The sequence below is a fragment of the Streptomyces sp. NBC_00669 genome (assembly GCF_036226785.1).
GTDB lineage: Bacteria > Actinomycetota > Actinomycetes > Streptomycetales > Streptomycetaceae > Actinacidiphila.
The window spans coordinates 8049791-8165133 of sequence record NZ_CP109018.1 but is presented as its reverse complement, the minus strand read 5'-3'; the positions used below and the strand labels follow the sequence as shown (position 1 = coordinate 8165133).

At 72.8% G+C, this 115343-nt stretch carries 98 protein-coding genes, 6 tRNA genes and 2 pseudogenes (2 of these 106 running past the window's edge); 27 read left to right on the top strand and 79 right to left on the bottom strand.

Annotation, left to right across the window (positions count from 1 at the left end; translation table 11 throughout):
• Together OG896_RS34500 and OG896_RS34495 are read left to right on the top strand one after the other, a co-directional pair.
• Positions 1-1067 carry the 3' portion of an amidase gene (locus OG896_RS34500; RefSeq protein ID WP_329371674.1) on the top strand. The gene continues 466 nt to the left of window position 1, outside the view, so 1067 of the gene's 1533 nt are visible here — the last part of the coding sequence; its start codon lies off the left edge, out of view; it ends in the stop codon at positions 1065-1067.
• A gap of 91 nt (positions 1068-1158) precedes the next feature.
• Positions 1159-1773 (top strand): DoxX family protein, encoded by a 615-nt coding sequence (locus tag OG896_RS34495; RefSeq protein ID WP_329371672.1) that lies wholly within the window; start codon positions 1159-1161, stop codon positions 1771-1773.
• A gap of 60 nt (positions 1774-1833) precedes the next feature.
• Here the strand turns inward: OG896_RS34495 and OG896_RS34490 are convergent, their stop codons facing one another.
• Positions 1834-2019, bottom strand: a complete 186-nt coding sequence (locus OG896_RS34490) for a hypothetical protein (protein WP_329371670.1) — start codon at positions 2017-2019, stop codon at positions 1834-1836.
• Positions 2020-2198: 179 nt separating this feature from the next.
• Here OG896_RS34490 and OG896_RS34485 point away from each other — a divergent pair, with 179 nt between their 5' ends.
• Entirely contained in the window at positions 2199-2528 is a 330-nt protein-coding gene (locus OG896_RS34485; RefSeq protein ID WP_329371668.1) for a barstar family protein, read from the top strand.
• Between the two features lie 540 nt (positions 2529-3068).
• Positions 3069-5174: a radical SAM protein gene (locus OG896_RS34480; protein ID WP_329371666.1), complete on the top strand. Its 2106-nt coding sequence runs from the start codon at positions 3069-3071 to the stop codon at positions 5172-5174.
• 289 nt (positions 5175-5463) lie between these two features.
• On the opposite strand, the gene OG896_RS34475 is transcribed toward OG896_RS34480, so the two are convergent.
• Both OG896_RS34475 and rpe read right to left on the bottom strand, forming a co-directional pair.
• Positions 5464-6465 carry a sugar-binding transcriptional regulator gene (locus OG896_RS34475; protein ID WP_328473847.1) on the bottom strand — a complete coding sequence of 334 codons (1002 nt, stop codon included), beginning with the start codon at positions 6463-6465 and terminating at the stop codon, positions 5464-5466.
• A 238-nt stretch (positions 6466-6703) separates the two neighbouring features.
• The gene (gene rpe, locus OG896_RS34470; protein ID WP_329371664.1) at positions 6704-7369 is read right to left on the bottom strand and encodes a ribulose-phosphate 3-epimerase; all 666 of its coding nucleotides are present in this window, start codon (positions 7367-7369) and stop codon (positions 6704-6706) included.
• Between the two features lie 468 nt (positions 7370-7837).
• Between rpe and OG896_RS34465 the strand changes: the two genes are divergently transcribed.
• Entirely contained in the window at positions 7838-9478 is a 1641-nt protein-coding gene (locus OG896_RS34465) for a glycoside hydrolase family 27 protein (RefSeq protein ID WP_443057194.1), read from the top strand.
• A gap of 140 nt (positions 9479-9618) precedes the next feature.
• Positions 9619-10995 (top strand): Fic family protein, encoded by a 1377-nt coding sequence (locus OG896_RS34460; protein WP_329371662.1) that lies wholly within the window; start codon positions 9619-9621, stop codon positions 10993-10995.
• A 30-nt stretch (positions 10996-11025) separates the two neighbouring features.
• Here OG896_RS34460 and OG896_RS34455 read toward each other — a convergent pair whose 3' ends face one another.
• From OG896_RS34455 to def, 3 genes are all read right to left on the bottom strand, one after another.
• Positions 11026-12468: an RsmB/NOP family class I SAM-dependent RNA methyltransferase gene (locus tag OG896_RS34455; RefSeq protein WP_329371660.1), complete on the bottom strand. Its 1443-nt coding sequence runs from the start codon at positions 12466-12468 to the stop codon at positions 11026-11028.
• Between the two features lie 70 nt (positions 12469-12538).
• Positions 12539-13471: a methionyl-tRNA formyltransferase gene (gene fmt, locus OG896_RS34450; protein ID WP_328461463.1), complete on the bottom strand. Its 933-nt coding sequence runs from the start codon at positions 13469-13471 to the stop codon at positions 12539-12541.
• Positions 13472-13568: 97 nt separating this feature from the next.
• Positions 13569-14114: a peptide deformylase gene (gene def, locus OG896_RS34445; protein WP_329371658.1), complete on the bottom strand. Its 546-nt coding sequence runs from the start codon at positions 14112-14114 to the stop codon at positions 13569-13571.
• A 254-nt stretch (positions 14115-14368) separates the two neighbouring features.
• Between def and OG896_RS34440 the strand changes: the two genes are divergently transcribed.
• Positions 14369-14845: a hypothetical protein gene (locus OG896_RS34440; protein WP_329371657.1), complete on the top strand. Its 477-nt coding sequence runs from the start codon at positions 14369-14371 to the stop codon at positions 14843-14845.
• Between the two features lie 374 nt (positions 14846-15219).
• Here OG896_RS34440 and OG896_RS34435 read toward each other — a convergent pair whose 3' ends face one another.
• The 14 genes from OG896_RS34435 to pyrR all read right to left on the bottom strand — a co-directional run bounded on the left by OG896_RS34435 (position 15220) and on the right by pyrR (position 32603).
• Entirely contained in the window at positions 15220-17373 is a 2154-nt protein-coding gene (locus OG896_RS34435; RefSeq protein ID WP_329371655.1) for a primosomal protein N', read from the bottom strand.
• 160 nt (positions 17374-17533) lie between these two features.
• Complete coding sequence (metK, locus tag OG896_RS34430; protein ID WP_329371654.1) at positions 17534-18751, bottom strand: methionine adenosyltransferase; 1218 nt, start codon at positions 18749-18751, stop codon at positions 17534-17536.
• Between the two features lie 371 nt (positions 18752-19122).
• Entirely contained in the window at positions 19123-20346 is a 1224-nt protein-coding gene (gene coaBC / locus OG896_RS34425) for a bifunctional phosphopantothenoylcysteine decarboxylase/phosphopantothenate--cysteine ligase CoaBC (RefSeq protein WP_329371653.1), read from the bottom strand.
• A 122-nt stretch (positions 20347-20468) separates the two neighbouring features.
• On the bottom strand, positions 20469-20744 hold the full coding sequence (rpoZ, locus tag OG896_RS34420; protein ID WP_103887663.1) for a DNA-directed RNA polymerase subunit omega: 276 nt from the start codon (positions 20742-20744) through the stop codon (positions 20469-20471).
• Positions 20745-20834: 90 nt separating this feature from the next.
• Positions 20835-21458 carry a guanylate kinase gene (gmk, locus tag OG896_RS34415; RefSeq protein WP_329371650.1) on the bottom strand — a complete coding sequence of 208 codons (624 nt, stop codon included), beginning with the start codon at positions 21456-21458 and terminating at the stop codon, positions 20835-20837.
• Positions 21459-21566: 108 nt separating this feature from the next.
• Positions 21567-21890: an integration host factor, actinobacterial type gene (locus OG896_RS34410; RefSeq protein ID WP_202232479.1), complete on the bottom strand. Its 324-nt coding sequence runs from the start codon at positions 21888-21890 to the stop codon at positions 21567-21569.
• Between the two features lie 257 nt (positions 21891-22147).
• Positions 22148-23062, bottom strand: coding sequence for an orotidine-5'-phosphate decarboxylase (gene pyrF / locus OG896_RS34405; protein ID WP_329371647.1), 915 nt, complete (start codon positions 23060-23062; stop codon positions 22148-22150).
• The gene (locus OG896_RS34400) at positions 23059-24162 is read right to left on the bottom strand and encodes a quinone-dependent dihydroorotate dehydrogenase (protein WP_329374443.1); all 1104 of its coding nucleotides are present in this window, start codon (positions 24160-24162) and stop codon (positions 23059-23061) included. Before OG896_RS34400 ends, pyrF begins: the two co-directional genes overlap by 4 nt.
• A 195-nt stretch (positions 24163-24357) precedes the next feature.
• A complete protein-coding gene (gene carB, locus OG896_RS34395) occupies positions 24358-27675 on the bottom strand; it encodes a carbamoyl-phosphate synthase large subunit (protein ID WP_329371645.1) in 3318 nt (1105 codons plus the stop codon).
• Positions 27668-28816 carry a glutamine-hydrolyzing carbamoyl-phosphate synthase small subunit gene (carA, locus tag OG896_RS34390; protein ID WP_329371643.1) on the bottom strand — a complete coding sequence of 383 codons (1149 nt, stop codon included), beginning with the start codon at positions 28814-28816 and terminating at the stop codon, positions 27668-27670. The genes carB and carA overlap by 8 nt, the downstream gene beginning before the upstream one ends.
• Positions 28813-29430: a PH-like domain-containing protein gene (locus OG896_RS34385; RefSeq protein ID WP_329371641.1), complete on the bottom strand. Its 618-nt coding sequence runs from the start codon at positions 29428-29430 to the stop codon at positions 28813-28815. The genes carA and OG896_RS34385 overlap by 4 nt, the downstream gene beginning before the upstream one ends.
• Positions 29427-30713: a dihydroorotase gene (locus OG896_RS34380; RefSeq protein WP_329371639.1), complete on the bottom strand. Its 1287-nt coding sequence runs from the start codon at positions 30711-30713 to the stop codon at positions 29427-29429. Before OG896_RS34380 ends, OG896_RS34385 begins: the two co-directional genes overlap by 4 nt.
• A 2-nt stretch (positions 30714-30715) precedes the next feature.
• Positions 30716-31753 (bottom strand): aspartate carbamoyltransferase catalytic subunit, encoded by a 1038-nt coding sequence (locus OG896_RS34375; protein WP_329371637.1) that lies wholly within the window; start codon positions 31751-31753, stop codon positions 30716-30718.
• A gap of 220 nt (positions 31754-31973) precedes the next feature.
• Positions 31974-32603 carry a bifunctional pyr operon transcriptional regulator/uracil phosphoribosyltransferase PyrR gene (gene pyrR / locus OG896_RS34370; RefSeq protein WP_329371635.1) on the bottom strand — a complete coding sequence of 210 codons (630 nt, stop codon included), beginning with the start codon at positions 32601-32603 and terminating at the stop codon, positions 31974-31976.
• Between the two features lie 187 nt (positions 32604-32790).
• On the opposite strand from pyrR, the gene bldD reads away from it, so the two are divergent.
• Both bldD and OG896_RS34360 read left to right on the top strand, forming a co-directional pair.
• On the top strand, positions 32791-33291 hold the full coding sequence (bldD, locus tag OG896_RS34365) for a transcriptional regulator BldD (RefSeq protein WP_222964393.1): 501 nt from the start codon (positions 32791-32793) through the stop codon (positions 33289-33291).
• Between the two features lie 236 nt (positions 33292-33527).
• Positions 33528-35306, top strand: a complete 1779-nt coding sequence (locus OG896_RS34360) for an Ig-like domain repeat protein (protein WP_329371631.1) — start codon at positions 33528-33530, stop codon at positions 35304-35306.
• Positions 35307-35429: 123 nt separating this feature from the next.
• Here the strand turns inward: OG896_RS34360 and fusA are convergent, their stop codons facing one another.
• The 6 genes from fusA to OG896_RS34330 all read right to left on the bottom strand — a co-directional run bounded on the left by fusA (position 35430) and on the right by OG896_RS34330 (position 43291).
• Complete coding sequence (gene fusA / locus OG896_RS34355; RefSeq protein WP_329371629.1) at positions 35430-37592, bottom strand: elongation factor G; 2163 nt, start codon at positions 37590-37592, stop codon at positions 35430-35432.
• A 406-nt stretch (positions 37593-37998) separates the two neighbouring features.
• The gene (locus tag OG896_RS34350; RefSeq protein ID WP_329371628.1) at positions 37999-39447 is read right to left on the bottom strand and encodes a pyridoxal phosphate-dependent decarboxylase family protein; all 1449 of its coding nucleotides are present in this window, start codon (positions 39445-39447) and stop codon (positions 37999-38001) included.
• A 204-nt stretch (positions 39448-39651) separates the two neighbouring features.
• Positions 39652-40077, bottom strand: coding sequence for a transcription antitermination factor NusB (gene nusB, locus OG896_RS34345; RefSeq protein ID WP_328461500.1), 426 nt, complete (start codon positions 40075-40077; stop codon positions 39652-39654).
• A gap of 2 nt (positions 40078-40079) precedes the next feature.
• Positions 40080-40646 carry an elongation factor P gene (gene efp / locus OG896_RS34340; RefSeq protein WP_329371625.1) on the bottom strand — a complete coding sequence of 189 codons (567 nt, stop codon included), beginning with the start codon at positions 40644-40646 and terminating at the stop codon, positions 40080-40082.
• Positions 40647-40714: 68 nt separating this feature from the next.
• The gene (locus tag OG896_RS34335) at positions 40715-41818 is read right to left on the bottom strand and encodes an aminopeptidase P family protein (RefSeq protein WP_329371622.1); all 1104 of its coding nucleotides are present in this window, start codon (positions 41816-41818) and stop codon (positions 40715-40717) included.
• Positions 41819-42055: 237 nt separating this feature from the next.
• Positions 42056-43291 carry an MFS transporter gene (locus tag OG896_RS34330; protein ID WP_329371620.1) on the bottom strand — a complete coding sequence of 412 codons (1236 nt, stop codon included), beginning with the start codon at positions 43289-43291 and terminating at the stop codon, positions 42056-42058.
• Between the two features lie 90 nt (positions 43292-43381).
• Here OG896_RS34330 and OG896_RS34325 point away from each other — a divergent pair, with 90 nt between their 5' ends.
• The gene (locus tag OG896_RS34325) at positions 43382-44386 is read left to right on the top strand and encodes a DUF5937 family protein (RefSeq protein WP_329371618.1); all 1005 of its coding nucleotides are present in this window, start codon (positions 43382-43384) and stop codon (positions 44384-44386) included.
• 17 nt (positions 44387-44403) lie between these two features.
• Here the strand turns inward: OG896_RS34325 and OG896_RS34320 are convergent, their stop codons facing one another.
• The 11 genes from OG896_RS34320 to OG896_RS34270 all read right to left on the bottom strand — a co-directional run bounded on the left by OG896_RS34320 (position 44404) and on the right by OG896_RS34270 (position 56550).
• A complete protein-coding gene (locus OG896_RS34320) occupies positions 44404-45177 on the bottom strand; it encodes an AAA family ATPase (protein WP_329371616.1) in 774 nt (257 codons plus the stop codon).
• 758 nt (positions 45178-45935) lie between these two features.
• The gene (aroQ, locus tag OG896_RS34315) at positions 45936-46376 is read right to left on the bottom strand and encodes a type II 3-dehydroquinate dehydratase (RefSeq protein WP_329371614.1); all 441 of its coding nucleotides are present in this window, start codon (positions 46374-46376) and stop codon (positions 45936-45938) included.
• Entirely contained in the window at positions 46373-47554 is a 1182-nt protein-coding gene (aroB, locus tag OG896_RS34310) for a 3-dehydroquinate synthase (RefSeq protein WP_329371612.1), read from the bottom strand. Before aroB ends, aroQ begins: the two co-directional genes overlap by 4 nt.
• The gene (locus OG896_RS34305) at positions 47551-48066 is read right to left on the bottom strand and encodes a shikimate kinase (RefSeq protein ID WP_329371610.1); all 516 of its coding nucleotides are present in this window, start codon (positions 48064-48066) and stop codon (positions 47551-47553) included. The genes aroB and OG896_RS34305 overlap by 4 nt, the downstream gene beginning before the upstream one ends.
• Positions 48063-49247 carry a chorismate synthase gene (gene aroC, locus OG896_RS34300; protein ID WP_329371608.1) on the bottom strand — a complete coding sequence of 395 codons (1185 nt, stop codon included), beginning with the start codon at positions 49245-49247 and terminating at the stop codon, positions 48063-48065. Before aroC ends, OG896_RS34305 begins: the two co-directional genes overlap by 4 nt.
• Positions 49248-49418: 171 nt before the next feature.
• Positions 49419-50270 (bottom strand): shikimate dehydrogenase, encoded by an 852-nt coding sequence (locus OG896_RS34295; RefSeq protein ID WP_329371606.1) that lies wholly within the window; start codon positions 50268-50270, stop codon positions 49419-49421.
• 13 nt (positions 50271-50283) lie between these two features.
• Positions 50284-52182 carry an endolytic transglycosylase MltG gene (gene mltG / locus OG896_RS34290; RefSeq protein ID WP_329371604.1) on the bottom strand — a complete coding sequence of 633 codons (1899 nt, stop codon included), beginning with the start codon at positions 52180-52182 and terminating at the stop codon, positions 50284-50286.
• Between the two features lie 191 nt (positions 52183-52373).
• A complete protein-coding gene (ruvX, locus tag OG896_RS34285; protein ID WP_329374441.1) occupies positions 52374-52838 on the bottom strand; it encodes a Holliday junction resolvase RuvX in 465 nt (154 codons plus the stop codon).
• A 223-nt stretch (positions 52839-53061) separates the two neighbouring features.
• The gene (alaS, locus tag OG896_RS34280; RefSeq protein WP_329371602.1) at positions 53062-55731 is read right to left on the bottom strand and encodes an alanine--tRNA ligase; all 2670 of its coding nucleotides are present in this window, start codon (positions 55729-55731) and stop codon (positions 53062-53064) included.
• Positions 55731-56099 carry a DUF6167 family protein gene (locus OG896_RS34275; RefSeq protein ID WP_328461522.1) on the bottom strand — a complete coding sequence of 123 codons (369 nt, stop codon included), beginning with the start codon at positions 56097-56099 and terminating at the stop codon, positions 55731-55733. Before OG896_RS34275 ends, alaS begins: the two co-directional genes overlap by 1 nt.
• Before the next feature lie 4 nt (positions 56100-56103).
• Positions 56104-56550: a DUF948 domain-containing protein gene (locus OG896_RS34270; RefSeq protein ID WP_329371599.1), complete on the bottom strand. Its 447-nt coding sequence runs from the start codon at positions 56548-56550 to the stop codon at positions 56104-56106.
• Positions 56551-56812: 262 nt separating this feature from the next.
• Between OG896_RS34270 and OG896_RS34265 the strand changes: the two genes are divergently transcribed.
• Positions 56813-58915: an ATP-binding protein gene (locus OG896_RS34265; protein ID WP_329371597.1), complete on the top strand. Its 2103-nt coding sequence runs from the start codon at positions 56813-56815 to the stop codon at positions 58913-58915.
• A 307-nt stretch (positions 58916-59222) separates the two neighbouring features.
• On the opposite strand, the gene rpsD is transcribed toward OG896_RS34265, so the two are convergent.
• Positions 59223-59834: a 30S ribosomal protein S4 gene (gene rpsD / locus OG896_RS34260; protein WP_328461527.1), complete on the bottom strand. Its 612-nt coding sequence runs from the start codon at positions 59832-59834 to the stop codon at positions 59223-59225.
• 55 nt (positions 59835-59889) lie between these two features.
• Here rpsD and OG896_RS34255 point away from each other — a divergent pair, with 55 nt between their 5' ends.
• Positions 59890-60669, top strand: a complete 780-nt coding sequence (locus OG896_RS34255) for a DUF2470 domain-containing protein (RefSeq protein WP_329371595.1) — start codon at positions 59890-59892, stop codon at positions 60667-60669.
• An 81-nt stretch (positions 60670-60750) separates the two neighbouring features.
• Here the strand turns inward: OG896_RS34255 and OG896_RS34250 are convergent, their stop codons facing one another.
• The 4 genes from OG896_RS34250 to OG896_RS34235 form a co-directional block, all read right to left on the bottom strand.
• A complete protein-coding gene (locus tag OG896_RS34250) occupies positions 60751-62103 on the bottom strand; it encodes a replication-associated recombination protein A (protein ID WP_329371593.1) in 1353 nt (450 codons plus the stop codon).
• 98 nt (positions 62104-62201) lie between these two features.
• A complete protein-coding gene (locus OG896_RS34245) occupies positions 62202-62861 on the bottom strand; it encodes a vitamin K epoxide reductase family protein (RefSeq protein WP_329371590.1) in 660 nt (219 codons plus the stop codon).
• A 101-nt stretch (positions 62862-62962) separates the two neighbouring features.
• Positions 62963-64225, bottom strand: coding sequence for a histidine--tRNA ligase (gene hisS / locus OG896_RS34240; RefSeq protein ID WP_329371588.1), 1263 nt, complete (start codon positions 64223-64225; stop codon positions 62963-62965).
• Positions 64226-64236: 11 nt separating this feature from the next.
• Positions 64237-64950 carry an MBL fold metallo-hydrolase gene (locus tag OG896_RS34235; protein ID WP_328461537.1) on the bottom strand — a complete coding sequence of 238 codons (714 nt, stop codon included), beginning with the start codon at positions 64948-64950 and terminating at the stop codon, positions 64237-64239.
• 264 nt (positions 64951-65214) lie between these two features.
• On the opposite strand from OG896_RS34235, the gene OG896_RS34230 reads away from it, so the two are divergent.
• Positions 65215-66069, top strand: coding sequence for a peptidylprolyl isomerase (locus tag OG896_RS34230; protein WP_329371586.1), 855 nt, complete (start codon positions 65215-65217; stop codon positions 66067-66069).
• Between the two features lie 217 nt (positions 66070-66286).
• Positions 66287-67516 carry a DUF349 domain-containing protein gene (locus OG896_RS34225; RefSeq protein ID WP_329371584.1) on the top strand — a complete coding sequence of 410 codons (1230 nt, stop codon included), beginning with the start codon at positions 66287-66289 and terminating at the stop codon, positions 67514-67516.
• A gap of 205 nt (positions 67517-67721) precedes the next feature.
• On the opposite strand, the gene OG896_RS34220 is transcribed toward OG896_RS34225, so the two are convergent.
• From OG896_RS34220 to pgsA, 18 genes and pseudogenes are all read right to left on the bottom strand, one after another.
• Positions 67722-68858 carry a caspase family protein gene (locus OG896_RS34220; RefSeq protein ID WP_329371582.1) on the bottom strand — a complete coding sequence of 379 codons (1137 nt, stop codon included), beginning with the start codon at positions 68856-68858 and terminating at the stop codon, positions 67722-67724.
• Positions 68842-69501 (bottom strand): effector-associated constant component EACC1, encoded by a 660-nt coding sequence (locus OG896_RS34215; RefSeq protein WP_329371580.1) that lies wholly within the window; start codon positions 69499-69501, stop codon positions 68842-68844. The genes OG896_RS34220 and OG896_RS34215 overlap by 17 nt, the downstream gene beginning before the upstream one ends.
• Positions 69494-70921 (bottom strand): serine/threonine-protein kinase, encoded by a 1428-nt coding sequence (locus tag OG896_RS34210; RefSeq protein ID WP_329371578.1) that lies wholly within the window; start codon positions 70919-70921, stop codon positions 69494-69496. Before OG896_RS34210 ends, OG896_RS34215 begins: the two co-directional genes overlap by 8 nt.
• A 61-nt stretch (positions 70922-70982) precedes the next feature.
• Positions 70983-73322, bottom strand: a complete 2340-nt coding sequence (locus tag OG896_RS34205) for a RelA/SpoT family protein (protein WP_328473857.1) — start codon at positions 73320-73322, stop codon at positions 70983-70985.
• 483 nt (positions 73323-73805) lie between these two features.
• Positions 73806-74366, bottom strand: coding sequence for an adenine phosphoribosyltransferase (locus OG896_RS34200; protein WP_329371576.1), 561 nt, complete (start codon positions 74364-74366; stop codon positions 73806-73808).
• A 131-nt stretch (positions 74367-74497) separates the two neighbouring features.
• The gene (gene secF, locus OG896_RS34195; RefSeq protein WP_329371574.1) at positions 74498-75688 is read right to left on the bottom strand and encodes a protein translocase subunit SecF; all 1191 of its coding nucleotides are present in this window, start codon (positions 75686-75688) and stop codon (positions 74498-74500) included.
• Complete coding sequence (gene secD, locus OG896_RS34190) at positions 75688-77469, bottom strand: protein translocase subunit SecD (protein ID WP_329371572.1); 1782 nt, start codon at positions 77467-77469, stop codon at positions 75688-75690. Before secD ends, secF begins: the two co-directional genes overlap by 1 nt.
• Before the next feature lie 76 nt (positions 77470-77545).
• The gene (gene yajC, locus OG896_RS34185; RefSeq protein WP_329371570.1) at positions 77546-78049 is read right to left on the bottom strand and encodes a preprotein translocase subunit YajC; all 504 of its coding nucleotides are present in this window, start codon (positions 78047-78049) and stop codon (positions 77546-77548) included.
• A 164-nt stretch (positions 78050-78213) separates the two neighbouring features.
• Positions 78214-79293: a Holliday junction branch migration DNA helicase RuvB gene (gene ruvB / locus OG896_RS34180; protein WP_328461557.1), complete on the bottom strand. Its 1080-nt coding sequence runs from the start codon at positions 79291-79293 to the stop codon at positions 78214-78216.
• A gap of 188 nt (positions 79294-79481) precedes the next feature.
• Positions 79482-80099: a Holliday junction branch migration protein RuvA gene (ruvA, locus tag OG896_RS34175; RefSeq protein ID WP_329371567.1), complete on the bottom strand. Its 618-nt coding sequence runs from the start codon at positions 80097-80099 to the stop codon at positions 79482-79484.
• A complete protein-coding gene (gene ruvC, locus OG896_RS34170) occupies positions 80096-80710 on the bottom strand; it encodes a crossover junction endodeoxyribonuclease RuvC (RefSeq protein WP_329371565.1) in 615 nt (204 codons plus the stop codon). Before ruvC ends, ruvA begins: the two co-directional genes overlap by 4 nt.
• 144 nt (positions 80711-80854) lie before the next feature.
• Positions 80855-81607 (bottom strand): YebC/PmpR family DNA-binding transcriptional regulator, encoded by a 753-nt coding sequence (locus tag OG896_RS34165; protein WP_328461563.1) that lies wholly within the window; start codon positions 81605-81607, stop codon positions 80855-80857.
• Positions 81608-81686: 79 nt separating this feature from the next.
• Positions 81687-82280 (bottom strand): pyridoxal 5'-phosphate synthase glutaminase subunit PdxT, encoded by a 594-nt coding sequence (gene pdxT / locus OG896_RS34160; protein ID WP_329371563.1) that lies wholly within the window; start codon positions 82278-82280, stop codon positions 81687-81689.
• Positions 82281-82287: 7 nt separating this feature from the next.
• Positions 82288-83232 carry a pyridoxal 5'-phosphate synthase lyase subunit PdxS gene (gene pdxS / locus OG896_RS34155; protein ID WP_329371561.1) on the bottom strand — a complete coding sequence of 315 codons (945 nt, stop codon included), beginning with the start codon at positions 83230-83232 and terminating at the stop codon, positions 82288-82290.
• A gap of 72 nt (positions 83233-83304) precedes the next feature.
• Positions 83305-83856 carry a hypothetical protein gene (locus tag OG896_RS34150; RefSeq protein WP_328461569.1) on the bottom strand — a complete coding sequence of 184 codons (552 nt, stop codon included), beginning with the start codon at positions 83854-83856 and terminating at the stop codon, positions 83305-83307.
• Between the two features lie 314 nt (positions 83857-84170).
• Positions 84171-85292, bottom strand: a complete 1122-nt coding sequence (locus OG896_RS34145) for a glycosyltransferase family 4 protein (RefSeq protein ID WP_329371559.1) — start codon at positions 85290-85292, stop codon at positions 84171-84173.
• Positions 85293-85666: 374 nt separating this feature from the next.
• Positions 85667-86563, bottom strand: a pseudogene (locus OG896_RS34140) (phosphatidylinositol mannoside acyltransferase); the annotation flags it as partial.
• Positions 86560-87228: a phosphatidylinositol phosphate synthase gene (gene pgsA / locus OG896_RS34135; RefSeq protein WP_328461574.1), complete on the bottom strand. Its 669-nt coding sequence runs from the start codon at positions 87226-87228 to the stop codon at positions 86560-86562. The pseudogene OG896_RS34140 and the gene pgsA, both read right to left, overlap by 4 nt.
• Positions 87229-87587: 359 nt before the next feature.
• Here pgsA and OG896_RS34130 point away from each other — a divergent pair, with 359 nt between their 5' ends.
• Entirely contained in the window at positions 87588-89831 is a 2244-nt protein-coding gene (locus tag OG896_RS34130) for an elongation factor G-like protein EF-G2 (RefSeq protein ID WP_329371556.1), read from the top strand.
• Positions 89832-89888: 57 nt separating this feature from the next.
• Entirely contained in the window at positions 89889-91595 is a 1707-nt protein-coding gene (locus OG896_RS34125; protein ID WP_443057193.1) for a hypothetical protein, read from the top strand.
• Positions 91596-91752: 157 nt separating this feature from the next.
• Here OG896_RS34125 and OG896_RS34120 read toward each other — a convergent pair whose 3' ends face one another.
• Positions 91753-92310, bottom strand: a complete 558-nt coding sequence (locus tag OG896_RS34120) for an HIT family protein (RefSeq protein WP_329371553.1) — start codon at positions 92308-92310, stop codon at positions 91753-91755.
• A gap of 66 nt (positions 92311-92376) precedes the next feature.
• Between OG896_RS34120 and OG896_RS34115 the strand changes: the two genes are divergently transcribed.
• Complete coding sequence (locus tag OG896_RS34115) at positions 92377-93039, top strand: potassium channel family protein (RefSeq protein ID WP_329371551.1); 663 nt, start codon at positions 92377-92379, stop codon at positions 93037-93039.
• 48 nt (positions 93040-93087) lie between these two features.
• On the opposite strand, the gene thrS is transcribed toward OG896_RS34115, so the two are convergent.
• Both thrS and OG896_RS34105 read right to left on the bottom strand, forming a co-directional pair.
• Positions 93088-95070 carry a threonine--tRNA ligase gene (gene thrS / locus OG896_RS34110; protein WP_329371549.1) on the bottom strand — a complete coding sequence of 661 codons (1983 nt, stop codon included), beginning with the start codon at positions 95068-95070 and terminating at the stop codon, positions 93088-93090.
• 205 nt (positions 95071-95275) lie between these two features.
• Positions 95276-95839: a PadR family transcriptional regulator gene (locus OG896_RS34105; RefSeq protein ID WP_329371548.1), complete on the bottom strand. Its 564-nt coding sequence runs from the start codon at positions 95837-95839 to the stop codon at positions 95276-95278.
• 151 nt (positions 95840-95990) lie between these two features.
• On the opposite strand from OG896_RS34105, the gene OG896_RS34100 reads away from it, so the two are divergent.
• Positions 95991-96428, top strand: a complete 438-nt coding sequence (locus OG896_RS34100; protein WP_329371547.1) for a nuclear transport factor 2 family protein — start codon at positions 95991-95993, stop codon at positions 96426-96428.
• 141 nt (positions 96429-96569) lie between these two features.
• On the opposite strand, the gene OG896_RS34095 is transcribed toward OG896_RS34100, so the two are convergent.
• The 3 genes from OG896_RS34095 to OG896_RS34085 form a co-directional block, all read right to left on the bottom strand.
• The gene (locus OG896_RS34095) at positions 96570-98378 is read right to left on the bottom strand and encodes an alpha/beta fold hydrolase (RefSeq protein ID WP_329371545.1); all 1809 of its coding nucleotides are present in this window, start codon (positions 98376-98378) and stop codon (positions 96570-96572) included.
• A 353-nt stretch (positions 98379-98731) separates the two neighbouring features.
• On the bottom strand, positions 98732-99415 hold the full coding sequence (locus tag OG896_RS34090; RefSeq protein ID WP_329371543.1) for a GNAT family N-acetyltransferase: 684 nt from the start codon (positions 99413-99415) through the stop codon (positions 98732-98734).
• A 104-nt stretch (positions 99416-99519) separates the two neighbouring features.
• Positions 99520-100740: a glycoside hydrolase family 76 protein gene (locus tag OG896_RS34085; protein ID WP_329371542.1), complete on the bottom strand. Its 1221-nt coding sequence runs from the start codon at positions 100738-100740 to the stop codon at positions 99520-99522.
• 561 nt (positions 100741-101301) lie between these two features.
• Here OG896_RS34085 and OG896_RS34080 point away from each other — a divergent pair.
• The gene (locus OG896_RS34080) at positions 101302-102582 is read left to right on the top strand and encodes an ATP-binding protein (RefSeq protein WP_329371540.1); all 1281 of its coding nucleotides are present in this window, start codon (positions 101302-101304) and stop codon (positions 102580-102582) included.
• A 30-nt stretch (positions 102583-102612) separates the two neighbouring features.
• Here OG896_RS34080 and OG896_RS34075 read toward each other — a convergent pair whose 3' ends face one another.
• Positions 102613-103794: an FAD-dependent oxidoreductase gene (locus tag OG896_RS34075; RefSeq protein WP_329371538.1), complete on the bottom strand. Its 1182-nt coding sequence runs from the start codon at positions 103792-103794 to the stop codon at positions 102613-102615.
• A gap of 154 nt (positions 103795-103948) precedes the next feature.
• Between OG896_RS34075 and OG896_RS34070 the strand changes: the two genes are divergently transcribed.
• A complete protein-coding gene (locus OG896_RS34070) occupies positions 103949-104578 on the top strand; it encodes a TetR/AcrR family transcriptional regulator (protein ID WP_329371536.1) in 630 nt (209 codons plus the stop codon).
• Between the two features lie 108 nt (positions 104579-104686).
• Here the strand turns inward: OG896_RS34070 and OG896_RS34065 are convergent, their stop codons facing one another.
• The 7 genes from OG896_RS34065 to OG896_RS34035 all read right to left on the bottom strand — a co-directional run bounded on the left by OG896_RS34065 (position 104687) and on the right by OG896_RS34035 (position 108171).
• Positions 104687-105487 (bottom strand): phosphotransferase, encoded by an 801-nt coding sequence (locus tag OG896_RS34065; RefSeq protein ID WP_329371534.1) that lies wholly within the window; start codon positions 105485-105487, stop codon positions 104687-104689.
• Positions 105488-105495: 8 nt separating this feature from the next.
• Positions 105496-106362, bottom strand: a complete 867-nt coding sequence (locus tag OG896_RS34060) for a radical SAM/SPASM domain-containing protein (RefSeq protein ID WP_329371532.1) — start codon at positions 106360-106362, stop codon at positions 105496-105498.
• Between the two features lie 81 nt (positions 106363-106443).
• A complete protein-coding gene (locus OG896_RS34055) occupies positions 106444-106656 on the bottom strand; it encodes a hypothetical protein (protein ID WP_329371530.1) in 213 nt (70 codons plus the stop codon).
• Positions 106657-106697: 41 nt separating this feature from the next.
• Positions 106698-107189, bottom strand: coding sequence for a hypothetical protein (locus OG896_RS34050; protein WP_329371527.1), 492 nt, complete (start codon positions 107187-107189; stop codon positions 106698-106700).
• A 177-nt stretch (positions 107190-107366) separates the two neighbouring features.
• Positions 107367-107441 (bottom strand) — tRNA-Val (locus OG896_RS34045).
• A gap of 37 nt (positions 107442-107478) precedes the next feature.
• Complete coding sequence (locus OG896_RS34040) at positions 107479-107940, bottom strand: SRPBCC family protein (protein ID WP_329371526.1); 462 nt, start codon at positions 107938-107940, stop codon at positions 107479-107481.
• Between the two features lie 159 nt (positions 107941-108099).
• A tRNA-Val gene (locus OG896_RS34035) sits at positions 108100-108171 on the bottom strand.
• A gap of 323 nt (positions 108172-108494) precedes the next feature.
• On the opposite strand from OG896_RS34035, the gene OG896_RS34030 reads away from it, so the two are divergent.
• Positions 108495-108908 carry an SsgA family sporulation/cell division regulator gene (locus OG896_RS34030; RefSeq protein WP_003959770.1) on the top strand — a complete coding sequence of 138 codons (414 nt, stop codon included), beginning with the start codon at positions 108495-108497 and terminating at the stop codon, positions 108906-108908.
• Positions 108909-109103: 195 nt separating this feature from the next.
• A pseudogene (locus tag OG896_RS34025) lies at positions 109104-109652 on the top strand (CGNR zinc finger domain-containing protein); the annotation flags it as partial.
• Between the two features lie 231 nt (positions 109653-109883).
• On the opposite strand, the gene OG896_RS34020 reads toward OG896_RS34025, so the two are convergent.
• Both OG896_RS34020 and OG896_RS34015 read right to left on the bottom strand, forming a co-directional pair.
• Positions 109884-110114 carry a hypothetical protein gene (locus OG896_RS34020; protein WP_329371523.1) on the bottom strand — a complete coding sequence of 77 codons (231 nt, stop codon included), beginning with the start codon at positions 110112-110114 and terminating at the stop codon, positions 109884-109886.
• Between the two features lie 409 nt (positions 110115-110523).
• Positions 110524-111003 (bottom strand): hypothetical protein, encoded by a 480-nt coding sequence (locus tag OG896_RS34015; protein ID WP_329371522.1) that lies wholly within the window; start codon positions 111001-111003, stop codon positions 110524-110526.
• 223 nt (positions 111004-111226) lie between these two features.
• Between OG896_RS34015 and OG896_RS34010 the strand changes: the two genes are divergently transcribed.
• A complete protein-coding gene (locus OG896_RS34010) occupies positions 111227-111727 on the top strand; it encodes a DsbA family protein (RefSeq protein WP_329371520.1) in 501 nt (166 codons plus the stop codon).
• Between the two features lie 188 nt (positions 111728-111915).
• Here OG896_RS34010 and OG896_RS34005 read toward each other — a convergent pair whose 3' ends face one another.
• Genes OG896_RS34005 through OG896_RS33995 form a run of 3 tightly spaced genes read right to left on the bottom strand, consistent with a single transcriptional unit; the run spans position 111916 to position 114793 of the window.
• Entirely contained in the window at positions 111916-112752 is an 837-nt protein-coding gene (locus OG896_RS34005) for a GNAT family N-acetyltransferase (protein WP_329371516.1), read from the bottom strand.
• A gap of 11 nt (positions 112753-112763) precedes the next feature.
• Entirely contained in the window at positions 112764-113585 is an 822-nt protein-coding gene (locus tag OG896_RS34000) for an aminotransferase class IV (RefSeq protein ID WP_329371514.1), read from the bottom strand.
• A complete protein-coding gene (locus OG896_RS33995; RefSeq protein ID WP_329371512.1) occupies positions 113582-114793 on the bottom strand; it encodes a chorismate-binding protein in 1212 nt (403 codons plus the stop codon). Before OG896_RS33995 ends, OG896_RS34000 begins: the two co-directional genes overlap by 4 nt.
• A 224-nt stretch (positions 114794-115017) precedes the next feature.
• On the opposite strand from OG896_RS33995, the gene OG896_RS33990 reads away from it, so the two are divergent.
• The 4 genes from OG896_RS33990 to OG896_RS33975 all read left to right on the top strand — a co-directional run.
• Positions 115018-115090, top strand: a tRNA-Gly gene (locus tag OG896_RS33990).
• Positions 115091-115122: 32 nt separating this feature from the next.
• A tRNA-Cys gene (locus OG896_RS33985) sits at positions 115123-115196 on the top strand.
• A gap of 1 nt (position 115197) precedes the next feature.
• Positions 115198-115269: transfer RNA gene (locus OG896_RS33980), tRNA-Val, on the top strand.
• A 43-nt stretch (positions 115270-115312) separates the two neighbouring features.
• Positions 115313-115343: transfer RNA gene (locus OG896_RS33975), tRNA-Val, on the top strand (it continues 41 nt past the right edge of the window).

Sequence of the window (115343 nt, the reverse complement as noted above, 5' to 3'; positions counted from 1 at the left end):
CCCCGGGCGGCTCCAGCGCGGGCTCGGCCGCCGCGGTGGCCGCCGGGCTCGGTCCGGTGGCGCTGGGCAGCGACGGCGGGTGCTCGCTGCGCGTGCCGGCCTCCTTCTGCGAACTGGTCGGCATGAAGCCCTCGATGGGCCGGGTACCGGTCTGGCCCGGCTGTCGCGACGAGCGCTTCCCCGGCATGTCCGGATGGGAGAGCGTCGAGCACCTGGGAGCGCTGACCCGGACCGTCGCCGACACCGCGCTGCTGCTGTCGGTGCTCGCCGGGCCCGATCCGCGCGACCGGCACTCCGTTCCCTGCGGCGACGTGGACTGGCGCGCGGCCGCGCGGGCCGGCGCCGCCGAGGGGTGCGCGGGCCTGCGGGTCGCCTACAGCCCGGACCTGGGCTACCTGCCGGTGGACCCGGAGGTGCGCCGGGTGGTCGGCGAGGCGGTCGGCGCCTTCACGGACCTGGGCTGCGTGGTGGAGGAGGTCGTGCCCGGCTGGGCGGACCCGGCGGAGGCGTTCCAGGCGGTGATCACCGCCGAGACCGACCTGAGCGGGATGCGCGCCCTCGTGGACCGGTACGGCACCGAGATGTCACCGCACCTCGTCGCCTGGATGACCCGCGCGTGGACGGCCCGGGAGCTGACGGACGCGAACATCGCCCGCAAGGCGCTGGCCAACCGGATGGCCGGGCTGATGTCCCGCTACGACCTGCTGGTCACGCCGACCGCGGCCGTGGCGCCGTTTCCGGTCGGCGTCCAGGGGCCGGAGCGGATCGACGGCCGCGCGGTGGCCGACACGGCGTGGATCGGCTTCAACTACCCCGCGTCGCTGACCGGGCAGCCCGCGGTGAGCCTGCCGGCCGGCCGAACCCGCGACGGCCTTCCGGTCGGCCTCCAGGTGGTCGGCCGCCACCTCGCCGACGGCACCGTGCTGCGGGTCGCCGCGGCGTACGAGGTGGCGCGGCCGTGGGCGCACCGCCGTCCGCGAGCGGGGGACGCCGCCCAAGGGACAGCCGGCCAAGGGACAGCCGGCCGGAGGGCGGTCGGCCAGGGGGCGGTCGGCCGGGGGGCGTGAACCCGGCGCGCCGGTGGGCGCGCCGTCGGCGGTGGCGACCGCGATCGGCCCCGCCAGGAGTGGGCCGGGCGACTCGGGGCAGGTGGGCGTCATGGCCGTACTGAGGAGATTCGCCCGCCCGCTGCTCGCCACCACGTTCGTCGGCGGCGGCTTCGCCACTCTGCGCGAGTCGGCGGCAGCCGCCCCGGTCGGGCCGTCCATCCCGCACGACCGGTCCGACCCGCACGACCGAAACGACCCGCAGGGCGCTCCGGCGCCCGACGACGGGCTCTCGCCGGCCGACCGGCTCCGGCGGATCGCCCAGGACCCGCGGCAGGTCGCCCTGGTCACCGGCTCGGTACGGCTCGGCGCGGGCGTGCTGCTCGCCCTGGGCCGCTTCCCGCGCGTGTCGGCGGCCGCGCTCGCGGCGACGCTCGTGCCGCGCGTGCTCACCGAGCAGCCGTACTGGCGACTTGAGGACCCGCGGGAGCGCGCCCGCGAGCGGGCCCGCTTCTACCAGGACGTCTCGCTGCTCGGCGGTCTGCTGCTGGCCGCGGCCGACACGCACGGCAAGCCGTCGCTGGCCTACCGCACCCGCCATGCCGCCTCCGACGCGGGCGACTCCCTGCACCACGCAGTCGAGAGCGTCACCGACGGTGTGAAGGACCTCGCCGACGAGGTGAAGGAGTTCGCCGTCGACGTCCGCGACCGCCTGCCCGGGGCCTGACCCGGATCTGGGTGCCCCCGCTCCCCTTGGTCCGGGGGCGGGCCGCTCAGCCGTCGCCGCTCAACTCTCGCCGCCCCGGCGCTTGCCCGCCCACACCGCGAGCGCGACGACGGCCACGATGACCAGCAGCACCACGAAGACCGTCGACAGGCCCCCCGAGCCCCCGCCGCTACCGCTGCCGCTGCCGTAGCTGTGGTGATGGTGGTAGCTGTGGCCGTGTACGCGTGTCAGTCCCCCGAGATGCATGGCGTCGATCGTAGGGGGCGCGGCGCGGCGGACGGTCGCCTTCCGGTCACAGGCGTGCCACAGGAAGATGCGCGCCGCCGCGCCGCTCCTGCGGTCCGGCCGCCGCCGTATCGGGGGACACGGCGCGGCGCACCCGCGATCACCAGGGACTTCGCGCCGGGCTGTGGCAGCATCGGCGCATGCTCGTGCTCGATCTGGCCGGAGTGGGCGACCGGCAGGAGTTCATGGACCGGGTCTCCGCCGACCTGCGGTTGCCCGACTGGTTCGGGCGCAACTGGGACGCGCTCGCGGACTGCCTCACCGACCTGTCCTGGTGGCCGGTCGAGCCCGGCGGTCGGCGGCTGCACGTGCGCAACTGGCAGGGTTTCGCCGCGGAACTCCCGCGGGAGTGGCGGATCGTCAAGGACATCCTCCGGGACGCCGAACTCTTCTGGCGCCACACCGACAGCGAACTGGCCGTCATCGTGGAAGGCGAGGACCCCGCCGACACCGCGGCTTCGGGTGGCTAGCGGACCCTCTGGGGTGGTGCGGCCTCTTCCCCGGAAGAAGGGTGCGCCCTGAAGGGGCGCGTGGGGGTCCCCTTGGCTCCGCCGGGGGCGCCCCCACCCGGGCGAAGCTCCGGGAGAACCGCGCGAGCAGCCCGCCACCGGCGGGTGATCCCGCAACCGACGGAACCACGCACCCCGGCGGGTCACGCCACTGGCCACCCCTCCGATCCGGCCGCCGTGCCGGGTGAGGGCCCCGGCAGGTGTCCATCCCGGTCGGCAGGGCAATGCGGACTACCCCTCGCGACCGCGCTCTCAGATCTTCGGGACCGGGTCGTCGTGTCTCCGGGATCAGGGGTCGGGCCGCCGTACCGTGTGCACCAACTACTGTTGCTCCACCTCTAGTTGCACACCTGTACCTGATTTCCAGTGCTTCGGGCCCACCGGCCGGCGACGGCCGGCGGACTCCCAGCACGGTCTGGAGTTCCATGGCCCGCCTGCTCCGGCCGGCCGGCGGGTTCTCCCCCACCGGCCAAGCACCCGAATTACGAGAAGGATTGTGAAATGACGTCAGCCGACGTGTCGACCAGGCCCGGTCCGCGCCCTGCCACCGATGAGCCGCGCCAAGTGCACCTGGTCGACCTGACCGTGATGCCAAGCGTCCGCTACAGCGCCGTACTCGGCTACATGCAGGCAGCCGCCCAGGCCGACCCGGAGCTCGCCGCGAGCTGCTCCTTCACCAAGCACGTGTACATGAAGGCCGGGGACGCCTTCGAGGGCGCCTGCGCCAAGGTGCTGGACGCCCTGGACAACCCCTTGGCCGTCGCCTTCACGGTGTACTACTGGAACCGGGCCAGCTCCACGGAGTTGGCCCGCAGGGTCAAGGAGCGCTGGCCGAACTGCCGCATCGTGCTCGGCGGCAACGACGTGACGCACCAGCAGGATGCCGTGTTCGCGGAGGCACCCTGGGTGGACGTCCTCGTCCACGGCGAAGGAGAGATCCGCTTCCGCGACCTGCTGCGGGTCTTCCTGCACCAGGAGGAGCGGGCCGCTGCCGAGAAGGAACTCGCCGAAGTTCCCGGCATCAGCTTCCTGCGCACCGACGGCGAGGTGGAGACCACCGCCGAGGCCCCGCGCATCGCCGACTTCGACGAACTGCCCTCGCCGTTCGAGGGCGACGTCTGGTCCGACGAGGACATCGCGCGGTCCCAGATGCTGGTGTACGAGACCAACCGCGGCTGCCCCTACTCCTGCTCCTTCTGCTACTGGGGAACCGGGGCCACCAACTCCAGGGTCCGCCAGTTCTCGATGGAACGCATCAAGGCCGAACTGGAGCGGATCATCCGGGTCTGCGCCGACAACACCCGGATGTTCATCGCCGACGCCAACTTCGGCATGCTCGCCCGCGACGTCGAGATCGCCGAACACGTGGTGGAGCTGTGCCAGCGCTACAACAAGCGGCTGCTGGTGATGACCAACTGGGCGAAGAACACCAACGGCCGCGTCGTGGAGATCGCCAGCATCCTGTACAAGGCGGGGCTGACCGGCGCCATCACGCTGTCCGCGCAGTCCTTCAACGCCGAGGTGCTACAGATCGCGAACCGGAAGAACATCCGGGTGTCGCACTACCGCCGGATGCAGACCCAGTTCCGCGCCCTGGACATCCCGACCTACACCGACCTCATCTGGGGCCTGCCCGGTGAGACCCTCGTATCACTCCTGGAGGGCATAGAGGAGGCGATAGCCTCCGGCGGCTCCCCCGTCGTCTACCCGCTGTTCCTGCTGAACAACACCGACTACACGCACGAGCGGTTCCGCGACGAGCACGGTCTGAGGACCACGCACATGCCCTGCGACCCGGGCAGCACGGACCTGTATTCCGATGTGGTGACCGAGCACTCGCGGATGCCGTTCGAGGACTGGCTCACCGGGATCGTCCTTCGGCTGCCGCTGACGCTCTTCCACAAGTGCCTGCTGCGCTGCACGCTGCGGGTGCTCGCCGAAACCTCCGGGGCGCGCACGGTCGACCTGCTCCAACTGCTCGAGACCTTCCTGCGCGAGAAGGTCGAGGACCCGGTCGTGGCCTGGCTGATGGCCGACTACGAGCGCGCCTGGCGCGAGCCGGACAACTTCGACGCCAAGACGATCTACGGCCACGCCGGGCGGTCGATGATCCAGGAGGAGATCCACTACCAGGCGATACTGCGCCGGATGGTGAGCGACGAGGGCCGCGCCGCCCGGCATGCCCGCGCCGCCGTGGACTTCCTGTACGAGGCGCTCGCCGAGCAGGGACGTCCGCTCCCGGACCGCGCCGAACTCGACAGGGTGACCGAACTGGACATGGCCGCGGCCGCGGTGTTCCGGGCCGGGATCACCCACGAGGCGGAGCAGCACGACATCGCCGTTCCGGCGCCGATGTACGAGGTGCTGCGGTCGTACGGCGACGTGCCCGCCCAGTCCGGCCTGGCCTCGTCGGCCGACGGCCTCGTGCACGGCCGGGTCGAGGTACCCGAGTTCCGTGCGCGCTACCCCTTCAGCCCGTACACGCTGTCCGTCTGGCATGCGAGCGGACGCCCCCTGCACGATGTCAACATCAGCCTGACCGTGCAGCAGCTGCCGGAACGCGACATGGACGAGGACGAGGCGGACGCGGTGTCCCACATCGCGTAGTCACCGACACCGAACGGTGCGGCGCCCGCCCGGCGGGGCGGGCGCCGCACCGATCGCTTTCCGCCAACGCCCCTCGGGCTTCGGGCGGTTCACCCCGATCACCCGGGGCGGTCAGACCTACAAGACGTTACCCGGGGCTCGTCCACCGTACTGGTGGGCCCCTCCGGGGTGGTGCGGCCTCTTCCCCGGAAGAAGGGTCGGACCCGAAGGGGCGCGGGGACCGCGCGCGCAACCCACCACCGGCGGGTGGTCCCCCAACCGACGGAACCACGCACCCCGGAGGGTCACGCTAGCCACCCGTGGCCAGCGAACCGTCCGGGTCGACCCGGTCCAGCGCGGGCCGGGGCGCCGGCCCGGTGGAGTGCAGCAGGAAATCCGCCGCGGCCGTGTCCGTCACGAGGCTCGTCACCAACCCGGACCGCAGCACGGCGTTGATCGCCTCGGCCTTCCGCATCCCCCCGGCGATGGCGAGCACCTCCGGAATGCGGCGCAGCCGATCCGCGTCGATCGTGATGCACCGGTCCCGCAGATCCCGTCCGACCCGGCGCCCGCGGGCGTCGAAGAGGTGCGACGACATCTCCGCGGCCACCCCGAGGCTCGCGTAGTGCTCGCGCTCGGCACCGGAGACGGCGTCGTACACCGTGGAGATCCCGGCCTCCCACGAGCCGATCGAGACGACCGCGACGGTGACCTTCTCGAAGTAGCTCATCGCGGCGGCGATCTGGCCCTGGGCGCGGAGCGCGGCGGCGGTGGCGGGGTCGGCGAGCACCATGGGCGCGTACAGCGGGTGGGCCTCGCCGCCGGAGACGGCCGCGGCGGTGCGGACCGCCTCGACCGAGCCGCGCTCGGCGGTGCCGACGTCGTACACCCCGGTGAGCTGGACGACGGTGCAGGGCGCGAGCCGGTCCAGCGCGTTGGCCATGGTGATGATGGAGCGGCCCCAGGCGAGGCCGAGCACGTCGCCGTCGCTGACCAGCTCGCCGAGCAGGTCGGCGGCGACCGCGCCGAGGTTCTCCGGGTCGGGCGCGTCGGCCTGGTCGGCGGGGGTCTCCACGACGACCGCGTGCCGCAGCCCGTAGTGGGCGCGCAGCGCGTCGGAGCGCTCGGCGTCGAGCTCCGCGGGCACCCGGATCTCGATCCGCACCAGGTCGCGTTCGAGCGCGGTCTCCAGCACCCGGGCCACCTTGAAGCGGCTGACCCCGAACTCCTCCGCGATCTGGATCTTGGACTTGCCCTCCAGGTAGAAGCGACGTGCCATCGCCGCGGCCTGGACCATCTCGCCCGGGCCCATGCGCACCTGTGCGCGGCCTGTGCTCACGTCGGCTCTCCCCAGTCACCCATCTGATCAGCTCCGCTGCCATCTTCCCAGACGCCGGGGGTTACGGGCGCGTAGTCCGGGGCCGATCCGGCCGTACGGAGTGATCCGCTCCGACCGTTCGACCGCCGGTCCGCTGCCGTTCCCCCGGCGTACGGAACGCCGCCGTACCGGACGCCGCCGCGTGAGGCAGCACCATACGGCTCGCCGGCGCTCAGTGCGCGCCGGCCGCGTCGGCCTGCGCCCGCAGCGACCGGATCGCGGCGGCCGGATCGTCCGTGCCGTAGACCGCGGAGCCGGCCACGAAGACGTCGGCGCCGGCCTCGGCACAGCGCTCGATGGTCTCCGCGGAGACCCCGCCGTCGACCTGGAGCCACATCTCCAGGCCGTACTTGTCGATCAGTGCCCGGGTACGGCGGATCTTGGGCAGCATGATGTCGAGGAACGCCTGGCCGCCGAAGCCGGGCTCGACCGTCATCACCAGCAGCATGTCCAGCTCGGGCAGCAGGTCCTCGTACGGCTCGATCGGGGTGGCCGGCTTCAGCGCCATCGAGGCGCGGGCGCCCTTGGCGCGGATCTCGCGGGCCAGCCGGACCGGCGCGGCGGCGGCCTCCACGTGGAAGGTGACGGAGCCCGCGCCGGCCTCGACGTACCCCGGCGCCCAGCGGTCGGGCTGGTCGATCATCAGGTGGCAGTCGAGCGGGATGTCCGTGGCCCGGCCCAGCGCCTCGACCACCGGCAGGCCCAGTGTCAGGTTCGGCACGAAGTGGTTGTCCATCACGTCGACATGGAGCCAGTCGGCGCCCTTGGCCGCGTCGGCCGCCTCGGCGAGCCGGGCGAAGTCGGCGGACAGGATGCTGGGGTTGATCTGCGCGGTCATGGTGCCCAAGCAAACCAGATCCGACGCGCGCGTGTGCGACGGCCCGTGACCGCGGGGTACGGGCCGGCCGGTCCGCGGGGCCGCTACGGGGCGGGCGCGGGCCGGGCGGGGGCCGGGCGGGCGAAGGGGCGCGCGCCGCGGAAAGCGCGCGAGCCGCCGTGGGCAGCGGCGTGAGCAGGGCACGGGCACGGCATGGGCAGGGGCGTGAGCACGGCACGAGCACGGCGCGGGCAGGGCACGAGCACGGCGCGGGCAGGGGCGTGGCCGGCGGCTGTGGTACCTCCCGGTAACCCGCCGCAGCGCACTCCCGTCAGAACTCTTGACGGAGTATCAACACAAGCCGACACTTCGTCGTGCCGACTTCCAACACCGTCGGTCATTTTGCAACACGCGGCGGTGGGCGCCGCCCGCTCCGCGCCCCATTCACGGTGCCCGCGCGCCCCTCCCCCCACCGAAGGAGACGGCACGATGCGCCCCACAGCACCCGCACGACCAGCGCTCCCGCACGGGTACGCGCGCCCGCTCCGCCGGCCGCTGGCGGCAGCGGTCGCGACCCTGCTGATGCTCTCCCTGCTCGTCCTGTTCGGCTCGACCCCCCGGGCGCACGCCCTGGACAACGGCCTGGCCCGTACGCCCCCGATGGGCTTCAACGACTGGAACGCGTTCGGCTGCAACGTCAGCGAGCAGCTCATCGAGCAGACCGCGGACTACCTGGTCTCCTCGGGCCTGAAGGACGACGGGTACACCTACGTCAACATCGACGACTGCTGGATGACGAAGAACCGCGACTCGGCCGGGAACCTCGTGCCCGACCCGGCGAAGTTCCCCGACGGGATCAGCGGCACCGCGGCGTACGTCCACGCCAAGGGCCTCAAGCTCGGCATCTACGAGAGCGCCGGCACCGCCACCTGCGCCGGCTACCCCGGCAGCCTCGACCACGAGCAGCAGGACGCGAACAGCTTCGCGTCCTGGGGCGTGGACTACCTGAAGTACGACAACTGCAACAACCAGGGCGTGCCCTGGGAGCAGCGCTACGACGCCATGCGGGACGCGCTCGCCAGTACCGGCCGGCCCATCGTCTTCAGCATGTGCGAGTGGGGCGAGGACAACGTGTGGACCTGGGGGGCCGCCACCGGCAACCTGTGGCGCACCACCGGTGACATCAACGCGTCGTTCGGTTCGATGCTGTCGATCTACCACAGCAACGTGCAGCTCGCGCAGTACGCCGGCCCGGGCGCCTGGAACGACCCGGACATGCTGGAGGTCGGCAACGGCATGTCCTTCACCGAGGACCGCAGCGAGTTCAGCCTGTGGGCGGAGATGGCCGCGCCGCTGATCGCCGGCACCGACCTGCGCTCGGCCACCCCGGCCACGCTGTCGCTCTACGGCAACAAGGCGGTCATCGCGGTCGACCAGGACTCGCTGGGCAAGCAGGGCACCCAGGTGTCGTCCTCCGGCGGGCTCGACGTGCTCACCAAGCCGCTGTCCAACGGCGACGTGTCGGTGGCGCTGTTCAACGAGAACTCCGGCACGGCCACCATCAGCACCACGGCCGCCGCGGTCTCCGCACCGTCCGCCTCGTCGTACAAGCTGACCAACCTGTGGACCAACGAGGTCAGCACCACCAGTGGCGCGATCTCGGCCTCCGTGCCCGGCCACGGCACCGTGATGTTCCGGGTCTCCCCCGGCAGCGGCAGCAGCGTCGGCACCACCCACCCGCTGCTCGGCGCCTCCTCGCACCGCTGCCTGGACGCGAACGGCGGCGCGACCGCCCCCGGCACCGCGATCGACATCTGGGACTGCAACGGCGGCAGCAACCAGGCCGTCACCCTCACCTCGGCCGGTGAACTGCGGCTGTACGGCGGGACCCAGTGCCTGGACGCCTACGACAACCAGACCACCTCCGGCACCAAGGTCGAGCTGTGGTCCTGCAACGGCGGCGCCAACCAGCAGTGGCACCTCAACCCGGACGGCACCATCACCGGCACCCAGTCCGGCCTGTGCCTCGACGTCACCGGCGGCGACAAACCGGCCGGCAACGCCAACGGCACCGCGCTGGAGCTGTGGACCTGCAACGGCGGCGCCAACCAGCAGTGGAGCCTGTCCTGACCCCACCCCTCCGAACCGCGGCCCCCGGCGCGCACCACACCCGCGCCGGGGGCCGCCCCCTGCGCCACCGGGCCCCGGGTTCACACCGGGATCGCAAAACCCCGTGGGCGAACGCCCGTTGCCCGTGCCATGCTCGCGCCGTGGTCTCGACCTTCAACCCCGGCCTGCTGACGTGGGACGACGTGGACCCCGCCCGTCACCCTTTCGACAGCCGGTCCGCGGCGCGGGTGGTGCACGCGCTCGGACCGGCCCGGCGCGTCCCGCACCGTCCTGACGTCCCCTTCCGCGACCCGGAGCACGTCGCCTGGTCGTGGCACGAGGCCCGCCTCTGGGCCGACGCGATGTCCCACGCCCTCGCCGAGCACTACGGCGACTGGGCCGTGGGCTGGCGCTGGTCACGGGACGAGGGAGACTTCGACGGAGGGCCGGTCAGCCACTGGTGCTGCCCGCGCGACTCGGTCACCACCCCGCAGGAGACGCTCGACCGGGTCGTGGCGGCGCTGTGCGAGTGGCGCGCGTGGCTGGAGAGTCTCGCGGACCGCTTCGCGGTCTACCCGCTGGAGCTGGCGGACATCGAGAACCAGCGTGTCCTGTGGGAGTCCGTCTCCCGGAACCTGATCCTGCAGGTCGTCGACCGCACCGGCTGCGGCAGCGGGTGGTACGGACACTGCCGGCAGGTGCTGACCTGGTTCCTCAGCCGTGCCGCGGTGGCGCCCGACATCGCCCAGCGGCTCGTCGACCAGGCGATCGGCGGCAGGTTCAACAGTTGGACCGGTCCCGACACGCTGCTGGTGAACGACATCGTGGAGAAGCTCGCGCTGTCCGTGCGGCCGGAGGACGCCGCGCCGCCCGTCCGCCGGCTGCCGGACCACCTGGAACGCTGGCTCGCGGTGCGCGCGACGGTGCCGTGGGACCAGGACCCGGGCGGCGGCGGGGAAGGACCGGTGGCACCGCCGCGAGACGGCGCGGCGGAGGATGTCCGCGCGTTCGACGGCGCCCTGGACCCCGCCCGCGCGGAGGGCCTGCTCATCGCGCTGGAGCTGGTGCGGGCGGACGCCGCGCGCGGCGCCGTCCTCGACTTCGCGCTGCTGCGTGGCTGGCATCGGCATGTCCTGGGCACCCCGGCCGGCTCGCCGCCACCGGCGTTCCGCACCTTGCCCGCCTTCGCCAAGGAGGGCCGGGAGCGCTACGGCATCGGCCCGGACACCCGCGCGCGGTTCGACGCGTGCCTGGCCGAAAGCGCGCGGGGCGACGGGCAGGACCTCGCGCCGGCGGCCCGCGCCGCACGCGCGTACCTCGACGTCTGCTTCTTCCACCCCTTCGACGACGGCAACGCCCGCTGCGCGTTCCTCGTCCTCGTCTTCGTCCTCGCCCGTGAGGGCGTCACGCTCGGCAGCGTCAGCCTGATCCGCCGTGTCGTCCGCTGGGCGGACCGCCCGGAGGACGCGTACCTCCTCGCCCGCTACATCGGCCACCACATCAGTGACGCCCGCCGCCTGGCGGCCGCCGGCCACTGACGACCCCGCGGCGGTCCGGGGGTCAGCGGGTCAGCGGCGGCGGAGGAGGGAGAGGTACATCGCGTCGGTGCCGTGGAGGTGCGGCCACAGCTGGATGTCGGGGCCGTCGCCGAGGGCGGGGACGCCGGGCAGCAGGGGGCGGGCGTCGACGGGGTCGGCGTCGGGGGCCTGCGAGGAGCGCAGCACGTCGTCGACGACCGCGCGGGTCTCGGCCAGGTGCGGGGAGCAGGTCGCGTACGCGACCACGCCGCCGGGCCGTACCGCCATCAACGCCTCGGTGAGCAGGGCGCGTTGGAGCGGTCCAAAGCCGCCGACGTCTTCCGCGCGGCGCCGCCAGCGCGCTTCCGGGCGGCGGCGCAGCGCGCCCAGACCGGTGCAGGGCACGTCGACCAGCACCCGGTCGAAGGAGCCGGGCCGCCACACCGGGCGGGTGCCGTCCGCGACGACCACCTGATAGGGGCCCGGGTTGCCGTGCAGCGCGCGGCCGACCAGGCGGGCCCGGTGCGGCTGCTTCTCCGCGGCGACCAGCAGCGCGCCGCGCTCGGCGGCCAGCGCCGCGAGCAGCGCCGCCTTCCCGCCGGGGCCCGCGCAGCCGTCGAGCCAGCGCGTGTCGGGACCGTCCAGCGGCGCCGCGGCCAGCGCGGCGGCGACCAGCTGGCTGCCCTCGTCCTGGACCCCGGCGTCCCCGTCGCGAACCGCGGGCACCGCGGCCGGGTCGCCGCCCTCGGCGAGCCGGAGCGCGTAGGGCGACCAGCGGCCCGGTTCGGTCGTCTCCGGGGGCAGTGACGCGGCGATCTGCTGCGGGGTGCTGCGGCCCGGGCGGGCCACCAGCGTGACCTCGGGCCGCTCGTTGTCGGCCGCGAGCAGGTCCTCGATGCCGGCCCGGCCGCCGCCGAGCGCGTCCCACAGCGCCGTCACCACCCAGCGCGGGTGCGAGTGCACCACGGCCAGGTGGTCCTCCGGGTCCTCGTCGTACGGCGGGGCGACCTGCGCCAGCCACCCGTCCAGGTCCTGCGCGGAGATCCGGCGCAGCACCGCGTTCACGAACCGCGCCCGCCCATCGCCCAGGACCACCCGGGCCAGCTCCACGCTCGCGGAGACCGCGGCATGCGTGGGGATTCGGGTGCCGAGCAACTGGTGGGCGCCCAGCGCCAGTACGTCCAGGACCGGCGGGTCCACCTCGCGCAGCGGGCGGTCCACGCAGGCCGCGATCACCGCGTCGTACGTGCCCTGGTGGCGGAGCGTGCCGTACACCAGCTCGGTGGCGAGCGCCGCGTCCCTGCGGTCGAAGGTGCGGCCCTTCTTCACCGCCTCCTGCTCCGCGGCGCGCAGCAGCCCCGGCAGCACCAGGTTCGCGTACGCGTCCCGCTCCCCCACCGCCCGCAGCGCCTCGAACGCCAGCACCCTGACGGGGTCCTTCTGCGGACGGCGGTACGGCTTGCCCTGCGTGCTCTTCAAAGGTGCTCCGGTCATGTCTTACGGGGGTACGGCTCGCCTACAAGCGTAAGGGGCCGCACTTGCGGAACAGGGCGCCCCGGGGGGCTCAGGCCCCGAACCGGCTCCCGGGTTCGATCCGGGTGCCCCGGGCCCAGTCCGCGGCCCCCATCATCTTCTTGCCGACCGCCTGCACGTCGCCGAGCCGGACCGGGTGGCTGCCGGTGCCCACGAAGACGGCCTTCTTGGTGACCGAGATCTCCCCGGGCGCGAGGGCCTCCGCGTCGGGCTCGGGAACGACCGGCCCGAGCTTGACCCGCTCACCGGCAAGCAGCGTCCACGCCCCAGGGGCAGGCGTACACCCCCGGATGAGCCGGTCGACGCGCAGCGCGGGCGCGGTCCAGTCGACGGCCGCGTCCTCGACGGTGAGTTTGGGCGCGACGGTGATCCCGTCGGCGGGCTGCGGCCGGCCGACGAGGTCGCCGCTGTCGATGCCGTCCATCGTGGCGACCAGCAGCCGCGCCCCGCTGTGCGAGAGCCGCGTCAGCAGGTCACCGCTGGTGTCGCGGGGCCGGATCTCCTCGGTGACGACTCCGTAGACCGGCCCGGAGTCCAGTCCCTGCTCGATGAGGAAGGTGGACGCGCCGGTCACCTCGTCCCCGGCCATCACGGAGTGCTGCACGGGCGCGGCGCCGCGCCAGGCGGGGAGCAGCGAGAAGTGCAGGTTCACCCAGCCGCGGGCGGGCACGTCGAGCGCCACCTTCGGCAGGAGTGCGCCGTAGGCGACGACCGGGCAGCAGTCCGGGCCGATCTCCCGCAGCCGGGCCAGGAAGTCCTCGTCACGCGGCCGGGCCGGCTTGAGCACCTCGATCCCGGCCTCCTCGGCACGCTGCGCGACCGGGCTGGCCAGCAGCTTGCGGCCGCGGCCGGCGACCGCGTCGGGCCGGGTGACGACGGCGACGACCTCGTGCCGGTCGGAGGCGAGCAGGGCGTCCAGTGCGGGTACGGCGACCTCGGGGGTGCCGGCGAAGACGAGCTTCATCGTGCGGGGTGTACCTCTCGGTGGGCGGCGGCTCGGCGGGTGACGGTACGGCGGGTGTCGGCTCGGCCGGCGGGGGCTCGGTGGGCGGCCGCACGGCTCACAGGGCGCGGCCGAACGTGTCGTGCGGCGAGATCTTCACCCGCGGGGCGCCCTGCGCGCCCCAGTCGGCCTCGCGGATCGCCTTCATCGCCTCCTTGCGCCGCTCGGCGTCGAGCCGGTCGACGAAGATGATGCCGTCGAGGTGGTCCGTCTCGTGCTGGATGCAGCGGGCCAGCCGCTGGGTGCCGTCGAGGGTGACCGGGTCGCCGTACATGTTGAAGCCCCGGGCCACGACGCCGAACGCGCGCTCGCAGTCGTAGGTGAGGCCGGGCAGCGACAGGCAGCCCTCGGGGCCGTCCTGCGACTCGTCGCTGAGCGTGAGTTCGGGGTTGATCAGATGGCCGAGTTCGCCTTCGACGTTGTAGGTGAACACCCGCAGGGACACGCCGAGCTGGGGCGCGGCCAGGCCGGCGCCGGGGGCCTCCAGCATGGTGTCGGTCAAGTCCTTGACGAGGGTGCGCAGTTCGAGGTCGAAGGTGGTGACCGGCTGCGCCGTCATGCGCAGCACCGGGTCGCCGAACAGGCGGATGGGCTTGACGGACACGGGCAGGGTCTCCTGGGGCGGTCGGGACGCCGGGCGCACCACGGGCGGACGGCGGGCGGGGGTCAATTCTAGGGCGGTCCGCGACAGGGAGTGCACGCGGACGGCGCGCGCCCCCGGGGCGGCCGCCGCGCCGGTCGGGCGTGACTCCTGGGGGCGGTGGCGCGTTGGTCAAGAGAGTTTGACCGAAATCGGGCTCGCACACGGCTGCAACGTGCGGCCCGATCCTTGTCATCGTCGGTTGGAGAGGCTTGTTGATGCCCGACCACGCAACTCCCGATGCTCAGGCACGGGCCAGCCTGCACCTGCTGGTGCGGGACATCGAACGGGTCCGCCGGCAGGTGGACGCGCTGCGGACCCTGACCGCCCAGCTCGGGAACGTCTACCGACCGCGGCGCGGCGGGCCCTCGGCCGGGTTCGTGGTGTACGGGCGGGCGCCGGCTCCGACGGTGCGGCTCGCCCAGGAGTTGCGGGACAGTGTGGAGACCCTGGTGACGGCCGCGGTGGAGTTCGACCGCTCGCTCGGGTTCTCCTGGGACGCGGTGGGGTCCGCGCTGGGGGTCACGAAACAGGCGGTGCACCGCCGGTACGGGTCCCGGCGGGCTCCTGCGGAGGGCTCCACGCCAACGGTGCCCGCGGCCCGCTCCGTGGAGGAGGATCAGCCGGTGCAGTCCGTTGGCACGGGGCCTGAACGGACCCACGGCGCCCCCTTCCCCAGCCCCCGCATGCCCTGACCCACAACGGCCCCCCCGACCCCGCCCCCCGGACGCCCCGACGAGCAACGGCGCCCCCGACCCCGGCCCCCGGACGCCCCGACGCACGACGGTTCGCCCCACCCCGGGCCTCGGACGCCCCGACGAGCGACGGCGCCCCCTTCCCCGGGCGCCGGACGCCCCGACGGACGACGGTTCGCCCCCAGGGGCGCGGGGAACTGCGCGACAAGCCCACCACCGGCCGGTGGTCCGGACACGACAGCAACTGCCCCTTCGGGCCGGTGGCGACGCGCGCCACCATCGCGGCTGGGCACTGGGGGTCCCCCCTCTGGGGGAGTTCCCCGCGCCCCTGGATGGTGGACGTCTTCCGCGTGGCGCCGCAGGCGCCGCGCGGCCTATCCGATGTCGGGTGGGTCCATGCGGAGTTGGAGGGGAGCCGTGTTCCCGCTGCGGGCCGCACGCGCGACCTGCGCGGCCTTGAGCGCGGCGGCGAGCGCGGCGCCGGTGCCCGGGGGCACCCGGAAGAGCAGGCGCTCCCAGGGCTCGGTGCCGGCAGGGCGCCGTACGGGCACGGGCCCGAGCAGATCGGTGCCCGGGGGGAGGCGGACCAGATCGGCGAACTCGGCCACCGCCGCCGGCGGCCCGGCGACCGCCGCCATCCGGGCCACCGGCGGAAAGCGCAGCTCGGCACGTTCGGATAGCTCGCGCACGGCGTGCCCGGCCGGGTCCCACCGGACCAGCGCCTGCACCGGCCGCAGCGTCGGCTCGGCCAGCACCACGACGGTGCCGCCCTCCCCCGCCGGCCGGACCAGGGCCGCGGCCAGCGCCCACCGCCGCAGCGCCTCCTCGGCCGCGCGCAGGTCCGGGCGGCCCAGCAGCGCCCAGCCGTCCAGCAGGAGCGCCGCCGCGTAACCCTCGTCCGCGACCGGCTCGGCCCCGGGCGTGGCGATCACCAGCGCGGGAGCGCCGCCGACCGTGGCCAGCACGGTGTCCCGCCCCGACGTCCGCACCGGCACCCGGGGGAAGGCCCGCCCCAGCTCCTCCGCCGTCCGCCGTGCCCCCACCACCCGCGCCCGCAGCCGGAACCCCCCGCACTCCTGGCAGTGCCAGTCCGCCGCCGGCCGCCCGCACCACCCGCACGCGGGAGTGCCGCCCTCCTCGCGCACCTCCAGCGGCCCGGCGCAGGCCGCGCAGCGGGCCGGGGCCCGGCAGGTGTCGCAGCCCAGCCGGGGTACGTAGCCGCGCCGCGGCACCTGGACCAGCACCGGGCCGCGGGCCAGCGCGTCGCGGGTGACCTGCCACGCCAGCGACGGCAGCCGGGCCGCGCGGGCCGCCTCGTCGCGTGCCTGGTCCAGGTCGCCGACCGTACGGACCAGTGGCGCGGCCGCCCGCACCTGCTCGCGGGCGGCGGCCAGCGGCAGCGCCCAGCCGCTGTCGACGAGCTGCGCGCCCTCGACGGTGGTGGTGACCCCGCCGAGCAGGAACGCGGTGCGCTCCTCGCGGGCCCGCAGCAGCAGCACGTCACGGGCGTGCGGCTGCGGGGCGTGCGGCTCGGCGTGGCTGGAGTCGCCGTCGTCCCACAGGGCGACCAGGCCGAGGTCGGCCACGGGTGCGAACATCGCCGCGCGGGTGCCGACCACCGCTTTGACGGTGCCGCGGCTGACCGCGAGCCAGCGCCGGTAGCGCTCCTCGGGACCGGCGTCTGCGGTGAGCAGGACATGGCGGCCGGCGCCGAGCAGTTCGGTGAGGGCCGCGTCGACGCGCGCGGCGCTGCGCCCGTCGGGCAGCACGGCGAGCGCGCCGCGCCCGGAGGCGAGTGTGGTGGCCAGCGCGGTGGCCAGTTCCTGCGGCCAGTGCGGGCCGGGCAGCGCCAGCCACACCGCGCGGGGGGTGTCGCCGCGGGCGAGTGCCTGCAGGTAGGCGGGGCCGGTGGCGTACCGGGACCAGGTGGCGGGCGGCGGCACCGCCGGATCGGGGCGGGGGTCGGGCGAGGGGTCGCGCTCGGCCCGGGCCATCCGGGGCGGCACGGCGAGCTGCACCACGTCGGCGAGCGCGCCCGCGTACCGGTCGGCGACCTGGCGGCACAGCCGCAGCAGCGGCGCGGTGAGCACGGGCTCGGTGGACAGCACCTGGGCCAGCGGTGCGAGCGGGCCCGCGTAGTCGCTGTCGGTACGGCGCTCGACCACGAAGCCGTCGTGCAGGGTGCCGCCCTCGCGGCGGCCCTTGACCACGCGCGCGCCGAACCGGACCCGCACCCGCACCCCGGGCTGGGCGTCGGCGTCCATGGCGGCGGGCACCGCGTAGTCGAAGAACTGGTCGAGGTGGACCAGGCCCTTGTCGACCAGAACCCGGGCCACCGGCAGGCCCTCGGCGAGTGCGGCCCCGCGCCAGGTGCGCGGCTTGGCCCGCGGCTGCTGGGACTTGCGGACCGTCTCCCGGATCAGCGCGAGTTGCTCCCCGCTCCCGCTGCTGTGCCCCGCCTCGGAGGGCTCGCCGCCCCCGGCCGCCTCCTCGGAGGCCCCCCGCTCGGGTCCGTTGTCGCCGCTCACCCTGTGATTCTTACCAGACGTCCACGACAGCACCGCGCCCCTGGACGGGTGCGGCTCCTCCGCGAGGGAAGAGTCGCACCCCCAGGGGCGCGAGGACGTGACGAGCCACCGTCTGCCGCAAGGTCCGGGAACCGTGCTCCAGGGGTGGCGGACGGACCTGTTACAGGCCCACCGCGGCGCGGAGCGCGTCGACCCGGTCGGTCTTCTCCCAGGTGAAGTCGTCCAGCTCGCGGCCGAAGTGGCCGTACGCGGCGGTCTGGGCGTAGATCGGCCGCAGCAGGTCCAGGTCGCGGATGATCGCGGCCGGGCGGAGGTCGAAGACCTCGCCGATGGCCTGCTCGATCTTCTCGACGTCGACGTTGGCGGTGCCGAAGGTCTCGACGAACAGGCCGACCGGCTCGGCCTTGCCGATCGCGTACGCGACCTGGACCTCGCAGCGCGACGCCAGCCGCGCGGCCACCACGTTCTTGGCGACCCAGCGCATCGCGTACGCGGCCGAGCGGTCCACCTTGGACGGGTCCTTGCCCGAGAAGGCGCCGCCGCCGTGCCGGGCCATGCCGCCGTACGTGTCGATGATGATCTTCCGGCCGGTCAGACCCGCGTCGCCCATCGGGCCGCCGATCTCGAACCGCCCGGTCGGGTTGACCAGCAGCCGGTAGCCGTCGGTGTCGAGCTTGATGCCCTCGTCGAGCAGGGCCTTCAGCTCCACCTCCACGACGAACTCGCGGATGTCGGGGGTGAGCAGCGACTCCAGGTCGATGTCGGAGGCGTGCTGCGAGGAGACCACGACGGTGTCCAGCCGGACCGCCTTGTCGCCGTCGTACTCGATGGTGACCTGGGTCTTGCCGTCGGGCCGCAGGTAGGGGATGGTGCCGTTCTTGCGGACCTCGGTGAGCCGCTTGGACAGCCGGTGCGCCAGCGTGATCGGCAGCGGCATCAGCTCGGGCGTCTCGTCGGAGGCGTACCCGAACATCAGGCCCTGGTCGCCCGCGCCCTGCTTGTTCAGCTCGTCCTCGTCGGTCTCGCCACCCTCGACCCGCTTCTCGTAGGCGGTGTCGACGCCCTGCGCGATGTCCGGCGACTGCGCGCCGATCGACACCGAGACGCCGCACGACGCGCCGTCGAAGCCCTTCTTCGAGGAGTCGTAACCGATCTCGAGGATCTTCCCCCGCACCAGCGAGGCGATGTCCGCGTACGCGGTCGTGGTGACCTCACCGGCGACGTGCACCTGGCCGGTGGTGATCAGCGTCTCGACCGCCACCCGCGAGGACGGGTCGGCGGTCAGCAGGGCATCGAGGATGGTGTCGCTGATCTGGTCAGCGATCTTGTCGGGGTGACCTTCGGTCACGGACTCCGAAGTGAACAGACGGCGGGACACATCGCTCCCTGGGGTTGCAGCGGCTGCTGGCTCAAGCTGGTGGAGTGCACAGGGCTGCGCCCGGTGCTCCGCAGTCAGCTTAGCGTGAGCGTCCCGGGGACGGACCAGGCATCTCGTTCTTTGGATATGCCACAACCTGCGACTCGATGTCCACTCACCGGCCACTCGCCGCCCGTTCGTCAGCCGATCGTGTCGCTTCCGGTGACCGCCGACGACCGCTCCCGGCAGGGCGCCGCGGCCCGTGAGCTGCGCGGTCCACCCGGCCCGAGCGCAGCCGTGCACGTGCAGGCGGTCCCGGCCGGTGGAACGGACGGGCGCCGGCTCATTTCACCGACTGTTCACGAATCGACCGTTCGCGGTCGGCGGACGGCTCAGTGCTGAGCGCTCTGGGCCAGCCGGGCGGCGACCAGGTCCCACACCTGATCGGCCAGCGCCTCCTTCGGACCGTGCGGCACCGGCGTGGCGCTGTCGTCGGAGCCGAGGATCACCGCTTCGTTGTCGTCGGTGCCGAACGCCTTGCCGCCGCCGACTTCGTTGACGACCAGCAGGTCGCACCCCTTTCGGGTGAGCTTCGCCCGGCCGTTGACCAGCACGTCGTCGGTCTCGGCGGCGAAACCGGCCACGATCTGCCCGGGGCGGGCGCGGTGCGCCGACAGCTCGGCGAGGACGTCGGGGTTGCGGACCAGCTCCACCGGCGCGGGCCCGGCGCCGTCGTCGCTCTTCTTGATCTTGCTGGTGGCGTACGCGGCCGGGCGGAAGTCGGCGACGGCCGCGGCCATCACCACCGCGTCGGCGTCGGCGGCGGCCTTCAGCACGGCCTCGCGCAGCTGCTCGGCGGTGCCCACGGCCACCACGTCGGCGCCCGCGGGGTCGGCCAGCGCCTCGGTGTTGGCGGCCACCAGGGTGACCCGGGCGCCGCGCGCGACCGCGGTACGCGCCAGGGCGTACCCCTGCTTGCCGGAGGAGCGGTTGCCGAGGTAGCGGACGGGGTCGAGCGGTTCGCGGGTGCCGCCGGCGCTGACCACGACGTGGCGGCCGGCGAGGTCCGGCGCGGTCACCCCGCGGGCGAGGACGCGGCGGCAGACCTGGTGGATCTCGTCGGGGTCGGGCAGCCGGCCCTTGCCGGTGTCGACCCCGGTGAGCCGGCCGACGGCCGGCTCGATGACCACCGCGCCGCGGCGGCGCAGCGTGGCGACGTTCTCCCGGGTGGCGGGGTGCTCCCACATCTCGGTGTGCATGGCGGGCGCGAAGACCACCGGGCAGCGGGCGGTGAGCAGGGTGTTGGTGAGCAGGTCGTCGGCGAGGCCGTGCGCGGCCTTGGCGAGCAGGTCTGCGGTGGCGGGGGCGACCACGACGAGGTCGGCGTGCTGCCCGATCCGCACGTGCGGGACGCCGTGGACGCCGTCCCAGACCCGGGTGGAGACGGGCTTGCCGGACAGCGCGGCCCAGGTCGCCTCGCCGACGAAGTGCAGTGCCGCGTCGGTGGGCACCACCTGGACGTCGTGCCCGGACTCGGTGAAGCGGCGCAGCAGTTCGCACGCCTTGTACGCGGCGATGCCGCCGCTGACACCCAGTACGACCTGTGGCCTGCTCATGCCCGCTCCGCTCCGTTCCGCCGCGCCGTCACGTTGCCGTGCCCACTCGCTCGCACACCCCATGACACACCACGGGCCCGGCGGTCGCGCCGCCGGGCCCGGGATGTGTGCTGGTGCTCACCTCACTGGGTGGGCGGCGCCTCGACGGCCTCGGAGGTCAGCAGGCCGGCGTTGATCTCGCGCAGCGCGATGGACAGCGGCTTCTCGTGGACGTGGGTGTCCACGAGCGGGCCGACGTACTCCAGCAGGCCCTCGCCGAGCTGGGAGTAGTACGCGTTGATCTGGCGGGCGCGCTTGGCCGCGTAGATCACCAGGCTGTACTTGGAGTCGGTGGCCTCGAGCAGCTCGTCGATCGGCGGGTTGATGATGCCCTCGGGCGTGGTGATGGAAGAGGACACGCTCTACCTACCCCTACTTGTGGAAGGACTTCTGGGCGACGCCCCCGGACCGGGGGCTCGCTGCCGGGTGACCGCGCGGTGCTCGCGAGGTCACCCGATTTCCATCAAGGCTAGCAGCTCACGCGCTACATCCTCGACGGAGGTGTTGACAAGCGTCTCGTCGAACTCGGACTCGGCGGCCAGTTCGACCCTCGCGGCCGCCAGCCGCCGCTCGATCACCTCGGGCGACTCGGTGCCCCGGCCGGTGAGCCGGCGGACCAGTTCGTCCCAGCTCGGCGGGGCGAGGAAGACCAGGTGCGCCTCGGGCATCGAGGTACGCACCAGCCGCGCGCCCTGAAGGTCGATCTCCAGCAGCACCGGCGCACCGGCGGCGAGCCGGTCGAGTACGGCGCGACGCGGAGTCCCGTACCGGTTGCCGGCGAACTCCGCCCACTCCAGCAGTTCGCCGTTGGCGACGAGCTTGTCGAACTCGTCGTCGTCGACGAAGTGGTACTGCACCCCGTCGCGTTCACCGGGGCGAGGTCTGCGGGTGGTGGCGGACACCGAGAGCCATACCTCGGGGTGGGACGCGCGCAGATGGGCGACGACCGTGCTCTTCCCGACCCCTGAGGGGCCGGAGAGCACGGTCAGTCGCGGATGTCTGACCGGGGCGGCCGGGGAAGCCCCCTGCGAGGCGAGGGGCTTGGCCGCCCCCGGTGAGGCTGGAGAACTCATGCAGCGATTATCCCCGGTTCCCGAGAGCGGCGGGACCCGGAGTCATGGCCACGTCCGACGGACAGCGCCGTCCCGCCTGCACGGCGGGCGACATCCGTCGGGCAGGGCCTAGGCGGGGGCGCCGCCGAACTCGCGTTCAAGGGAAGCGATCTGGTTGGAACCCAGGCCACGCACCCGGCGACTCTCGGAGATGCCGAGCCGCTCCATGATCTGCTTGGCGCGGACCTTGCCGACGCCAGGAAGGGACTCAAGGAGGGCGGAGACCTTCATCTTGCCGATGACATCGTTCTCCTGGCCCTGCTTGATGACCTCGTGCAGGCTGGCGCCGGAGTGCTTGAGCCGGTTCTTGACCTCGGCGCGCTCCCGGCGAGCCGCGGCGGCCTTTTCGAGCGCGGCAGCGCGCTGTTCAGGGGTAAGGGGCGGAAGAGCCACGCCTACGTCACCTCGGATGTAGAGCAATCGGATAGGGAGTACGAGCCGACCGGGGGTACCGGTCGACCTGCGGCGCACCTGGGCGGCGCGCTCCTGTCGGAGACTAGCGGTCCCGGCGGCCCAAGTCAGCGAGAACAGATGAAAAGTCCTGGTCAGACTCGATCCAGCGGGATATACGGGACAAACCGGAACAGGTTTCGGCGTCAATGGGCCAGGTTGTTGAAAGCGGCCCTTTTTTTGGCCGTTTCCCGACCCTATTACCCGCCGGTAATACCGCTCGATTCACCCGTGCCGGTCACGGCCTCCCGCACCTGATCCACATAAGCTCGTACCGATTTCAACAAAGCAACCGGGTCGGGACCGTGCCGCAGCACGTCCCGGCTCACGCTCGGCAGCACATTCGGCAGCGCGGCGCCGAAGAGCGCGGGCAGATCGGCCGGGGTCGCGCCCTGGGCGCCGACACCGGGGGCCAGCAGCGGGCCGTTCACCGCGAGGTCCGCGCCCGCCTCGGTGAGCGTCGCCCCGACCACCGCGCCGACCGAACCCAGCGGCCGCACACCGGAGTTCTCCGCCGCGATGGCGTCCAGCATCACCTGCGCCACCGACCGGCCGTCGGCCGCGGTCGCCCGCTGCACCTGCCCGCCCTCCGGGTTGGAGGTCAGCGCGAGGACGAACACGCCCGCGCCCGACGCCGCTGCGGCGTCCAGTGCCGGACGCAGCGACTCGAAGCCCAGGTACGGGCTGACCGTGAGCGCGTCGCTGAACAGCGGGGAGCCCGGGTCGAGATAGGTGGCCGCGTACGCCGCCATGGTGGAGCCGATGTCGCCGCGCTTGGCGTCCATCAGCACCAGCGCGCCCGCCTCCCGGGCCCGGGCCACCGCCTTCTCCAGCACCGCGACTCCGCGCGAGCCGAACCGCTCGAAGAACGCGGACTGCGGCTTGAACACCGCGGTGTGCTCGCCCAGCGCGTCCACCACGGTCAGCGCGAAGCGCTCCAGGCCGCCCGGGTCGTCGCTCAGGCCCCAGTCGGTCAGCAGCCGCGCGTGCGGGTCGATGCCGACGCACAGCGGGCCCCGGGTGTCCATCGCCCGGCGCAGCCGGGCGCCGAAGGGCTCGGGCTGCCCTGACCCCGGTCCGGGGGCGCCCGCCTGCGGGTGCGTGCTGCCGGTCATGCGGTCACCTTCCGGGACTCCGCGCCGACCGCGTCGGCGAGGGTGGCGTACGGGCTCGCGGCCAGCCGGGCGGCCAGCCCCTTGTGCATGCCGCGCATCCAGAACGGACCGCGGTAGATGAAGGCGGTGTACCCCTGGACCAGGGTGGCGCCGGCGAGGATGCGCTGCCAGGCGTCCTCGGCGTCCTCCACGCCGCCGACGCCGACCAGGGTGACCCGGTCGCCCACGCGGCCGTACAGCCGGCCCAGCACCTCCAGCGAGCGGGCCTTGAGCGGCGCGCCCGACAGGCCGCCGGTCTCCGCGGTCAGCGCCGGGTCCGAGCGCAGCCCGTCCCGGCCGATCGTGGTGTTGGTGGCGATGATGCCGTCCAGGCCCAGCTCCACCGCCAGGTCGGCGACGGCGTCCACGTCCTCGTCGGCGAGGTCGGGGGCGATCTTCACCAGCAGCGGCACCCGGCGGGTGGTGACCGTGCGGTCGGCGGCCTCGCGCACCGCCGTCAGCAGCGGGCGCAGCACCGCGGTGGCCTGGAGGTCGCGCAGGCCCGGGGTGTTCGGCGAGGACACGTTCACCACGAGGTAGTCGGCGTGCGCGGCCAGCCGCTCGGTCGACGTCACGTAGTCCGCGATCGCGTCCTGCTCGGCGACGGCCTTGGTCTTGCCGATGTTGACGCCGACGGTGGTCCGGAAGACCTGCCTGCGCGCGGCGAGCCGGGCGGCCACCGCCGCCGACCCGTCGTTGTTGAAGCCCATCCGGTTGATCAGCGCGCGGTCGGCGACCAGCCGGAACAACCGCTTCTTCGGGTTGCCCGGCTGGGCCTGGCCGGTGACGGTGCCGATCTCCACGTGGCCGAAGCCGAGCATCGCCATCCCGTCGATGGCGACCGCGTTCTTGTCGAAGCCGGCGGCCAGCCCGAACGGGCCGTGCATCCGCAGGCCGAGCGCCTCCGTGCGCAGGCTCTCGTACCGCGGCGCCAGCGCCGCCGCGAGGAACGTCCGCAGCACCGGCACCCGCACGGCCAGCCTGATCCACCGGAAGGCCAGGTGGTGCGCCTTCTCGGCGTCCATCCTGCGGAACACCAGCTCGAAGAACAGCTTGTACATCGTCTCGCCTGTCATCTCGGGGTAGGGCATCGTGCCCCGAAGGGGGGCGCCCCAACGGGGCGCGGGGAACTGCGCGACCAGCCGTCCACCGGCCGTTGGCCCGGGGACACCGCCGCGGGGGCTGGGCCTGCGGGCACGGCGCGCCACGACGACGGGTCGCTCGCGCACCGTTCCCCGCACCCCCCGGAGGCGCCCTTACTCCGCCCGGGCCAGCGCCAGCGACGCCGCGTGGTCCTGGAGGGAGCGCACCCCGATGTCGCCACGCGTCAACGCGTCGATGCCCTGGACCGCCGCGGCCAGCGCCTGCACCGTGGTCAGGCACGGGACGCCCCGCGCGACGGCGGCCGTACGGATGTCGTAGCCGTCGAGCCGGCCGCCGGTGCCGAACGGGGTGTTGACGATGAGGTCGACCTCGCCCTCGTGGATGAGGGTGACGACGGTGGGCTCGCCGTCGGGCCCGGTCCCCTCGCTCTGCTTGCGGACCACCCGCGCCTCGATGCCGTTGCGGCGCAGCACTTCCGCGGTGCCGGAGGTGGCCAGCAGCTCGAAGCCGTGCTCGATCAGCGCCCGCGCCGGGAAGATCAGCGCCCGCTTGTCGCGGTTGGCGACCGAGATGAACGCCCGGCCCTTGGTGGGCAGCGCGCCGTACGCGCCGGCCTGCGACTTGGCGTAGGCGGTGCCGAAGACCGCGTCGATGCCCATCACCTCGCCGGTGGAGCGCATCTCCGGGCCGAGGATGGTGTCCACCCCGCGGCCCTGGACGTCGCGGAAGCGGCTCCAGGGCAGCACGGCCTCCTTGACGGAGATCGGCGCGTCCAGCGGCAGGGTGCCGCCGTCGCCGGTGGCGGGCAGCAGCCCCTCGGCGCGCAGTTCGGCCACGGTCGCGCCGAGCGAGATCCGCGCGGCGGCCTTGGCGAGCGGCACGGCGGTCGCCTTGGAGGTGAAGGGCACGGTGCGCGAGGCGCGGGGGTTGGCCTCCAGCACGTAGAGGATGTCCCCGGCCAGCGCGAACTGGATGTTGATCAGGCCGCGCACCCCGACGCCCGCGGCGATCGCCTCGGTGGAGGCGCGCAGCCGCTTGATGTCGTGGCCGCCGAGGGTGATCGGCGGCAGCGCGCACGCGGAGTCGCCGGAGTGGATGCCGGCCTCCTCGATGTGCTCCATGACGCCGCCGAGGTACAGCTCGTGGCCGTCGTAGAGCGCGTCGACGTCGATCTCGATGGCGTCGTCGAGGAACCGGTCGACCAGCACCGGGCGGGTCGGGCTGATCTCGGTGGACTCGGCGATGTACGCCGCCAGCCGCGTCTCGTCGTAGACGATCTCCATGCCGCGCCCGCCGAGCACGTAGGAGGGGCGGACCAGGACCGGGTAGCCGATCTCGTCGGCGATGGCCTTGGCGCCGGGGAAGGAGGTGGCGGTGCCGTGCTTGGGCGCGGGCAGGCCCGCCTCGGCGAGCACCCGGCCGAACGCGCCGCGGTCCTCGGCGAGGTGGATCGCCTCGGGCGAGGTGCCGACGACCGGCACGCCGTTGTCCTTCAGGGCCTGTGCCAGGCCGAGCGGGGTCTGCCCGCCGAGCTGGACGATCACGCCCGCGACCGGTCCGGCGAGGGTCTCGGCGTGCACGATCTCCAGCACGTCCTCCAAGGTGAGCGGCTCGAAGTAGAGCCGGTCGGAGGTGTCGTAGTCGGTGGAGACGGTCTCCGGGTTGCAGTTGACCATCACGGTCTCGTACCCGGCGTCGTGCAGCGCGAAGGAGGCGTGCACGCAGGAGTAGTCGAACTCGATGCCCTGGCCGATCCGGTTGGGCCCGGAGCCGAGGATGATCACCGCGGGCTTCTCGCGCGGCGCGACCTCGGACTCCTCGTCGTAGGAGGAGTAGAAGTACGGCGTGCGGGCGGCGAACTCGGCGGCGCAGGTGTCGACGGTCTTGTAGACCGGGCGGATGCCGAGGGTGTGCCGGACCTCGCGTACGACGTCCTCGCGCAGGCCGCGGATGGCGGCGATCTGGGCGTCGGAGAAGCCGTGCCGCTTGGCGTCGGCGAGCAGGTCCGGGTCGAGCCGGTCCGCGGCGGCCAGCTCGTCGGCGTGCTCCTTGATCAGGAAGAGCTGGTCGACGAACCACGGGTCGATCTTCGTGGCGTCGAAGACCTCCTGGGCGGTGGCGCCGGCCCGGATCGCGGCCATCACGGTGTTGATCCGGCCGTCGGTGGGCACGCCGGCCGTCTCCAGCAGGGCGTCCTTCGCGGCCGGGTCGACCGGGCTCGCGAAGTCGAACTGCGAGCCCTTCTTCTCCAGCGAGCGCAGCGCCTTGTTCAGCGCCTCGGTGAAGTTGCGGCCGATCGCCATCGCCTCGCCCACCGACTTCATGGTGGTGGTGAGCGCGGCGTCGGCGGCCGGGAACTTCTCGAAGGCGAACCGCGGCACCTTCACCACCACGTAGTCCAGGGTGGGTTCGAAGGACGCCGGGGTCTGCTCGGTGATGTCGTTGGGGATCTCGTCGAGCGTGTAGCCGACGGCGAGCCGGGCGGCGATCTTCGCGATCGGGAAGCCGGTGGCCTTGGAGGCGAGCGCGGAGGAGCGGGAGACCCGGGGGTTCATCTCGATCACGATGACCCGGCCGTCCGCGGGGTTCACCGCGAACTGGATGTTGCAGCCGCCGGTGTCGACGCCGACCTCGCGGATCACCGCGATGCCGATGTCGCGCAGGATCTGGTACTCGCGGTCGGTGAGCGTCATCGCGGGCGCGACGGTGATGGAGTCGCCGGTGTGCACACCCATCGGGTCGAAGTTCTCGATGGAGCAGACGACCACCACGTTGTCGTGCTTGTCGCGCATCAGCTCCAGTTCGTACTCCTTCCAGCCGAGGATGGACTCCTCCAGGAGCACCTCGGTGGTCGGCGACAGCGTCAGGCCCTGGCCGGCGATCCGGCGCAGTTCCGTCTCGTCGTGGGCGAAGCCGGAGCCGGCGCCGCCCATGGTGAAGGAGGGCCGGACCACGACCGGGTAGCCGCCGAGGGTGTCGACGCCGGCCAGCACGTCGTCCATGGTGTGGCAGATCACCGAGCGGGCGGACTCGCCGTGCCCGATCTTCTCCCGGACCGCCTCGACCACGCCCTTGAACAGTTCGCGGTCCTCGCCCTTGTGGATGGCCTCGACGTTGGCGCCGATCAGCTCCACGTCGTGCTTGGCCAGCGCGCCGCTCTCGTGCAGCGCGATCGCGGTGTTCAGCGCGGTCTGGCCGCCGAGGGTGGGCAGCAGCGCGTCGGGGCGCTCCTTGGCGATGATCTTCTCGACGTACTCGGGGGTGATCGGCTCGACGTAGGTGGCGTCGGCGATCTCCGGGTCGGTCATGATCGTGGCGGGGTTGGAGTTGACCAGGATCACCCGCAGGCCCTCGGCCTTGAGCACCCGGCACGCCTGCGTGCCGGAGTAGTCGAACTCCGCGGCCTGGCCGATGACGATCGGGCCGGAGCCGATGACCAGGACGGACTGGATATCGGTGCGCTTAGGCACGCTGGCCCTCCTTCAGAACTGTGTCCATCAAAGACGTGAAGCGGTCGAACAGGTACGCGGCGTCGTGCGGGCCCGCGGCCGCCTCCGGGTGGTACTGGACGCTGAAGGCCGGCTTGTCGAGCAGCCGCAGCCCCTCCACCACGTTGTCGTTGAGGCAGACGTGACTGACCTCGGCGCGCCCGTAGGGGGTGTCGCTGATCCGGTCGAGCGGGGCGTCGACGGCGAAGCCGTGGTTGTGCGCGGTGACCTCGACCTTGCCGGTGGAACGGTCCTGCACCGGCTGGTTGATGCCGCGGTGGCCGTACTTGAGCTTGTAGGTGCCGAAGCCCAGCGCGCGGCCGAGGAGCTGGTTGCCGAAGCAGATCCCGAACAGCGGGGTGCCGCGCTCCAGGACCGCCTGGATGACGGTGAGGTCGGCGGTGGCGGGGTCGCCGGGGCCGTTGGACAGGAACACCCCGTCGGGCGCGGTCGCGTAGACCTCCTCGACGGTGGCGCTTGCGGGCAGCACGTGCACCTCGATGCCGCGCTCGGCCATGCGGTGCGGGGTCATGCCCTTGATGCCGAGGTCGAGGGCGGCAACGGTGAAGCGCTTGGTGCCGATCGCGGGCACGGTGTACGCCTCGGTGGTGGCGACCTCGGCGGACAGGTCGGCGCCGGCCATCTCGGGGGCCTGCCGGACCCGGGCCAGCAGGGTGCCGTCGTCGGACAGCGCGTCGCCGGAGAAGATGCCGACCCGCATGGCGCCGCGCTCGCGCAGGTGGCGGGTGAGCGCGCGGGTGTCGATGCCGCTGATGCCGACCACGCCCTGCGCGGTCAGCTCCTCGTCGAGGGTGCGGCGGGAGCGCCAGTTGGACGGAACGCGGGCGGGGTCGCGCACCACGTATCCGGCCACCCAGATCCGGCGGGACTCGGGGTCCTCGTCGTTGACGCCGGTGTTGCCGACGTGCGGGGCGGTCATGACGACGACCTGGCGGTGGTACGAGGGGTCGGTCAGGGTCTCCTGGTAGCCGGTCATGCCGGTGGAGAACACGGCCTCGCCGAAGGTCTCCCCCACGGCCCCGTAGGCGCGGCCGCGGAAGATGCGGCCGTCCTCCAGGACGAGTACGGCGGGCGCGGTGGCCGCCCGGGTGGAGGTCGTCATCGTGCGCCTTCCTTTTCGGTCTTCTCGGTGCTGAATGCCACGACGCGTTCGCCGCTCAGCTCGGTGATGGCCTCGGCCCACGCCGGGTGCTGCGCGGCGTGCTCGGAGCGGAAGCCGGAGTCGATGAGGGTGCCGCCGTGCTCCCAGGTGACGACGAGCAGGCCTCCCTCGGGCAGCACCTTGCCGGCGATGGCCTGGTCGAGCCGAGCGCCGCGCAGGGCGGCGGTCGGCACCAGGAAGCCGGGTGCGCCGGTGCGCTCGACCAGCAGGCCGCGCGCGGTCAGGGTGAGCCGGGCCCTGCTGCGTACGCCGAGGCCGTGCGCGACGATCCGGTCCAGCCACTGCCCGGCGGTGGTGGAGCCGTGGTAGCGGCCGTCCATCACCAGCAGCGGCTCGCCCAGCTCGGCCGGGTCCGCGGGGGCGGCCGGCAGCTCGGGCAGGCCGCCTTGGAGGGTGCGGCGCCACTGCCAGCCCTGCCGCATCAGCCAGTAGACCAGGCCGATCACCAGGACGAGCCCGATGATCCAGCCGAGCCGGTCCGACCAGTGGGTGACCTTCGCGGAGTGCTTGCCGCCCTCGGCGGCGGTGGCCGCCAGCGCTGTCAGAGTCGTCACGTGAGCTTCCCGTCCATGACCGTGGCGTGGCCCCGCAGGAAGGTCGCGATGACCCGGCCGGGCAGCTCGCGGCCCTGGTAGGGGGTGTTGCGGCTGCGGGAGGCGAAGTCCGCGGGGTTGACGGTCCCACGGTATGCCGGGTCGAGCAGGACCAGGTTCGCGGGCTCGCCGACGGCGATCGGCCGACCGTGCCCCACCAACCGCCCGATCGCGGCAGGCCGGGTCGACATCCGGTCCGCGACCCCGGCCCAGTCCAGCAGCCCGGTGTCGACCATGGTGTGCTGCACCACCGACAGCGCGGTCTCCAGCCCCACCATCCCCATCGCGGCCGCGGACCACTCGCAGTCCTTGTCCTCGTGCGGATGCGGGGCGTGGTCGGTGGCGACGCAGTCGATGGTGCCGTCGGCCAGCGCCTCCCGCAGCGCCACCACATCCGCCTCGGTCCGCAACGGCGGGTTCACCTTGTAGACCGGGTCGTAGGTACGCGCCAGCTCGTCGGTGAGCAGCAGGTGGTGCGGGGTGACCTCGGCGGTGACGTCCCAGCCCTTGGACTTCGCCCACCGTACGATCTCCACCGACCCGGCCGTCGACAGGTGGCAGATGTGCACCCGCGAGCCGACGTGCGCGGCCAGCAGCACATCCCGGGCGATGATCGACTCCTCCGCGACCGCCGGCCACCCGGTCAGGCCCAACTCACCCGAGACGATGCCCTCGTTCATCTGCGCGCCCTCGGTCAGCCGCGGCTCCTGCGCGTGCTGCGCCACGACCCCGTCGAACGCCTTCACGTACTCCAGCGCGCGGCGCATGATCACCGCGTCGTCCACGCACTTCCCGTCGTCGGAGAAGACCCGCACACCGGCCGCGGAGTCGGCCATCGCCCCCAGTTCGGCGAGCTTCCTGCCCTCCAGCCCGACGGTGACCGCGCCCACCGGCTGCACATCGCAGTACCCGGACTCCTTGCCGAGCCGCCACACCTGCTCCACCACACCGGCGGTGTCGGCGACCGGGAAGGTGTTCGCCATCGCGTGCACCGCCGTGTACCCGCCGACAGCCGCCGCGCGGGTACCGGTGAGCACCGTCTCGGAGTCCTCACGGCCCGGCTCCCGCAGGTGCGTGTGCAGGTCGACCAGGCCGGGCAGCAGGATACGGCCCTCGCCCTCGACGAAGTCGGCGCCCTCCGCGGTGAGGTCGGTGCCGACCGCGACGACGGTCCCCGCGTCGATCAGGACGTCCCGGGCCTCGCCGCCGAGCAGCCGAGCACCGCGGATCAGGATCTTGCTCATGGTTACTTGCTCTCCTCGGTACGGGCGGCTTCGGTGGGGCGGGGGGCGTCGGTGGGCCGGGCCGGCTCGGCGGTCTCGGCGCTGTCGGTACGGGCCGGGGCGATCGCCGGCTCGGAGCCGCCGAGCAGCAGGTAGAGCACGGCCATCCGCGTGCTGACGCCGTTGGCGACCTGCTCGACGGCGGTGCAGCGGGGCGAGTCGGCGACCTCGGCGGTGATCTCCATGCCGCGGTTCATCGGGCCGGGGTGCATGACGATGGCGTGCTCCGGCAGGGCCGCCATCCGCAGCCCGTCCAGGCCGTAGCGGCGGGCGTACTCGCGCTCGGTGGGGAAGAACGCGGCGTTCATCCGCTCGCGCTGCACCCGCAGCATCATCACCGCGTCGGACTTGGCGAGCACCGCGTCCAGGTCGTAGGAGACCCGGCAGGGCCATGTCTCGACGCCGATCGGCAGCAGCGTCGGCGGGGCGACGAGGGTGACCTCGGCGCCCAGGGTGGTGAGCAGCAGCACGTTGGAGCGGGCCACCCGGCTGTGCAGCACGTCACCGACGATGGTGATCCGGCGCCCGTCGAGGTCGCGGCCGACGCCTGACAGGTGGCGGCGCATGGTCAGCGCGTCGAGCAGCGCCTGGGTGGGGTGCTCGTGGGTGCCGTCGCCCGCGTTGACCACCGAGGAGTTGATCCAGCCGGAGGTGGCCAGCCGGTGCGGGGCGCCGGAGAAGTGGTGGCGGATGACGACCGCGTCGGCGCCCATCGCCTCCAGCGTGAGCGCGGTGTCCTTCAGGGACTCGCCCTTGGAGACCGAGGAGCCCTTGGCGGAGAAGTTGATGACGTCGGCGGACAGCCGCTTGGCGGCGGCCTCGAAGGAGATACGGGTGCGGGTCGAGTCCTCGAAGAAGAGGTTCACGACGGTGCGGCCGCGCAGGGTGGGCAGCTTCTTGATCGGCCGGTCGGCGACGCGGGCCATCTCCTCGGCGGTGTCGAGTACGAGGATGGCGTCGTCGCGGGTGAGGTCGGCGGCCGAGATCAGGTGGCGCTTCATGCGGACAGACTCCGGGGGCTGGGCGGCGGGACCGGGCGGGTGCGGTGGGGTTCGCACCCGGGCGGACGGCCGGGCGTGCGGGCTCGGGCGGTGCGGGCGGTGACGGGGGCGCGTGGCGCGTCGCAGGGCGCGCCGGGCGCGCGTCGGCCAGGCGTTCGGCCCGGCCGGGGCGCGAGGGCGCCAGGGCCCCCGTGCGGGGGCCTGGTGCGGGGTGGGTGCGCTAACCGTCCGCGGAGTGGCCCGCGCGCGGGCCGGGGTCCTTCTGGCCGAGCAGCACGCTGTCGCGGCCGTCCTCCTCCGCGAGCAGCACCTTGACGGTCTCGCGCAGCGAGGTGGGGAGGTTCTTGCCGACGTAGTCCGCGCGGATCGGCAGCTCGCGGTGGCCGCGGTCGACCAGGACGGCGAGCTGGACCGCGCGGGGGCGGCCGATGTCGCCGAGCGCGTCGAGCGCGGCGCGGATGGTGCGGCCGGAGAAGAGCACGTCGTCGACGAGGACGACGAGGCGTCCGTCGACGCCGTCGCCGGGGATGTCGGTGCGGGCGAGCGCGCGCGGCGGGTGCAGCCGCAGGTCGTCGCGGTACATGGTGATGTCCAGCGAGCCGACGGCGGTGGCCCGGCCGGTGATCTCGGCGAGCTTGTCCGCGAGCCGGCGGGCGAGGAAGACCCCGCGGGTGGGGATGCCGAGGAGCACCACGTCGTCGGCGCCCTTGGCGCGTTCGACGATCTCGTGGGCGATGCGGGTGAGCACCCGGGCGATGTCGGGGCCTTCGAGCACGGGGCGGGCGGCGCCCTGGGCCCGGGCGTGCGCGCCGAGCGTGGTGCTCGCGCTGGTACTGCGGTCGTCGACCATGGGTCGGGGACCTCCTTCCCCGCCTCACGGGACGGGTCTTAAAGGACGTCTGGGGGTACGCCGTCCACCGTATCAGGCGACCGGGACGGCCCAGGTCAGGCACCGGTCGGCGGCTTTCCGCTTGACGAGCCCGGATTACGCTGCGTAACCTCACAGTGAGTCACCGAGTTTCCGTCCGGGGAGCCATATGTCCAGCGATTACGCCAAGCAGCTCGGAGCCAAACTCCGGGCCATCCGCACGCAGCAGGGACTGTCCCTGCACGGCGTCGAGGAGAAGTCCCAGGGCCGCTGGAAGGCAGTGGTCGTGGGGTCCTACGAGCGCGGCGACCGTGCCGTGACCGTCCAGCGCCTCGCCGAGCTCGCCGATTTCTACGGCGTCCCGGTGCAGGAGCTGCTGCCGGGCACCACGCCCGGTGGCGCCGCCGAGCCGCCGCCGAAGCTGGTGCTCGACCTGGAGCGGCTGTCCCAGGTCCCGCCGGAGAAGGCCGGCCCGCTGCAGCGCTACGCGGCCACCATCCAGAGCCAGCGCGGCGACTACAACGGGAAGGTGCTGTCCATCCGCCAGGATGACCTGCGCACTCTCGCGGTCATCTACGACCAGTCGCCCTCGGTGCTGACCGAGCAGCTGATCTCGTGGGGCGTCCTCGACGCGGACGCCCGCCGCGCGGTGCAGCACGACGAGGGCTGACCGCTCTCGCGGCAGCTCTGCTGCAGAAACGTCCCCTCGCCCGGGGCGGCGCCCTGTCATGGGCCGCCGCCCCGGGCGAGTCGTATGTCCGGGCGACGCCACGTAGCCCGAACGCCCATCGGCGCACACCATTTCCCCACACTGCCTCCATCCCGCTGTTACATTTCAACAGGCCCTGAGTCATGGGCCGTTGTTTGCGCCCAGTTGGTAAAGCGAAGTCCTTGTGGGGGGAACTCTTGACCAGACGCAGCCATGCCCTTTTCCGGCGCAGCGGGAGGCTGGTGGCGGCGCTCGCGCTCGGCGGCTCCCTGCTCGCCGCCGCCGTCCCGGCCGCGCAGGCGGCCGCGGAGCCGGGTGAGCCGAACGACGTCGCGGTGAAACTGCCGACCGCCTCGTACTCGCGGATGCTGGTGGACCAGGCACGCGGGCGCGTGTACGTGACCACCGGCAGCGGGGTGAACGCGGCCACCGCCGAGTTGCTCGTGTACGACTTCGACGGAAACCTGTTGAAGACCGTCAACATCGGCAGCTCGATGTTCGTCGCGAGCGCCATGATGCTCTCCGCCGACGGCAGCATCCTCTATCTCACCGCCGCCAGCGACGTGCTGATCTTCAACGCCGACACCCTCGCCCTCACGGGCAACGGCTGGGTGCGACACGACTTCTTCCAGGGCGAGTGCCCCGGTGACATCGGCACCGCCGGGGGCAAGTTGTGGTTCACCCGCATGACCAGCCAGGCCTATCCGAAGGACTGCACCACCGAGCCGCAGGCGCTCAACTCCGGCCGCTTCGACGGCGGCGGGGGTTTCGTCCGGGGGGTGTTCACCTACGTCGACGCGAAGTTCGCCACCTCGCCGGGCATTCCGGACCGGCTCGTCGAGACCTTCGCGAGCAACGGCACGCCGAAGCTGTACGTCGGGCTCTACGACGCGACCACCACCGGTCCGCAGCAACTGGCCCTGCGGTCGTACACCGCGGCCACCGACCCCTCGGCGCTGCCGCGGGACGTCGCGATCAGCCCGGACGGCGCGGTCACCGCGGTCGCCGCCGGCACCGCCGGGACCAAGGTGCTGTCCACCACCGACCTCTCCGACGCCTCGCCCGGCTACGGTCCGCTGCCCGCGGGCACCAGCTCCACCGCGGTCGCGTTCAGCCCCGACGGCTCGCTCGTCGCCCGCGGCGGCGCCGTCGACGGCGCCGCGGCCGACCTGCTGGTCCAAAGTGCCGACCCGGCCCAGGGCGACACGCCCCGGCAGTACGCCTTCACCGACGGTGCGGACGGCGGCGACCGGATCGCCGACCGCGGTCTGGCCTTCAGCGCGGACGGCTCACGGCTCTTCGCGATGACCACCGACGCCGCCGGGGACGCGTTCTGGCTGCACGTCATCACCAACCCGGACGCACGCTGGCACTCCGCCTTCGACGGCCCGCTGACCGTCCAGCCCGACCACCCCTACGCGGGCGGGTCCGTCCGGATCGCCGGGAAGCTGCGGCTGAACGGGCCGGCGCCGTCCGACCCGGTGCGGGTGACCGCGGTGCGCCACGACGCCGACGGCGACCACACCGTGCCGTCCGTGACGGTTGGCGCGGACGGCACCTTCACCGTGGCCGACACCCCGTCGACCACCGGAACGGCCGTCTACACCGTCTCCTTCGCCGGCGACGCGGCACACGATCCCGCCCCGGACGCCACCGTGAGCGTGGATGTCGCCAAGGCGCCCACACAGCTGGCGCTCGACCCACCCGGCACCGTGACTGCCGACGGCGTGGACCTGCACGGCACCCTGAGCAGCAGCGGGGCGACGCTGCCCGCCGGCACGGTCGTCAACGTCCAGCGGCTGACGAGCAAGGGAGCCATCGACCTGCCGGACACGGCCGTCGCCGCCGACGGCAGCTTCACCGTCCACGACGTGCCGCCCGCCGCCGCGGGGAACGTGCTGTACACGGTCGTCTACGCCGGCGACGCCCTGCACGAGGGCTCCGCGGACTGGGTCACGCTCAAGATCACGAGCTGACCGGGAAGGGCGCCTGGCGGCCGGCCTGAGGCGCGAGCCGGGTGGTGCGGGCTGGGTGGCGCGAGCCGGGTGGTGCGGGCCGTATCGGTCCGCACCACCCGGCAGGTCCGGCTCCCCGCGGGGCTACCGCGCGCCGTCCGCGCCGGTCGCCCCGGCCGGGGCCGGGGCGTAGCCGACCGGTCGGGTGGTGAAGGTGCCGCGGCCCTGGGTGCGGCTGCGCAGCCGGGTGGCGTAGCCGAAGAGCTCGACCAGGGGCACCGTGGCGGTGACCACGGTGCTGCCCGCGCGGGCGGTGGAATGGGTGACGCGGCCACGACGGGCGGCGAGGTCGCCGAGCACGCCGCCGACGGCGTCGTCCGGAACCGTGGCCGTGACCTCGACCACCGGTTCCAGCAGCACCATCGCGGATGCCCGCAGCGCCTCGCGCAGCGCGAACCGGCCCGCCGTGCGGAACGCCATCTCCGAGGAGTCCTTGGAGTGGGTCGCCCCGTCGGTGAGCGTGACCCGCACGCCCGTCACCGGGTGCCCGCCGATCGGGCCCTCGGCGAGCGCGTCACGGCAGCCGTCCTCGACCGCGCGCACGTACTCCCGCGGCACCCGCCCGCCGACCACCGTCGACTCGAACGCGAACACCTCCGCCGTACGCTCCGCACCCGCGTCTCCTTCCGCGCCTCCTTCCGCGCCTGCTTCCGTGGACTGCGCGCCGGGCCGCAGCGGCTCGACGTCGATGACGACATGGGCGAACTGCCCCGCGCCGCCGTCCTGTTTGACGTGCCGGTAGACCAGGCCGGTCACGCCGCGGGCGACCGTCTCGCGGTAGGCGACCTGCGGCCTGCCGACGGCGATCTCCAGCCCCTGGGCGCGGCGGATCTTCTCCACCGCCACCTCCAGGTGCAGCTCCCCCATCCCCGACAGCACGGTCTGCCCGGTCTCCGGGTCGGTCCGCACCGCCAGCGACGGGTCCTCCTCCACCAGCCGGGCCAGCGCGGTGACCAGCCGGTCGGTGTCGGTGTTGCGGCGCGCCTCGACGGCGACGGAGACCACCGGATCGGCCGCGGAGGGCGGTTCGAGCACCAGCGGGTCCGAGGCCGCGCACAAGGTCGCCCCGGCGCGCGCGGACTTCACCCCGACCACGGCCACGATGTCGCCGGCCACCGCCTGGTCCAGCTCGGTGTGCCGGTCGGCCCGCATCCGCAGGATGCGCCCGACCCGCTCGGTGCGCCCCGCGCCCGCGTCCAGCACCGTGTCCCCCTTCCGCAACGTGCCCGAGTACACCCGTACGAAGGTCAGCCGACCGGTCGCGGTCGAGTTCACCTTGAACACCAGCCCGGCGAACGGCGCTCGTGGGTCGGCCGCGCGCTCCCGGGTACGGTCCTGGCCGGCCGCGAGCCCGCGCCCGGTGGCGGTGCCGCGCACCGGCGGCACGTCCAGCGGCGACGGCAGGTACGCCACGGCCGCGTCGAGCAGCGGCTCCACCCCGCGGTTGCGGTACGCGGAACCGCACAGCACCACGACGGCCTCGCCGCTGCGGGTGAGGTCGCGCAGTGCCGCGACGAGCGTCGCGTCGCGCACCGCGGAGTGCGCGCAGAACTCCTCCAGCGCGGCCGGGTGCAGTTCGGCGACCGTCTCCTCCAGCAGCCGGCGCCGCCGCCGGGCCTCGTCCAACAGCCCGCCGGGCACCTCGCCGTCGGCCATGTCGCCGCCGTCGCTCCAGGTCAGCGCGCGCATCGCGACCAGGTCCAGCACGCCGGTGAAGCCGTCCTCGCGCCCGATCGGGAGCTGGACCACCAGCGGCACCGGGTGCAGGCGCCGCCGGATCGACTCCACCGCGGAGTCGAGGTCGGCGCCGGCCCGGTCGAGCTTGTTGACGAACGCGATCCGGGGCACGCCGTGCCGGTCGGCCTGCCGCCACACCGACTCGCTCTGCGGCTCCACACCGGCGACCGCGTCGAACACCGCGATCGCGCCGTCCAGCACCCGCAACGAGCGCTCGACCTCGTCGGCGAAGTCGACGTGCCCGGGGGTGTCGATCAGGTTGATCCGGTGACCGGCCCAGTCGCAACTGGCCGCGGCGGCGAAGATGGTGATGCCGCGGTCGCGCTCCTGCGGGTCGAAGTCGGTGACGGTCGTGCCGTCGTGCACCTCGCCGCGCTTGTGGGTGGCGCCGGTGAGGTAGAGGAACCGCTCGGTGACGGTGGTCTTGCCCGCGTCGACGTGGGCGAGGATGCCCAGGTTGCGTACGGTGGCGAGCGGGTCGGCGGTGCGTGGGACGGGGTTGCTGCGCATGGCCGTCGGGCCTTTCGGGACTGGTCCTGGTCAGGGCAGCGCGATATCGCGGCCGAAGCAGCCGACATGGCCGAGCCGCGCCCCGACAGCCGTAGGGCCGTTGGGGGTTGGGGCTCGGATGGTGCGAACGTCAGGCTGTCGTCGCGGACTTCCGGTGCCGGGCGCGCAGCGGGCACCGGGCGGACGTGGACACGAGGAGCACCTGGTGCCCGGTCGGGGGAACGACGGCAGCGGTGCGGTGGCGCACGGCGGGCTCCCCTCTCATGTCCTGCGACGGATACGTCAACGGCCGCGCCCGGCAAGGCTGTTGCCGAGCGACCGGGTCGACCTTAGCGAAGCCCACCCGCCGCGGCACCCGGTTTTCCGCCCGGTTCCCGCCTCGCTCCGGGAGCCCCGCCGGGCGGGTTCAGCCCACGTAGAGGCGGGAGATGACCTCGGGCAGGAGGCGTTCGGTCAGCGCGGGCGGAAGGGCCTGGAGCACCGCGAGGACCGGGGCCATCCGGGCGGGCAGCACCCCGTCGGCGCCGATGCCGGCGGCGGCCAGCGCGAGGCCGGCCTCCTGCGGGCTCAATGCCTCCGGGTCCAGGGTGCCGGCCAGCTCGACCAGCGCCGGATCGACCTCGGGCGGCCCGAGTTCGCGGGCGCGCCCCACCGCGGCGCCGAGTTCGGCGAGCAGTTCGTCGATGCGCTCGGGGTCGGCGACGGCCGCCGTCACGGTCAGGTGCAGGTTCGCCGGGGAGTTCGCGAACGCGGGCTGCGGCTGGAGGTACCAGCCGCGCAGCCGCATCTCGTCGCCGACCACGAACGGGTCCACCGCCGCCTCGGTGGAGGCGACCGCCACCAGCGAGGCGTCCGGTTCGCCCAGCACCCGCAGGCCCTCGATCCGCCGCACCCCGTCGGCGAGCCGGCGGGTCGCGGCGTGCACCCGGCGGGCGAGGTCCACGTACCCTTCGGTGCCGACGTGCCGCAGCACCGCCCAGGCGGCGGCGAGCGGTCCGGCGGACTTGGTGCCCTGGAGGGTCGCGTTGACCACCGGGTAGCCGGGCCAGGACGCGTGCGCGAACCACCCGTGCCGCCGTAGCTCCGCGTCGCGGAAGAGCAGCACCGACGCGCCCTTCGGGGTGTACGCGTACTTGTGCAGGTCGACGGAGAGCGAGGTGACGCCCGGCACCGCGAGGTCGAACGGCGGCGGCGCGGGCAGCTCCGCGGCCAGCCGCCGGTGCCCCAGGTACCAGCCGCCGATACAGGCGTCCACATGGCACAGCACGCCCCGCGCGGCCGCCGCCGCGGCCACCTCCGGCACCGGGTCGACCACCCCGTGCGGGTACGACGGCGCGGACACCACCACCAGCGCCGTCCGCTCGGTGAGGGCCGCCGCCACCTCCTCGGCCCGCACCCGGTACGAGTCCGGGTCCACCCCCACGGTCACCACGCTCAGGCCGAACAGGTGCGCCGCCTTGTGGAAGGCCGCGTGCGCGGTCGCCGGCAGCACGATCTCCGGCGCGGTCACCCCCCTTGTGCGGCGGGCGTGTTCACGTGCCGTGAGCACCGCCAGCAGGCAGCTCTCGGTGCCGCCGCTGGTGAAGGTGCCCGCGGTGCCGCTGTCCCGGCCGCCGCCGAGCAGCGCCGCGGCCCGCGCCACCACCTCGTTCTCCAGCGTCACCACGCTGGGGAAGACGGTCATGTCCAGGCCGTTGACACCGGTGAGGGCGGAGTGCGCCCGCTCGGCGATCCCGACCAGTTCCGGCAGCCCCGCGTCGTACACGTACGCCATCGTCCGGCCGCCGCGCACCGGCAGGTCCTCCGCCCGCAGCTCGGCCAACCGGGTGAGTATGTCCGCGCCCTGATCGTCCATGCGGAGACCTTACGGCCCCGCGACCGTCGGGTCAGCCCGTCACGGAATTCCCCGCGCTGCCTGGTCGGTGGCCCTCTTTCCGGGAAAGGAGCCGCGCGTACACAGGGGCGCGGGGAACTCCCCCAGAGGGGGTACCCCCAGCGGCGAGCCACCGCGGACCGCGAGGTCCCGCAACTTCGCGGACGGGCCCCCCGGGGGGTCCCGTTACCGCTTGAGCGTGGGCTTGAGCTCCATCAGGCGGCCCAGCAGGCCGTTGATGAACGAAGGCGACTCGTCGGTGGAGAACTCCTTCGCGAGCTGGACCGCCTCATCCAGGACGACGGCGTCGGGGACGTCGTCCTCCCAGATCAGCTCGTACGCGCCGAGCCGCAGGACGTTGCGGTCCACGGCCGGCATCCGGTCGAGGGTCCAGCCGACGGCGTACCCCGCGAGGAGTTCGTCGATCCGCTGGGCGTGCGCGGTGTAACCCTCGACGAGCTGCATCGTGTACGCGGTGACCGGCGGCTGCCGGTCGTCGGTCCGGGCGAGCCGAATCCAGTCCGCCATCACGATCGTGGGAGCCGCACCCCGCTGCTCTGCCTCGAAGAGGATCTGGAAGGCGCGCTTGCGGGCCTTGTTGCGGGCAGCCACGGTTAGCTGTTCACCCGGCCGAGGTAGTCGCCGGTGCGGGTGTCGACCTTGACCTTCTCACCGGTGGTGATGAACAGCGGGACGCCGATCTCGTAGCCGGTCTCCAGGCGCGCGGGCTTCGAGCCACCGGTGGAGCGGTCGCCCTGCACACCGGGCTCGGTGTACTCGATGACCAGCTCGACGGCGGCGGGCAGCTCGATGTAGAGCGGCGAGCCCTCGTACATCGCGACGACCGCCTCGAAGCCCTCCAGCAGGTAGTGCGCGGCGTCGCCGACCACCTCGGGGGTGACGGTGATCTGGTCGTACGTCTCCGAGTCCATGAAGACGAAGTCGCTGCCGTCCTTGTAGGAGAACTGCATGCCGCGCTTGTCGACGTTGGCGGTCTCGACCTTCAGCCCGGCGTTGAAGGTCTTGTCGACGACCTTCCCGGAGAGCACGTGCTTCAGCTTGGTGCGCACGAAGGCGGGGCCCTTGCCGGGCTTGACGTGCTGGAACTCGACTACGGTCCAGAGCTGGCCGCCGTCGAGCTTGAGCACGAGGCCGTTCTTGAGGTCGTTCGTGGTGGCCACGGTTGCGGAATCTCCTGAAAGTGCTGCTTCGGGACCGAGGACGTGCCCGGCCCGACCACCCTAGGCGGTCACAGCGCGAGGAGTTCCTTGGTCGTGATGGTGAGTAGCTCGGGTCCGCCGTCCGCCACGGGGCGTACGACGAGTGTGTCGTCGATGCGGACACCGCCACGGCCCGGAAGGTGGACTCCCGGTTCGACGGTGACCGGCACGCAAGCGTCCAGTTTACCCACGGCCGCGGGTGACAACTGAGGGTCCTCGTCGATTTCGAGGCCGACGCCGTGTCCGGTCCATGCCGCCAGGCCCTCGGCGTGGCCCGCGGCACGCAGCGGCTCGCGGGTGGCACGGTCCACGTCGCGGCAGGCCACGCCCGGTGCGAGGGCCTCACGGCCGGCCCGCTGGGCGGCGAAGACGAGGTCGTACAGCTCGATCTGCCACGACGCGGGGGCGCTGCCGATCACGAAGGTGCGGCCCACCTCGCAGCGGTAGCCGTGGTAGCACGCGCCGAGCCGCACGGTGAGGAAGTCGCCCTCCTCCACCCGGCGGTCGGTGGGGACGTGGCGGGCCACACCCGAGTGCGGGCCGGTGCCGATGCAGGTGGAGAAGGCCGGGCCGTCGGCGCCGTGGTCCACGAGGCGGCGCTCCAGTTCCAGCGCGAGGTGCCGCTCGGTGCGGCCGACCAGGATCGACTCCAGCAGTTCGCCCAGTGCCTGGTCGGAGATCTCCGCGGCGATCCGCAGGCTGGCGATCTCGTGCTCGTCCTTGATCAGCCGGAGCTGCTCGACCGCGCCCGCCAGATCGGTGAGGCGCACGCCCGGGGCCACGGAGCGCAGGGCGCGGTGGCGGGTGACGGTGAGGTGGTGCTCCTCCACCGCGAGGCCGTCGGCCTGCTGCTGGCGGGCGAGGTCCGCGGCGGCGACCGCGGCGTCCGCGTCGGGCGAGGCCAGCACGACGTTGCGCAGGTCGTCGGTGGGCTGGGGGGCGTCGTCCGGGGGCGGGCGCAGGTGGACGAGGGTGTCGTCGCTGCCCGGCCCGACCAGGAGGGCGGCGCCCGGGGGGGCGCAGCCGGTCAGGTAACGGACGTTCGCGGGCTGTGTGACCAGCGCGGCGGCAGCGCCCGCCGCGGCGCAGCGCTCGCGCAGCCGTGCTCTGCGTACCGTATGCACCTCCGCCATGCGGCGAGCCTACGACGGCGCTCCCGGGTTGGCCTCTCCACGAGTCCCTCCGGGGGTAACGGGACCCCCAAGTCCAGCCGTCGCCCCCGTTCTCGGGACCACCTCTCGGTGCAGGGTGCTCCGGTTTTCCCGCCGCGACGGTACGGATTTCCTCCCGGCTGCTCCGAACCGTGGGTTACGGCTCCCCGCCGCGACGGGTTCGGCCTCGCGCCCGGCTGCGTGACGGCGGGTGTCCGCTCAGGCGGCGGGCCGGGGCACCCGGGAGGGTCCGCGGCGAGAAAGGGGCACCGTGAGAACCGTTGCCGCACCCGCGAGGGACATCGCAAGGGGTGGGCCGAAGGGGAGCGCGAGGGCGCCGAAGAGGGCGGGTGCGACTCCTTGGAGGGTCATCGTGCCGGACCCGAGGAGCCCGAAGGCGTGCCCGTGGGCGTCGGCGGGGAGGGCGTCGAGGAAGGGCCGCTGGAGGCCGAGTCCGTAGGCGAAGCCGACACCGGCGAGGAGAAGGAGGAGCGCGCCGGCCGCGAGCCCGGGCCGGGCGGCGAAGAGCAGGAGGGGCAGCCCCATCAGGGCCATGAGGGGGGCGACCAGCCGTTCACGGGTGTCCGGCCGCAGCATCCGGCCGACGAGGACGTCCCCCACGAGCATCCCGACCGGCAGGCACGCCATGAGCACGGCGTACCCGCCGGAGGCGAAGCCCTGGGAACCGGCGTAGGCGACGATCTGCCCCTCGGCCCCGGCCACGCACGCGCCCGGCAGCCACTGCGCGAGCAGCAGCCGCCGCGGCCGGCGGGCCCGTAGCAGCGCGGCGGTGGCGGCGAGGCTGGCCCGGACCGGGGACGCGGAGGACGCGGCGGGACCCGGCGCGGGGAGCCGGGGCAGCGCGAGCCGTATGCGGCAGGCGGCGAGGGCGTACAGCGCGGCGCCCGCCAGCAGCGCGTGGCGGGCACCGAGCAGCGAGACGGCGGCGCCGCTGAGGCCGAGGCCGGCGAGCTGCGCGGCGGAGGAGGCCATGTTGTTCAGGGAGCGGCCCAGCACGTAGGCGTCGCCGGTGAGGGAGCGGGCCACCAGCGCGTTGGCGGCGCCGCCGAAGACCGGGGTGAGGAAGGCGATCAGGGCGATCAGCACCAGGCTCACGGCGATCGGCAGCGCCGCGAGGGCGAGCAGCAGCGCGGTGGCGCACTCCAGCAGGTAGCCGGCGGTGATCAGGCCGCGGGGCGGCAGCCGGTCGGCGAGCGAGCCGAGCAGGGTGACGCCGAACGCCTGCGGCAGGAAACCGGCGCCGAACGCGATACCGCTCAGCAGAGGCGAGGAGGTGGTCGCGTAGACCAGGACGGAGAAGGTGGAGATCCGCAGCGAGTCGGCGGTGATCGCGAGCACACGGGTCGCGAAGATCACCCGGAAGCGGGGCTCGGCGAGCACGTCGCGGTAGGTCGTACGGGCCGGGGTGAGGGGCGCGGTGCCGGTGGAGGCCATGTCCGGCAGCCTCCCGGGAGCGGGCCGCGGAGCGCGAATGATTCGCCGGGGGACGTAAGGTCGCGGCGCCGAGGACGTAGGGTCGGCGGCATGCTCCGGCTCGAAGTCGCCACCGAGGACCTGCTGCGCAGCCGCTTCGCGCTGTCGCCGGCGTTCGAGCTGAACACGGTGCTGCGCGCACTGAACCGGGGGGACGGGCGGCTGCCGGCGGCGTGGGCGGCGCGGCTGCGGCCCGGCTTCGAACGGCTGCGCCGGGAGACCGAGTTGGACGCGGTGCTGGCCCTCCAGACGCCGAAGGCGGGCGCGGACTTCGTCGCGGTGCCGCCGCGCGGGCCCGCGCAGAGCTGGGCTGACGACCTGGCGGCGATCCGCGCCACCGCCCCGGAGCAGGCGCGGGCGGAGATCACCCGGCAGCGCGCGCGGCAGCCGGTGCGTGACCCGCGGGTGCGGGCCGTGCTGGACGCGCCGGATGTGGTGGAGCGGATCGCGGCGGCGCTGGACCGGGCCTGGCACGAACTGGTGGCACCGGACTGGCCGAGGCTGCGGGCGCTGTGCGAACGGGACGTGGTGCACCGGGTCGGGGTGATCGGCGAGCGCGGCTGGGCGGCGGCGATCGGCGAGCTGCACGACGGGGTGCGCTGGCACGACGGCGGGATCGAGCTGGCGCCGATCGACGGCGGCACGGTGCACCTGCGGGGCGAGGGGCTGCTGCTGATCCCGTCGATCTTCACCTGGCCGGGGCTGGCCGCGTACTTCGAGGACCCGTGGCCGCGGACGCTCGTCTACCCCGCGCGCGGCACCGCCGTCCTGCACGAGACGCCCGAGCCCCCGGCCGCGGACGCGCTCGCGGCTCTCCTCGGCCGTTCCCGGGCCCGGCTGCTGGCGGCGCTGGACGCTCCCGCGAGCACGACCCAGCTCGCCCGCCAACTCGCGTTCGCGCCCGGGGCGGTGGGCGACCACCTCGCGGTGCTGCGCGGGGCGGGGCTGGTGGCGCGGGCCCGTTCGGGCCGTTCGGTGCTGTATCGGCGCACCGCGCTCGGGGACGCGCTGGCCGCGTCCGCGCCCCTGCCCGGCGAGCGGGACCAGCAGCCTTGAGACGGCGGCCGCGCTCGCTACCAGATCGGCGGGCCCTGGAGGCTGCGGGCCACCACCCGGTCGAGGGCGGCCGAGGCGGCCTCCACGTCGAGGTGGGAGTTGTCGATGATGGGCAGGCCCGAGCCGTACCAGCCGGCCATCCGGCCGTGGATACGGGCGACTTCCTCGTCCGACAGCCGGCGGTTGCCGGAGCGTTCGGCGTTGCGGGTGAGTACGATGTCCAAGCCGGGCAGCAGGACGACGGGCAGCAGCCCCGGGCCGACGTGCCGCTTCCAGCCGCCGAGGCCGACCGTGGGGCGGTCCGGGAAGACCGCGTCGTCGATGATGCAGGACACGCCGTTGGCGAGGAAGTTGCGGGCGGCGAAGCCGCAGGTGCGGCGGGCCAGGCGGTACTGCGCCTCGGAGTTCTCGTTCCACCCGGCCTGCGGGTCGGCGAAGCCGGAGCGGACCCATTCGCGTACGTCGTCCAGGCTGATGTGCGCGGTGGGGACACCGCGGTGGTCCGCCCAGTGCCGCGCGATCGTGGTCTTGCCCGCGCCGGCCGCGCCGATCAGCAGCACGGCTATCGGGCCGTGCGCCGCGCCCGGGAGTGAGCCCCCGCTGGGTACGGCCGGGGCCTGGACCGGGGCGGGGGCGGGCATCGGGAAGTGGCCGGTGGTGCCGGGGGCTGCCGCTTGGCCCTGACCCTGGCTTTGGCTTGGCGCCTGGCCCTGGATCGGTGCCTGGCCCGGCACGGGCGCGGGTCCCTGACCCGGGCCGGGCGGCTGGGGCGCCCCCACGGCGTGCTGCATGTCGGCCACTCCATCCCGTACCGGAGGTCTGTGCGGTTCGCTCTGCGTGACCAGGGCGCGCCACGGCTTGAACGGTACCGTGCGGTTCGGCTCACGCCCAACCGCCCCTGGGCGCTTGGGCGTCCCGCCACCGGGGGTGGGGTGCCCCACGCGGGCGGGCGATGCCTGCACATGGCCTTGGGCGCCCTTGCGGATGGGGGTGCCCCGGGGCCCGCAGGCCCAGCCCCTGCGACCTGTGCCCGGACCACCCGCCGGTGGCCGATTGGCCGCGCAGTTCCCCGCGCCCCTGAAAGGTGGACGCCCCCCGCCAAGCGAGCCCCGTACCGACAGCCCGACAACGACCCGCAGGCCCAGCCCCCGCGACCTGTACACGGACCACCCGCCGGTGGCCGATTGGCCGCGCAGTTCCCCGCGCCCCTGAAAGGTGGACGCCCCCCGCCAAGCGAGCCCCGTACCGACAGCCCGACAACGACCCGCAGGCCCAGCCCCCGCGACCTGTACACGGACCACCCGCCGGTGGCCGGTCGGCCGCGCAGTTCCCCGCGCCCCTGAAAAGTGGACGCCTCCCGCCAAGCGAGCCCCATCCCGACAACCCGACAACGACCCCCAGGCCCAGCCCCTGCGACCTGTGCCCGGACCACCCGCCGGTGGTCGGCTGGCCGCGCAGTTCCGCCCCCAGAGCTTCGCCTGGGAGGTGCCCCCAGCGCCCCTGAAAGGTGGACGCCTCCCGCGGAGGGAACTCCGTGGCGGGGTTGGGACTAGGTGGCCAGGTTTTCTGATAGGGCGCGGAGGGCCAGGTGGTAGGAGCCGATGCCGAAGCCGGCGATCGCGCCGGAGGCGACCGCGGTGAGGACGGAGGTGTGGCGGAACTCCTCACGGGCGTGCGGGTTGGAGATGTGCACCTCGATGAGGGGGGCGGTGCGCTGGGCGGCGGCGTCGCGCATCGCGTAGGAGTAGTGCGTGAAGGCGCCGGGGTTGAGGACGACGGGCAGGCGGGCGTCGGCCGCTTCGTGGAGCCAGCGGATCAGCTCGGCCTCGTCGTTGGTCTCGCGGACCTCGACGTCGAGACCGAGTTCTGCCCCGAGCTTCGTACAGGACTCGACGAGGCCGGCGTAGGAGGTCGCGCCGTAGACGTCGGGCTCGCGGGAGCCGAGGCGGCCGAGGTTGGGGCCGTTGAGGACGAGGACGGGGCGGGTCACTCGGTCACCTCACCGTAGGCGGCGAGCAGGACCGCGGGGTCCGGGCCCTCCAGGACGGTGGGCTTGGCGAGGCCGTCCAGGACGATGAAGCGCAGCAGGTCACCGCGGGACTTCTTGTCCACCTTCATGGTCTCCAGCAGGCGGGGCCACTGGTCGCCGCGGTAGGTGAGCGGCAGCCCGACGGAGCCGAGCACGGCGCGGTGCCGGTCGGCGGTCGCGTCGTCCAACCGCCCGGCGAGGCGGCCGAGTTCGGCGGCGAAGACCATGCCGACGGAGACGGCGGCGCCGTGCCGCCAGTTGTAGCGCTCGTTCTTCTCGATGGCGTGCGCGAGGGTGTGGCCGTAGTTGAGGATCTCGCGCAGGCCGGACTCCTTGAGGTCGGCGGAGACCACCTCGGCCTTGACGCGGATGGCGCGCTCGACGAGTTCGGCGGTGTGCGGGCCGGCCGGGTCGCTCGCGCCCTGCGGGTCGGACTCGACGAGGTCGAGGATGGCCGGGTCGGAGATGAAACCGGCCTTGATCACCTCGGCGAGGCCGCTGATGTAGTCGTTGCGCGGCAGGGAGGCGAGCGCGGACAGGTCGCACAGCACGCCGGCCGGCGGGTGGAAGGCGCCAACGAGGTTCTTGCCCTCGGCGGTGTTGATGCCGGTCTTGCCGCCCACGGCCGCGTCGACCATGCCGAGCACCGTGGTGGGCACCGCGATCCAGCGCACCCCGCGCAGCCAGGTCGCGGCGACGAACCCGGCCAGGTCGGTGGTGGCGCCACCGCCGACGCCGACCACCACGTCGGTGCGGGTGAAGCCGGTCTGGCCGAGCGCCTTCCAGCAGTAGGCGGCGACCTCGGCGGTCTTCGCCTCCTCGGCGTTCGGGATCTGGATCGCGACGGCCTGGTAGCCCTGTTCGGCCAGGTCCTCGCGGATCGCCTCGCCGGTGCCGGCCAGCGCCTCGGGGTGCAACACCGCCACCCGGAGGGCCTTGGGGCCGATCAACCCGGGCAGCTCGCCGAGGAGTTGGTGGCCGACGAGCACCTCGTACGGTTCGGTGCCGGCGGTGCCGGCGACCTGGATGCGGGTGGGCGGCGCGGCCCCGCTCCACGCCTCGTTGCCCTGGCCGGTGCCGCTGCCCGTGCCGTCGCTGTCGTGCCGCCCGGCGGCCTCGCGTGCGTCTGCGTCGCTCATGCGTCCTTCAGTTCCAGTGCGTCCAGTACCGCCACGGCCACCTCGTCCGTGCCGCGGTCGGCGGTGTCGACCACCGCGCGGGCCACCTCCGTGTACAACGGGCGGCGCTGCTCCATCAGTTCACGCCAGCGCTGCCGCGGGTTGACCGCGAGCAGCGGGCGGGGGGCGTCGAGGCCGACGCGGCGCACCGCGTCGTGCAGGCTGACGTCGAGGAAGACGACGGGCAGCCCGGCGAGTCGTGCGCGGGTGCCGGCGTCCATGACGGCGCCGCCGCCGAGCGAGAGCACCCCGTCGTGCCGGTCGAGGGCGGCAGCGACGGCGGCCCGCTCCAGGTCGCGGAAGTGCGGCTCGCCGTCGTCGATGAAGATCTCGGCGATCGGCTTGCCCGCGGTCCGCACGATGTCCTCGTCGGTGTCGCGGTAGGTGACGCCGAGCAGGTCGGCGACGGCGCGGCCGACCGTGGTCTTGCCCGCGCCGGGCGGGCCGACCAGCACGACGACGGGGGCGGTCACCGGATCGCCAGGTGGTCGAGGAAGTCCTGCACGTTGCGGCGGGTCTGCGCGACCGAGTCGCCGCCGAACTTCTCGGCGACGGCGTCGGCGAGCACCAGGGCGACCATCGCCTCGGCGACGATCCCGGCGGCCGGCACCGCGCACACGTCGGAGCGCTGGTGGTGTGCCTGGGTGGCCTCGCCGGTGGTGACGTCCACGGTGGCCAGGGCGCGCGGCACGGTCGCGATCGGCTTCATCGCGGCGCGCACCCGCAGCACCTCGCCGGTGCTCATGCCGCCCTCGGTGCCGCCGGAGCGGCCGGTGGCGCGGCGGATGCCGTCGGGGCCGGCCACGATCTCGTCGTGCGCCTTGGACCCGGGCACCCGGGCGAGGTCGAAGCCGTCGCCGACCTCGACGCCCTTGATGGCCTGGATGCCCATCAGGGCGCCGGCCAGGCGGGCGTCGAGCCGCCGGTCCCAGTGCACGTGGGAACCGAGGCCGACCGGGGCGCCGTAGACCAGGACCTCGACGACGCCGCCGAGGGTGTCGCCGTCCTTGTGGGCCTGGTCGATCTCGGCCACCATCGCCTTGCTCGCGTCGGCGTCCAGGCAGCGCACCGGGTCGGCGTCCAGCCGTTCCTGGTCGGCCGGCACCGGCACGACCCCGTACGGGGCCTTCGCCGCGGCCAGTTCGACCACGTGGGAGACGATCTCGATGCCCGCGGTCTCCTTGAGGTAGGACCGGGCGACCGCGCCGAGCGCGACCCGGGCCGCGGTCTCCCGCGCGCTCGCCCGCTCCAGCACCGGGCGGGCCTCGTCCAGGTCGTACTTCTGCATCCCCGCCAGGTCGGCGTGGCCGGGACGGGGGCGGGTCAGGGGCGCGTTGCGGGCGAGTCCGGCCAGGATCTCCGGGTCGACCGGGTCCGCGGCCATCACCTGCTCCCACTTGGGCCACTCGGTGTTGCCGACCATGATCGCCACCGGGCTGCCCATGGTGCTGCCGTGCCGCACGCCGCCCAGGAAGGTGACCTGGTCCTGCTCGAACTTCATCCGGGCGCCGCGACCGTAGCCGAGCCGGCGCCGGGCCAGGGCGTCCGCCACCATCGCGGTGGTGACGGGCACCCCGGAGGGCAGTCCTTCCAGCGTCGCGACAAGTGCGGGTCCGTGCGACTCCCCCGCGGTCAGCCAGCGCAATCTGCTCAACGGTGCTCCCTGGAAAACGACCATGCCACTATGGCCCGATCCTCCCACGTTTCCCGTACCTGCCAGGACGGGTGTCCGGAGAGCGGACCGGGGCCCGGCACGGGCGGTGGCGGCCGCCCCGGCCTCCTCAGCGGGCTCACCGGGTTCACCGGGTTCACGGGTTCACCGGGCTCACCGGGCGGCGAGTGCCGCCTCCCCGGCGACACGCATCGCCTTCAGCGGGGCGGGCGCGACGCCGGTGTGCTGTTCGACCTGGAGGACGGCCTGGTGGACCAGGAGGTCGAGGCCGCTCGCGACCTGGCCGCCGCTGGCGGTCCAGGCGGCCGCGAGCGGGGTCGGCCAGGGCTCGTAGAGCACGTCGAAGAGGGTGCCGGGGGCGGCCGGGACCGCTTCGGCGAGGTGGTCGGCGGCGCCCGCGGGAGTCGTGGCGATCACCAGCGGCGCGCGGAGCCCGTCGGCGGCGGCGCTCCAGTCGGCGGTGCGCACGGCGACGCCGAGCCGCTCGCCCCAGCGGGCCATCTCCTTGGCGCGGGCCGGGCCGCGCACGTACGCGGTGACCTCGCCGGTGCAGACCCGGGCGAGCGCGGCCAGCGCGGAGGACGCGGTGGCGCCCGCGCCGAGCACGGCCGCCGACGGCACCGAGGTGACGCCGTGTTCGGCCAGTGCCGCGACCATGCCGGGGATGTCGGTGTTGTCGCCGTGCCGCCGCCCGTCGGCGCCCAGGACGACGGTGTTGACCGCCTCCACCGAGGCCGCGGTGTCGCTGATCTCGTCCAGCAGCGGGATGATCGCGCGCTTGAGCGGCATCGTCAGCGACAGCCCGGCCCACTGCTCCGGGTCCAGCCCCGCGACGAAGCCGGGCAGCGCCAACTCGTCCACCTCGAAGCGGTCGTACCGCCGGCCGTCGAGACCGAGAGCTGCGTACGCGGCGCGGTGCAGCACCGGGGAGAGCGAATGCGCGATCGGGGAGCCGAGCACGGCGGCGCGGTAGGCGGCGCCGTGCGGCCGAGCGGTGGTGTCCAAGGAGAGCGCCCTGCTACTGGGAGTTGTACTGCTGGTAGAGCTTGTCGAACTCGGCCTTCGTCTCGGTGAACTTCGTGGTCTTGCCGTCCAGCGAGATGAAGTACCACCAGTTGCCGCTGTCCGGGGCCATCGCGGCCTTGAGCGCGTCGATGCCGGGGTTGCCGATCGGCCCGGGCGGCAGGCCCTGGTGCTTGTAGGTGTTGTACGGGCTGACCAGCGAGTTGATCTCGTTGTGCGAGATGTTCGTCTTGCTGGTGTTCTTGACGTAGTTGTACGTCGAGTCGAACTGGAGCAGCCCGAGGGTCTCCGGGTTGTTGGGGACCATCCGGTTGTAGACGACCTTGGCCATCTTCTTGAAGTCGTCGTCGGTCTTGCCCTCGGCCTGCACGAGGCTGGCGACCGTGACGAGTTCGAGCGGGTTGTCCAGCCCCTGCTTCTTCGCCTCGCCGGCCATGTCGAACTGGGCGTACTGCTTGTTCGCCTCGTCGATCATCTGCTTGAGCAGCACCTCGGGCTTCTCGCCCTTGGAGACGCTGTAGCGGGAGGGGAAGAGGAAGCCCTCCAGCGGGTCCATGACGTTCGGGCCGGGCTTCGCCCAGGACGGCAGCCCGAGGCTCTTCGCCTGGTCGTGCGCGGTCTTCTGGGTGGTGCCCGCCTTCAGGCCGAGCCGGGTGTCGATGGCCGCGTAGATCTGCTTGTCCCGCATGCCCTCGGGGATGATCAGCGCGTTCTGCGACTTGGGGTCGAGCATCATCGTGACCGCCGCGGCACCGGACATCTGCTTGTGCAGGTCGTAGACGCCGGCCTGGATGAAGCCGCCCTTGGGGTTCTTGCCCGCCGCGGCGGTGAAGGCGCCGACGCTCTTCACGACGCCGGCCTTCTTCAGGATGTTGCCCATGGTGGTCGCGGACGACCCCGAGGGGATGTCCACCTGGACGTCGCCGCTGCCCTGGCCCGAGTAGTCCGGCGGCGGGCCGAAACGGCTCTCGTACATGTTGTAGCCGACGTAGCCGATGCCGCCGACGCCGCCGACGAGGACGGCGAGCACGACCACGCAGGCGCAGCCGCTGCGGCGCTTCTTGCCGGGCTGGGGCTGGGACCTGCCGGATCTGCGGCCGCCGGTCCTGGTCGGCTCGGGCGCGTGGTCGTCGTCATCGTCGTCGCGGCCGGCGAAGAAGGCGTGGTCGCTGGGGTCGCCCTCCTCGTCCGCGTCCCACTCGCCGGTGTTGGCCGGGGCGGTGCGCAGCGGGTGGGCGCCGGGCTCCTGGGGGTGGCCCGGTGCGGCGGTGCCGGGACGGGCACCGGGCTGCCCCATGCCCGGCTGGCCGGCGCCGGGTTGACCCGGACCGGGCTGGCCGGCGCCGGACTGGCCCGGTCGGCCCATGCCGGGCTGCTGCGGCTGCTGTCCCTGGGTGTGTTGCTGCTGTCCCTGGTACTGCGGCTGCTGGGGCTGCTGCTGCGGGTAGCCCTGTTGCTGCGGCTGCTGGGGTTGCTGCTGGCCGTAGTAGCCGGGCTGCTGCCCGTACGGGTCCTGCGGCTGCTGACCGCCGTACGGGTCCTGGCTGTACCCGGTGACCTGGCCGGTCTGGTACGAGCCGGTGTCGTAGCCCTCGTAGCCGTCGTAACCCTCGTACCCGGTCTGCTGGTAGCCCTGCTGCGGGTGGCCCTGCTGGGGGTACTGCGACTGCTCGGGGTACTGCTGCTGGCCGTACTGCTGCTGCGGGTAGCCCTGCTGGGGCTGCTGCGGGTACTGCTGGTGCTGCTGACCGGTGGCGTACGGGTCCTGCCAGTCGCCCTGCTGCTGAGGGTGCTGGGGCTGCTGCTGCGGGTACCCCTGGTCGTACACATCGCCGAAGAGCGGGTCCTCGGGGTGCCACGGTTCGGAGCCGGAACCCCGGCCATAGTCAGTCATCGGCATCCATCAGTCGGTCTTCCTGCTCGCACCCTCCGTGGCAGACCCCGGTCCTCGGTCTTCCACTCCGGCTGCTCGGGCGTCAGCCCTCGGTCCCGTCGGTACGCGGTCGGCATCAGTCCCGCCGACCTTGCGAAACGGGCGGCGCCCGTAGGCACCGCCGTGTCGCGCGGAACGTTACCGTATCGCGATCAGATGACTACTTCGACGTTCTCGCCCGGAGCGGTGCCCGACACCCGCTCGGTCTCCAGCGCGCTCTGCAGAATAACGACTGCGGCCGCCTGGTCGACTACGGAGCGTCCCTTTTTGGCACTGACTCCGGACGCGCGCAGCCCGTGGGTGGCGGTGACGGTGCTCATCCGCTCGTCCACGAGGCGGACCGGCACCGGGGCGATGATTTTCGCCACAGCGCGCGCGAAGCCGCGGACCTTGGCCGCGGCCGGGCCTTCGGTGCCGTTCAGCGACCGGGGCAGCCCGACGACGACCTCGATCGGGTCGTACTCGGCGACGAGGGCGGCCAACCGGCGCTGCGCGGCGGGCACATCGCGGCCGGGCACGGTCTCCACCGGGGTGGCGAGGATGCCGTCCGGGTCGCACGAGGCCACCCCGATCCGGGCGTCCCCGACGTCCACGGCCAGCCGCCGGCCACGCCTGATCCCGCCGGGACCGCCGACGCTGTCGGAGCCGCCCGTGCCTTCGGGGCCGCCCGCGCCTTCCGGGCTGCCCTGCCCACCGGGACCACCGGGGCCGCCCGAAGCCGCGGGGTGACCGCCTCCCGCGCCGCCGGGCGCACCCCGCTCCCCGCCGCGGCCCGCGGCGGAACGCCGGGCCCGCGGCCGCTCACGACCGCGCTCCGCGCCCCGCCGCCGCTCGGTCATGTCACGCCTTCTCGCCGACGAGCCGCCGCACTGCCTCGATCGCGTCGGGCACGGCCGCGGGGTTCTGCCCGCCGCCCTGGGCGACGTCGTCCTTGCCGCCGCCGCCACCACCGAGCGTCTTCGCCGCGGTGCGGACGAGTTCGCCGGCCTTGAGGCCGCGCTCGCGCCCCGCCTCGTTGGTCGCGATGACGGTCAGCGGACGGCCGTTCGCCACGGTGAACAGCGCGACGACGGCGGGCCGGCCGCCGCTGATCCGCTGCCGCACGTCGAGCACGAGCTTGCGCAGGTCGTCCGCGCCGGTGCCCTCGGGCACCGCGCCGGTGACCAGGGCGACGCCCTTGACGTCCTCCGCGGACTCGGCGAGCCCGGCGGCGGCCTGGAGCACCTTCTCGGCGCGGAACCGCTCGATCTCCTTCTCGGCGTCCTTGAGCTTGGCGAGCATCCCGGAGATCTTGTCCGGCAGCTCCTCGGGACGACCCTTCACCAGGTCGGTGAGCTGGGCGACCACGGTGTGCTCGCGGGCCAGGAAGTTGTACGCGTCGACGCCGACCAGCGCCTCCACCCGGCGCACGCCGGACCCGATCGAGGACTCGCCGAGCAGCTTCACCAGGCCGAGTTGGGCGGTGTTGTGCACGTGGGTGCCGCCGCACAGCTCCTTGGAGAAGTCGCCGATGGTGACCACCCGGACGTGCTCGCCGTACTTCTCGCCGAACTCCGCGATGGCGCCCTGCCGTTTGGCCTCCGCGATCGGCATCACCTCGGCGGTGACGTCGAGTTCGCGGGCCAGCACCTCGTTGATCTTCTGCTCGACGTCGGTCAGCACGGTGCCGGGCACCGCGGCCGGGGAGCCGAAGTCGAAGCGGAAGCGCCCGGGCGAGTTCTCCGAGCCGGCCTGGGCCGCCGTGGGGCCCAGCGCGTCGCGCAGCGCCTGGTGGGTGAGGTGGGTGGCGCTGTGCGCGCGGGCGATGGCGCGGCGCCGGGTCAGGTCGATCCGGGCGTGCGCGGCCGCGCCGAGGGTGACCTCGCCGACCTGGACGACGCCCTTGTGCACGCTGACGCCGGGCACCGGGCGCTGCACGTCGCGGATCTCCACGACGGCGCCGCTGTCCAGCCGGATGCGGCCGGTGTCGGCGAGCTGGCCGCCGCCTTCGGCGTAGAAGGGGGTGCGGTCGAGGACGATCTCGACCTCGTCGCCCTCGGTGGCGGCCGGCGAGGGCAGGCCGTCGACGAGCAGGCCGACGACGGTGGCCTCGCCCTGGTCGTGGAGGTACCCGGTGAACTCGGTGGCGCCGGAGCGGTCGGCGACCTCGCGGTAGGCCGACAGGTCGGCATGGCCGGTCTTCTTCTTCTGCGCGTCCGCCTTCGCCCGGTCGCGCTGCTCCTTCATGAGCCGCCGGAAGCCGTCCTCGTCGACGCTCAGCCCCTGTTCGGAGGCCATCTCCAGGGTGAGGTCGATCGGGAAGCCCCAGGTGTCGTGGAGCAGGAACGCCTGCTCGCCGGGGAGCACCCGGCCGCCCTGGGCCTTGGTCTCGGTGACCGCGGAGTCGAGGATGTTGGTGCCGGCCGAGAGGGTCTTGAGGAAGCGGGACTCCTCGGCGAGCGCGACGGACTCGATCCGCTTGCGGTCGGTGATCAGTTCCGGGTACTGCTCGCCCATGGTGCCGATGACGACATCCACGAGCTCGGCGACGACCGGGCGGTCCGCGCCCAGCATCCGCATGTTGCGGATCGCGCGGCGCATGATCCGGCGCAGGACGTAGCCGCGGCCCTCGTTGCCGGGCGTGACGCCGTCACCGATGAGCATGACGGCGGTGCGCATGTGGTCGGCGACGACCCGCAGCGAGACGTCGGAGTCGTTGGCGCGGCCGTAGTGGACGCCGGTGAGAGCGGTGGCCGTGTCGATGACGACGCGCAGGGTGTCGGTCTCGTACATGTTCTGCACGCCCTGCAGGATCATCGCGAGGCGTTCGAGGCCGAGGCCGGTGTCGATGTTCTGGGCGGGCAGGTCGCCGAGGATCTGGAAGCCGTCCTTCCCCTGGCCGGGGCCGCGTTCGTACTGCATGAAGACCAGGTTCCAGATCTCCACGTACCGCTCGTCGTTGACCGCGGGGCCGCCCTCTTCACCGAACTCGGGGCCGCGGTCGTAGTTGATCTCGGAGCAGGGGCCGCAGGGGCCGGGGACGCCCATGGACCAGAAGTTGGGGCCCATGCCGAGGCGCTGGATGCGCTCGGCGGGGACGCCGACGACGTCGCGCCAGATCCGCTCGGCCTCGTCGTCCTTCTCGTAGACGGTGATCCACAGCTTCTCCGGCTCCAGGCCGTAGCCGCCGTCGGCCTGCGAGCTGGTCAGCAGCTCCCAGGCGTAGGTGATGGCGCCTTCCTTGAAGTAGTCGCCGAAGGAGAAGTTGCCGCACATCTGGAAGAACGTGCCGTGCCGGGTGGTCCGGCCGACCTCTTCGATGTCCGGGGTGCGCACGCACTTCTGGACGCTGGTGGCGCGGTCGAAGGGCGGCTTGACCTCGCCGAGGAAATACGGCTTGAACGGGACCATGCCGGCCGGGACGAGCAGCAGCGTCGGGTCGTCCGCGATGAGGGAGGCCGACGGCACCACGGTGTGCCCGCGCTCCTCGAAGAAGCGCAGCCAGCGGCGGCGGATTTCTGCCGACTCCATCAGTGTTCGTCCTTCCGGTTCTTGTGCTTGCGATCCCCGCGCCTGGCCTTCGTGGGCAGGGCGGGGGTGCCGCTGCCCGCGGTGCTCCCGGGCAGGGTGGCCCGCGGGGCGGGCAGCGGCTGGGGTGACTCGGGTGCGCCCTGGGTACGCAGGCCCAGGGCGTCGTGCAGTTCGGTCTCGCGCTGGGCCATGCCGACCCGTACGTCCTGGGCGAACAGCCGCAGCCGCGCGCCGGTCTCCAGGGCGCGGTCGGCGGCGGTCACGGCGAGGCTGTCGGGGTTGAGACGGCGCACCGCGCGGCCCACCTTGACGGTGGCCCACGCACCGGTGGCAGCGCCGGTCACGAACCAGAACAGACGGCGGAACATGGCCTCAGTCCTTATTACGGCGGTCGCGGCGGTCGCGGCGTTCCCGGCGCGCGGCGGGCAGCACCCTGCCGGTGAGGGTACGGGCCCGGGCCTTGCCGGCGTCGCCGGACTGCATGCCGACCGCGCGCCGCACGCCGTATCCGAACGCGGCGACCTTCACCAGCGGGCCGCCGAACGTCGAGGCGACGGTGGACGACAGCGCCGACGCGTTCGCGGTCACCTCGGCGACGTCGGAGGTGATGGTGTCGACCCGGTCGAGTTGCGCGTTCGCGCTGCGCAGCGCGTCGGACGCCTCGCCGAGCAGCGGAACGGCCTGCTCGGTGATGCCCGCGACGAGTTCCGTGGTGCGCCGCAGCGTCTGTGCCAGCCGGGCCAGCGCGACGGCCAGGAACGACACGAGGATCGCCCAGAACACGGCGACGATGAGGCCCGCCACCTCTCCACCGGACACGCTGCCGCACTCCCTTTTCCGACCCTCACCACTGTTGTTGCGAGCCTATCGCGTCGCGGGGACAGGACCCTCCAGGCCGCCCCGTGCTGTCGGTTCAGGGACCACCCGCCGGCGGGGGGTTGATGGCGCCGTTCTCCCCCGATCTCCCCCTGAGCTCCACCCGGGTGGTGTCCTCACGCGCCCCTGGTTGGTGCGGCTCCTGCCGGGAAGGACACCGGGCGGGTTGTACGTTGCGCTAGCGAGCACGTACGCTCCGTAGACCATGTCTTCCGCGGAATGTCTGCCGGCCGAACTCACCGGATTCGTCGGCCGCGACAGCGAACTCGCTGACCTGGCCGAACTGTTGGCGATCAGCCGGCTGACCACGGTGACCGGCACCGGTGGCGTCGGCAAGACCCGTCTTGCCCTGCGCGCCGCAGGCGCCGTACAGAACCGTTTCCCCGATGGCGTGCGCGCGGTGGACCTGTCGGCGCTGCGGGACGCCGAACTCCTCGACCACACGGTCGCCGACGCGCTGCGGGTACCGGACCACACCACGCGCGGCCCGCGCACGGCCCTCGCGGAGTACGTCGCGGACCGCGAACTCCTGCTCGTGGTGGACGGCTTCGACCGGGTCCGTACCGAGTGCGCCGCGCTGATGGCCGAGTTGCTGCGCCGGGCACCGGGACTGCGGGTGCTCGCCGCGGGCCGCCGCCCCCTGGGTATCACCGGGGAGCGGCTGCTGCCGCTGGCGCCGCTGCCGGTGCCGGGCGACGGGGTGCGGCTGTTCACCGAGCGCGCCGCCGAGGTCGTGCCGGGCTTCGCCGTGACCGAGGCGGACAGCGCGGCCGTGACCGAGCTGTGCACGCGGCTGGACGGCCTGCCGCTCGCCCTGGAACTCGCGGCGGTGCGGCTGCGCGCGCTGTCGGTGGCCGACGTCCTGCACCGGTTGGACGACCGTTTCCGGCTGCTGACCGGCGGCGATCCGACCGCGCCCGCCCGGCACCGGGCGCTGCGCACCGCGATCGGCTGGAGCCACGAACTGTGCACGCCCGCCGAACGCCTGCTGTGGGCACGGCTGTCGGTCTTCGCCGGCCGGTTCGACCTGGACGCGGTGGAGTACGTCTGCGCGGGCACCGACCTGCCCGAGGCCGACATCGCGGAGACCCTGGCCGGGCTGGTGGCGCAGTCGGTGGTCAGCCGCGAGGCGGACGACCCGTCCGACGGCACCCGCTACCGGATGCTGGAGAGCGTGCGGGAGTACGGCGCCTCCTGGCTCGCCGCGCTCGGCGACGAGCAGCGGATGCGGCGCCGGCACCGGGACTGGTACCTGGGCCTCGCCACCTGGTGCGAGCTGGACTGGTTCAGCCCGCGGCAGGAGGAGGTCGCCGCACGGGTGTCCGACGCCCTGCCCAACCTGCGACTGGCACTCGACTTCAGCCTCGACGGACCCGCCGAGGACCCGGTCGTCGGCCAGTACCTCGCGGGCACCCTGTGGTTCTGCTGGGTCGGCTGCGGGCGGCTGGCCGAGGGCCGGCACTGGCTGGACCGCGCGCTGGAGGCGTCGGCCGAACCCAGCGACGCCCGGGCGAAGGCGATGTGGGTGGCCGGGTACGTCGCGCTCCTGCAGGGCGACTCGACCGCGGCGCTGTCCGTACTCCAGGAGTGCCGCGCCGAGGCCGACGAGAGCGGGAACGCCACCGCGGCCGCGTACGCCGTGCACCGGCTCGGCTGCCTGGCGCTGGTCTCGGACGACATGCCGGTCGCCGAGCGGTTCATCGGCGACGCGCTCCGCCGCTACCGGCAGATCGGCGAGCTGAACAGCAACGTGCTCATGGGCCAGGTGGAGCTGGCGATGGCGGTGGCCTTCCAGGGCGACGTGCCCCAGGCGGTCCGGCTCGCCGAAGAGGTCCGGGACATCTGCGGCGACCACGGCGAACGCTGGACGCTCGCATACGCCTTGTACGTCCTCGGATACGCGGCCTGGCTGGCGGGCGAGCCGGGCCGGGCGCGGCGGCTCGCGGAGGAGTCGCTCGCCATCAACCACGCCTTCCACGACCTGGTGGGCGCCGTCCTCGCGCTGGAACTGCTGGCGCTGGTCACCGAGGACGAGGGGACGCCCCACGAAGCCGCCGTGATCCAGGGCGCGGCCGGCCGGCTGTGGGACTCCGTCGGCCTACGGCTCTTCGGCTCCCGCCACTTCAACGCGCCCCACGCCATCTGCGAGCGCCGCCTCCGCGAACGCCTCTCCGACCGCGCCTACACCGCCGCCCTCCACGAGGGCAGCCGTCTCTCCTTCGACGAAGCGGTTCTCCGCGTCCTGGCACTCCCCCGCCAACCCCCCTCCAAGGGCCGCCCCCTCCCCGCCGCCCACCGCAACCCCTGACAAACGCGACACCCACCAACCCACCCGCGCCCCCGAAGGGACGCGGGCAACTGCGCGACAAACCACCCACGGAACCGCACCCGGCAACGCAACCGCACCCCCACGACGCACCCCGAAGGAACGCGGCGCCCACCAACGCAACCGCGCCCCCGAAGGGGCGCGGGGAACTGCGCGACAAGCCACCCACCACCGGTCACCCGGCACCACACCCGCACCCCAGCGGCGCACTTCCGAAAAGGCGAGCCCCTCCACGGCGGCGCAGCCACAAGCGCAACGGCAACCCATTACCGAGAAGCGCCGCAGGCGGTCAGCGGGCGTAGTACTCCACGACGAGCTGCTCGTCGCAGATGACCGGGATCTCACGGCGGTTGGGGTCACGGTCCAGCCGGAACGCCAGCGCCTGGAGGTTCACCTGGAGGTAGCGGGGCGTCTCTCCGTCGGGCGCCCAGCCACCCTCGCGCGCGACCAGGAACGGGGTCTTCTCCCGGGACCGCTCGCGCACCTGCACGACGTCCTCGGGGCTGACCCGGAACGACGGCTTGTCGACCTTGCGCCCGTTGACCTCGATGTGGCCGTGCACGACCATCTGCCGGGACTGGTAGATCGTGCGGGCCAGCCCGGAGCGGAGCACCAGCGCGTCCAGGCGCCGCTCCAGCTCCACGATCAGCGCCTCGCCGGTCTTGCCCTCGACCTTCTTCGCGCGGTCGTACGCGCGCTGCATCTGCCGCTCGCTGATGTCGTACTGCGCGCGCAGCCGCTGCTTCTCCAGCAGACGGGTCTTGTAGTCGCTGTTCTGCTTGCGACCACGGCCGTGCTCGCCCGGCGGGTAGGGGCGGGCCTCGAAGTACTTGACGGCCTTCGGGGTGAGCGCGATGCCAAGCGCCCGGGACTTCTTGACCTTGGGACGCGACTGATTCACGTGCGTCGAACCTCCGTGTAGATTAGGTAAGGCTTACCTTAGCTGAGGAGTACGCATGATTCGACCCGGGAACCCCGCACCCGAACTGCCGTCGCGACAGCAGGAGAACGGTCAGCCGCGTCCCGAAGTGGAAGAGGCGCCCCGGCAGCCCTCGGCCGCCGAACGCGCGCGCACTCTCGTCGAGGGTAACCCGTCCCTCGCACTGACCATTCCCGCGCTGCGCCCGGTACCGGACGAGCCGATGGTGCCGCTGCGCCGCTCCGTGGGGCCCGAGGGCGACGTCTTCCTGCTCTTCCCCCGCGACCACCCCGCGGTGCGGGCGGTCCGGCACGCCACCGACGACGAGGTGCCGGCTGTGCTGGAAGTCACCGACGTGGCGCCCGTCGCCGTCCCGCACCGCATCCGCGGCCGCGCCTGGGTCGCCGGGTGGCTCACCCACGTGCCGGGCGGCGGCTTCGAGTCCGACGCGGAGCTGCTGCGCCTGGAACCCGGGGAGATCTCCGTGGACGACCTGTGGGGTGCGGCTCTCGTCGAGCCGGACGAGTTCGCCGCCGCCGGGCCCGATCCGCTCGCGCCCTTCGAGACCGATGTCCTCCAGCACCTCGCGGCCGCCCACCCCGAGGAGGTCGCGCTGCTGTGCGGGCTCGTCGGCGAGCCCTGTGCGGGCGGCACCGCCGGCGCGGTGCCCCTGGCGCTCGACCGGTTCGGCCTCCGGGTCCGCTTCACCGGGTCCGCCGGTACGTACGACGCTCGCTTCGATTTTCCGAGCCCGGTGGACGGGCCGGCCGCCGCTCGCCGCGCCCTGCGGCACCTCTTCGCGTCGGCCCGGGCCTGACCTACCGGGGGTGGCCCCGACCCCACCGGGGTGCCCCGTCCGCGTGGTTTCGGGACCTCGCGGACCGACCGCCCCGGAGGGTCAGTTGCCGCCGGAGAGGCGTTCACGGACGCGGTCGAGGACGTCGGCGACGCGGGCTTCTGCGCCGTAGCGGGTCGGTTCGTAGTAGCGGCGGTCGGCGATCTCGTCCGGCAGGTACTGCTGCGCCGCGATCGCTCCGGGTACGTCGTGCGGGTAGACGTAGCCCTGGGCGTGGCCGAGCTTGGCCGCGCCCTTGTAGTGCCCGTCCCGCAGATGCGTGGGCACCGGGCCGGCCTTGCCCGCCCGGACATCCTCCAGCGCCGCCCCGATCGCGGTGGTCGCCGCGTTGGACTTCGGCGCGAGGGCGAGCGCGATCGTGGCGTGGCTGAGGATGAGCGACGCCTCGGGGAACCCGATCATCGCGACCGCCTGCGCCGCGGCGACCGCCGTGGGCAGGGCGGTCGGATCGGCCAGTCCGATGTCCTCGCTCGCCGAGATCATCAGCCGGCGGGCGATGAAACGGGGGTCCTCCCCGGCCACGATCATCCGTGCCAGGTAGTGCAGCGCCGCGTCCACGTCGGAGCCGCGGATCGACTTGATCAGGGCGCTCGCCACGTCGTAGTGCTGGTCGCCGTCGCGGTCGTAGGCCACCGCGGCGCGGTCGACGGCCTCCTCGACGGTGGCGAGGGTGAGGGTGTCCTCGCCCTTGGCGAGGGCGGCGCCCGCGCCGGCCTCCAGGGCGGTCAGCGCGCGCCGGGCGTCACCGCCGGCGATCCGCAGCAGGTGCTCCTCGGCGTCCTGCGGGAGGGTGACCGCGCCGTCGAGCCCCCGCTCCTCGGTGAGCGCGCGGCGCAGCACCCCGCGGATGTCGTCGTCGGTGAGGGATTCGAGGGTCAGCAGCAGGGAGCGGGACAGCAGCGGCGAGATCACCGAGAAGTACGGGTTCTCCGTGGTGGCCGCGATCAGGGTGACCCAGCGGTTCTCCACGGCGGGCAGCAGCGAGTCCTGCTGGGCCTTGCTGAAGCGGTGGATCTCGTCGAGGAACAGTACGGTCTCGCGGTTGTACCCACCGGCTTGGCGCTTGGCGCTCTCGATGACCGCGCGGACCTCCTTCACGCCCGCGGTGATCGCCGAGAGTTCCACGAACCGCTTGTTGGTGGCCTTGCTGACCACGTACGCGAGCGTGGTCTTTCCGGTGCCGGGCGGGCCCCACAGGATCACCGAGGAGGCACCCGCGGGTCCGGTGCCGTCGTCACCGACCAACCGCCGCAGTGGTGAGCCCGGGCGCAGCAGGTGCTGCTGGCCCACCACCTCCTCCAAGGTGCGCGGGCGCATCCGCACCGCGAGCGGGCTGCTGCCCGGGTCCCGCTCCCGCCGTTCCTCGGCCGCCGCACTGAACAGATCTGGCTCCACCCGTGCAGCGTATGCCACCCCTGTGACACTCCCCGACCGCGCGCCGCCGAAGCACCTTCGCGGGGGCGGGCATCCCGCCGTCGTCGCAGGTCAGGCGGTCAGATGACGGTCTTCCAGTAGTACCAGAAGTGGGTCAGGATCAGCAGGCCGATCACCGCGTACCAGACCACCGGCACCACCCAGTGGAACTCCAGCACGGCCGAGCGGACCTTGCCCGGCACCTTGATCAGACCGTGCCTGATGTTGTGCACGGCCGTGTACCAGAAGATCAGGATGGTGACGACCCAGGCGAGGCAGCACCACAGGCAGACCGCGTGGATGTTGTAGATCGTCTGGTACTGGAGCCAGCTGATGAAGCAGACGCCGAACAGGCCGCCGGCCTGCAGGCCGTACCAGAACCACGGCTTGTAGCCGCGGCCGCCGGCGAGCACACCCATGGCGACGCAGATCACCACGCCGTACGCGACCAGGCCGATGATCGGGTTCTGGAAGCCGAAGGCGTGCGCCTGCTTGCTCTCCATCACGCTGCCGCACGCGATGACCGGGTTCAGGCTGCACGAGAAGTGTGTGGGCTTGCCCTCGACGGTGTTCTGCAGCAGGACGAACTTGTCGTTGGTGATGACGAAGGACGCGACCAGGCCCAGCACACCGGAGATCAGCAGCAGCCAGGTGAATGCCTTCGTCGGCGCGATCCCGCCCGGTTCCTGCGGTTCGCGGTCGCCGTCCGTTCGCGTCTCGTCCAACGCGGAAGTCGTCATGATCGCCGATCTCTCAGGTCCGTGGGGCGGGCACCAAACATTGTGCACCAGGGCGGTGAGAACGGCGTAAGGTCTGCCGCCCTGGTACACGGACGAGCGGTTTAAACCAGCCGTTCCTTGACGGTTTCCGCCACCTCGGCGAGCGTGACCGGGCCCTGCTCGCCGCTGGCGAGGTCCTTGAGCTGGACCACGCCCTCGGCCAGGTCCCGCTCCCCCGCGACGATCGCGAGGCGGGCGCCGGAGCGGTCCGCGGACTTCATCGCGTTCTTGATGCCCTTGCCGCCGAACGCGAAGTCCGCCGCGATCCCGGCCCGCCGCAACTCCGTGACCAGCGCGAACAGCGCGCGCCTGGCCTGCTCGCCGAGCGGCACCGCGTACACGTCGGTGGCCGCGGGCAGCGCGAGTTCCACTCCCTCGGCCTTGAGCGCGAGCACGGTGCGGTCCACGCCCAGCGCCCAGCCGACCGACGGCAGCGACGGGCCGCCGATCATCTCGGACAGGCCGTCGTACCGCCCGCCGCCGCCGACCGCGGACTGCGAGCCGAGGGCGTCGTGGACGAACTCGAAGGTGGTGCGGGTGTAGTAGTCCAGGCCCCTGACCAGGCGCGGGTCGTCCTCGTACGTGACGCCGGCCGCGGTCAGCAGGTCGCGGACCTGCTCGTGGTACTCCTTGCACGCCTCGCACAGGTGATCAATGATGAGCGGCGCGCCGGCGAGTTGACGCTGCACGGCCTCCCGCTTGTCGTCCAGCACCCGCAGCGGGTTGATCTCGATCCGCTTGCGGGTGTCGTCGTCGAGGTCGAGGCCGCGCAGGAACTCCTGGAGGGCGGCCCGGTAGGCCGGGCGGCACTCCTTGTCGCCGAGCGAGTTGAGCAGCAGCCGGAAGTCGCGCAGGCCGAGCGAGCGGTACGCGTCGACCGCCAGGATGATCAACTCGGCGTCCAGCGCCGGGTCCTCGGCGCCGATCGCCTCGGCGCCGACCTGCGAGAAGTGCCGGTACCGGCCTGCCTGCGGGCGCTCGTAGCGGTAGTAGGAGCCGGAGTACCAGAGCTTCACCGGCAGGTTGCCGGCCTTGTGCAGGTTGGCCTGGAGGGCGGCGCGCAGCACCGACGCGGTGCCTTCGGGGCGCAGCGCGAGTTCGGTGCCGCCCTTGGTGGAGAAGGCGTACATCTCCTTGGTGACGATGTCGGTGGACTCGCCGACACCGCGGGCGAACAGCTCGACGTGCTCGAAGCCGGGGGTCTCGACGTATCCGTAGCCGGCCCGGCGGGCCGGGGCGGCGATCGCCTCGCGCACCGCGAGGAACGCCGCGGAGTCGGGCGGCAGAAGGTCGTACGTGCCCTTGGGGGCCTGGAACGTGCTCACGGCAGTGACAGTCACAATCCTCGTCGTGGAGCCGGGTCGTCGCCGGTTCCGTGGCCGCCGGCCACCTTGCCCAGATAGGGGTTGGTGGCGCGTTCGCGGCCGATGGTCGTCTGGGGGCCGTGCCCGGAGAGCACCACCGTCGAGTCGTCGAGCGGCAGGCACACGCGGGCCAGCGACTCGTAGAGCTCGGCGGTGTCGCCACCGGGCAGGTCGGTGCGTCCGACGGAGCCGGCGAACAACAGGTCGCCCGAGAAGAACACCGACGGGATGTCGGTGGTCGGGGGCAGCCGGTAGGTCACCGACCCCTTGGTATGGCCGGGCGCGTGCGCGACGCCGAACTCCAGACCGGCCAGGGCGAGGGTCTCGCCGTCGGTCAGTTCCCTGAGGTCGTCGGGCTCGCCGACGGTCAGATCCGCGAACAGCGGGGCGCCGACGGCCATGCCGATCGCCTTCTCCGGTTCGCTGAGCATGTAGCGGTCGGCGGGGTGCAGCCAGGCGGGCACGTCGTGCGCGCCGCAGACCGGCAGCACCGAGGCGACGTGGTCGACGTGGCCGTGGCTGAGGATGACGGCCACGGGCTTGAGCCGGTGCTTGGCGAGGACGTCCTCGACACCCTGGGTCGCGTCGACGCCCGGGTCGATGATCACGCACTCTTCGCCGGCGGCGGGCGCGACCACGTAGCAGTTCGTGCCCCACGCCCCGGCGGGGAACCCGGCAATGAGCACGTTCGTCCTTCTGTCGTCCGCGGTCGGCTGCCTTGAGCCTACCGGCGAGCGGGGCGCGGCTGCGAACCAGTTGTCGGGCGGTGCGCGGACTGGACGGCAGGTGTGGCGTGACGCGAAGATCTGCGGCACGTACATTCGCATACGGCAGCTTCGGCACCGGCTGTGTCTCCTCGGATACAGCCGGCGCACAGGAAACATACAACGCAAAGCGTCGGTGCGCGGCACCTGGCGGACAACCGACACTCAGACGACGGAGACGGCGAAGTGACCACCAGAGATCAGCGGCGGCGGCAGCTCGCCCGGGACAAGTTCGCGCGCCAGCAGCAGCGCCGGGTGAGCGCACAGCGCAAGACGCGGGTGCGCAACTCGGTGATCGCCGTGGTGGTCGCCGTGGTGGTCGCCTCGCTCGGCGGGGCTTACGCGGCAGGCGCGTTCGACGGCAGCAGCAAGAAGAAGGACGACGCGGCCGCGACCAGCCCGACCCCGTCCGCGGCGCCGACCACCTCCGCGGCGCCCAAGGGACCGGACCCCTGCAAGAAGGCCGCGGCGGGCAAGCCCGGCACCAAGCAGTGGAAGAAGGAGCCGGCGATGTCCATCGACAAGTCCGCCGCCTACACCTTCGACCTCCAGACCACCTGCGGCGACATCTCGATGGCGCTGGAGACGGCCAAGGCCCCGCACACCGTCAACTCGTTCAAGTTCCTGGCCGACCAGGGCTTCTTCGACCACACCGTCTGCCACCGGCTGACCACCACCGGGATCTACGTCCTCCAGTGCGGCGACCCGACCGGCCAGGGCTCCGGCGGTCCGGGGTACACCATCCCCGACGAGAACCTGAAGGCGTTCGGCAAGGCCGACGCGAGCTCTGGTTCGGTCACCTACCCGGCGGGCACCGTCGCGATGGCCAACACCGGCCAGGCGCACACCGGCGGCAGCCAGTTCTTCCTGGTCTACAAGGACAGCCCGCTGCCCCCGCAGTACACCCCGTTCGGCACGATCTCCAAGGCCGGCCTGAAGGTGCTCGACAAGATCGCCGCCGACGGCGAGAGCACCGGCCAGGGCGACGGCGCGCCGAACGCGACCGTGGTGATCAACAAGGCGACGGTGGAGAAGTCCTGACCCCCGGCCGGGCCGCGACCGCTACCTGACCATGATCGGACCGAGTCCTGATCGGTATCCGAATTCGCGATTGGGCGCGCATCGGATGCGGACAGCCGGGGCGCTGGTCGCCTATGTTGGCGTTGGGACCGGTCAGGGCGTGCGGCCCGGCCGGAGAGACACTGTGGACGATGCCCGCCGGCGGTGACGTAAGTGGGCATCACATGAGGGAGGCGCTGTGAGCAGCGACCCGTGGGGCCGCGTCGATGAGACGGGGACCGTGTACGTGCGTACGGCCGACGGTGAGAAGGAGGTCGGTTCGTGGCAGGCGGGCTCCCCTGACGAGGCGCTCGCCTACTACGAGCGCAAGTACGAGGGGCTCGTCGTGGAGATCGGCCTCCTCGAACGGCGGGTGCGGACCACCGATCTGGCGCCCAAGGAGGCGCTGGCCGCGATCGAGCACCTGCGTACCGCGGTGACCGAGGCGCATGCGGTCGGCGACCTGGCGGCGCTGGGCACCCGGCTGGACGCGCTGGTGGCGCTGGTGGACACCCGGCGCGAGGAGCGCAGGGCGGTCCGGGCGAAGCAGAGCGAGGAGGCGAAGACCGCCAAGGAGAAACTGGTCGCCGAGGCCGAGGAGTTGGCCGAGAGCGAGCAGTGGCGCACCGCGGGTGAGCGGCTGCGGGCCCTGGTGGACACCTGGAAGGGCCTGCCCCGACTGGACCGCAAGGCCGACGACGAGTTGTGGCACCGCTTCAGCCACGCCCGTTCGGTCTTCTCCAAGCGGCGCAAGGCGCACTTCGCGTCGCTGGACGCGCAGCGTGAGGAGGCCCGGCGGACCAAGGAGAAGCTGGTCACCGAGGCGCAGTCGCTGTCCGGTTCGACGGACTGGGGGCCCACCGCGGCCCGCTACCGCGAGTTGATGACGGAGTGGAAGGCGGCCGGCCGCGCCCAGCGCGAGGCCGAGGACGACCTGTGGAACCGGTTCCGCGGTGCGCAGGACGTCTTCTTCGCCGCCCGTTCCGAGGTGTTCGCCGAGCGGGACAGCGAGCAGCGGGACAACCTCGCCCGCAAGGAGGAGTTGGTCACCGAGGCGGAGAAGCTGCTGCCGGTGACCGATCTCAAGTCCGCGCGGGCGGCGTTCCGTTCGATCAACGAGCGGTGGGAGGCGATCGGCCATGTGCCGCGCGACGCCCGGCCGCGGATCGAGGGGCGCATGCACACCGTGGAGCGGGCGCTGCAGGACTCGGAGGAAGCCGAGTGGCGGCGCACCAACCCGGAGGTCCGGGCTCGTGCCGCCGGCCTGACCGGCCAACTCCAGGCCGCAGTGGAGAAGTTGCGCGGCCAGATCGACACGGCGCGCGCCGCGGGGAACTCCGCGAAGGCCGACAAGCTCCAAGCCGAGCTCGACGGCCGCCAGGCCCTCCTGGACGCGGCCCTGAAGGGCATGGGCGAGTTCGGGGGCTGACCCCGCCCGTTCGGGGGCTGACCCCCGCCCGCCGGTTCCCCGCGCCTCTGCTGGTGCGGCTCCTCCCCCAACAGGGGTGAGCCGCAAGCAGCAAGGGGCGCGGGGAACCGCGCGAGCGACCGTCCGCGAACCGCGAGGTCCGGGCGCATCCGCAGCCAGGCAGCCCGCGCGGTCCCGTTGCCGCCTACCGCGGCCGGCCGGCGGGCTACCGCCCGCGTTCGCCGAGGCCGAGTTCGGTCAGGTCCAGGGCGTGCTTGAGCACCTCGCATGCCTGGATGTGGTTGCCGGACTCCTGGAGCAGGTCGGCGAGGCGCCGGCAGACCTGGACCGCCTCGGGCCCGAACGACTTGTGGGTCTCCATGAACGCCTGCTCCAGCACCTCGACGGCCTCCCGGCTCCGTCCGGTGTCGGCGAGCAGTTCCGCCAGTTCGAGCTGGACGGCGAAGTTGTTCGCCCCGGTGCCGGGCGCGCCTTCCTGCAACGCCAGCCGCAGCACCGGCAGCGCGTCCCTGCTGCGGCCCACGGACCGCAGCAGGCGGGCGAGGTTGAGCCCGGCGGCGAGCATGGCCGCCCGCACCTCCTCGCGCAGCACCGGTCCTGCGGGGACGGGTTCGGTCGCGGCGGCGCGGTTGCGGACCAGCGGCAGGCGGCCGGTGTTGTTCTCCTGGTGGCGCTGCGGACGCGGGCGGTTCTTGGCCCGCAGCCGCACGTCCAGCAGCTGGTAGATCGTCTCCAGGTCGATGAGTTCGGGGCCGTCGTCGATGCCCAGGCGCATGATGTCCAGGAGTTCGCCGGTGAAGGCGGTGTACCTCTCGCCGTCGGGCGCCAGCGCCACCCGGTCCCGGGGCGAGGCCGCGAGCACGTAGGCGCCGTCCACCGCGGTCTCGTCGGCGATGCCGCCGTCCAGGGCCCGCGCGGCGCGGCCGCTGAAGCAGCAGTCGAGGACGATGATCTTGCGGCGGGCCCGGGACTGGCGTACGGCCGTGCGCAGATGCTGGTAGGCGACAGCGGTGTAGCCGGTGTTGGCCCGCGACCCGGACAGGGCGAGGTACAGGTCCGCGGATTCCGCGTCCCGCAGGCCGTGGCCCGCGTAGTACACCAGCAGCGTGTCGGCGGCCTCGTCCCCGGCGCGGTGCACCGGGTCGAGCAGCGCCGAGGAGTCCTGCGGGTCGGTGACCACCAGGCAGTGCGGGTCGGGCAGGCCCCACAGCATCGGATCGCCCAGTGCCTGTGCGAGGTCGCGCAGGTTGGCGTTGACCGCGGGCAACTGCTCCAACTGGAGGTAGGCGGCGGTGCCGATGAGCACGGCACGCGAGGCCATCGGATCAGGAAGGCGTTCCATCACCTTCCGGCTCCTCCGTGAGGCGGGCGGGGATGTGCTCGTCCGGGCGGGGCGCCGGGGTGTGCGCGGCAAGGGAAGACGCGGGCGCAGGCGCAGGCGCGGGTACGGGCGCAGGCGCGGGTACGGGTACGGGCGCAGGCGCGGCAGTCGGCGGGGACGGGGGCGAAGGCGCGGGGATTCTCGGAGGTGTCGAGGGCATGGGGGGTGGTGGAGGGGCGGCGGCCGCGATCGCCATCTGATCCGCCGGGACCGGTCCTCGTGCCTCCGCCCCGTCGGGACGCTCCGCGGTCAGGAGTTCGACGGCGCGGGCGAGCGTCGCCGCGTCGACCTCCGGCGTCGCCGGAATCTCCACCGTCATGCCGCCGCGCCGCAGCGTGATGGCCGGCGGCCGACGCCGGGCGTCGCGCCACTGGAGGATGGAGACCAGCAGGGCACCGGCGGACAGGCCGGAACCGATGGAGAGTTGCAGGATGTCGAAGGCGCCGCCCATCGTGCCGGGTTGGGGTGGCCTGCCGTCGTGGACCCGGCCGTCCGCGCGGCCCGCCAGGTTCTCGTCGGCGCGCACCCAGCGCAGCAGGGAGCGCAGGTCGTCCTCCGCGCTGTCCCCCGGGTCGCCGGCCGTCCTCACCTCGATCTCAACCACGTCCGGTGCCCCTTTCCGCTTCGCATCGCTCGCTCACCGCGGAGAACAGCGCCACGGCCTCTCCGCCCGCGCCCAGCCGGGACAGGCACATCGCCTGCCAGAACTGGGCGGCCAGCGTCGTGGGGTGGTCGCGGCCGAGGGAGGTCGGGCAGACCCGGGCGAGCGTGCCGAGAATGCGCACCGCCTCCTGAAGGTCGCCGCGGTGCACGAGGGTGACGGCCTCGCGCAGCCGGGACGTCGCCTTCGGCTCCGTCATGCCGCTCATCACCATCTGCTGGGTGGTGCCGCTGAGCGCGAGCCGATCGGAAGCTCCTGTCGCGGGCCACTGCGCGGCCTCCTGCTCGGCGGTGGACCGCGGCCCTGCGAAGACGACCTGCGAGCCACCCAGATATTCGGGGTTCTCGGCCGGTGCTGACGCCGTGTCAGGCGCTCCCACCGCGTCAGGCGCCGCCGGCGATTCAGTAACGTCAGGCACGTCCGGCGCGGTGAACCCGTCCGGTACGAGCGTGGGCGCGACCTGGTGCACGCTGGCCACCGCCTGGTCCCGTACGCACCTGGCGACCATGTCCCGTACCAGCTGCGTGGTCTCCGGTGCGGAGCCGAGCGGAAGCGCGTCCAGCACCTCCGCCGCGCTCGCGGGCCGTCGGGCGGCGTCCCGCTCGGTCAGCGCGTCCACGAGCGCGGCCAGTCGCTCGGGTATGCCGGGAGTGCCCGCGAGCCGCGGCACCCCGACGTCCACGACCTGGAAGACGATGCCCGCGACCTCTTCCTCGTCGGTGAACGGCTCCCGCCCGGTGAGCATCGTGTACATGCAGGTGCCCAGCCCGTACAGGTCGGCGGTGGGCCGGGGCGAAGCGCCGCGCATGGTCTCCGGCGGCAGGTGCCGCGGGGTGCCCACGACGTCGCCGACCCCGGTGAGCGGGGTGTTGTCGAGGACCCGGGACAGCCCGAAGTCATGGAGTACGACCCGGCCGGACCGGGTGACCATCACATTCGACGGTTTGACGTCGCGGTGCACCACACCTGCCTCGTGGACCGCTTCGAGGCCCCTGCAGATGCTCACCGCGACGGTCTCCACCACCTCGACGGGCAGCGCCCCCTCGCGCTCGACGAGGGTCAACAGCTCGACGCCGTCGAGGAGTTCCATCACCAGGAAGGGGGTGCCCCCGGAGTCCGCGCCGGCGTCCTGGACCCGGACCACCGAGGCGGAGCTGATCCTGGCCAGCGTCTCGGCCTCGCGCCGGAAGCGCTCGAAGACGACGGGATCGGCGCTCAGTCCGCCGGCGGCGAGGACCTTGACCGCCACCCGGCGGCCCAGCGTCAGGTCCTCCGCCTCGTAGACGCGGCTGGTGCCGCCTGCCCCGAGCGGCCGGAGTAACCGGTAGCGGTCGCCGAGTACGCCACCCCCTGCCGTCGCCATCCCCGCCTCCCCGTCCCCGACATGGCCCACGATGAGGACGATCCTATGCCGCCGGGCGGGGCTACCGCTGCCGGCCGGAGGTCACCCGGTAGACGTCGTAGACGCCCTCGACACCGCGGACGGCCTTCAGGACGTGGCCGAGGTGCTTGGGGTCGCCCATCTCGAAGGTGAACCGGGAGATCGCCACCCGGTCGCGCGACGTCTGCACCGCCGCCGACAGGATGTTGACGTGCTGGTCGGACAGCACGCGTGTGACGTCGGAGAGCAGCCGGGCCCGGTCCAGCGCCTCGACCTGGATGGCGACCAGGAAGACCGAGGACTGGGTGGGCGCCCACTCGACGTCGATGATCCGCTCGGGCTGCTGGGAGAGCGAGTCGACGTTGACGCAGTCGGCCCGGTGCACCGAGACGCCGTTGCCCCGGGTGACGAAGCCGATGATCGGATCGCCCGGCACCGGGGTGCAGCAGCGGGAGAGCTTCACCCACACATCGCTCTCGCCCTTGACGATGACGCCCGGGTCGGCGTTCTTCCGCCGCTTGGTACGGCCCTGGGTGGGCGTGGTGATCTCGGCGATGTCCTCGGTGGCGCCGTCCTCCCCGCCGAGCGCGTCGACCAGCTTCTGCACCACGGACTGCGCGGTGATGTGCCCCTCGCCGATCGCCGCGTACAGCGCGGAGATGTCGGGGTAGCGCATCTCGTGGGCGAGGGTGACCAGCGAGTCGCCGGTGAGCACCCGCTGGATCGGCAGGTTCTGCTTGCGCATCGCGCGGGCGATGGCTTCCTTGCCCTGCTCGACCGCCTCCTCGCGGCGCTCCTTGGAGAACCAGGCGCGGATCTTGTTGCGGGCCCGGGGCGACTTGACGAAGCCCAGCCAGTCCTGGGACGGCCCGGCGCCGGACGCCTTGGAGGTGAACACCTCCACGGTGTCGCCGTTGTCGAGGGTGGACTCCAGCGGCACCAGCCGCCCGTTGACGCGGGCACCGATGGTGCGGTGGCCGACCTCGGTGTGCACCGCGTAGGCGAAGTCGACCGGGGTGGCGCCGGCCGGCAGCGCTATCACGTCACCCTTGGGGGTGAAGACGAAGACCTCGCTCTGCGACAGGTCGAACCGCAGCGACTCCAGGAACTCGCCCGGGTCCTCGGTCTCCTTCTGCCAGTCGAGCAACTGGCGCAGCCACGCCATGTCGTTGACCGCGTCGTCCTTCTTGTCCGAACGCGGGCTGTCGGTACGCACCTTGGAGGCGCCGGCCACCGCCTCCTGCTTGTACTTCCAGTGCGCGGCGATGCCGTACTCGGCGCGGCGGTGCATGTCGAAGGTGCGGATCTGCAGCTCGACGGGCTTGCCGCTGGGGCCGATCACGGTGGTGTGCAGCGACTGGTACATGTTGAACTTCGGCATCGCGATGTAGTCCTTGAACCGGCCGGGGACCGGGTTCCATCGCGCGTGAATGGTGCCGAGTGCCGCGTAGCAGTCCCGGACGGTGTCGACCAGCACCCGGATGCCGACCAGGTCGTAGATCTCCGCGAAGTCCCGGCCGCGGACGATCATCTTCTGGTAGACGCTGTAGTAGTGCTTCGGGCGGCCGGTGACGGTGGCCTTGATCCGGGCCGCGCGCAGGTCCTGCTGGACCTGGTCGGTGACCACGGCGAGGTACTCGTCGCGCTTGGGGGCGCGCTCGGCGACGAGGCGGACGATCTCGTCGTACATCTTCGGGTAGAGGATCGCGAAGGCGAGGTCCTCCAGCTCCCACTTGATGGTGTTCATGCCCAGCCGGTGGGCGAGCGGGGCGTAGATCTCCAGCGTCTCGCGGGCCTTCTTCTCCTGCTTCTCCCGCTTCAGGTAGCGCATGGTGCGCATGTTGTGCAGCCGGTCGGCGAGCTTGATGACCAGGACCCGGGGGTCCTTGGCCATCGCGACGACCATCTTGCGGACTGTCTCGGCCTGCGCGGCCTCGCCGAACTTGACCTTGTCCAGCTTGGTGACGCCGTCGACGAGCAAGGCGACCCGGTCGCCGAAGTCGCGGCGCAGCTGCTCCAGGCCGTACTCGGTGTCCTCGACGGTGTCGTGCAGCAGCCCGGCCATCAAGGTGGCGGGGTCCATGCCCAGCTCGGCGAGGATGGTGGTGACCGCCAGCGGGTGGGTGATGTACGGGTCGCCGCTCTTGCGCTTCTGGCCGCGGTGCCAGCGCTCGGCGACCTGGTAGGCGGCCTCGATCTGCCGCAACTGCGCGCTGTCGCCCTTGGGGTCGTTGCCCCGCACGACCCGCAGCAGCGGTTCGAGCACCGGGTTGTACGCGCTGGAGCGCTGCACGCCGAGCCGGGCGAGCCGGGCGCGGACCCGGCTGGAGGACGGGCCGGGGCGGGTCGGCGCGACGCTGCCGGGGGTGCGGACCGGCCGGATGGCGGCCGGGGCGGGCTTGGGCGCGAGAGTGGCGCCGTCGCGCTCCCCGTCACGCTCCGCGTCGCCCTCCGGCTGCGCCGTCTCCGCCGTGGCGGGCGCGGGCGCGGACCGGGGCGCGGACGGAGGTGTGCCCGCGGACGAGGAGGCGGACGAGGACGCGGGCGCCGGCGTGACAGGCGCGGGCGTGCCCTCCCCGCCGTCGGCCGGACCCGTCCCCTGGGCGGTCCCGTCAGCGGCGTTGAGCGGCTGGGCCTGGTCTGGCAACGGCACTCCTCACGCGGTGGAAGTCCCATGGTAACGAGCGGCGGCGCCCGGCGGGCGGCCCGCCAGGGGCAAGGCGGCCCCGGCCGGACCTCCGCGGGCCCCGGAACGCGCGGAGCGCGGGCGTACACCGCTGCGCGCCGGTGTACGCCCCCTGGGGCCGCCAGGGTGGCCCGGCCCGCCGCTCGGCGCCCCAGCGGCCCCAGCGGCCCCGTTACGGGCTCAGACCACCACGAGCGCGTCGAGCGGCACGCCCTTCAGGGCCGGGGCGAGCCGCTCCCGGCCACCGAGCACGGCCAGCTCCAGCAGCACCGCCAGGCCGACGACGCTCGCGCCGGTGCGGCCGATCAGGTCGAGCGCGGCCTCGGCGGTGCCACCGGTGGCGAGCACGTCGTCGATCACGATCACCCGGTCGCCGGGCCCGAAGGCGTCGGCGTGCACCTCGATCTCGGCGGTGCCGTACTCCAGCGCGTAGCCCTGCGCGAGGGTCGGGCCGGGCAGCTTGCCCGCCTTGCGGACCGGTACGAAGCCGAGCCGGGCGCGGGCGGCGGCGGGCGCGGCCAGGATGAAGCCTCTGGCCTCCAGGCCGACGACCTTGGTGGCCGCGTGCCGGCTGCACAGCCCGGCGAGCGCGTCCACGAGGGCGTTGAACGCCACCGGGTCGGCGAGCAGCGGCGTGATGTCCTTGAACATCACCCCGGGCTGCGGATAGTCCGGCACGTCGCGAATCCGGGACAGCAGCAGGTCCCGCAGCTCGGAGGAGGCGGCTTCCGTCGTGGTCATGGTGCTTCTTTCGGTACGGGGTCCGGTACGAGGAGCGCGCGGGCCCGCCGTCCGGGCGCCGGGCGGTACGAGGACGTGAAAACGCCCGCCGCCGCCCGGTGAGGTGCTTCCGGGCGGCGGCGGGCGGCGGATCAGCGGCGCTTGCCGGAGGGGCGGTTGCGGCCGCGGGTGCCCCGGTTGGAGGGCTGGTTGCGGGTCGGGCGGGAGGCGGAGTCGCTGCCGCCGGTGCGCTGGGCGCCGGGGCCGACGACCGCGGGTGCGGCGCCGTCCTCGTCGTCCTCGGGCCGGTCGTCGCTGTCGTCGGGGTCGGCCGGGGACTCGCCGGCGGCGAGCCTGGCCTTCGCCTTCGCCGCCTCGGAGGCCCGCTTGGCAAGCACCCGCTTACGCAGCGACTTCATCTGCGGCTCGTGCTCCTTCAGCTCCGCCACGATCGGGGTGGCGATGAAGATCGAGGAGTACGCACCGGCGGTGAGGCCGACGAACAGCGCGAGCGCGATGTCGTTGAGCATGCCGGCGCCGAGGATGCCGCCACCGATGAACAGCAGCGCGGCGACCGGCAGCAGCGCCACCACGGTGGTGTTGATCGACCGGACCAGGGTGCTGTTGAGGCTGCGGTTGGCGACCTCGCTGTAGGTGGCGGTGTTCTTCTTGGTGATGTCCTTGCTGGCTTCCTTCAGCCCGTCGAACACCACGACCGTGTCGTAGAGCGAGTAACCGAGGATGGTCAGCAGGCCGATCACCGTGCCGGGCGAGACCTCGAAGCCGACGATCGCGTAGACGCCGACGGTGATGGTGAGGTCGTGCAGCAGGGCGACGAGCGCGGCCACGGCCATCCGCCACTCGAAGGCGATGGCGAGATAGATGACCACCAGCACCAGGAAGATGATCAGACCTTCGACTGCCTTGTGGGTGATCTCCTTGCCCCAGCTCGGGCCGACGATCTCCGCGTCGATCTTCGACGACGGGAGGTCGAGGTCCTTGGCGATCTCCTGCTGGACCTTCTTCGACTCGTCCGTGGAGAGTCCGGCGACCTGGATGCGCATGCTGCCGTTGCCGAGCTTCTGCACGGTGGCGTCGCGGCCGTCGGTGTCCCCGGAGATCTTGCTCTGCACGTCGGAGACGGACATGGACGTCTTCGGGGTGTTGAAGACCGCGCCGCCGGAGAAGTCGATGCTCTCCTTCAGGCCGTTCACCACCAGGCCGACGATCGCGACGATCGTGACGATGATGGAGACCGTGTACCAGATCTTCCGCTTGCCGACGAAGTCGTAGCTGACCTCACCGCGGTGCAACCGGTGACCGAGGGTGCCGAGCTTGGACATCAGGCTTCCTTCGTCTCGGAGGACTGGCGGCGGATACGGCGCAGCGGCGGAGTGACGCCCAGGCTCTCCGCGTTGAGGCCGGACCACTTGTGGCCCTTGGCGTAGAAGGCCTTGCGGGCGAGGATCGTCATCAGCGGCTTGGTGAACAGGAACACCACGGCGACGTCGAGCAGGGTGGTCAGGCCGAGGGTGAACGCGAAGCCCCGGACCTTGCCGACCGACACGACGTACAGCACGGCCGCGGCGAGGAAGGACACGAAGTCCGACACCAGGATGGTGCGCCGGGCGCGCGGCCAGCCGCGGGCCACCGCCGGTTGCAGCGACCTGCCGTCGCGTAGCTCGTCCCGGATTCTCTCGAAGAAGACGATGAACGAGTCCGCGGTGATACCGATGGCGACGATGGCGCCGCAGACCGCCGGCAGGTTCAGCGCGAATCCGACCGCCTCACCCAGCAGGCACATGATCGTGTAGGTGAGCCCGGCGGAGACCAGCAGGCTGAGCACGGCGACGAAGCTGAGGCCGCGGTAGTACGCCAGCAGGTAGAGCACCACGAGCGCGAGGCCGACGGCACCGGCGATCATGCCGCCGTGCAGCTGCTCGCCGCCGAGCGCGGCCGAGACGGTGGTCTTGTCGGAGATGTTGAAGGCCAGCGGCAGCGAGCCGTACTTCAGCACGTTCGCCAGGTCGGTGGCGGACTGCTGGGTGAAGTCACCGGAGATCTGGGCGGTGCCGCCGGACAGGGTCGTGGAGACCGAGGGGGCCGACACCACGTTGCCGTCGAGGTCGATGGCGAACTGGTTGTTCGGCGACTGCTGCGCGGACAGCGTCTTGGTGACGGAGGTGAACTGCGAGGAGCCCTTGCTGTCGAAGCTCAGGTTCACCACCCAGCCGTTGCCGCCCTGGGTGTCGAAGTTGGCGTTGGCGCTGGTGACGTGCTTGCCGTCGATCTCGGAGGGGCCGAGCAGGTACTTCACCCACTGCTTGCCCTCCTGGCCGCAGGCGACGACCGGGTCGGTGCCCTTGGTGCCCTCGGCCGCCTTGGCCCGCTCGGCAGCCTTCGTGCAGTCGATGGCCGCGTACTTGGCCTGGAGAGCGGCCGGCACGCCTGACGTCGGGTCGCTGGTCGCGCCGCTGGTGTCGGTCGGGTCCGGCGAGGCGGTGCTCGGCGTCGTCGCGGTCGGCTTCGGGGTGGGGGCCTTGTCCGTGCTCGACTTCAGGGCGTCGGTGACCGCGCGGCCCTGGCTGCTGGTGGACGACGGGCTCGCGGTGGACTTCGACGAGCTCGACGGCGTCGTGCTCGACTTCGGGGTGGCGGAGCCGGACGACTTCGGGGTGGCGCTGCCGGAGGGAGTCGGCGTCGTCGTCGGCGTGGGGGCGCCGGCGCCGTCGGCGAGGACCGGCCGGAAGTAGAGCTGAGCGGTGGTGCCCACCTGCTGCTCGGCCTGGTCGGCGTTGGTGCTCTTGGGGATGTCGACGATGATGTTGTCGCTCCCCTGGGTCTGCACCTCCGCCTCGGAGACGCCCAGGCCGTTGACGCGGTTGTTGATGATGTTGACCGCGGTGTTCATGTTCGCCTTGGAGACGGCCTTGCCCTGGTCGGGCTTGGCGGTCAGCGTGATCTCCACGCCGCCGGCGAGGTCGATGCCGAGCCGCGGGGTCTTGTGGCCGGAGAGGAAGATCCCTCCGGTCAGCGCCACCAGAGCGACGAGGATCACGGCCAGAGCGCGCCCGGGGTATCCCTGGCTCCCCGAGGACCTGCGGCCCTTCTTGGCTGCTGCCACCTTGTTGTCTCTCCCTGTCCTACCGCCCCCGGGCATGCGTGCCCAGGGGTGGCCACGAGTGGATGAAGCCGGACGCTTACTTGGAGGCGGAGCCGTTCTGCTCCTTGGCGGCGTCGTCCTTGGCGGCGGAGCCGTCCTGCTCCGCGTCCGCGTCGGACTTGTCGAGGCTGATGGGCTCCTCGTCGCCGTCGGCCGCCTTGTCCGCGTCCGTCACACCATCGGCCGATGCGGCGTCCCCCGCGACCGCGTCGGCGCCGTCCTCGGCCTCCCCGTCGAGCCCGGCGGGCTCCTCGGGCTCGATGCCGTGCACGATCCGGTTGAACTCCTCCTCGGAGAGCACCGTGCCGATGGCGGACTTGGTGAAGTGGGCGTGAACACCGTCCGTGATCTCCAGGAGGACGGTCTCGTCGTTCACCTCCTTCACCACGGCGTACATGCCACCGATGGTGCGCACGCCGGTGCCGGGCTCCATCTTGTTGCGCATCTCCAACGCCTGGCGCTGCTTGGTCTTCTGCGACCGGGTCATCATGAACATGACGCCGACGATCAGGATCAGGGGGAGGAGAATTCCGATGCTCACGGTGTGGACATTCCTTCGCACGGCCAACGTGGGGGATGGCCTGGATTTCGGGATGTGGGTGCCGATCCAGAGGAAGGGCGTCGGCGGAGTCTAAGCGCTGGCTCGCCGATGGAACAACGCCCAGCATTGCATGGGGGTTCCTAATCGGAAGAGTCTAACCGAGGTCAGGTTCCGAACAGGCCGGTCTGTCCGGTTCCGCCCTGACTCGTCCCACCGCCCTGCTGGGGCGGTACGAGGCCCAGGTGGGACCAGGCCGCGGGGGTCGCCACCCGGCCCCTGGGGGTCCTTGCGAGCAGCCCTTCCCGCACCAGGAACGGCTCCGCGACCTCCTCGACGGTCTCCCGCTCCTCCCCCACCGCGACGGCGAGCGTGGACAGGCCGACCGGGCCGCCCCCGAAGAGTTTCAGCAGCGCGTGCAGGACCGCCCGGTCCAGCCGGTCCAGGCCGCGGGCGTCGACTTCGTAGACCTCCAGGGCCTGGGCGGCGATCTCGCGGTCGACCGCGCCGTCGGCCCGCACCTGGGCGTAGTCCCGCACCCGGCGCAGCAGCCGGTTGGCGATCCGCGGGGTGCCGCGGGAGCGGCCGGCGATCTCGGCGGCGCCGTCGGTGTCGATCCTCACGTCCAGCAGCCCGGCCGAGCGGTGGATCACCCGCTCCAGCTCGGCGGGGGCGTAGAACTCCATGTGACCGGTGAAACCGAACCGGTCGCGCAGCGGCGGCGGCAGCAGTCCGGCCCTGGTGGTGGCGCCGACCAGGGTGAAGGGCGGCAGCTCCAGCGGGATCGCGGTCGCGCCCGGGCCCTTGCCGACGATCACGTCGACCCGGAAGTCCTCCATCGCCATGTAGAGCATCTCCTCGGCCGGCCGGGACATCCGGTGGATCTCGTCGAGGAAGAGCACCTCACCCTCGGTGAGCGAGGAGAGGATCGCGGCGAGGTCGCCGGCGTGCTGGATGGCCGGGCCCGAGGTGATCCGGATCGGCGCGGACATCTCGGCCGCGATGATCATCGACAGGGTGGTCTTGCCGAGCCCGGGGGCCCCCGAGAGCAGGACGTGGTCGGCGGTGGCGCCCCGCTGGCGGGCGGCCTTGAGCACCAGGTCGAGCTGCTGGCGCACCCGCTCCTGCCCGATGAACTCGTCCAGCTCCTTGGGCCGCAGCGCCGCCTCGACCGCCTGGTCCTCACGGTCGGCGGCCGACCCGACCAGCCGGTCGGGCGTATCGGCGGGGGCGTCGTCCCAGTTCATGGCAGGTCTCTCGGGTCGGGCGGGCGGAGGTCGGACACGGTCGGGCGGATGGTTCCGGATGAACGGCTTTCGATGAACGGCTTTCGATGAACGGCTCCGGGTGGACGGGGAACCGGTCGGCGGTGCGGGCTGGTGCGGAGGGTACGGGGTGCGCGGACGGGATCGGCTGACGCGGCGGCGGTACGGCGTCAGCGAGCGCGGTTGAGGGTCTGTAGGGCCGCGCGCAGCAGGGTGCCGACATGGGGCTCGGCGGCGGCCTCGGCCTGCGGGGTGACCGCCGCGACCGCCTCCTCCGCCTCGCGCGGCGCGTAGCCGAGCCCGACGAGCGCGGCCAGCAGCTGCTCGGACCAGGACGGCGGCACCGCGGCGCTAGCACCGCGGCCGGCCGCGGTGCCGGTGCCCAGCGGGGCCCCCAGCCGGTCCTTCAGCTCCAGCAGCAGCCGCTGGGCGCCCTTCTTGCCGATCCCGGGCACCGCGGTGAGGGCTTTCTCGTCGCCGGCCGCGACAGCGGCGCGCAGGGCGTCGGGGGCGTGCACGGCGAGCATCGTCTGGGCCAGTCGCGGGCCGACCCCGCTGACGGTCTGGAGCAGCTCGAAGACCTGCCGCTCGTCGTCGTCGGCGAAGCCGTAGAGGGTGAGGGAGTCCTCCCGGACCACCAGGGAGGTGGCCAGCCGGGCGGGCTCGCCCAGCCGCAGGGCGGCCAGGGTGCCGGGTGCGCACTGCACGGCCATGCCGATCCCACCGACCTCGATGACCGCGGTGTCCGGGGCGAGCGCGGCCACCGGGCCGCTGACGAAGGCGATCACGGGGTGGGCTCCTGAGTGGGTACGGGCGGCCGGTCGGGGGTGCGGCGGGCGGTGCCGCGGTGGGTGGCGGCGGCGCGCTGGGCGGCGGCCGCCTGCTGGAGGCGGTTGCCGGCGACGGCCTGCTGGAGGCGGTTGGTGGCCGGGGAACGCCAGATGTGGCAGATGGCCAGCGCCAGCGCGTCGGCGGCGTCGGCGGGCTTGGGCGGGGCGTCCAGCCGCAGCAGCCTGGTCACCATGGCGCCGACCTGGTCCTTCCCGGCCCGGCCGCTGCCGGTGACGGCCGCCTTGACCTCGCTGGGAGTGTGCAAGTGCACCGGCAGGCCGCGCCGGGACGCGCACAGGATGGCGACCGCGCTGGCCTGGGCGGTGCCCATCACGGTGCGGACGTTGTGCTGGCTGAAGACGCGCTCGACGGCCACGGCCTCGGGGCGGTGCTCGTCCAGCCACGCTTCCAGGCCCCGCTCGATCAGCACCAGCCGGTGGCCGATGTCCGCGTCGGCGGGCGTGCGGATCACCCCGACGCCGGCCATCGTCAGTGCCCGGCCGGGCACGCCGTCGACCACGCCGACACCGCACCGGGTCAGCCCCGGGTCCACGCCGAGCACCCGCATGCCGCCCCCTTCCCGCGCGCGTCCACCGCCGTCGGCGCCACTCGCCAACCTGTTCGTGCAGGTTATCGGTTGGCACCGACAAACAGCGGAGGGGCCGACGGGGTGTGTCCCGTCGGCCCCTCCTGACCGTCCGTCAGCGGCGGCTCAGGCGTCGACCTTCTCCATGACCTCGTCGGAGACGTCGAAGTTGGCGAAGACGTTCTGCACGTCGTCGCTGTCCTCCAGCGCGTCGATCAGCTTGAAGATCCTGCGGGCCCCGTCCTCGTCCAACTCGACCTGCATGGTGGGCAGGAAGTTGGCGTCGGCGGAGTCGTAGTCGATACCGGCCTCCTGGAGGGCCTTGCGGACCGGCACCAGGTCGGTGGCCTCGCTGATCACCTCGTAGGACTCGCCGAGGTCGTTGACCTCCTCGGCGCCGGCGTCCAGGACCGCGCCCAGGACGTCGTCCTCGCCCAGCTCGCCCTTGGGGACGATCACCACGCCCTTGCGGTTGAACAGGTACGACACCGAGCCCGGGTCGGCCATCGAGCCGCCGTTGCGGGTCATCGCCACGCGCACGTCGGAGGCGGCGCGGTTGCGGTTGTCGGTCAGGCACTCGATGAGGACGGCGACGCCGTTCGGCCCGTAGCCCTCGTACATGATCGTCTGGTAGTCCGCGCCGCCGGCCTCCAGGCCCGCGCCGCGCTTCACCGCGCTGTCGATGTTCTTGTTCGGGACCGAGCTCTTCTTGGCCTTCTGGATGGCGTCGAAGAGGGTCGGGTTGCCGTCCGGGTCAGCGCCGCCGGTGCGCGCCGCGACCTCGATGTTCTTGATCAGCTTCGCGAAGAGCTTGCCGCGCTTGGCATCGATCACGGCCTTCTTGTGCTTCGTCGTAGCCCATTTAGAGTGGCCGGACATCCGACAGTCTCCTTCGCGTCACCAGTGCTGTTCTTCGTCGCGTGTTCTTCGTCGCGCGCTCGATCCTACCGGGATACGGTCAGCTCCCCGCGCGCACGGCGGACACGAAGAGTTCATGCACCCGGTGGTCACCGGTCAGCTCCGGGTGGAACGACGTGGCCAGCACGTTTCCCTGCCGTACGGCGACGATGTGGCCGTCGTACTCGGCGAGTACCTCGGTGTTCGCGCCGACCGACTCCACCCACGGCGCGCGGATGAAGACACCCTCGACCGGGCCGCCGGGCACACCCCGCACGTCGACGAACGCCTCGAAGGACTCGTTCTGCCGGCCGAAGGCGTTGCGGCGCACGATCATGTCGATACCGCCGAACGTCTCCTGCCCCGAGCGGGGGTCGAGGATCTTGTCGGCGAGCATGATCAGGCCGGCGCAGGTGCCGTAGACCGGCAGCCCGGCACGGATCGCGGCGCGCAGCGGCCCGGTCAGCCCGAACAGCGCGGCGAGCTTGGAGATGGTGGTGGACTCGCCGCCGGGTATCACCAGCCCGTCCAGGGCGGCCAGTTCCTCGGGGCGCCGGACGGCCGTGGCCGCGGCGTCCGCCGCGGCCAGGGCTGCCAGGTGCTCCCGGACGTCGCCCTGAAGGGCCAGGACGCCGATGGTGGGAGAACTCGTCATCGTCGCCTTACCAGCCGCGGTTCGCGTAGTGCTCGGACTCCGGCAGGGTGTCGATGTTGATGCCGACCATGGCCTCGCCGAGGTTGCGGGAGGCGTCCGCGATGACCTTCGGGTCGTCGAAGAAGGTGGTGGCGCGGACGATGGCCGCGGCGCGCTTGGCGGGGTCGCCGGACTTGAAGATGCCCGAGCCGACGAAGACGCCCTCGGCACCGAGCTGGCGCATCAGCGCGGCGTCGGCGGGGGTGGCCACGCCGCCGGCGGAGAAGAGCACCACCGGCAGCTTGCCGAGCTCGGCGACCTCGCGGACCAGCTCGTACGGGGCGCGCAGTTCCTTGGCGGCGGCGAACAGCTCGTTGTTGTCCAGGCCGCGCAGCCGGGAGATCTCGCCCTTGATCTGCCGCAGGTGGCGGACCGCCTCGACCACGTTGCCGGTGCCGGCCTCGCCCTTGGAGCGGATCATCGCGGCGCCCTCGGCGATCCGCCGCAGCGCCTCGCCCAGGTTGGTGGCACCGCACACGAACGGGGTGGTGAAGGCCCACTTGTCGGAGTGGTTGACCTCGTCGGCCGGGGTCAGCACCTCGGACTCGTCGATGTAGTCCACGCCGAGCGCCTGGAGCACCTGGGCCTCGACGAAGTGGCCGATCCGGGACTTGGCCATCACCGGGATGGACACGGCGCCGATGATGCCGTCGATCATGTCCGGGTCCGACATGCGGGCCACGCCGCCGTCCTTGCGGATGTCGGCGGGCACCCGCTCCAGCGCCATCACGGCGACGGCGCCGGCGTCCTCGGCGATCTTCGCCTGCTCGGGGGTGACGACGTCCATGATCACGCCGCCCTTGAGCTGCTCGGCCATGCCGCGCTTGACGCGGGCGGTGCCGGTCTCGGGGGACGGGGAAGCGGACGGGGAAGCGGTGGACACAGTGACCTCACTCCTGGCGACGGATGTCATTGGCTCCATCGTCCGGCGGCGCCCGGACCACCGGAAAGGGCCAATTCGGCGCAGGTGGCTCCCCCGACACGCCTACGAGGTGGTGGCGCCCCCCTCGGCGGTCAGCACCGCCGGCGGCTCGTCGTCCATCTCGAAGGCGAGCGGGAACGGGGCGTGGCCGGCCAGTCGCAGCCAGCGCACCACCCGGTGCCGGCGGACCGCCCGCGCGGCGCGCACCGCGTCGTTGTGGAACCGCCGGGCCATCGGCACCCGGCGCACCGCCCGGGTCAGCTCGCCGACCGCCTCCGTCCCGCCGGGCGCCGCCCCGATCTCCGCGACCGCGTCGGGTTCGGCGAACACCACGCGCAGCGCCTGGCTCAACTCGCTCTCGGCCACCTCGCGTTGGTCCGGCTCGGCCTGCCGGGCCGCGTGCGCGGCCTCGTACAGCACGATGGACGCGGCCGGGTCCAGTACGCCCGAGGTCGCCAGCTCCTGCGCGACCGAGGCGCGGCGCAGCAGTTGCGCGTCCAGCGCGGCGCGCGCCGCGTCGATCCGCGCGTGGAGGCGGTCCAGGCGCCCCGCGGTCCAGCTCAGGTAGAGCCCGAGCACGATCAGTGCGGCTACGACGCAAATCAGGGTGGTCACCGCGGCACCCTATTCCCCCGGGGTGGTCGGTTCCGTCGGTTCCGGGACCTCGCGCCCGGTGGGTGGCCGGGCTATCTCCCAGGCGAAGCTCTGGGGAAGCGCAGTTCCCCGCGCCCCTGATGCGTACGTGCGGCTCGCCGCGTGCTTGCCCCGAGGGCCCGAGGGCCCGGGCACATCAAGGGGCGCGTGAGGGCACTTCCCTTGGCTCCGCCGGGGGCACCTCCACCCAGGCGAGGATCTGGGGGGAGAACCGCGCGACCGGCCCACCACCGACAGGTGGTCCCCGAACCGGCAGAACGCACCACCCCGGAGGGTCAGGGCGCCGGCCGAACCGCTTCCGCACCCACGGTGACCGTCTCGTAGACCGACAAGATCTCCGCGGCGACCACGGCCCAGTCGAAGCGCCGTACATGCGCGGACGCGCGGGTACGGAGCCGCTCGCGGCCCTCCGCGTCCCCGAGCATCCGCACGGCGGCCGCCGCGAGCGCGTCGGCGTCCCCGTTGGGGAACAACTCCCCCGCGCTGCCCTGCGCCAGCACCTGCGCGAACGCGTCGAGGTCGGCGGCGAGCACGACCGCCCCCGCGGACATCGCCTCCACCAGGATGATCCCGAAACTCTCTCCGCCGAGGTTGGGCGCGACGTAGAGGTCGACGCTGCGCAGCAGCCGCGCCTTGTCCTCGTCGCTGACCATCCCCAGGAACTCGACCCGGTCGTGGAGTTCGGCCGGGAGCGGTTCCAGCGCCTCCCGCTGGTCGCCGCGCCCGGCGACGAGCAGCCGGGCACCGGGCCGCTCCTGGAGGATGCCGGGCAGCGCCCGCATCAGGACCGGCAGCCCCTTGCGGGGCTCGTCGATGCGCCCGATGAACCCGATCGTGTCGCCCTGCCACTCGGGCCGCGGCTGCGCGCGCGCGAAGAACCCGACGTCCACGCCGTTGGGGATGACGACCGCGTCGCCGCCGAGGTGTTCGACCAGGGTGCGCCGGGCGTACTCGCTGACCGCGATCCGCGCGCTGATCTTCTCCAGCGCGGGCTGGAGGATCGGGTAGGCCGCGATCATGGCGCGCGAGCGGGGGTTGGAGGTGTGGAAGGTCGCCACGATCGGGCCGCGGGCCGCCCAGCAGGCGAGCAACCCGAGCGACGGGGAGGTCGGTTCGTGGATGTGGATGACGTCGAACCCGCCGTCGTGCAGCCAGCGGCGCACCCGCGCGGCCGACAGGAAGCCGAAGTTCAGCCGTGCCACGGAGCCGTTGTACGGCACGGGCACCGCGCGGCCGGCGGAGACCGCGTACGGCGGCAGCGGCGTCTCGTCGTCGGCCGGGGCCAGCACGGACACGTGGTGGCCGAGGGCGATCAGATGCTCGGCCAGATCGCGGATGTGGTACTGGACGCCGCCGGGGACGTCCCAGGAGTACGGGCAGACGATCCCGATCCTCAAGTTCTCTCCGTCCCGGGGCGCTCGGTGGGCGCGGTGGATTCGGTGGGCGCGGTGGATGCGGCGGACCGCGCCCCGTCGTCCGGCGCGGAGACGTCACCCGACGCGGGTACGTCGGTCGAAGCGGGTGCGTCGGTCGAAGCGGGTACGTCCGTCGCACCGGACTCGCCACCCGAAGCAGGTGCGTCACCCGACGCGGGTACGTCCGCCGCAACGGACTCGCCACCCGAAGCAGGTGCGTCACCCGACGCGGCTACGTCCGTCGCCGCCGGCTCGTCACTCGACGCGGGTAGGTCGGCCCGCGCCGGCGCGCCGGCGGATTCCGGCGCCTCCGCCGAGGGGGACGCCTCCCCCGGCCCCGCGGGTTGCCCCGCGTCGGCCGGCGCCCGCTGCGGCAGGTCGCTCAGCCAGAGCCGTTGCAGCATGTGCCAGTCCTGCGGGTGCTCGGCGATCCCGGCCTCGTACACGTTCGCCAGCACCTGCGTCATCACCGCCGTGCGGCTCGCGCGGTCGCCCTCGGCCGGGACCTCGACCGGGGGGTGCACCATGCCCTGCATGACGGGCGAGTCGTCGTACCAGAGGGTGACCGGCAGCAGCAGCGCGCCGGTCTGCTGGGCGAGCATCGCCGGGCCCGCGGGCATCCGGGTCTTCTCGCCGAAGAAGTCGACCTCGACGCCGCTCCTGGACAGGTCGCGGTCCGCGACCAGGCAGACCAGGCCGCCCGCGCGCAGCCGCCGCGCGAGGGTGCCGAAGGCGGCGCCGCCGGTGTGCGGCAGGACCTCCATGCCGAGGCTCTCGCGGTAGGCGACGAACCGGTCGTAGAGGGTCTCCGGCTTCAGCCGCTCGGCGACGGTCGCGAACGGCGTCTCCAGCTTGGTGGTGACCCACGCCCCGGCCAGGTCGTAGTTGCCCATGTGCGGCAGCGCGAGGATGACCCCGCGGCCCGCGGCGAGCCCGTCGGTGAGCCAGTGCACGTCCTGTGGGGCGAAGCCGCCGCGGATGCGGTCCTTGCTCCAGGCCGGCAGCCGGAAGGACTCCATCCAGTACCGCAGGTAGGAGCGCATGCCCTGCCGGGACAGCTCGCGCAACCGGTCGGGCCCCGCGCCGGGCACCACGCGCGAAAGGTTCGCCTCCAGCCGCTGGACGCCCTTGCCGCGCTGCCGCCAGGCGGCGTCGGCGATGGTCCGGCCGAGCGCCCTGGCCGCCGGTTCCGGCAGCGTCTTCACCGCGCTCCAACCGAGCCCGTACAGGCCGTCGGTGAGGCGTTCCTTCACACGCCGCTCCCCTGGCCGACCGCCTGCTCGGCGGCCTCGGCCTCGGCGGCTTCCCGGCGCACCGTGACGACCCGCTGGATCAGCGTGATGAGGCTGCCGACGGCGACCACCCACAGGGCGATCGGCAGCAGCCACTGGATGCCGGGGACGCCGAAGGTGCGGTGGAAGCCGGCGAGGCCGCACAGCACCAGCGTGATGACCAGCCGCTCGGAGCGCTCGACCAGGCCGTTGACCGCGACCTTGAGGCCGATCGCCTCGCCGCGCGCCTTGGTGTACGAGACCACCTGCCCGCTGGCGAGGCAGAAGATGGTGACCGCGCACAGCACGAGGTTGTCACCGCCGCCGGCGTACCAGAGCGCGAGGCCGCCGAAGACGGCGCCGTCGGCGACGCGGTCGAGGGTGGAGTCCAGGAACGCGCCCCAGCGGCTGGAGCGGCCGGCCTGCCGGGCCATGTTGCCGTCGACCAGGTCCGAGAAGACGAACAGGGTGATGACGACGGTGCCCCAGAAGAACTCGCCCCGGGGGTAGAAGGCCAGTGCGCCGGCGACGACACCCGCGGTGCCGATCAGGGTCACCGTGTCCGGTGACACCCCCTTGCGCAGGAGGAATCCGGCGAACGGCGTGAGAACACGCGTGAAAAACGCACGCGCGTACTTGTTCAGCATGGCCTTCCCGACAGGTCGGTGGAGTTCGGAGCAGGGATGTACGAAGCGGCCGAACACGGCGGCCGGTGCGGCCGCCGGATGCCCCATCGTAGTCAGACCCGGATGTGGGTGCCCCTGACCCTCCAGGGTGGTGTGTTCCGCCGGCTCGGGGACCACCTGCCGGTGGGTGGTTCTCGCGCGGTTCTCCCCCGGAGCTTCCCCTGGGGGTGCCCCCACGCGCTCCTGGTGGTGCGCGGCTCCCTCCGTGCTTGCCCGGGAGTACCCGCGGCACCCCTCAAGGGTCCCGGCGCCCGATTTGGGCGTACCGTCGAAGGGAACCTGTACGCACCCGCGGAGTGACCCCCGGGAGGCGGGAAACAATGAGTGGTGGCGGTAGGAAGGACGCGGTTCCAGGGGCCGCCGGAGGCGTATCCGCGGCGGCTCCCGCCGGGAGTCGCCCCGAGGCGGTGCGCAACGTGGTGCTGGTCGGCCACAGCGGCGCGGGCAAGACCACGCTGGTGGAGGCGCTGGCGCAGGCCACCGGGGCGGTGGGCCGGGCCGGCCGGGTGGAGGACGGCGGTTCGCTGTCGGACCACGACGAGATCGAGCAGCGCCAGCAGCGCTCGGTGCAGTTGTCCCTGGTGCCGGTGGAATGGGGCGGAGTCCGGGTCAACGTGCTGGACACCCCCGGATACGCCGATTTCGTCGGGGAGTTGAGGGCCGGTCTGCGAGCAGCGGACGCGGCCCTCTTCGTCGTCTCGGCCGCGCAGGACGGCGAGGGCATCGGCGGCGCGACCCGGATGGTGTGGGACGAGTGCGCTGCGGTCGGCATGCCGCGGGCCGTGGTGGTCACGCACCTGGAGTCCGCGCGGGCCGGTTTCGAGGAGACCGCCGCGCAGTGCGCGAGCGAGCTCGGCGGCGACGACCCGGACGCGGTGCTGCCGCTGTACCTGCCGGTGCACGGCCCGGCGGGACCCGACGGCCACGCCCCGGTCACCGGCCTGGTCGGGCTGCTCACCGGCCGGGTCTACGACTACTCCACCGGTGAGCGGGTGGAGGCCGACCCCGACGCCGAGCTGGCCCCGCGGCTCGCCGAGGCCCGCAACCGGCTGATCGAGGGGATCATCGCCGAGAGCGAGGACGAGACGCTGATGGACCGCTACCTCGGCGGCGAGTCGATCGACGTCGGGACCCTCGTCACCGACCTGGAGCGGGCCGTGGCCCGCGGCACCTTCCACCCGGTGCTGGCCGCCGCCCCCGCCGCCGAGGGCTCCCGCCAGGGCCTGGGCACCGTGGAACTCCTCGAACTGGTCACCGGCGGCTTCCCCACCCCGCTGGAGCGCGCCGCCCCGCCGGTCACCGACCCCGACGGCCGCCCCCGCCCGCCGCTGACCTGCGACCCGGACGGCCCGCTGGCCGCCGAGGTGGTCAAGACCACCTCCGACCCCTACGTCGGCCGGCTCAGCCTGGTACGGGTCTTCTCCGGCACGCTGCGGCCCGACGAGACGGTGCACGTGTCCGGGCACGGCATGGAGGACCGCGGGCACGAGGACCACGACGTGGACGAGCGGGTCGGCGCGCTGTCGTCGCCGTTCGGCAAGCAGCAGCGCCCGGTGCCGTCCGCGTCCGCCGGCGACCTGGTGTGCGTGGCGAAACTGACCCGCGCCGAGACCGGTGACACCCTCTCCGACCAGGACCACCCGCTGCTGATGGCGCCGTGGCGGATGCCCGACCCGCTGCTGCCGATCGCGATCGAGGCGCACAGCAACGCCGACGAGGACAAGCTCTCCCAGGGCCTGGCCCGGCTGGTCGCCGAGGACCCCACCATGCGGCTGGAGCAGAACCCCGACACCCACCAGGTGGTGCTGTGGTGCATGGGCGAGGCGCACGCCGACGTGGCGCTGGAGCGGCTGCGCAGCCGCTACGGGGTGCAGGTCGACGCGGTCGCGCACAAGGTGCCGCTGCGCGAGACGTTCGGGCAGCCCGCGACCGCCCGCGGCCGGCACGTCAAACAGTCCGGCGGGCACGGACAGTTCGCGATCTGCGAGATCGAGGTGGAGCCGCTGCCGGTGGGCTCGGGCATCGAGTTCGTCGACAAGGTGATCGGCGGGGCGGTGCCGCGCCAGTTCATCCCGTCGGTGGAGAAGGGCATCCGCGCCCAGGCCGCCCGCGGGGTCGCGCTCGGCTTCCCGGTGGTCGACATCCGGGTCACGCTCTCCGACGGCAAGGCGCACTCGGTGGACTCCTCCGACGCCGCCTTCCAGACCGCGGGCGCGCTGGCGCTGCGGGAGGCCGCCGCCGAGTGCCCGATCCACCTGCTCGAACCCGTGGACGAGGTCGGGGTGTTGGTGCCGGACGCCTACGTCGGCCCGGTGATGAGCGACCTGTCCAGCCGGCGGGGCCGCGTCCTGGGCTCCGAACCGGCGGGCGAGGGCCGCTCGATGGTGCGGGCCGAGGTGCCCGAGATCGAGATCGGCCGGTACGCCATCGACCTGCGCTCCCTGTCGCACGGCACCGGCCGGTTCAGCCGCCACTACGCCCGTCACGAGCCGATGCCGGCGCAACTCGCCGCGAAAATGCATTACTTGGAAGAGGCGGAACAGCAGACGGCGCGCGCCAGGTGACGCCGCGCCGGTAATGTGGAAAGTGCTCCGAACGTGTGATGCGGCCCTGTGCGGGGAATGGGCTGGTCGGAGCCTGCCTTTCAGGGTGCGGTCGGATGGCGAGTGGGGGCTGCGGTGACAGACGGGTTCGACTTCAGCCCGGGAGCGCAGGTCCCGCTCCTGGGTACCGACGGCGAGACGGCCGCGACACAGGCGCTCGCCTCGGCGGCGTACCGGGACTCCACGATGGAGGACCTGATCGGCATCAGTGACGGTGCCAAGGTGACGCCGCCCCGGCTGTCGCTGTTCGAGCCCAACCTCGGTGAGGCGTTCGCGCGGGCGGTGCAGGTCCGGATGCTGGGCGCGGCCCGCGGCGAACTCGTGCAGTCCTTCGGCATCGAGCCGCAGACCGTCGTCGAGCACTGCCTGGCGGCCACCCGGATCAGGCAGGAGCGCGACAACCGGCTGAGCGTCGTGATGGGGGTGTGCGGGCTGCTGTTCCTGCCGGGCACCTTGCTGTGGCTCGGCGCGTTCCAGCTGCGCCGCTCGCTGACCGGCCTGAGGGAGAAGGGCAACAAGGCGGGCGTGCTGGGCGGGGCGGTGCTCGCGGTCGCGGCCGTGCTGGCGGTCCTGCTGGCGATCCGGCCGCCGTTCAGCGGGTTCTGGGCGCTGTACTTCCGCGTGGTGATGATCGTGCCGGTGATCGGCTGGTTCCTCGCCCGCCGGATCTGCGAGCGCACCGCCAAGGACCTGCGCGACCGGTGGGGCGAACTGGCCGGCGGCTCCGGGGTCGGCGCGAAGATCCCCGAGGCGGTGCCGCGCAACCCCAACCAGCTACGCGCCGAAAGCCTCCGGCAGAGCCTGGCGAAGCTCGCCGCCGAGCAGAGCAGCAACGTCGTCTTCTACGCGGGCCCGCGCGGGATACTCGGCATGGGCAGCCGCTGGGGCAGCTGGCAGATGGCCGAGGAGCTGGTGCCGCGCGAGGACATGAAGGAGATCAACCCGTTCCGCAGCTGGGATGTGATCCGGGCGATCCACGACCGGCTGCGGATGCTGGAGCGCGGCCCCCTGCACACCGGCGGCTTCCCCAAGCCGTCGATACGGCACTGGGTGGTGGCCCCGATCAGCGAGAGCGCCGGCAGCATCTCCCGCCCCACTGGGACCGAGGTCGAGGCGTACACCGTCAAGGACTTCGAGATCCAGCGGATCTGCAACACCCAGCAGTTCGGCAAGGGCAACCGGCACTACCTGGGCATCCAGTTCGTGCTGTGGGACGGCAACCTCGTGATCACCCTCATGGTCACCGTGACCGTCCTCGCGCAGACCCTCCGCGTCGAGGTCACCGGATACGCGCTCGGCCCGATCAAGGGCCTGTTCACCTCCAAGCCGTCCGCGCCGACCAAGACGGTCAGCAAGTCCGTGAAGTTCTGGGAGACCAGGACCGTCTCGCTGCCGGTCGTCAATCCGTCCGAGGTGGTCCGCCTCACCGCCCGCGCGCCGCTGACCCGGTTCCCGTCGATCCTCGACCACCTCGGCGGCTCCCTCAAGCTCCCCGAGCCCTTCGGCCTGCGCCACACCTGGGCCGACAAGCCCTGGCAGCACCGCTTCATGGCCGACGACGCACTCCGCGCCGCCACCCCCGTCCTCCGCGCGGTGCACGCCGCCGCGATCCAGGTGATGGACGAGAACGGCGTCGACATCACCCAGTTCACCAGCCGCTCCATGGCGCTCGGCGGCATGGTCCAGGGCGTCGAGCCCAAGAAGGCCGACGCCTACGACGCGTAGGGCGGTGCCCCGGGTCGTGTGCGGCTCCCTTCGCGGAGGGAGCCGCACGTACTCAGGGGCGCGTGCGGCCCCCAGGCGAAGCTCTGGGGGGAGAGCCGCGCGCGCAACCCACCGCCGGCAGGCGGTCCCCCGACCGACGGCCCCCCACCCCGGAGGGTCAGCTCGGCCAGGCGTCCGCGAGCAGCTTGCGGGTGTCGGCCAGAAGCTGCGGCAGCACCTTCGTATTGCCGACCACCGGCATGAAGTTGACGTCCCCGCCCCAGCGGGGCACCACGTGCTGGTGCAGGTGCGCCGCGATCCCGGCCCCGGCCACATCCCCCTGGTTCATCCCGATGTTGAACCCCTGCGCCCCGGACGCGGCCCGCAGCGCGGTCATCGCCTGCTTCGTGAGCAGCGCGACCTCCGCCGTCTCGCCGTCGTCGAGGTCCGTGTAGTCCGCGACGTGCCGGTAGGGCACGAGCATGAGGTGCCCGCTGTTGTACGGGTACAGGTTGAGCACGGCGTACGCCCGCTCCCCGCGCGCGATGACCAGCCCGTCCTCGTCGGACTTCGACGGGATCGCGCAGAAGGGACACCCGTCACCCGCACCGGGCCCGGTCGGCTTGTTCTCGCCCTGGATGTACGCCATCCGGTGCGGGGTCCACAGCCGCTGGAACGCGTCCGGACCCCCCGCCCCACCCCGCTGCTCCGGCTCACTCGTCATGCCGATCAGCATATGGCCAACCCCCCGTCCCGCGTGTCGCCGGGGCTGCCGCGGCCTGCGGACAGCGATCCTGGCCGGATGGCCGCCGACCCCCGCCTCACCCGCTGGGAGGACCGCAGCGAGCTGCCGCTCTTCGTGGTGGCGCTGTGCTTCCTGACCGCGTACGCCGTGCACGTGCTGGCCCGTGGGATGCCCGCCGCCGGGCACGACGCGTGCCTCGCCGTGGTCTACAGCGCCTGGGCGGTGTTCCTCGCCGACTACCTGGTGCGGTGGCGGCTCGGCCCGGATCGCCGGCTCGTCCGGTACGTGCGGCACCACGTGCTCGACACGGTGGTGCTGATCCTGCCGCTGCTGCGCCCGCTGCGCTTCGTCAGCACCTACCAGGCGGTGCAGCAACGGCGGGCCGCGCCGCGGCTGAGCCTGTACGGGCGGGTGATCGCGTACACCGGGATCACCGCGGTGCTGCTGGGCTTCGCGGCGTCGCTTGCGGTCTACCAGGCCGAGCGGGGTGCGCCGGACGCGACCATCCGCACGTACGGCGACTCGGTGTGGTGGATGTGCTCCACGATCACCACCGTCGGCTACGGGGACGTCACCCCGGTCACGCCGCTGGGCCGCACCGTCGCGGTGGGGCTGATGATCGGCGGCGTGGCGCTGCTGGGCGCCGTGACCGGGTCGTTCTCCTCGTGGCTGCTCCAGGTGTTCGCGCGCGAGGGCGACGAGAAGCCCCCGGCCCGCTGACGTACCGCGGACCGGGGGCGGGGCCCCGCTCAGGAGCGGGGCGGGGACTCACACCTGCACGCGGCGCTCCACCACGTCCACGAGCTTCGCCAGCGCCTCGTCGCGCGGGATGTTGTTCTCCTGCGAGCCGTCGCGGTAGCGGAAGGACACCGTGCCGTGCGACATGTCGTCGTCGCCGACGATGATCATGAACGGCGGCTTCTGCCGCTGCCAGGTCCTGATCTTCTTCTGCATCCGGTCCGAGGAGGAGTCGACCTCGACCCGCAGGCCCTTGCGCTTGGCCTCCTCCGCGAACTCCTGGAGGTAGGGCACGTGGGCGTCGCCGACCGGGATGCCGACCGCCTGCACGGGGGCGAGCCAGGCCGGGAAGGCGCCCGCGTAGTGCTCCAGCAGCACCGCGAAGAAGCGCTCGATGGAGCCGAAGAGCGCCCGGTGGATCATCACCGGCTGCTGCCGGGTGCCGTCGGCCGCGGTGTACTCCAGCTTGAAGCGGGCCGGCTGCTGGAAGTCGACCTGGATCGTGGACATCTGCCAGGTCCGGCCGATCGCGTCACGCGCCTGGACCGAGATCTTCGGGCCGTAGAAGGCGGCGCCGCCCGGGTCCATCACCAGTTCCAGGCCCTGCTTCTCGGCGGCCTGCCGCAACTGCTCGGTGGCCTCGGCCCATTCGTGGTCCTCGCCGATGAACTTGTCGCCCTCGCCACGGGTGGACAGCTCCAGGTAGAAGTCGCTGAGGCCGTAGTCCCGCAGCAGGTTCAGCACGAAGGTGAGCAGGGAGTCCAGCTCGTCGGGCACCTGCTCCTTCGTGCAGTAGATGTGCGAGTCGTCCTGGGTGAAGCCGCGGGCCCGGGTCAGGCCGTGCACGACGCCCGACTTCTCGTACCGGTACACCGTGCCGAACTCGAACAGCCTCAAGGGGAGTTCGCGGTAGGAGCGGCCGCGGGCGTCGAAGATCAGGTTGTGCATCGGGCAGTTCATGGCCTTGAGGTAGTAGTCCTGCCCCTCGAACTCCATGGGGGGGAACATGCCCTCGGCGTAGTGCGGCAGGTGGCCGGAGGTCTCGTAGAGCTTCGCCTTGGTGATGTGCGGGGTGTTGACGAACTCGTACCCCGCCTCCTCGTGGCGCCTGCGGGAGTACTCCTCCATCTCCTTGCGGATCACCCCGCCCTTGGGGTGGAAGACGGCGAGGCCCGAGCCCAGCTCGTCGGGGAAGGAGAAGAGGTCGAGTTCGGCGCCGAGCTTGCGGTGGTCGCGTTTCTCGGCCTCGGCGAGGAAGTCCAGGTGGGCCTTGAGCTCGTCCTTGGTGGGCCACGCGGTGCCGTAGATCCGCTGGAGCTGCGGGTTCTTCTCGCTGCCGCGCCAGTACGCGGCGGCGTTGCGCATCAGTTTGAAGGCCGGGATGGCGCGGGTGGTGGGCAGGTGCGGGCCGCGGCACAGGTCCTTCCAGCACAGCTCGCCGGTCTTCGCGTCGAGGTTGTCGTAGATGGTCAGCTCGCCGCCGCCCACCTCGACGTCCGCGCCGTCCTCGGAGTTCGCCGCGGAGCCCTTGAGGCCGATCAGCTCCAGCTTGTACGGCTCGTCGGCCAGCTCCTCGCGGGCGGCGTCGTCGGTGATCGCGCGACGGGAGAAGCGCTGGCCGCGCTTCTGGATCTCCTGCATCCGCTTCTCGATGGCCTTGAGGTCATCGGGGGTGAAGGGCTGCGGGACGTCGAAGTCGTAGTAGAAGCCGTCCTTGATCGGCGGGCCGATGCCGAGCTTGGCCAGCGGGAAGAGGTCCTGCACCGCCTGGGCCATCACGTGGGCGGTGGAGTGCCGCAGGATGTTCAGCCCGTCGGGGCTGGTGATCTCCACGGCCTCGACCTCGTCGCCGTCGGCGACCGGGTAGGCGAGGTCCTTGAGCGCGCCGCCGACGCGGGCGGCGACCACGGCCCGCTCGCCCTCGAACAGATCCGCCGCGGTCGTGCCCGTCGTGACCACCCGCGCTTCCGGTTCGGCGGAATCGCGTTTGATGATCACACGGAGGTCTGACACCGGTCTGCTCCTGACTTGAGGCTTACGAGCGACTTGAGGCTCACGAGCGCGGGCGGGTCGTCTTCCGCCGCTGCGCTGAATCGTACCGAGCCGGGGCGGGCGATCGCGAAGCCGCGGGGTGTGGGAGCTGTGCGGGGGGCCGGGAACCGTGCGCGGGGTCGGGGACCGCGGGTGGAGCCGGGAGCCGGGGGCTGCGCGCGGGCCGCTACCCGCGGGCCGCCTGCCGCGCGCGCAGGACCTCGGCGGTGCGCTCGTACCACTCGCGGTTGCCGCGCTCGAAGGCGAGACCGCGCAGGCAGGTGAGGTAGGGGCCGATCCGGGCGCCGTGCCGCAGGTACTCCTCCTCGGTGGCGTCGCCGCGCATCCGCCGCAGCAGCCCGTCGAACAGCTCGATCCGGGCCTGCGCGAAGGCGATCCGCTCGGCGAGGCGGGCGGTGAGCACATCGGTGTCGACGTGGTCGGCGGCCTGCACCTTGACCATGAGGTCGTCGCGGATCAGGGACGGCTTGCCGGTGGTGGCGGCGAAGCGTTCCAGCTCGGCGAGACCGAGGTCGGTGACCTCGTAGACGCGCTTGTCGGGGCGGCCCTCCTGCACCACCTTGCGGCCGGTGACCAGGCCGGCCCGCTCCAGCTTGGGCAGTTCCGCGTAGAGCTGCTGCGGGGCGGCCTGCCAGAAGTTGGCCACGCCCAGGTCGAACGCCTTCGCGAGCTGGTATCCGCTCAGCTCCTCGTCGAGCAGCGCCGCGAGCACGGCGTGGCGCAGCGCCATCCGGTCGGCCTCCTCCCCGGTCGCGGAGCGGGGTCGCCAGGGTCGTCCCCGGCCGGTCGGAGGGTTGTCCCCGGGCCCGCATCCGTGCATCATCATACTCAAGAAACTGAGTACTCACATCGTTGAGTATCCGGAGGGGAGCGCTGCCGTCATGACCGCGACCGAAACCGCCGTGGACCGTTTCCGCACCGCCGTCGAGCAGCGTGACCTCGGCGCGATGGAGGGGCTGTTCACGGAGGACATCCGCGTCTACAGCCCGGTGAAGTTCCGCCCCTTCGAGGGCCGGCCCCTGGTGCTCGGCCTGTTCAACGTCCTGCTGCGCACCTTCGAGGACTTCCGCTACGTCGGCCGGCTCGACGGCGCCGCCCAGACCCTCGCCGACGGCGCCGAGACCCCCGCCGCGGTGCTGCTCTTCCGCGCCACCGTCAACGGCCGCGAGATCAACGGCATCGACCTGATCCACCTCGATCCGGCCGGCCTCATCCGCGAGTTCACGGTCATGGTCCGCCCGCAGTCCGCGGTCCACGCCCTCGGCGAAGCGGTCCTGGCCGGCCTGGTCGCGGACGGCCTGGCCCCGGCGCAGCCCTAGCCCGCAGCCGATCGACGGAACCGCCCTACGAGGCAGACGAGTCGGCCTCGTCCCTGGGACCGCCAAGGACGGTGGTGGGCGGGTGAGGCGTCACCGCGTCACCCGCCCACCGTGCCGACCCGGTCGCGCGCGTCACATGGCTCAGCCGAGCGGGAGTTCCAGGCTGGCCTCCTCTCCCTTCGGCGAGCTGATGGTGGTGGTGCTGCCGTCTTCGCCGGCGAAGGAGTACAGCTTGTCGCGGCTGTTGACGACCAGGATCAGCCGGTGGCGGTCCGGCAGGTCGTAGACGGCGGGCTGGAGCTGCCAGCTGACCGAGCGGTCCAGGTTGGGGGTCAAGTCGCTGACGGTGTACGGCTCGTGGGTGATGATCCGGGCCGTGCCGTCCGGGGCGGCGTCGAACAGGTAGGCCACCAGGGTGGTGGCGTCCGAGGTGCTGCGTACGGTGAACCGCACGGCCGCGGTGCCCCGGATGCGCCGGGCCGCACCGTCCTGGCCGGCGAGCGGCTCGGTCGCCCAGACCAGCAGCTGCGGCCGTTCGAACTTCGCCGGGTCGTAGATCTTGGGGTTGCCGAACCACTCCTGCTGCCCGGTCTGCAGGATGGCGCCCATAGCGGTGGCGGAGGTCAGCTCGCCGGCGGTGAAGTCCCGGGCCCATCCGTCGGTCGGCTCCTCGGCCAGCGCGCCGTCGCCGTTGCCACGCGTGGCCGTGAGGTACCAGATCTCGCTGCCGGTGGTGACGTCGTCCCACACCGGACGCTGTTCACGGTGCGCCGGAACGGTGATCAGGTGGGTGCCGCCGGGGATCGGGATGGTCCGGTAGGTGAACATGACCTGGTTGTCCACCTCCGCCCACGTCGGCACGTCGTTGTCGGCGTCGAGCAGGTAGTGGTCCAGCCAGTCGTAGGCTTCCCGCATCGGTACGCGCAGGCCGGGGAACGGCAGACCGGTCAACAGCCCGGCGAGGCCGGGACCTTCGGGCGCGCCGTGGTCGCCGATCCACATGTTCAGCCGCTTCGGCACGGTGAGCTGCGTGAACGTCTCGATCACCTGGCCGGCCGGGAAGAGGCTCTCGTGCCAGGTGTTCGAGAAGAAGGTCGGGATGCCCCGCGCGTTGGTGAGGCGCACATACGCTTCCGGGGAGCGCTCCGTGCCCCAGGCCACCACGTCGTCGAGGTGGTGGCCGCCCAGGAAGTCGGTGAGGACCTGCCGGGTCTCCTCGTCGAACTTCTCCTCCATCGGGCCGCCGGTGAAGTCGATCAGCGCCTGGGCGGCGGCGAGATGACGGGTGTGGTGGTGGTACAGGCTGGTGGCCAGATTGCCCCAGGTACTCAGCGCGACGACCACGGAGACCCGGTCGTCCGGGTCGTGCGCGGCGATGAGCTGGCTGATCCCGGAACCGTAGGACTCGCCGAGAAGACCGATCTTGCTCGGGTTGAAGTGCTCTTGCGCGTAGTCGATCACCGTCGACCCGTCGGCCCAGTCCTTGGGACCGGCGACATCGACGGTGCCCTCGGACGTGGACGGCAGCGCCGGGTCGCCGATTCCTCGCGGGGTGTACGCCAGCACGTGGTAGCCGCGGTGCGCCAGCGTGAGGTAGGCGTACAGGAAAGGCAGCCAGCCGTACGGGCTCCAGCCGGCGGGCACGATCACGACGGGGTGGGGTGTCGGGTCGCTGAGTTCGATGGAGAAGGCCGACAGGCGGACTCCGTCCGACGCGACGATGCGCGGGAAGCCGATCGAGGCGCGCCGCCGGACGGCGTTCGCCAGCTCCGCCAGTTCCGGTGGGAGCGCGCCCCCGGGGCTGCCCTGGAGTGCGGCGACCAGGGCATTGGCCAGGTCGATGACGGAGGGGGTGAAGGTGAGTCCGGAGTCCCAGACACCGTTGGTGGCGATGTCGGTGAGCGTGGCGTCGGTGATCGACGCGATCGGTTCTCCGCCGGCAGCAGTCATACGATCCACCTTTTCCATGACGGACGCGAAGCCCCGAGGAACGGGCGCTCGCGGGAGTGACGCGGGAGCGTGCCGCTCCGGCGGGCACGGCCGGACGGCCACCGCCCAGCACCATGGTCAGCGGAAGACGTGGAGAGACCGTCGCGTCAGGAAGATGTTCACTGCATGGAGTTAAGGCGCCGCGCCAAACCCGGCCGGCACCGGTGACGAGCAGATCCAGCCAACCGGGCCCGACCGCAAGACGCTGGAGGTCACCGCCGAGGTCCCTTGGGCCCAGGGGTGTTGGCGTGCGCGCACGAGGAGGGGCGACGGCGCCCTCAGCTTCGCCCCTCCGGTCAGCCTCGCCCCTCCGGTCAGCTTCGCCCTTCCGGCGCCGCGGCCAAGCGGCTGCGGGTCCGGACTCCGGCATCAGCGCGGGCGGTGGCGGCGGCGAGGCGGCGTTCGAGGTGCGCGCGGCGCTCGGGCCACTCGTCGGCGGTGATGGAGAAGATCGCGGAGTCGCGCAGCCGCCCGTCCTCACCGGGCGCCCAGGACCGGGACCAGTTGCGGAGCACGCCCTCGAAGGTGGCGCCGACGGACTCGATGGCGGCGCGCGAACGGAGGTTGCGGGCATCGGTCTTGAGGTCGACCCGGCCGACCTGCCAGGTCTCGAAGGCGTGCCGGAAGAGCAGGTACTTCGCCTCGGTGTTGACGCCGGTGCCCTGCGCGGAGCTCGCCAGCCAGGTGAAGCCGACCTCGATCGCGGAGAGCCGGTCGGGGGTGAGCGCGAAGCGCGGCTCCCAGAAGGAAGTGGCGCCGACCGCCCGCCCGGAGGACCTGAGCACCTGGGCGTACGGCGCGAGCCGGCCGGACGCGGCACGTCCGAGTTGCTCGTCGACGTAGTGCCCGACGTCCTCGGCCCTGGGCACCCACGTGAATCCGTAGGACCCGCGGTCCTCCTCGGCCGCCGCGGCCAGCTCCGGCACGTGCCGGTGCTCCAACGGCTCCAGCCGCACCAACTCGCCCTCCAGCACCGGCCCGTCCAACGTGAAGCCCATGGCCACCGCCCACCCCTCGTCCCACCGCCGCCCGTACGGCGCGCACCGCGCATCGTGCCAGGTCCGCGGCGCTCTGTCGTACGAATTACCCGCGGCCGCGGGGCTCACAGGAGCAGGTGGTAGTCGCGCGGGCTCCACGCCGCCAGTGTCTGCATCTCCACCAGCGCGGCCTGGGTGTTGACGGCGAGCCCCGCCTGCGCCGGCAACAGGCCGGTGGACGGGTCGACCGTCCCCCACAGGGCGTCCGCACAGGCGCGCTGCGCGCCGCGGTAGCGCTCGTCGGGGTCGATCGAGTGCAGCAGCAGCATGTTCTTGAACAGCACCACGGCGCCGGGGACGTCGGCGGCGAAGCTGTTCGCGAAGTCGTAGGTCTCCAGCGCCCGTTCGGCGATGTCCCGGGCCTGTCCGAGGTAGCCGCGCTCGCCGGTGGCCAGGTGCAGCAGCGCGGCGGCGCCGAGCATGTTGCCCTGGTTGTAGGCCAGTTGCGCGGTGTCCACGGTGCCCTGGAGGTCGACGTGGTCCCAGTACAAGCCGTTGGGGGCTTTGAGGTGGCCCTCGACCCAGTCGAACATCTCGATGGAGTGCCGGAGTGTGTCCCGGTTCCCGGTGAGCAGGTACAGCCGGGCGCCGATCTCCACGCCGAGGGCGTTGGAGACGGTGTTGCGGTCGTGGTTGTAGGTGGCCTGCGTCCAGAACGTTCCGCCGGGATCGGGGTGGCCGGGGTCGTCGTCCCAGCCGTAGCGGATCAACGCGAAGATCAGCCGGGCGCGTTGGAGGGCCGCCCGGTCACCGGTGATCCGGTACTGCTGGAGCGCGGCGAGGCCGAGCCACTCGTTGTCGTCGTAGAAGAGGTCGCCGCCCTGGCCCAGCGGGGGCAGCAGGTAGGACGCGTAGCCGGGCGGGCTGGCCGGGGCGGGCGGGCTCAGCGGGTTGGCCGACACGGGCGAGGGGTTGTAGTAGCCGGCCAGCGCCTCGTCCCGGTCCCGTACGGCCGAGGCGTAGCGGCGGTCGAGCCGGAGCAGGCCGAGGGTGGCCGTGATGACCCCGGAGAACGGATAGACGTAGGCGTACGGGTTGTCGCCGGGCTGGGCGGGGTGGTTCGGCGCGTAGAGCTTGACGTCGGGCGCGTAGTAGAAGCGCTGGAGCGCGTCGTACGCCGCGACCGCGCGTCGCGCGTAGCCGCTCCGGCCCGCGTCCGGCCGCGCCGGGCTCGCGAACGCCGGTGTCGCGGCGAGCCCGAGGACGAGGGAACCGCCCGCCAGCGCCGCGGCCTTGCCGAACGCCCGCCGGCTCGTCCCCGATTCACGCTGGTCTTCGCTTGACATCGTTGTCAGCACCTCCGCGTACGCGGCATCGACATGTTCGTCCGGGCGCGAGCGAATGTAGACCCGCGTGATCTTCGGGTCAATGGTGGTGACGCGTACGGTCGGTGGCGGGGGCGCTTACCCGTTTCCACGTTTGCTCGTCTCCTCGCCTCGACGGTCCTGCCGACCCCGACGGACATGACGACTTCCTCCGGGCCGGAGGCGATCCGTTCCTCCTGCTCCGCCCGCCACGTCAGGTCGGGCGCGAGGGGGCGGGGGTTCGGGCCGGCGCTTCCCGGATGCGGGGTCGCCGCTACGGCGCCGTCATCCGGTGAGCCTGGACAGCGCCCTGCACGGCCGGGCCGAGGTCCGAGGACAGCTGGTCCGCGCCCGGAGCGCCGTACACCTCCTCCGCGTACGCGCTTCCACCCACCCTCGCGGGGCCCACCTTCCGCAGGCCCGGGGGCGGTGCCCGGTCGCCGTGGGCCTGCTCCGCACGGAGAATGAGAGGAGGGGCCGGGCACGGGGTCCGCCCGGCCGGACCACCCGGTTTCCCCACTCCCCGCGGGCGAGGTGGCGACGATGCCGACGTGGCGACTGCGCGACTACCACGACGACGACCTGGACCGGGCGATCCAGATCTGGGACCAGGACCGGCAGGCGGACGATGCCCACCCGGTGTTCCCGGTCTCCGAGGTGATGGCTGCGGCCAGGTCGGGCGAGCCCGCCGTGGTCGCGGTGGTCGGCGAGGAGGTCGTCGGCATGGCGGTGGCCCGGGCGCAGGGCGAGCGGGCCTGGATCACGCTGGTCGCCCTCGCCGCGAACTGGCGCAACCGCGGCATCGGCAGCGCCCTGATCGCCGAGCTGGAGCGGCGGCTGCGCGGCCAGGGGGTGCGAAGGATCGGCGCGCTGCTCGACCCGCGGACCACCGGCACCGCGGCCCTGGAGAACTCCGGGTACCGCGCCCGCACCGGACTGGTCTTCTACGAGAAGGTCGAGCGCCTCGGCTCCGGTGACGCCGGGCTGCTGGCGGAACTCGGCGGCCGGCTGGAGCCTCCCGGGCTGTGGAGCGCCCTCGCGGGCATGGACCGTGAGAAGGCTGCCATCGAGCGCCGGATCGTGCTGCCGCTGACCGAGCCCGCGCTCGCCGAGCGCTACGAGGTGACGCCGCCGAAAGCGGTGATCCTCTTCGGTCCGCCCGGCACCGGGAAGACCAGCTTCGCCAGGGCCGTCGCCTCCCGTCTGGACTGGCCTTTCGTCGAGTTGTTCCCGTCCCGGCTCGCCGCAGGCGACACCGGCGGCCTGGCCGCGTCGCTCAGGGACGCCTTCGCCGACCTCGCCGAGTTGGAGGCGGTGCTCCTCTTCGTCGACGAGGTCGAGGAGATCGCGGGCGTACGGTCCGGCCTGGCCGCCGACCCGGGGCACGGAGTCACCAACGAACTGCTCAAGCTGATCCCGGGCTTCCGCGACCACGACGACCGCCTGCTGATCTGCGCCACCAATTCCGTACGTTCGCTGGACCCGGCGTTCCTGCGCCCCGGGCGGTTCGACTACGTGATCCCGGTCGGCCCGCCCGACCCGTTGGCCCGCGAGGCGATCTGGCGCCGCTATCTCGGGGCCGCCGCCGAGACGGTGGAGTTGCCCCGCCTGGTGGCCGCGAGTGAGATGTTCACGCCCGCGGACATCGAGTTCGCCGCTCGCAAGGGCTCGCACGCCGCGTTCGAGCGCGAGGTCGCCGACCGCCGCGGGACGCCCGCCGGCACCGAGGACTACCTCACCGCGATCGCCGACACCCGCCCCACCCTCACCGCCCAGGCCCTCTCCGACTTCGAGGAGGACATCTCCCGCCACGCCCGGTTGTGAGGTGAGCCCGGGCCGGGGCGCGACGGGAACTCAGCGCCGGGGGGCGTCGCCGTCGCCGAGGTCGGGGAGTTCGGTGGACAGGAGGTGCTCGGCGCCGCCTTCGAGGAGCTTGGCGGTCTCGGCGGAGCGCGGGAGCATCGTCGTCTCGTAGGCGCGGACGGCGTCGTCGACGGTGGGCTCGTTCGCCAGGGCCAGCGCGAGCTCGGTGGCGTCGAGCATCGCGAGGTTGACGCCGACGCCGAGCGGCGGCATGACGTGGGCGGCGTCGCCGAGCAGGGTCACGGTCGGGTGGTGGTCCCAGGTGTGCGGGACGGGGAGGGCGAAGATCGGGCGGTCCACGTAGGGACCGTCGTTGTCGGTGATCAGCCGGCGCATCCGGGGCGACCAGTGGGCGTACTCGTCGAGGAGCAGGGCGCGGACGGCCTCGGTGTCGGCGACGGTCAGGCCGCTGCGGGCGATCCAGTCCACCGGGGCCCGCCGGATGACGTAGACACGGATGTGGTCGCCGCTGTTGCGCTGGGCGAACAGGGCGCGGTCGCCGTCGGCCGCGTGGGCACCGCCCTGGCCGACCAGTTCGGCGATGTCGGGGTGGCGGCGCTCGACATCGGCGTACCACGCCTCCAGAAAGCTCACCCCGGTGTAGCCGGGACGGGCGGCGGACACGGCAGGGCGCACCCGGGAGAAGGCGCCGTCGGCGCCGATGACCAGGTCGGTCTCGACGGTCGTGCCGTCGGAGAAGTGGAGCCGCCGCGGCCCCTCGGCGGGCCCGCCGATCCGGTCGAGGGACCGGCCCCAGCGCACGGTTCCCGGCTCCAGGGAGCCGAGCAGCAGGTCGCGGAGCTGACCGCGGTCGATCTCCGGCTTGAACAGCTCGCCCTCGTCCGGGAGTTGATGGGACACGAGGGTGCCAGTCAGGTCCAGTTGGCGCATCTCCTGCCCTTCGGGGCGGGCCAGCTCGAAGAACCCGTCCAGCAGGCCGGCCTCGCGCAGGGCGATCTGGCCGTTGTCGGCGTGCAGGTCGAGGGTGCCGCCCTGGTTGTGCGCGTCGGGGCCCGCCGCGCGGTCGTACACGGTGACCGGGATACCGCGCCGCTGGAGGATACGGGCGCAGGTCAGGCCGCCGGGTCCGGCGCCGATGACGCTGATCCTGGCGCCGGCGGGCGGCAGGGGCTTCGCGGGGGTGAGCGGGTTCGGAGGGTTCGTGCGGTCCATGGGGGTCCTTTCGCCGGGCGCCGGATCACAGCCGCGGCGTTGTGCCGCGGGCTGGTGGGCACCCGTGGGGCGCCCACCGGGCGCCACAATATTTGCAACGACTCCAAATATACAACCACTCCAATTTTCTCTCGGGTCGGATACTCTTGCGGGCATGGCGGAGACGATCGAGCGGGCAGGAGCGGGCGGGCGGCGCGAGCGCAAGAAGGCCGCCACCCGCCAGGCGATCGCCGACACGGCACTGCGGCTGTTCCTGGAGCGCGGCTACGAGCAGGTGAGCGTCCGCGAGATCGCCGAGGGCGCCGACGTGTCGGTGTCGACCCTGTTCAACTACTTCCCGCACGGCAAAGAGGCCCTGGTCTTCGACGAGGACGCCCGCAACGAGGAAGCCCTGGTCCGCGCGGTCACCGACCGCCCGCCCGGCCAGACCCTCCCCCAGGCCCTGCGCGCCTACCTCGTCGGCTTCGTCGTGACCGGCCACGCCCAGGACCCCCGCTTCCCCCGCCTCCAGAAACTCATCCAGCAGACCCCGGCCCTGCGCGAGTACTCCCGTGCGATGTGGCTGCGCCACGAACACGCGCTGGCCCGCGCACTCGCCGACCAGGCCGGCCGCCCGCACGACGACCTCCTCTGCGCCGCCTACGCCCGCTTCACCCTGGAGACCATCCCGTTCGCCGGTTCCCACCCCGACCCCGCCGCCGCCGTCGACCAGGCATGCCGCCTGCTCGACCACGGCTGGACCACCACGGTCACCCCGAACGACGGCTCGCCGCACCAGAGTTGACGTAACCCAGCACTTCCTACTGGACGCCGACACACCTCGGTCGGGTCGGCCTGGAACGGCGCCATGACGCGCGAAAGGGGATGGTCGACCGGTCGCGCGGCCCGTCCGTCATACCGGAGCCCCGCGGTGAGCCGCCCACGACCGGGCCGTGGTCTCCATGGCCTTGAGCCATGCGGCGTCAGGCCGTCGCTCCGCGAAGCTCCGGTACATACGGAGGTTCGCCGATGCGAAGGCGTCGATCGCGCGCCGATCGGCGTCAACCCATGCCGGGCACCGGCCGGCCCATGCCTCCGCGTCCTCCGGAGAGTGCCCTGCCGCGACGAGCTGAACCACCAGGCAAGCGGGGTCGATGAAGGCCGCGCCCCGCGTGGGCCACGACCAGTCAACGGCCCATGTCCGCCCCTCCCCGATCATGAAGTTGCTCGGATTGATGTCGGTGTAGAGCAAGGCCCCACCCTCGAAGAGGGCCGCATCCGCCGCGTCATCGGCGAAGCGATTCCATCGCGTCTCCGCCCATCCCTCGGCGACCCCGGGCAGGGGGAGTTCGCCGATCCGCCCCAGCAGTCCGACGACCGCGCGGAGGTCAGGCGAGTCCACATCGAACTTCGCCCCCCGGGCCTCGACCGCCTCGAAACCGAGGACGATCCATTCGTCGTTCTCCGCTTGCCACTTCAGAGCAGGCGCGAGAGGGACGACGAAGGGATTGACCAGCGCCTCCCGGATGAGGGAGTCTCGGCGACCGCCGGGACGGTTGCGCATGGCCTTGACGAAGAAGGGCCCCTTTTCGCACTCGACAATGGCCGTCAGGTCCGAACTGAACCCCCGGGCCGTTCGGCGTACGTCGCCCAGGTCCCCTGTATGCGGGTTGAGCAGTGCCCAGAAACCCGCTCCGGGAAGGCTGTCGTTCACGTCATCCTTCAGGTCCTCGGGGTGCACTCACTCCCCGGAAATCCCGGGGTGCACTCGGTCTCCGTGGGATCGCACGGATCGCCACCGACCGTGACCGCCCGGATCTTCGCGCTGATCTCCGCCATGGCACTCCCACGGAGAATATCGGCGAGGTCGGTCTTCTCGACGTTGCCGACACCGAGGTGCCCCGAGAACACACACGGCGAGACAGTGCCGTCAGGGCCCACGGCCGCCGTACCGTCACCGCATCCTCCGCAGAGGTGCGGCAACTCCTCTTCCTGGCCCTCGCCTTCGCCGCCCCGACCGAAGGGACGCACGCGATCAACGCTGATCCTCGTCACGCCCAAGCCGGCCAGGTCGCGCCGCGCGGCGTCGGTCTCGCGGTCGCCCTCAGTCGTGACGATTCCGACGCGTACGGAGATGCCAAGGCCGACGGCCTGGCTGATGTTGGCCCGGGTGCGACGGTGCGACGGGCGACGTGTCACCGTGTCATGCTCCGTTGCTCGGTCGGAGTAGTACGACGTAGCGAGCGTCAGGCCCTGGCGCTGGAACAACTCCCAGCACCGCCGGGAAACATGAACGAGGTTGCTGTACACCTCGACATGCAGGCCGATGTTCAGGGCGTGGTCCACCAACTCGGCGAAGTGGGGGTGCATGGTCGGCTCACCGCCGATGAACTGGACGTTCCGCACCCCGTAGTCGGCCGCCTGGTCGAGCACACGAAGCCAGCCCTCGCGACTCATCGTCCCATGGCCGCCCTGCGGCCCCGACTCGTTGTAGCAGTGGATGCAGGCGAGTTGGCAGCGCCTGGTCAGGTCGAGCCACAGAAGCCGCGGGGGGCGCGGCTGGCTCGGTAACTCGTCAATGCTGTTCACGGTGCACTCCCCTTGTCGGTTATGCATGTTTCGTGGCCATATCATCGCCCATGCGGAGGCATCCGCACCACGCTGCGTTCGTCACCGAACACGTAATGTGGACAGAAGCTTGATACGAATGCCTTCCCGGCCGGGGTCGTCACCGGGCATCGGGTGCGGCGGCATGTCCACGGCAGGCCGGGGGATCTCGCCATGGGGCAGCATGGTCGCCATGTCTGCGTCCAGTGCGCTTTGGAACACCCGGTGGGCGGCAGCGTCGTAGTCGTCGGCACTGTGAGCAGGGTGGAACTCCACGTGGACCCCGTCGGCCAGGTCACGGGCCGGTGGGTGGACGGCTACTCGGCGGTGCGCCGCTGCGTCCGGTCGCGTTCCCCGAGGCGCAGGATGCGCCAACTCGGCAGCGGGTGACGGGCCTCCTTCGTGAGGAAGTCCATCATGTCGATGAGCATGCGCCGAACGTCCGCTATGGGGACGTCCAGTTCCTCCCACTGGTTGTAGTGGGCGTGCAGGCGGACCCGATCGTCGGAGACCCGCTCCAGCAGGCAGCTTTCCACCCCGAGCCGGAGTTCGTCGCCGGCTTCGATCCTGAGCCACTGCAAGAGGGCCGACGAGACCGCCCAGTCCGGCCCGCACTGGGAGACGAACTCCTCCGCCGCCCAGCGCAGTGCCTGAGGCGTGCCTTCGGGCGCACTGATGACGGTGGTGCCGAAGGCGGAGGCGACACGCTGGAACTCCTCGTCGGCGCCCCTGTCGAAAGCGGGGATCTCCTCCAACCCGAAGACCCAGCGGTCCTTCGGGATGTCCGGGGGCTCGTTCGTCCGGCTCACCCGCACGATGATGCCAGGCCGCAACTTCCGTGCCGCGCTTGCCTCGCGCGCCGCGCCAGGTCCGCGGCGGCCCCGTCGACGGGACGTGCGAACAGGCGCCGGCAGGCGCCGGTAGGCGTTCGGCGGGCAACCGAAAGGGCCGCCCTGACGGACGGCCCCTGAGGTGTCATACATGTCTGGTGGGCGATACTGGGATCGAACCAGTGACCCCTTCGGTGTGAACGAAGTGCTCTCCCGCTGAGCTAATCGCCCCGACGACGTGAACAATACAGGGCGGCCCGGGGCGGGTTCAAACGGGAAGCCGGGCGGCGGAGAGGCGAGCGCGCAGGCCGCGGCGGCAGGACCGCATCATGGCGGCGTGGTTGGCGCGGAAGAGCGGGCGGCAGGGCACGGCGAGCAGCCGCATCAGGCGCTTGCGAACCGTGACGTCCTGCTCGAAGAGGAGCCGGGTGGCACCGCCGGGATCGGGTCGTACGGTCCAGCGCACCCAGCCGTCGAGGTCCCCGGTCATGGCGACTTCGAGCACGCGGGCCCCGGGGTCGTGGCGGGTGGAGCGGGCGGTGACGACGAGGTCGTACGGCAGGGCGGAGCGGAAGCGCAGCACGCCGCTGGTGTCGCCGGTCTGCCGGACCTCGCGGACCTGGGGCCACCAGTCGGGGTACTGGTCGGGGCGTTCCAGCACGCGGTAGACGGCGTCGGGCCCCGCGTCGAGCCGCCAGGAGCTACGGAATCGGTAGTGGCTCCAGTCCATGGCACCAGTGTGCGCCCGGAGTTGGGGGAACGCGGCACCCCGGGAGCCGGGCACCGTATGCGAAAGGCGCCGCACCCGGAACGCGCCGCACGCCGCGAAGGGCGTCCAACGCAAAAGGTCCCGGACCGTCTCACGGACGGCCCGGGACCCTTTTCCGGGTGGGCGATACTGGGATCGAACCAGTGACCCCTTCGGTGTGAACGAAGTGCTCTCCCGCTGAGCTAATCGCCCCGGCGCGTGCACAACATTACCGCACCCGGCGGACCGCTTCGGACCACCCCGGGAGCCGCGCGCCGCGCGAGCGCCACCCCCCGGAACGGCGCATCCGACAGCGCACCCCCACGACCGTCACTCTCCGCAGCGACGGCGCCACTTCGATCGACTGGCCAAACCGTCCTGAAACGGCTCCGTCCGGGTCTTCCCGCTAAGCCGGACGAGGTACCAGAAGCCTCACAAACACCTCAGAGGGGTTTACAACGTCGCCGCAGGTGGCATGTCGATTTCGCCGACGTGCGAATCCCCGAGCGCACACTGAGCGAAAGGCCCTGGCGCTTATGAACACCACGGTCAGCTGCGAGCTGCACCTGCGCCTCGTTGTGTCGAGCGAATCCTCACTGCCTGTACCCGCGGGCTTGCGGTACGACACGGCCGATCCGTATGCCGTGCACGCCACCTTCCACACCGGAGCCGAAGAGACGGTCGAATGGGTGTTCGCCCGCGACCTGCTCGCCGAGGGGCTGCACCGCCCCACCGGCACCGGCGACGTCCGAGTCTGGCCGTCCCGCAGCCACGGTCAGGGCGTCGTGTGCATCGCCCTCAGCTCCCCCGAGGGCGAAGCCCTGCTCGAAGCCCCGGCGCGGGCCCTGGAGTCCTTCCTGAAGCGGACGGACGCCGCGGTCCCACCGGGCACCGAGCACCGCCATTTCGATCTGGATACGGAGCTCTCGCACATCCTCGCGGAGAGCTGATCCCCGTATCCCATACCGTCCGCGGCCGTCCTACTCGGGGGGACGCCCGGACCACGGGCCGCGTCGGACCACCACCAGCGGTCCGACGCCGCAGGCAACGGAGCCGCCGCCGTGGGAGCAGACCCCCACGGCGGCGGCTCCCGCGCTAGAGTCACCGGGACTCAGCCGCCAGACACGCCGGCAGGAGCGAATCCCGTGCTCATCAACCACGACACCAGGTGCGCGCTCGACTGCGTGGTGGACCTGGTCAACTCCGCGCCGCAGATCGAGGGGCGTGAGGGCCTGGGCGATGTCGCCCGCCTGCGGGCCTTCGTCGAGCGGCACAAGGTCAGCGACGTCGCCCGCCTCGACCACGAGGACATCGGGGCCGTCCACGCGGTCCGCGCCCGGTTCACCCAGGTGTTCGCCGCCCCCGACGACCCCAGCGCCGTCGCCGTGCTCAACGAGATGATCGCCGAGGCGGGCACCACCCCCCGGCTCACCGACCACGACGGCTACGACTGGCATATGCACTACTTCTCGCCGGGTGCCTCCCTGGCCACCCACGTCGCCGCGGACTGCGGGATGGCGATCGCCTTCCTGGTGCTGACCGGCGAGCGGGAGCGGCTGCGCCGCTGCGACGCACCGGCCTGCCGCCGCGCCTTCGTGGACCTGTCCCGCAACCGCTCCCGCCGCTACTGCGACAGCCGCACCTGCGGGAACCGGCTGCACGTCGCCGCGTACCGGGCCCGCAGGCGCGAGGCGGAGGAAACCGGGGACGCGGGCCCGGACGGCGGCCACGGGCCGCGGACGGACCGCGCCGGGCAATCCGCCGGGCCCGCCGCCGAGCACGCGGGGACGGCACGGCCCGTCGGCTCGGACGGCGCGGGGACCTGACCCGCGGCCGGGCGCCCGACCCCCGCCCGCGGCCCGGCCCGACCCCGACTCGTCCCGGCCCCGCTCGGCCCCGGCCCGGCCCCGACTCGACCCGCCCGGCTACAGAACGAGCAGGTCCCACCCGGCGCCCACACCGAGCAGCCCCCCGATCACGCACAGGAACAGCATCAGCGGCGGCTGCGACAGGGCGTACAAGCACCCCTGCGGCTCGACGAACTCGCCCCGGCGCAGGGCCGCGCGCCGGGCCGCACGCCCGGTGAGCGCCTTCTCGGGGACGGCGGGAGCGGCGGGCAGGGCCGGCGCTCCGGACAGGCCCGACGGGCCCGACACCCCTGACACCCCGGGCGAGCCGGGCAGTCCGGGCCGCACCGGGAAACCGGGGTGGACAGGTCGGCCGGGTGCAACCGGTCCAACCGGTTGCACCGGGAGTACCGGACGCGGCGGCGCGGGAGGCAGCGCCGCGCGCACCGGCGGGGCGGGAAGTACGGGGACGGGCCTGACGGCGAGCAGCGGTCGCGCGCAGCCGACGGCGGTGAGGGTGACGAGGGCGGCGAGGGCGGAAACGGGCAGTTCGGCACGGTCCGGCCGCGGAGGGGCGATGACGTCCCCGGGGGTGGGCAGCACACCGCGATGATCGCGCAGCGCAGCATCCCGCGCCGCCCAACACGCGGACTTTACAAGGGTGTTTACCTGCGTCTCGGATGCCGGGACCGACTTGCGCGGAGGGCCCCGGGTCGGCTCAGATCCCGCGCCGCTTCAAGATCTCCTCGATGTCCGCGAAGTCCGACAGGCCGCTGTCCGCCGAGGCGCGCGAGCGCCGCTTGCCCGCGTTGAGCGCGGGGGCCGGCTCGGCCGCGGGGCCGGGGGCGCCGGCCACGGCCGCGGGCCCGGCCGGGGCGCCGGCTGAGTCGGCGCCACCGCCGCGCCGCCGGCGGCGGCCGGAGACCAGCCGTGTGATGCCGAAGAGCGCCGCGGAGCAGGCGATGACGCCGAAGCCGAGCCACACCGTCGGCTTGAAGACCAGGTCGACGGCCCAGTCGCCGGTGGCGGTGCCGACCTTGCGGCCGAGGGTGACCAGACCGGCCAGCGCCAGGCCGACCGGCAGCAGCGAGACCGCGGCGATCCTGGTCGCGGCCAGGAACCTGCGGCGGTAGGCGGTCACGATCGCGATGGCCAGGCCGCCCGCGGACAGGGCGGCGCACAGCGTGTCGGTCAGCATCCGGCGGCTCCTGCGGCTGCGGGTCGGCCCGGGGGTCCGGCCGGGCCCCGCGAGAGTGGTCTCCCCCATCCTGCCTCGCCCGGGCCCCCGGCGGCCACGACGAGGCGCCGGGTTCCGTGGAATCTGGGGGGCAAATCGGGGTGGCCTCCTCCGTGAGCGGTAGGTCGTGAGGGGGAGGCGGAGCCCGGCGCGCGGCCCTCCGGAGCGGTGGGAGACTGGCGGTATGACCGACACCTCCACCCCTGTTGTGCTCGACGTCTGGTGCGAGCTGCAGTGCCCGGACTGCCACACCGCCATGGCCGACCTGCGGGCGCTGCGCGAGCGGTACGGCGCCGCGCTCGACATCCGGTTCCGGCACTTCCCGCTGGCCAAGCACCAGCACGCGCAGGCGGCGGCGCAGGCGTACGAGGAGGCGCACGCGCAGGGGAAGGGCCAGGCGTACGCCGAGGCGGTGCTCGCGCGGACGGCAGAACTGGCCGACCGCGGCGAGCCGGTGCTGGTCGAGACGGCGGCCGAACTCGGCCTGGACGCCGACGAGGTGGACACCGCGCTCATCGACGGCCGGCATCTGCTGGTGGTGGACGCCGACGTCGCCGAGGGCAAGGCGATCGGCGTGACCGGCACACCGACGTACGTGATCGGCGACGAACTGCTCGACGGTTCCAAGACCCAGGAAGGGCTGCGCGAACGGATCGAGGAGACCGCGGACCGCCTGCTGGCCTGACCTGACCTGACCGGTGGCCCGGCCCTGCCCGGCACCGTGCGCCGCCGCGCCGGCACCTCGGCCCGCCACCCCAACTCCCCGGTGGCGGGCCCGTTTTCGTATCCGCCCATCGTATACGACGCTCGGGTACGCCGGTCGTATACGGCAAGACTCGCGGCGGCCGTTCGCCGCCGCCGGCTTTCGTGTCCTCAGAGGAGGGGCTTGCTGAAGTGGTGGTCGGTCGGGCGGTAGCCGAGGGACGTGTAGAGGCGGACCGCGGTGGTGTTCGCGGCGAAGACGTTCAGCCCGAGCGAGGTGGCGCCGGCGTCGCGGGTGAGGTCCTCCGCCACGTGCATGAGGGCGCGGCCGTAGCCGCGGCCGCGGTGCTCCCGGGCGACCTCGACGGAGGCCACCCACGACGGGTCGGCCAGCCGTATCCAGGCGAGGTGGCCGGCGGGGGCGCCGTCCAGTTCGAGGACGAGGACCGTGCTGCCGGGGGTGGCCAGGCCGTCGGGGAAGGCGCGGTCGAAGCCGGCGGCCTCCTCCGTCGCCGCCTGCTCGCGCGGGACGCCCGAGGCGGTGAGGGCGGCGATGTAGCCGTCGCGTTCGTGCGCGCGCCAGCCGCCGTACTCGTCCTCGCGCATCAGGCGCAGGGCGGTGCCGGGCGGCAGCGCGTGGTGGCCGCCGGGCGGCGGTTCCGGCAGGGCGAGCAGCATGCCGCGGTTGCGCTCGGTGTAGCCGAGGGCCGCGGCCATCCGCAGGGCGTACGGCATGCCCGCGCCGGCCGTGGTCTCCACCCGGGTGCAGCCCCACTGCCGCAGCACCTCCTCGGCGGCGAGCGCGGCCACGGTGCCGCGGCCGCGGTGCCGGTCGGGCTCGTCGATCGTCAGCGCGTTGATCCGGCCGACGGTCGGTCCGTAGCGCCGGTCGGTGCCGATCGCGATGGCGCCGACGGGGCGGCTGTTGACGCACACGGCGTAGGTGGCGGAGCGGGTGCCGTCGTCCTCGGTACGCACCGGCCGGGTCGGGCGCAGGGTGGTGGTCACAGCGGGCGCTCCTACGGGTTGGGGTCGGCGGCGGCGCGCTCGGCGAAGACCCGCATGGCCTTGGCGGTGACCGGCCCGGGAGCGCCGGAGAGCGTACGGTCGTCGACGCGGTGCACCGCCTGGACGTCGCGCAGGGTGGAGGTCAGGAACACCTCGTCGGCCTCCGCGAGGGCGCCGAGCGGCAGTTCGGCCTCCTCGGCGCCGGCCCAGTCCGCGACGAGCGCGCGGGTGATGCCGGCCAGGCAGCCCGACTCCAGCGGCGGGGTGAGCAGCCGGCCGCCGATCACCACGAACACGTTGGAGCCGGTGCCCTCGCACAACTGCCCCTGGGTGTTGGCGAACAGCGCCTCGGAAGCGCCGGCGGCGTGCGCGCGGGCCAGCGCGACCACGTTCTCCCCGTAGGAGGTGGTCTTCAGTCCGGTCAGCGCGCCCTTCTCGTTACGGGTCCAGGGCACGGTGACCGTGGCGGTGGTGTCGGGGCGGGGGCTCGCGGTGCCGAGGGCGACCACGAGGGTGGCACCCGCGTCGCCGCGGTCGGAGCCGAGCGGGGAGGGGCCGCCGGTGTAGGTGACGCGCAGCCGGCCCAGCGGCATCGGGTTGGCGGCGAGCACCGCCTCGCAGGCGCGGGCCACCTCGTCGAGGTCGGGCTCGGGCAGGCCGAGGCCGCTCGCGGAGCGGGCCAGCCGGTCCAGGTGGCGGGTGGTCGCGAAGGCCCGGCCGTGCTCGGCCTTGAGGGTCTCGAAGACGCCGTCGCCGACCGTCAGGCCGTGGTCGAGCACGGACACCGTGGCGTCGGCCGCGTCGCGCAGCCCGCCGTCCACCCAGATCCTCACCGTACTGTCCTTTCACCGCCGCGCGCGGCGCCCGAACCCGGGGCCGCCTGTTCGTTCCCTGCGTACCCTTCGCGCTCCGCCGGGGCCTCGCGCTCACCGGGGTACTCTCCCGACGCTACCGCCAGCAGCCGCGCGGCCTTCAATGCGGTCTCGGCCCACTCGCCGTGCGGGTCGGAGCCCCAGGTGATCCCGGCGCCGGCGCCGAAGCGCAGCACAGGGCCGCCCGGCGGGCTCCGGTCGATCCAGAACGTGCGGATGCCGACGGCGAGTTCGGCCGTGCGCCGGTCGGCGTCGACCCAGCCGATCGCGCCGCAGTACGGGCCGCGCGGGGCGGTCTCCAGCTCGGAGATGACCCGCAGCGCGCTGGACTTGGGGGCGCCGGTGACCGAACCGGGCGGGAACACGGCGGCGAACAGCTGCGGCCAGCCGGCGTCGGGGCGCAGCTCGCCCCGGACGGTGGAGACCAGGTGCACCAGGCCGGGGTGCGGCTCGACCGCGCACAGGGCCGGCACGGTGACCGTGCCGGTGGCGCAGATCCGGCCGAGGTCGTTGCGGACCAGGTCGACGATCATCACGTTCTCCGCGTGGTCCTTGGTGAGGAAGTCCGCGGCGGTGCGGGCGGTGCCCTTGATCGGGCCGGACTCGACGGTGGAGCCGCGGCGGCGCAGGAACAGTTCGGGGGACGCGGTCGCGATCTCGACGCCGTGCGCGGGCAGCCGGATCGTGCCGGCGTACGGGGCGGGGTTGCCGTGTGCGAGGACGGCGCCGAGCGCGTCGATGTCGGCGTCAGCGTCGGGAGGGGCGCCCGGGCCGGAGCGGGTGGCGGGGCCCGCGGGCAGGGGCGCGGTCAGCACCCGGCAGAGGTTGACCTGGTAGACCTCGCCGGTCGCGATCCTGGCCCGGATCTCGCGGACGCCGTCCTCGTATGCCGCCTGGTCCATCGAGGAGGTCCAGGCGCGCGGGTCGGGGCCGCGCCAGCCGACGTCCGCGGCGACGGTGGCCGGGGTGGCGCCGGGCGGTGGCGCGGGCCGCGGCTGCTGACGTACGTCGCCGAACCGGGCACAGACCGTACGGCCGTCGAAGTCGGCCGCGACCGCCCAGAAACCCGCGGAGTCCAGCGCGGCCACGTCGTCGGTGACATCGCGGAGGTCGGAGGCGACGAGCGAGCCGAACCGGGCTATCGGGGGCAGGGCGGAGGGGTCGCGCACGGGGATTCCTGGGGGTCGGGCGGAGTACCGGAGGCGGACCGGACCGCGCAGGTGAGCGGGGTGCCGGGCGAGGTGCCGAAGGGGTCGTCGGCCGGCCGGAGCGGGCCGCTTCGCCGTCAACAGCTTGTCATTGGCCCGGCACGCTGCGGAAACCGGTTTTTGAGCTGGACCGGGAATCCGCTAGAGTTCAACTCGTCGCCGAGCAGTCTACGGTGGCGGCACCTGCGGACGTGGCTCAGTTGGTAGAGCATCACCTTGCCAAGGTGAGGGTCGCGAGTTCGAATCTCGTCGTCCGCTCGATGTGGGGGATCACCCGAACCCCTGCTGTTGGTGGAGTGGCCGAGAGGCGAGGCAACGGCCTGCAAAGCCGTCTACACGGGTTCAAATCCCGTCTCCACCTCCAAGGACGATTAGCTCAGCGGGAGAGCGCTTCCCTGACACGGAAGAGGTCACTGGTTCAATCCCAGTATCGTCCACTGGCCCCCGACCGGGGCCTTTGCCGCACCTTGCTGGACCCCCGCGCGATTAGCTCAGCGGGAGAGCGCTTCCC

Excerpts from the sequence above, each read along its gene's own strand:
- OG896_RS34320 (WP_329371616.1), bottom strand. The coding sequence starts at position 45,177 with ATGCAGCACGCCGTGGGGGCGCCCCAGCCGCCCGGCCCGGGTCAGGGA.
- OG896_RS34125 (WP_443057193.1), top strand. The coding sequence starts at position 89,889 with ATGGGCTGGTCGGAGCCTGCCTTTCAGGGTGCGGTCGGATGGCGAGTG.
- OG896_RS34220 (WP_329371582.1), bottom strand. The coding sequence starts at position 68,858 with ATGGAACGCCTTCCTGATCCGATGGCCTCGCGTGCCGTGCTCATCGGC.
- OG896_RS34030 (WP_003959770.1), top strand. The coding sequence starts at position 108,495 with ATGAACACCACGGTCAGCTGCGAGCTGCACCTGCGCCTCGTTGTGTCG.
- carA (WP_329371643.1), bottom strand. The coding sequence starts at position 28,816 with ATGACGACCTCCACCCGGGCGGCCACCGCGCCCGCCGTACTCGTCCTG.
- OG896_RS34400 (WP_329374443.1), bottom strand. The coding sequence starts at position 24,162 with ATGTACAAGCTGTTCTTCGAGCTGGTGTTCCGCAGGATGGACGCCGAG.
- OG896_RS34095 (WP_329371545.1), bottom strand. The coding sequence starts at position 98,378 with ATGACTGCTGCCGGCGGAGAACCGATCGCGTCGATCACCGACGCCACG.
- OG896_RS34105 (WP_329371548.1), bottom strand. The coding sequence starts at position 95,839 with ATGGCGCTGCGCCACGCCGTGCTCGCGGCGCTGCTCGACGAGGAGCTG.
- OG896_RS34255 (WP_329371595.1), top strand. The coding sequence starts at position 59,890 with ATGATTCGACCCGGGAACCCCGCACCCGAACTGCCGTCGCGACAGCAG.
- rpe (WP_329371664.1), bottom strand. The coding sequence starts at position 7,369 with ATGACCGCGCAGATCAACCCCAGCATCCTGTCCGCCGACTTCGCCCGG.
- OG896_RS34350 (WP_329371628.1), bottom strand. The coding sequence starts at position 39,447 with ATGGACGATCAGGGCGCGGACATACTCACCCGGTTGGCCGAGCTGCGG.
- OG896_RS34015 (WP_329371522.1), bottom strand. The coding sequence starts at position 111,003 with ATGCTGACCGACACGCTGTGCGCCGCCCTGTCCGCGGGCGGCCTGGCC.
- OG896_RS34130 (WP_329371556.1), top strand. The coding sequence starts at position 87,588 with ATGAGTGGTGGCGGTAGGAAGGACGCGGTTCCAGGGGCCGCCGGAGGC.
- gmk (WP_329371650.1), bottom strand. The coding sequence starts at position 21,458 with ATGAGTTCTCCAGCCTCACCGGGGGCGGCCAAGCCCCTCGCCTCGCAG.
- OG896_RS34465 (WP_443057194.1), top strand. The coding sequence starts at position 7,838 with ATGCGCCCCACAGCACCCGCACGACCAGCGCTCCCGCACGGGTACGCG.
- OG896_RS34330 (WP_329371620.1), bottom strand. The coding sequence starts at position 43,291 with ATGGCCTCCACCGGCACCGCGCCCCTCACCCCGGCCCGTACGACCTAC.
- fusA (WP_329371629.1), bottom strand. The coding sequence starts at position 37,592 with ATGCGCAGCAACCCCGTCCCACGCACCGCCGACCCGCTCGCCACCGTA.
- OG896_RS34265 (WP_329371597.1), top strand. The coding sequence starts at position 56,813 with ATGTCTTCCGCGGAATGTCTGCCGGCCGAACTCACCGGATTCGTCGGC.
- OG896_RS34480 (WP_329371666.1), top strand. The coding sequence starts at position 3,069 with ATGACGTCAGCCGACGTGTCGACCAGGCCCGGTCCGCGCCCTGCCACC.
- OG896_RS34085 (WP_329371542.1), bottom strand. The coding sequence starts at position 100,740 with ATGTCAAGCGAAGACCAGCGTGAATCGGGGACGAGCCGGCGGGCGTTC.
- pgsA (WP_328461574.1), bottom strand. The coding sequence starts at position 87,228 with ATGCTGAACAAGTACGCGCGTGCGTTTTTCACGCGTGTTCTCACGCCG.
- OG896_RS34075 (WP_329371538.1), bottom strand. The coding sequence starts at position 103,794 with ATGGACCGCACGAACCCTCCGAACCCGCTCACCCCCGCGAAGCCCCTG.
- ruvB (WP_328461557.1), bottom strand. The coding sequence starts at position 79,293 with ATGAACTGGGACGACGCCCCCGCCGATACGCCCGACCGGCTGGTCGGG.
- ruvC (WP_329371565.1), bottom strand. The coding sequence starts at position 80,710 with ATGCGGGTGCTCGGCGTGGACCCGGGGCTGACCCGGTGCGGTGTCGGC.
- OG896_RS34080 (WP_329371540.1), top strand. The coding sequence starts at position 101,302 with ATGCCGACGTGGCGACTGCGCGACTACCACGACGACGACCTGGACCGG.
- alaS (WP_329371602.1), bottom strand. The coding sequence starts at position 55,731 with ATGGAGTCGGCAGAAATCCGCCGCCGCTGGCTGCGCTTCTTCGAGGAG.
- OG896_RS34375 (WP_329371637.1), bottom strand. The coding sequence starts at position 31,753 with ATGAAGCGCCACCTGATCTCGGCCGCCGACCTCACCCGCGACGACGCC.
- OG896_RS34090 (WP_329371543.1), bottom strand. The coding sequence starts at position 99,415 with ATGGGCTTCACGTTGGACGGGCCGGTGCTGGAGGGCGAGTTGGTGCGG.
- OG896_RS34455 (WP_329371660.1), bottom strand. The coding sequence starts at position 12,468 with ATGACCGGAGCACCTTTGAAGAGCACGCAGGGCAAGCCGTACCGCCGT.
- bldD (WP_222964393.1), top strand. The coding sequence starts at position 32,791 with ATGTCCAGCGATTACGCCAAGCAGCTCGGAGCCAAACTCCGGGCCATC.
- secF (WP_329371574.1), bottom strand. The coding sequence starts at position 75,688 with ATGTCCAAGCTCGGCACCCTCGGTCACCGGTTGCACCGCGGTGAGGTC.
- pyrR (WP_329371635.1), bottom strand. The coding sequence starts at position 32,603 with ATGGTCGACGACCGCAGTACCAGCGCGAGCACCACGCTCGGCGCGCAC.
- OG896_RS34120 (WP_329371553.1), bottom strand. The coding sequence starts at position 92,310 with ATGCTGATCGGCATGACGAGTGAGCCGGAGCAGCGGGGTGGGGCGGGG.
- coaBC (WP_329371653.1), bottom strand. The coding sequence starts at position 20,346 with ATGAGCAGGCCACAGGTCGTACTGGGTGTCAGCGGCGGCATCGCCGCG.
- OG896_RS34070 (WP_329371536.1), top strand. The coding sequence starts at position 103,949 with ATGGCGGAGACGATCGAGCGGGCAGGAGCGGGCGGGCGGCGCGAGCGC.
- OG896_RS34475 (WP_328473847.1), bottom strand. The coding sequence starts at position 6,465 with ATGGGCCCGGGCGAGATGGTCCAGGCCGCGGCGATGGCACGTCGCTTC.
- OG896_RS34100 (WP_329371547.1), top strand. The coding sequence starts at position 95,991 with ATGACCGCGACCGAAACCGCCGTGGACCGTTTCCGCACCGCCGTCGAG.
- OG896_RS34325 (WP_329371618.1), top strand. The coding sequence starts at position 43,382 with ATGCTCCGGCTCGAAGTCGCCACCGAGGACCTGCTGCGCAGCCGCTTC.
- OG896_RS34210 (WP_329371578.1), bottom strand. The coding sequence starts at position 70,921 with ATGGCGACGGCAGGGGGTGGCGTACTCGGCGACCGCTACCGGTTACTC.
- OG896_RS34485 (WP_329371668.1), top strand. The coding sequence starts at position 2,199 with ATGCTCGTGCTCGATCTGGCCGGAGTGGGCGACCGGCAGGAGTTCATG.
- OG896_RS34165 (WP_328461563.1), bottom strand. The coding sequence starts at position 81,607 with ATGTCCGGCCACTCTAAATGGGCTACGACGAAGCACAAGAAGGCCGTG.
- OG896_RS34335 (WP_329371622.1), bottom strand. The coding sequence starts at position 41,818 with ATGGCGGAGGTGCATACGGTACGCAGAGCACGGCTGCGCGAGCGCTGC.
- fmt (WP_328461463.1), bottom strand. The coding sequence starts at position 13,471 with ATGAAGCTCGTCTTCGCCGGCACCCCCGAGGTCGCCGTACCCGCACTG.
- pdxT (WP_329371563.1), bottom strand. The coding sequence starts at position 82,280 with ATGACGAGTTCTCCCACCATCGGCGTCCTGGCCCTTCAGGGCGACGTC.
- pyrF (WP_329371647.1), bottom strand. The coding sequence starts at position 23,062 with ATGACCGGCAGCACGCACCCGCAGGCGGGCGCCCCCGGACCGGGGTCA.
- OG896_RS34490 (WP_329371670.1), bottom strand. The coding sequence starts at position 2,019 with ATGCATCTCGGGGGACTGACACGCGTACACGGCCACAGCTACCACCAT.
- OG896_RS34440 (WP_329371657.1), top strand. The coding sequence starts at position 14,369 with ATGCCCGACCACGCAACTCCCGATGCTCAGGCACGGGCCAGCCTGCAC.
- OG896_RS34380 (WP_329371639.1), bottom strand. The coding sequence starts at position 30,713 with ATGAGCAAGATCCTGATCCGCGGTGCTCGGCTGCTCGGCGGCGAGGCC.
- mltG (WP_329371604.1), bottom strand. The coding sequence starts at position 52,182 with ATGACTGACTATGGCCGGGGTTCCGGCTCCGAACCGTGGCACCCCGAG.
- pdxS (WP_329371561.1), bottom strand. The coding sequence starts at position 83,232 with ATGACATCCGTCGCCAGGAGTGAGGTCACTGTGTCCACCGCTTCCCCG.
- OG896_RS34115 (WP_329371551.1), top strand. The coding sequence starts at position 92,377 with ATGGCCGCCGACCCCCGCCTCACCCGCTGGGAGGACCGCAGCGAGCTG.
- OG896_RS34495 (WP_329371672.1), top strand. The coding sequence starts at position 1,159 with ATGGCCGTACTGAGGAGATTCGCCCGCCCGCTGCTCGCCACCACGTTC.
- OG896_RS34275 (WP_328461522.1), bottom strand. The coding sequence starts at position 56,099 with ATGTTCCGCCGTCTGTTCTGGTTCGTGACCGGCGCTGCCACCGGTGCG.
- aroB (WP_329371612.1), bottom strand. The coding sequence starts at position 47,554 with ATGAGCGACGCAGACGCACGCGAGGCCGCCGGGCGGCACGACAGCGAC.
- OG896_RS34245 (WP_329371590.1), bottom strand. The coding sequence starts at position 62,861 with ATGACGACTTCCGCGTTGGACGAGACGCGAACGGACGGCGACCGCGAA.
- OG896_RS34040 (WP_329371526.1), bottom strand. The coding sequence starts at position 107,940 with ATGGACTGGAGCCACTACCGATTCCGTAGCTCCTGGCGGCTCGACGCG.
- OG896_RS34200 (WP_329371576.1), bottom strand. The coding sequence starts at position 74,366 with ATGACCACGACGGAAGCCGCCTCCTCCGAGCTGCGGGACCTGCTGCTG.
- OG896_RS34010 (WP_329371520.1), top strand. The coding sequence starts at position 111,227 with ATGACCGACACCTCCACCCCTGTTGTGCTCGACGTCTGGTGCGAGCTG.